Raw genomic sequence first — 113,798 nt, forward strand, 5'->3', positions numbered from 1 at the left:
ATCGCGCGTCCCGAGGCGGCCTCATGGCGGCCGTTCCAGCTGGCGTTCGTACTGCTCAACCTGCCAGGACTCACCCAACCCGGTCACCCCGACCGGTCCGACCTGGTCGACCTGCTGTTCTTCCCCACCGGCGGCGGCAAGACCGAGGCCTACCTCGGTCTGACCGCCTACACCTTCGCGCTGCGCCGACTCCAGGGTTCTTTCGGCGCCGGAGTCGCCGCCCGCGACGGCCGGGACGGAGTCGCCGTCCTCATGCGCTACATGCTGCGCCTGCTGACCGCCCAACAGTTCCAGCGGGCCGCCGCCCTGGTCTGCGCCGCCGAGGTACTGCGCCGCGACGACCCGGACACCTGGGGCACCCGCCGCTTCGGCATCGGCCTCTGGGTCGGTGGCTCCGTCACCCCCAACTGGTACCCGGAGGCCGCCGAGGCCATCGCCGAGGCCCGCGAAACCGGCCGCGGCTCCCGAACCTCCGTCCTGCAGACCCTGCGCTGCCCCTGGTGCGGCGCCCAACTGGCCGCCCACCGCGACCTGCACACGGAGGACTTCACCCGGGAGGTCATCCTCTACTGCGCCGAGGGGGAGGGGCGGGACGCCTGCCCGTTCTCCCGCACCGGCGCCCCCGGCAGCGGACTGCCCATCCTGACTGTCGACGAACAGATCTACCGGCACCCACCCAGCCTGCTGATCGCCACCGTCGACAAACTCGCCCAGCTGCCGTGGTACGGCTTCGCCGGCATGCTTTTCGGTCGGGTCACCCGGGAATGTCCCCGGCACGGTTACCGACACCCCGACCTCGACGAGCGGATCGGCTGCACCGACCGGCACAACGCCTCCGGCGGGCACCCCGCGGTGAAATCCGTGCCCGTGGTGCCGCTCCGGCCCCCGGACCTGATCATCCAGGACGAACTGCACCTGATCTCCGGCGCCCTGGGCACCACCGTCGGCCTGTTCGAGTCCGCCGTCGACGAACTCACCTCCTGGGCCCTGCCGGGCGGCGACCGGACCGGACCCAAGATCATCGCCTCCACCGCCACCACCAAACGGGCCGCCGAGCAGGTGCGTCGCCTCTACGCCAGGGACCTCGCGGTGTTCCCGCCGCAGGTGCTGGACGCCGCCGACACCTTCTTCTCCGTCGAGGTCCCGGTCGACGCGGCCAACCCCGGACGCCGTTACTTGGGCATCTGCGCGCACGGCGTGCGGCTCAAGTCCGCCGAGATCCGCATCGCCGAGATCCTGCTGCTGGCCGGCCAGACATTGTTCGACATCCACGGGGAGGCCGCCGACGCCTACGCCACCCTGGTCGGCTATTTCAACGCCACCCGGGAACTCGCCGGGATGCGCCGCTACCTGGAGGACGACGTCGCGGTCCGCCTTCAACGCAACGGACGCCGCCGCGGCATCTCGGATCGCCTCACCCGGCTCAACCCGGCACTGAGCCTGACCGAACTGACCAGTCGCGTCAATTCCGGCGACATCGCCGATGTGCTCGAGCAACTCGAGAAGCCCTTCCTGATCGAGCAGGACACCTCCGCACGTCGACGAGCGCTGTTCGACGCCGTGATGCAGGCCCGAAAGGCCAAGGACGAGACCTTCAGCATGCCCCGCCCGTCCGGAGCCGTCGACGTCGTCCTGGCCACCTCCATGCTCCAGGTCGGCGTCGACGTCCAACGACTGGGCCTGATGCTCGTCGTCGGCCAACCCAAGAATACCGCCGAGTACATCCAGGCGTCCTCCCGGGTGGGCCGCGACGCCGCCCGACCCGGCCTGGTGGTGACCCTGTACAACTGGACCCGCCCCCGCGACCTAGCCCATTTCGAGGACTTCGAGCCGTACCACGCCAGCTTCTACCGCCGGGTAGAAGCGCTGTCGGTGACGCCGTTCTCCCGCCGTTCCCTCGATCGGACAACCGCTGCCACCTACATCGCCGCCGTCCGGCACGCCGCCCCCAGCTACTCGGCCAACCCGGACGCCTTCGACGTGACCTTCGGCGACGATCCCGCAGTGTCGGTCACCCGCCGCATGCTGAACCGTGCCGAACGGGCCGGCGACCCGCACGCCCGCGACTATCTGCAGGACCGGATCGATACCCTCCAGGACCGGTGGAACCAGGAGAAGGGCGGGTCGTCCCGGCTCGGCTACCAGACCCGCAAGGTCAAGGGTCAACAACTCGTCGGGCTCATCCGCCCGGCGGGACAGGGGCCCTGGGACGATCTGACGGTCGGCCGGTCGATGCGCGAGACGGAGAACGAGATCAACCTCCTCGTGCCCGCATCTGGAATGTTCACCACCTCGTTCGCGCCCGCGTGGACCTACGCCACGACGCCGGACGGAACCGGGGACGACGACGACCCCGGCGCGGGCGACGAACTCGGCGAGGCGGGACCCTGACATGACCGAGCAGTACCGTCGCCGGGTCGGCACCGTCCGACCCAGCCACCTGATGTTCACCGGCGGTGTCGGCGCCATCGTCGACCTGCCGAACTTCGCCGCCATGGTCGGCGGCATCGACGACTGGCGCTACGACCAGATACCCGAATGGAGCCCCATCGCCGAGCCGCGACTGCTGGCCGCGGTCCGCAACGCGGTCGGCGGGCCCGAGGTCAAGGAGCTGCGTCCCGCCCCCTGGATGCCGGCGGCGGACAACGACCCGAGCGACCCGTCGTTGCGCATCGGTGTTCCGGTGCAGCCGTTCCCGCAGTGGCTGCGCTGCACCAGGTGCGACACCCTGGCCGGCATCGACTCGGGCATCTACGGTTTCGAGAACAGCAAGGCGCGTCGTCCCGACGAGGCACGGTTCGTGCACACGAACTGTGGGCGGCGCAACCGATTCGCGGTCACCACCCGCTTCCTGGTCGCCTGCATCAACGGTCATCTCGACGAGTTTCCCTACGTCACCTACGTGCACAAGGGCACAGGATGCCCGAAGGTCAGCCATCCGACGCTGAAGATGAAGGACTTCGCCGGCAACCTCGGTGCCAATGTCAACATTGAGTGCACCAACTGCGGGGCGCAGCGGAACATGCGGGAGGCGCTGGGACGACGCGGCGAGGAGAACCTTCCCCGCTGCCGGGCCCGCCACCCGCACCTGGGAATCTTCGAACAGGACGGCTGCGACGTCGGCACGAAGCTGCTCGTCGTCGGCGCCTCCAACCAGTGGTTCGGCTCGACCCTCTCCGCGCTGTCGGTCCCCCGGACCGGGGCCAGCGCCCTCGCTGCGATGGTCGAGCAGCTGTGGCCATCGCTCGAACCGGTCACCAGCCCCGACGTGTTGAAGTTCGCGCTGACCCAGCCGACCTTCGCCCCGCTGGGGAAGTGGAAGCCCGAGGAGATCTGGGCGGCGATGCAGGCGCACCGGTCGGCGCCACCCGCGTCGGCGCACGCGGCGCTCACCCAGACCGATCTGCTGACACCCGAGTGGGAGGCCTTCACCAACCGACCGCTGCCGGACGCCACCACCGACTTCACCCTGCGCGAGGCGGAGGCGATCCCGCGGCGGTGGGACTGGCTGTTCTCCGAGGTGATCCACGCCGAGCGACTGCGCGAGGTGCGGGCGCTGACGGGATTCACCCGGCTCGACGCCCCCGACCCCGACGATCCCGACCTGGTCGTCCGGGTCGGCCTCAGCCGCGACGCCGTGCCGAGCTGGGTCCCCGCCAGCGAGGTCCGCGGGGAGGGTCTGTTCCTGCGCGTTCAACCGGACCTGGTCGATGCCTGGACCGCTCGGCTGCGGGGCACCCCGGAGGAGGACGCGCACGCGGCCGCCTACCGTGAGTTCCGCAAGAACCGCTACTCCGACCGCATCACCGCGACGTTCGACCCTATGCGCGGTTGGCCGGGCCCGCGGTACTACCTGCTGCACACTTTGTCGCACATGATGATCCGGGCCATCGCACTGGAGTGCGGTTACAGTGCGGCCAGTCTCACCGAACGGATCTACGCGGGCGATGCCGACCAGGCCCGGCAGGGCATCCTGATCTACACCGCCGTCCCCGACGCGGAGGGCACCCTGGGCGGGTTGGTCGCTCTCGGCGAACCTGACGCACTGGACCGGATCCTTCGGCGCGCGCTGGCCGACGCGGTCAACTGCTCCTCCGACCCCCTGTGCGCCGAGCGGGCCCCCGGACCCGGTGACGACTTCCTGCACGCAGCCGTCTGCCACGTCTGCGGCTTCGTGTCCGAGACGACGTGCGAACGAGGGAACCGCTTCCTGGACCGGCGGTTCGTCGTCCCCGTCGGCCGCCCCGAGCTGGCCCTCATCGGCAGCGACCGGTTGCCGTGACCACATTCGAACAGGCGGTGGAGAAGGCGCTCGGCCGCGCCTCCCGGGACGAGCTGTGCGCGCTCGCCGAACGGATCCGGGACGGGGGACCGATTCCATCGGCCTGGTCCGGCACCGCGCCCGTCCGAATCGCCGCGATCGTCGATTCGCTCGCCGGGTATGCGGGATCCCGGCCCGAAGCCGGTGCCTACCTGCTGGGCGCCGCGGTCGGGTACGAACACCGCCGGCGGGAGCAATGGGTCCAGGTCGTCTGGGGCGGTCCTGTCGTCCACGGGGCGCCGATCCGCGGAATGGGCCAGGTCCTCGCCGACGTCATCGGCCGGGCCGAGCAGTCCCTGCTGCTGATGACCTACTCGGCCAAGCCGTACCAACCGGTCATCGCTGCGCTCTCTGGGGCCCTCGAGCGAGGTGTTGCAGTGTCGGTCGTCGTGGAGACCCTCCAGGGCGCCGGCTCCGCGATCAGTGGACCGGAGCCCGCCGCCGCCTTCGCCAACCTGGCCGGAATCGAGCTCTGGCACTGGCCCAAGAAGCTCCGTCCGAACCCGAAGGCCAAGATGCACGCCAAGATCGCGATCGGCGACCGCCGGGAGATGCTCGTCAGCAGCGCCAATCTCACCGCGTCGGGCATCGACGCCTCGATGGAGGCCGGCCTGCTTGTGCGCGGCGGTGAGGCACCGCGGCGGGCGGATGATCAGATCCGCGAACTGATGACCGAAGGAACCATCGTCAGGCTGACCTGAGTTTCGGTCCGACACCTAAATTTGGAGTATGGATGCAGGCGAACACGTACGAACTGAAGAAGATCCTGATGCCGGAGCGTCGATACGTGATTCCCACCTTCCAGCGGGACTACGAGTGGACCGAGGAAGGACAGTGGCGTCTGCTGTTCGACGATCTCACCGTCGTGACCGAGCGGCTGTCCGACGCCCGGGAGCAGGCGTTGGCGGCCGGGAAGCCCGTCGCCAAGGCCGATGCCTCGGTTACTCCCCACTTCCTGGGTGCCGTGGTCTGTGATCAACTGCCGTCCGCCGCCGGCGGACTCGACGTTCGCGCGGTGATCGATGGTCAGCAACGACTGACCACTCTGCAGCTGCTCGTCCGAGGCGTGCTGGACGTCCTGATCGAACTCGACTCGAAGCGGGTGCACCAGGTCCGCAACCTGATCGAGAACCCGGAGTGGATGATCCACGAGGATCACGATCGCCACAAACTCTGGCCGCGACGGAAGGATCGGGACGTGTGGCCGATCGCCATGGCCGACACCGCGCCCACCGGCGGTGACCACCTGTATCTCAAGGCGCGGCGCTTCTTCGCCAACAGCACACGAACGCTCGCGGACGACGGTGGTGACACTGTCAATGCGCTGGTCGACGCCTTGTTGGACCTGTTCAAGTTGGTGGTCATCGACCTGGAGGACAACGACGACGCCCAGGTGATCTTCGAGGTGTTGAACGGTCGGCAGACTCCACTGACCGCTGCCGATCTCGTGAAGAATCTGCTCTTCCTGCGGGGCGAGTTCGCCGACGAGCAGGAACTCGAGAAGCTCTACGACCTGTACTGGTCCCAATTCGACGAGGACTGGTGGAAACAGACCGTCGGTGTCGGCCATGCAGCGCGTGGCAGGCGGGATGTCCTTCTCTCGTCCTGGCTCACCGCGGTCACCGGCGACGAGGCGAACGTCGGCCACCTCTACAAGGAGGTCCGCAGCTACCTCGACCGCACCGAACGGTCGACCACCGACGTGCTGCGAGAGCTGCACCGGTACGCGTTGGCCTATCGGGCGATCACCGGACACGGAGATCCCGTGCCTCCCGCCCTGGCCCGGCCGTACCGGCGGATCGACGATCTGAGGATCCAGACCGCGGTACCGGTCCTGCTGTGGCTCCGGACCATCCCGGAAGCCGAGCTGCCCGCACCCGACCACGAGCGGGCGGTGTTGGCGATGGAGTCATGGATCTTCCGACGCCTGGTGGTCGGCGCGAACACGCGGGGCTACGCGAAGTTCTTCGTGACGGTGTTGCGACAGGGGAGATCCGCCCACGAGCGTGGAGAGCCGATCGCGGAGGCCATCATCGCGACCTTGGCGGCGGGATCAGGGCAGACGGCCTGGCCGTCCGACGCGGACATTCAGACCTCATTCGCCAACAACCGGTACTACGGCTGGTTCTCGCAGGAGCGCCTCAGGTTCATCCTCGGGACGATCGACGATCGCCTGAGGCAGGAGAACCCCCATGCGGAGCCGGGCGACTTCGACTACCAGCGCCTGCAGATCGAACACCTGCTCCCGCAGCGTTGGCAGGACCACTGGGCCGTGGAAGCGAAGGGGCCGGCCGAGATCGAACTCGCGCAGCAGCGGAGGGGAGCCTACGTCGACCGGATCGGGAACCTGACCCTGGTCACTGGGTCGTTCAACGCCTCGCTGTCCAACAGTTCGTGGGAAACCAAGCGGAAGGCGATCGCCGACCAGTCCGTCCTTCAGCTGAACCGGCCGATCTCCTCGATCGACGGATGGACCGAGGCTCAGATCGATTCCCGGGCATCGGAACTGGCGGAGATCGTTTGCCGGGTCTGGCCGAAGACGAATGAAACCCCGACTTCGTGATCGCGATTCCGGCGATCATTCGAGCCATCGCGAGGCGCTCCGTCGGCGTGGAGGTTGATTGACCGTGAATCTGCGCGAAGAACTCGCCTACATGCAGCGGATCGTCATCAGCTGGAACCTCTTGGCCGAGGCCGCACGACGACATCCCAGCGGCGAAATCGCCCACGACTGGCACCACTGGTACGACTCGCTGCAATTCGTCATCGACAGTGAGCATGCCATCCTGTGCAACCGAGCCGGCGGCATTCACTTGCTGACGCCCGGCAACTTCGGTCCCTGGGAGCCGCGGCCCAGCGGCGACGGTTGGGGTTACGCACAGACTCAGGGCATCCGAAAGACGGTGAGAGACTTCGAGAATGTGATCGGGCTGCCGTCTCCGAAGCACACTCCGAAGACGACCGAACGCACACTGGTGTATCGGATCCTAGCGGCCATCTGTTCGATCTCGATGATCCACGGGGTGCTTCTCGATCCGAGGCCCGGAATGATCTATGACAGCAACGACTATGGCTCAGGGATCGAGGAAGATCAGTTCTCCCTGTTTCCTTTGGCGTTGAAGTTGCTCGATGGACGCGGCCCGGACCGCCGAGTTGACGCATCGAAGGACTTCTGGTTCCTCGTGCCGAGAACGCTCGGTTCCTCCGAATCGGAAGCCAAAGGGCAGGCTCTGGGAGTTCTGCACACGTCGGGTCAGTTGTGGACGCGCAACGGTGCAGAAATAAGCCTAGTGACGCGGTATGATGAGATTAGCCGGGAGTTCGCACTGCTTGCCGGAGAGACATTTGCCGTTGTGACCCAAGAATCGGAGCTGTTCCAGACCTAGGAGAAGTGAAGTCAAATGGATCAACGGGACAGGGCCAGTATCGATTTCGTGGTACAAGTCCGGCTCTTAGGTTCTGGCGATCCTCTTCTTTTGGCGTCCTTGCTTTCGGAAGATTCCCCTGCTTGAGCATCTCGGCGACGCGCGGAACTATTCTGTGTGATAGAGGTCACCGCGCGGCCCGCGACGACGACCATTGGAAGTTGATTGCTGACTGACTCGCACGATGGGAGCATCGTGGGCGTCGGGGCCGCGGTGTCGGGAGGTACCGGCCGTAACTCTCGGGTGTGACGTGGCCCCAATGCTTTTCCGCCAGTCCCGCACACGCAGCGGCAAGTAGCTTCGTCGCTCTCCGTCATACCTACTCATCCGGTTGATCGGATGACGGCCGCCTCGGTCGTCCACCGCCGCCGTTGGTGAAATGCGCCAGCTCGAACAATTCACCACGCTGGTCCAGCGTGATCTGCTTGCTCAGTAGGGGCAACCACAGCACCTGGTCGAAGGTGTTCGGTTCGGTCAAAGGCGCCTCCTCCGCACGCCGGTGGACCTCTTCGAGGTTACGCCCTGGCCCAATGCCGATTGAGAACACCGCGGTATCGACCGTCGCCTTGACGTCATCAAACGAAGCGTTGCCGGCGGCATAGGAGTCCAGCGCGGCCCGGACTTCGTCGACCCGCTCGCCTTCGAAGATCTCCGGAGCCCCGCCACGCAGTACCCGGATCGGATCCCATCGAGCTGCAAAGACCGACCCGTACCCTGAGTAGGTGCTGGTTACCGCGCCGTCCCGATCGAAGTACGTTGTGTCCTCCCACCCCGCGATCCGCACCTGAGAGCCCGGCGTCACCTCGGCGACCTTGATCAACGCGCGGTACCGTGCCGGACCATCGGGAGTCTCCCAGAGTTCGTACTGGATCAGGTCCCCCCGTTGGACCAAGGTCGGGTCTTTGGCGAGATCACCGACAATGCACGACACCCATTCAGCGTTCATGACCGACCCTGAAAACCGTGTCACGGACGACCGCAGCGGAGCAGAAGTCGAGGAGGTCGTTGACCTGCCCGTGCGCGTCGAACGTGTTAGTGGGGGTCAAACGCGTCAGCGGAGGCCGCGCCGAGCAGCAGCGAGCACCTCCCCGAGACACTCGATGCGTGGCTCTGGCCTTCAATTCAATGCAGCAGGACGGGCTTGCCCTCGTTGCGCAAATCGTGAAGGGTGCGTGCGCCGTTGTCGATGGCGAATTCCAGGTTCTGGTTGTGCCCGGCGTCGCCGTTCCCCCCGAACACTCGTCCACAGTCGTTCCCGAGAAGCCGGGCTTCAGGTTGGGACCAGGGCACATCGGCCGATCGTATCTGTCGGAATTGGAACGTTCGCGTTGCAGCGCTGGTGCGTTCCACCTCCGCAGGTCCTGCAGTGAGCTCAGGGAACGTCCCCAGTGCCGTCGTGATACCGAATCGCGACAAAGGCAGCTTCGCCGATGGCGTCGCGGACACGGATGGCGAATGCAGGCGACAAGGTGGACTCGACTTCTTGTGCGGACATCCAACGAGCCACCTCTGTTTCGGAACTTGCCTGGAGCGAGCCAGCGCTCGGTCGACATCGAAAGACGAGCGCTACGACACCAAGGCGCATGTTCTTGTACACACCGGTAAGGCGGTCGATGTGGACGTCGATTCCCGTTTCCTCATGGACCTCACGCCGCAGCCCTTCCTCGATCGTTTCGTCCAACTCGAGGACGCCACCAGGCGGCTGCCATTCGCCGTTGTCACGACGCTTGACGACCAGGATTCGGCCCTCGACGTCGATAATGATGCCGGCCACGGACACGGAGTGACGCGGCAAGTCATCCATCGAAGCCCTGCCAGCGGCCGGGCGAGGCAGGGCCGGGAGGCAAACCGCCGAACCGGATGACGTCAAACCCGCCAGATTGCACAATGTTGATTCAATAGCGCCGGGAAGGTTCAGGCCGAGATTGCGTTGAATCGACGCGTGATCGCGGATTCTGATCAGCTCGGCCAGCCGGCGGAAGGTCGCGTAGGTAACTCCTTGACCTAGCGCTTCCGCAGCATAGGCACGTATTTCATCGAGCACATCGGGTGGAAACCCGTCGCGCAGTCTTGCTGCCCCAGCTTTCCGCGCCTCGAACCTGATCTCCGAGATCCCGCAGATCTCAATAGCCCTCTGCTCGGCGTCGAGCAGAGTTCTGGAGTCGGCGACCGAATCCGCGAGCGGCGAAACCTCGAAGGCACTATCGACTCCGCATTCGTAGACGTCGGAGCTGACCGCGCCAAGCTGAACAGGCATGCCGCCGGATCTGATGTCGACAAGTCCGCGGACGCCCTGGGCGGCCGCCACGAATAGCGCGGTTGCCTCGGAGGGGTGCCATCGGAGGATAGGAAGAGCCAGTGCCGCAACGTCGGAGGGGAAGGGTGGAAGCGGGACCCCGCCGATTGAGTGCGCTCGCGAGACGACGTCGTCGGCGGTGAGCTCGCCGTCGACCCCGGGGCCGGCGACCCAAACTCGGGCGTCGGGACTGAGCCCACGAGCGGCCGCGAGCACGAGAGCGTCCGCGAGCGGGCTACGGAGGCCGGCTTCCTTACCGGTCGCCAACACATCGCCGCCGACGTCGACGACAACCAGCGCATCCGCGTCGATCGCTTGCATGCTGGCAGCCAACTGCTCGCGCAGGCCAGCCGCGCCGTCGGTGGGATCCAGAAGGACGAGGGTCGAGGCGAGCGGGCCGACCAGGTCCCGAGCCAACGGTGGAAGGGTCGAGCCGGCCGGCGGGATGGGCCGAGTGCGCGGTGTGACGACGTGCTCAAGCCGACCGACCGTCTCGAGGCCCTTGAAGTTGGAGAAGCTGCGCGGCCCCGGCAGCGGATCCACGATCAACCGGTCCCAGGAGAAGGTGGCGATCGTGGCCGGCCCGGGCGGTCCGTAGGCGCGGTGCAGCAGGGTGGCGGCGAGCGCGTCGCCGCCACCACCGGCGGCGACGTAGAGCGGTCTCTCCACATGCCCACCATAGCCGTGCTACCGTCCACTGGTCTATGCCACTTCCCGAGGAGAACGAGCGCGCCATGGGCGAGCTGCCGAAGTTCGTCCAGATGGCCAACCGCGTTCGTGACCGGATCCTGAGCGGCGATTTACGACCCGGCGACGAGGTTCCGTCCGAACGTGCGCTGGCCACCGAATGGGGGGTCGCCCGCCCCACTGCGGCCCGGGCCTTGCAGGAACTCCGCTCCCTGGGCCTGGTCGAATCACGTCAGGGTTCGGGCTCGTACGTGCGGGAGGGGACGGCGAACGTCTACCGGCGCGCGAAGGATCGGTACGCCCGTTCGGCGTCGGCGGGCCGGGTCTACGCCGAGGGGGAGTGGGCTCGGATCGTTGCGGCGAAGCGGGCCCAGGCACCCGGTCACGTTGCGAAGGCGCTCGGCGTCGATGAGGGTTCGACCGTCGGACGGCGTCAACGGATCCTGGGCGACGGCAGCGGTCCGACGGAGATCTCGACATCCTGGTTCCCGATCGACATCGTCGAGGTCGCGCCGAACCTGATGAGCCGCAACCGGATTCGCGAGGGGTCGCTCGCCTACATCGAGTCCTGCACGGGCCGGCGCGGCCAGGTCGCGCGCGATCAGCTGTCGGCCCGGATGGCGTCCGCCGCCGAGCGCCGGGAGCTGTACCTCGACAATCCTTCCGCGGTCCTTGTCGTTCTCCACGTCGTGGTCGACCGAAAGAACCAGCCGCTGGAGGTCGTCGACGCGGTGTACCCGCCGGCCGGCCGGTGGTTTCTCGATCAGGAATACCCGCTCGGCAGCTGACAGAGGCCGGCCGACACTACTACCCGCAACTGGCCGTTGACGGACCGAAGTGGCCTATGCCACACTGGCAAGTGGCATAGGCCAATCCTTGCCCTGGTCACTTCGCCCGCGCCGGCTCGGTGAGGGATCTTCTCCAGCCCATGCGGTGCTGCCCGCACCGTCCACGCACCACCCAACCCTTGGGGGAAAGATGGACCGAGTACTGCTGACGGCCGAGGAAGCGGCGGACTGCCTCAAGGTCGGCCGGTGCAAGGTGTACGACCTGATCCGTACCGGCGAGCTGCAGTCGATCAAGATCGGCCGACTCCGCCGCATCCCGGTCGACGCCGTCCGCGAGTTCGCCAGCAAGATCCTGGCGGACGCGGACTGATGAGCGGTCGGAATGCCGTCGGTGAGGGCAGCGTCTACCAACGCAAGGACGGCCGCTGGGTCGCTGCCGCCTACGTCCCGGTCGCCGACGGCACCTACCGGCGCGTCTCGCACTACGTCAGGACCAAGGCCGACGCCAAGGCCAAGCTCCGTGAGATGAATGACCGGGCCGCGAAGAACATGCCGGCGCCACCGCCGTCGCTGACCGTCGAGGCCTACCTCGGCGAGTGGCTCACGCACATGAAGCAGCACGTCCGGCGCAGCACGTGGGTGGCCTACGAGTCCAACGCTCGGCTGCATATCGTGCCGCGGATCGGCCGCAAGAAGCTGTCGCAGCTATCGGTCCGCGACGTCCGGCTGATGATCGACGGCCTGCGCAAGGACGGTAAGGGCAAACGGACCGTCCAATACGTGCACGCCACCCTTCGCGCGGCTCTGGAGCACGCCTACCGCGAGGAACTCGTCACTCGGAACGTCGCCAAGATGGTCCGCGTCGAGCGGCCGACCCCGACGCCGAAGGAGCCGCTCAGCGTCGCGGAGGCGCGCAGGCTGCTCACCGCGACGCGCGACGACGAGGACCACGCGCTCTGGGTCGTCATGCTGCTCCTCGGCCTGCGCCGAAGCGAGGTGTGCGGCCTCAGGTGGGACAACGTCGACCTGGAGAACCGGACCCTCAGCGTCACCCACAGCGTGCAGCGGGTCGATGGCAAACTCCGCGAGCTGCCGACCAAGACCAGGCGCTCAACCAGGACGGTGCCGCTGCCGGCCATGGTCCACCAGGCGCTGGTCACCCACCGGGCCGCAATGATGCCGACCAGCCAGTACCTCCCCGAGCCGGTCTACGTGTTCGGCACCAAGATCGGCACGCCGATGGAGCCGCGAAACCTGACCCGGCGCTGGGTCACCTTGGCCGAGCGGCAGGGGATCCGCCGAGTGCCTCTCCACGCGCTCAGGCACTCCTGCGTTTCCCTCCTCCTTGCCCAAGGCGTGCACCCACGCACGGTGATGGAGATCGTCGGGCACAGCGCCATCGAAATGACCATGAACGTCTACGGCCACGTCAACCTGGAGACCCAGAGGAGGGCACTCGATGAACTCGACCGAACGCTGCGGTAGGTCACTGCTGTCAAATGCTGCTGTCAAACGGCCAACTAGATCACCAGTGATCAACTACACTGCCTCTGACCTGCACAAACACTGCGCGCCCGGAGGGATTCGAACCCCCAACCTTCTGATCCGTAGTCAGATGCTCTATCCGTTGAGCTACGGGCGCCTGTTCAGTTGTCGGATCGGGAGATCCGGCCTCACACACTAGCGGGACCCACCTCAGCGGGTCCCACCCTTATTTCACCACACCCCGGCGGGCCGGAGTACAGCGCGGAAGCGGAGGGATTTGAACCCTCGGTGCCCTTGACGAGCACAACACATTAGCAGTGTGTCCCATTCGGCCGCTCTGGCACGCTTCCAGGGGCCATCCCGGGGATGACCACCGGCGGGTTACCCTACCGGTCGAGCACCCGGCCGGGCAAAGCGGCTGGTCAGCGACGGTGCTCCGATCACCCGGACGAGCCCTTCGAGCGCCGCTGGAACGGACCAGGCATCGGCTTGGCGGCCGGGGCGGCGGGACGTCAACGGCCATACCCAGCACCACGACCTGGACAGTCGGGTCCATGCCGCCGACGAAGAGCTCGCGCCCGCGACGTTTCCGCGGAAGGTCCCCGGGGTCCGCGCTGGCGAGTCGCGCTCGCGGCGAGTGGCGCGCAGCCGGTTCACTTGCGCCGGTGGTGCGCCGGTCGGCACGACCGGCGGCGAGGGTCGGCGCAGTGGTGGCCGCCCGGGTTGGCGCGGCTGGTCGACGGTCCCAATCCGGGCATCCAGCGGGGTCCCGGGCGAGCCCGTCGGGATGCCGCCAGACTGATCGGGCCGACCCGTGGGTACCAGCCCCTCGACGACGAAGGGAATCGCCATGACCGACCGCCCGGCCGTGACCATCGGAATGATCAACATCGACAGCGCCGACGCCGCCGCCGCTGGTCGATTCTGGTCGGCGCTGACCGGCTGGGAGGTGGTGGCCTCCGGCGACGGGTACTCGATGGTGTCCGGCGGCGGGCACAACCTCGGCTTCGGCACCATCCCGGACTACCAGCCGCCGGCCTGGCCGAACGAGCACGGCAGCAAGCAGTTCCACCTGGACCTGGCCTGCGCCGACATGGCCGCCACCGAGGCGAAGGCGGTCGAACTGGGGGCCAGCGTGGTCGATCCGCAGCCCGGTGACACCTGGCGCGTGCTGATCGACCCCGACGGCCACCCTTTCTGCCTCACGGACGCGAAGAACTGGGGCTGAACCCGGCGACCGCACCGGCCTCGGCGGCGGAACGGGACACGGCACCCACCCCGATCAGGGCGATCCCGAAGTTGACCACGGTCTCCACCCACCCCGGGTGCGCGTAGGCCGGCGCGAGGAACGCTAGCGCAACGATCACTGCGGTGACCGGCAGGATCAGCGCCAGCACCCGCCCGCCGATGCCCACCGGGTTCATGCGGATCAGGGACAGTCCCAGGACGATGGCGGCCAGGATGGTGCCGAAGAAGATCGGTGTGCCCAGCGCCCCGAACACGGCGGCGAACGCCCCGTCCTGCGACTGCGTCAGTAGCAGGGTCGGCACGATGGCGACGAAGCTGACGGCGGACGCGGCCAGGCAGACGACCAGCACCCACCGGCAGATCCGGGCCACCCGGTTGGCCGCCCCGAACCGGGCCGCCTCGGTGATCAGCACCCAGGTGAGCGCGGCATAGGTGAGGCCGTGCCAGATGTCGCTGGCGACGATCGCGCCGACCGGGCCGTCGTCGGCGGCCAAGATCGAATCGTGGCCGGTCGTGGCCTGCACGAACGCGTCGGTCAGCGCGATGCCGGACAGTCCGACGCAGCCGATCAGTGCCGCGATGTGGTGCGCTTTCATGGTGACCTCCTGAAATCCGGACCGCCCGATGCGGCGGATACGGCGTTGACCATCCCGCCGCACCCGGGCCGGCCGCGTCGCCCGAGAGCCGGTCGCTCGGGCCGCGGATGGACGAATCGGCGGTGCCGCCCGGACGAACCGGGGTCGTCCGCACGGAGGATGTCCGGACGCCGTCGGGTTCCTATGCTCGGGCGATGGCGCACCCCGCGGTCCGCGTCGCCGCCCTCACCGCACTGGCGGTGGCTCTGGCCGGCGCGCTGACGGTCACGGCCGGTGCCGGCGTCCCGGAATGGATCTTCGGGTCGGTCACCACCTTCGCGCTGCTGCTGGTGCTCGACCACGGCCTCCGCTCATGGCGGCTGGCCGGCCGGGAGCGCCGCCGCACCCGCACGGTGCTCGCCGTCGCACCCGAGGTGGCGGCCCGGGAGGCGGTCGTCGACGAGCGGCGTCGACTGGCCGTCGACATCGCTGCGGGCCTGCGAGAGTCCCTGACGGCCATCGGTGAGCGGGCGACCGCCGCGGTCACCGCCACGGACCCGACGGCGGCCATCCAGGACGTCCACCGCGAGGCCCGCCGGGCCACTGCCGACCTGCGCCGCCACCTGGGCCTGCTCCGGGATCCGCCGCTCCCCGCAGCGCCCGTGCCCGACCCGGTCGCGGCGCCACGGGTACCGAATGGGCCGGACCTGCTCGTCGCTGCCACGGTCACCGCCCTCGCCGTCATCGAGGCGATCGCCTACCCCCTCCTCGAAGGCTGGCCGCGAAGCTGGCTCTCCGTCGCGCTGACCGGCTTGGCCGCGGCAGCCATCGTCGGTCGGCGTACCGCCCCGGGCCCGGCCGCGCTGGCCATCGGCCTGACCTACCTCGTCGCGTTGGCGTTCGGTGCGCCGGTGACGGGCGGGTTCTGGTGCCTGGCGACGGTCGGCGGAGTGCTCTGGACGATCGCCATCCGGCCCACGTCGACGGGGCGGGACGCGTCGTGCGCCGGGTTCCTGGTGGTGTCCGCCGGAGCATCGGCCTGGCTGCTGGATCCGGACAACGCCGCGTTGCTGATGCTGGTCATGCTCGTCGCGCTGGCCGGCGCCAGCATCGTCCGGTTCGTCCGATCCCGCACCCACCGGGCGCTCGAACGCGCCCGGGTGCACGAGGAGGAGGTCGGCGCGGCCACCGCTGCCGCGCTGGCCTCCGAGCGGACCGCCTTCGCCCGCGAGATCCACGACACCGTCTCGCACGCGGTCGGTCTCATCGCGGTGCAGGCCGCCGCCGCCGAGGTCAGTTGGCCGGGTGACCCGGCCGCCACCCGGCAGGCCCTCGGCGTCATCGCGGCGACCGCGACCGCCGCCCACGCCGATTTGGTCCGATTGTCGCCGCACCGTCCGGCTCGGCCTCGACGGCCGGCCGACCTGTGCGAGCTGATCGACCGGATCAGGGCGGGCGGCACCCAGGTCCGGGTCGTCGGGCTCGAGCTGATCCCGCCCGCGCGGCTCGACGTCGCCTACCGGTTGCTGCAGGAAACGCTGACCAACGTCCTGCGGCACGGCGGTGGGGCGGCGGCCGAGGTGAGCGTGGCCGTGGGCGAGGACCTGCGGATCGTGGTTGCCGACGCGGGCGGGGACGGATCCGGGTCGGGCGACCCGGTGGCCCGCCGTGGATATGGATTGATCGGGCTGGCCGAGAGGGTGAGCTTCGCCGGGGGCTCGATGATCGCCGGACCCGGGCCAGCCGGCGGGTACCGGGTCGAGGTCACCCTGCCCCCCGTCGCCGACCGGGTGGTCACGTGAGCGTCCGGGTGGTCGTCGTCGACGACAACGAGCTGCTGCGGGCGGGCCTGGTCACCGTGCTGACCAGCGACCCGGACATCGAGGTCGTCGGGCAGGCCGCCGACGGTCCCGCGGGCGTGCGTGCGTGCCGTGAGCACCGACCCGACTTGGTGCTGATGGACGTCGAGATGCCCGGCGGTGACGGCATCGTCGCGACCCGGCGGATCGTCACCGACCTGCCCGACGTCCGGGTGCTGATCCTGACAATGTTCGACCTGGACGACTACGTCGTCGAGGCGTTGCGCGCCGGGGCCGCCGGGTTCCTGCTCAAGACCACGCCGCCGCGCGACTTGATCCGGTCGGTGCGCCAGTGCGCGGCGGGGGAGACCACCGTCGGTCCGACCGTGATGGCCCGCCTGGTCGACTCCTACGTCGGGCACCAGGAACCGCCGCCGCCGGGCCTGGCCGAGCTGACCGGCCGCGAGCTGGACGTGCTGCGCTGCCTGGCCGACGGCCGGTCCAACGCCGAGATCGCCGGCGAGTTGTTCCTGGCCGAGACCACGGTCAAGACCCACGTTGCGCGAATCCTGGCCAAGCTCGGCGTCCGCGACCGGGTGCAGGCCGTCGTCATCGCCCACCGCTGCGGGTTGGCCCGTGGCTGAGGGCACGGATTCAAGGGGCTCGGGATAGTCGGGTCAAAGCTTGGGCCATCGTCAAGTTGCGAAAGGGACATACCGCCCATACTCTCTCGCGAGATCACCTGCCCAGGTGAGCCGCCGTGGAGGAGGAACAAGCGATGAGGTCTATCCGTCGGATCGGTGTGACTGGTGCCACCGTCGTGGCGCTGATGGGCATGGGCATGGGAGTTGCGTCGGCTCAGAGCAAAGCCTCCGCAGAGCAGGATGGCGGTATCTACTTCGCGGGCCATGCGTCGGGTTCGCTGACCAAGGCAAGTGGGGGGTTTGAGGTCTACGACACCGGCCCGACTGACTATGAGCCGTGGGAATACCTCTCCGGCAAGGTGATCTGCTATTCGCAGAATGCTGCGGCCACCAAGGCGGTCTTCACCGCCAGGGTTACCAAGGGCGATCTGGATAAGGCGAAGACGATCACGTTCTGGTTCAATGACAGCGACGCGCCCGTGATGCCGAATTCTTTCGGCTACGCGGTTGATGTTCCCGGTGCCCCATGCACAGGTACTCCCCAGAACGTGAAGTCCATCGAAGATGGCGAAGGCTACTACATCGATATCAGGTAGCTCGGCTATGCGAGGAACGCCGCCACGATATCGCCAAGCTCGAGCAACGAAGGGCAGCCCGGTGCTGCGAAGAATATGCGGCTGACGGTCAGAAGTACACCACCATCAGCTGCGCCAGCAGCACCTTGACGATCATGCTCACCGGGAACAGCACCGCGTAGCCGATCGCGACACGCTGGTCGGGAACCTTGCCGATGGCGAACGCGTACGGCGCCGGGTTCAGTTGTGAGCCGGTGAGCCCGCCCAAAGAGCGGGCGGTGCCGTACTTCAGCACGGTCCGCAGCCCGATGACGCAGATCAGCGCGTGCGCGGCGGAGATGGCCAGGCCCAGGGTGACCAGCGGGAACCAGTCGGCGGCCAGGGCGGTGATCAGCCCGGACCCGGCGCCCGTGCCGACCGCGACCAGGAAGACCAGCAGCGAGTACTGGTTCAGCGTGTTGGCGACGTTCCCGGGCAGCGCCCAGATGATCGGGCCGGTCCGGCCCAGCGCACCCAGCACCACGCCCAGGATCAGCGGGGCGGTCGCGGTGCCCAGCACCAGCGTCCCGCCGCCCGGCAGCGGGATCTCGATGAACGCGGCCAGCAGGCCCAGGGTCAGGCCCAGACCGAGCCCGACCGGATTGATGTCGCCGGCCGTCCGCTCGGAATCGCCCAGCTCCTTGGTGATCGCGGCCAGCTGCTCCCGCGGCGCCGTCACCCGCAGCCGGTCGCCGCTGGCCAGCACCAGGTCGGGCGTGGCGATGATGTCGACGTCACCCCGCCGGACCCGGCTGACCACCGCGTCGTACTTCTCGTCGAGCCGCAGGTCCACCAGCTCGCGGCCGACGTAGGAGCTGTTGGACAGGGTGATCCGGCGGAAGTCGATGTCCGACCTGTCCATCCACGGTTCCTCCTGGGCCGGCCGGCCCAGGTCGCCGATCATCCGCTGGACCTCGTCCTCGCGCGCGGTGATCGTCAGCAGGTCTCCGTCGGCCAGGGCCTCCTCGTCGTGCGCGACGACCGTCGTCCCGCCGCGGGTCAGCCGGGACACCACCGCCTGGTAGCGGTCCGACAGTCCGCGCACCGTCAGGGCCGGGTCGCCCACCAGCTCCAGCGTGCGCACCGCGATCGGCGCCAGCTTCTTCCGGTCCTCGGCGGTGGGTTTGCGGCGTCCCGCGCTGATCAGGTACGAGCAACACAGGATGGTCAGCAGCACGGTGATCGGGTAGGCCACCGCGTACCCGATCGCCGGTTCCGGCGGGATCGGGCCGCCGGCAGCCAGTTGCTGCTGCACCGCGCCCAGCGCCGCGGTGGCGGTGCCCGCCCCGGCGAACGCGCCGGCAACGGTGCCGATGTCCAGGCCGAACCAACTGCCCACACCGAGTGCCGCCGCCGCCATCGCCACGATGGCCAGCACCGACACCACCACCGGCTGCCAGCCCGACCGCAGCGCGTTGACGAAGGACGGCCCGGCGGCGATGCCGACCATGTAGCAGAAGACGCACAGGGACAGGCTCGTGACGATCGGCGGCAGCGCGACCTTCGGCTCGATCGCGGACAGCGCCAACGCCACGAACAGCGCGCCGGCCGGACCGAACGACACCGGGCCGAATTTGATCTTGCCCAGCAGGCTGCCCACGCCCACGCAGAAGAAGATGGTGAGCAGCGGGCTGTCGACGAACCATTGCAGCATCAGCGGACCCCCATCGGTGGGCGGCCCGCAGTGCCGGGCCACAGCGGGAACCTTAGCTGTCCCACGGGGGTCGTGCAGGGGCGAAAGGCCCTACTCCGTCGGCACGTTCCGTTCCAGCTCGGCCAGCCACACCGCGGCGTTCCCGTCGGACGGCGCCCGCCAGTCGCCGCGCGGCGAGAGCGAACCCCCGGCAGACACTTTCGGACCGTTCGGCATGGCCGACCGTTTGAACTGGCTGAACCCGAAATAGCGCTTGACGAACACGGTGAGCCACTGCCGGATCGGCGCGAGATCGTAGGCGCGGCGCCGCTCCGGCGGGAAGCCGATGGGCCACAACCCGCCGTCGACGTCGTGCCAGGCGTGCCAGGCCAGGAACGCGATCTTGGACGGCGGGAACCCGTACCGCAGCGTGTAGAACAGGTTGAAGTCCTGCAGTTCGTACGGCCCGATGGACTTCTCGGTGCTCTGCGGCACCTCGCCGTCCTTGACCGGGATCAGCTCCGGTGAGATCTCGGTGCCCAGGATGGACAGCAGGATCTCGTCGACGTCGTCGGAGAAGTCGGCCAGCCCGGCCACCCACCGGATCAGATGCTGGATCAGGGTTTTCGGCACACCGGCGTTGACGTTGTAGTGCGACATCTGGTCGCCCACGCCGTAGGTGCTCCAGCCAAGGGCCAGCTCGGACAGGTCGCCGGTGCCCAGCACGATGCCGTGGTGGTGGTTGGCCAGCCGGAACAGATAGTCGGTGCGCAGGCCGGCCTGCACGTTCTCGAAGGTGATGTCGTACACCTCCTCGCCGCGGCCGAACGGGTGGTCCAGGTCGGCGAGCATCTGCCGGGCCGCCGGCCGGATGTCCAACTCGTTCGCGGTGATGCCCAGGGCGCGCATCAGTGCCCACGCGTTGGCCTTGGTCGACGTGCCCGTGGCGAACCCGGGCATGGTGAAGCCGCGGATGTTGGTCCGGGGGTACCCGAGCAGGTCCATCGCCCGGGCGGCGACGATCAGCGCGTGCGTCGAGTCCAGGCCGCCGGACACCCCGATCACCACGGTCCGGGTGCCGATCGCGCGAAGCCGCTGAACCAGTCCGTCGACCTGGATGTTGTACGCCTCGTAACAGTCCTGGGCCAGTCGCTCCGGGTCGGCCGGCACGAAGGGGAACCGCTCGACCACCCGCCGCAGACCCAGGTCCGCGTCGGGCGGCTGCAAGGTGAACTCGACCGTCCGCGGGACGGGACCGCCGACCGCCCGTCGGTTGTCGTCGAACGTGCCCTGCCGTGCCCGCTCCTGCCGGAGGCGGTCCAGGTCGACGTCGGCGACCGTGACGACGGGGTCCTCGGCGAACCGCGGCCCCTTCGCGAGCAGCACCCCGTTCTCGAAGATGGAGGTCTGCCCGTCCCAGCTCAGGTCGGTCGTCGATTCCCCGCGGCCGGCCGCCGCGTACAGGTAGGCCGACAGACAGCGCATCGACTGGGCCCGGCACAGCGCGGCGCGGGTGTCCGCCCGGCCGATGGTGATCGGGCTGCCGGACAGGTTGAGCAGCACCGTCGCCCCGGCCAGCGCCAGTCCGCTGGACGGCGGCACCGGCACGAACATGTCCTCGCAGATCTCCACCCCGATGGTCAGGCCGGGCAAGTCGGCGGCGGGAAAGAGCAGGTCGGTGCCGAATGGGGCATCCTGCCCGGCCACCGGAATGCTCTGCCCAACGATCCCGTCGCCCGAGGCGAACTGCCGGCGCTCGTAGAACTCCCGGTAGTTCGGCAGATGGATCTTGGGCACCACCCCGAGCACCGAACCCCGGTGCAGCACCACCGCGCAGTTGAACAGCCGGTCCCGATGCCGCAACGGGGCGCCGACGATGATCACCGGCAGCAGGTCCGCGGTGGCCGTGCACAGCTCACCGATGGCCGCGTGCACGGCGTCGAGCAGTGCCTGCTGACCGAGCAGGTCGTCGATGGCGTACCCGGTCAGCGACAGCTCCGGGAACAGCGCCACCGCCACCCCCTGCTCGGAGCATTGCCGGGCCACCGCGGCGATGCCGGCCGCGTTGCGCGTCGGATCGGCGATCCACACGTCGGCGGTGCAGGCGGCGACCCGGGCGAACCCGTGCGCGTACAGGGAGCGGAACGTCATGGGCCCATCCTGACGCAGAGGCCGGGACCGCACGCCCGGTGGTCCTACCCGGCGGCCCGTTCAGCTCGCGGCCACCGCCGGGTCCGGGGTGGGGCCGTCCTGCGGCCAGCGGTTGCGCAGGCTCAGGGTGGCGATCAGGCCGATCACCAGGAACGCGGCGGCGACGTAGGCCGAGTAGCTGGTGCCCTGCGAGAACGCCTGCTTGGCGGCATCGGCGGCCGCGGCCGTGGCCGGGTCGGCGGCCAGCGCGGGGATCGCCGAGCCGGCGCTGTCGACCACGGCGTTGACCAGCTGGTCGGTCGCGGCCGCCGGTACCCCCTGATCGGTCAGCTCGGTGGACAGCGAGTTGCCGGCCGAGACGAACAGCACCGTGCCGAGCACGGCAATGCCCAGCGCCGACCCGATCTGCCGGGACGTGCTCTGGATGCCCGAGCCCTCGCCGCTGCGGGCCACCGGCACGTCGGCCAGCACCACCCCGGTCAGCTGGGCGGTGGCCAGGCCCACCCCGAAGCCGTAGACGAACAGCAGGCCGACCAGCGGCGCCCACCCGGTGGTGGGGGAGACGACCAACCCAACCCCGGCGATGCCGATGATCTCGGCGACGATGCCGATCCGCACCACCCCGACCGCGCCGATCTTGGCCGGCAGCCCGACCGAGAGCCCGCTGGCCGCGAACGAGCCGACGGCCAGGCCCAGCAGCACGAAACCGGTCTGCAGGGCGGTGCAGCCGAGCACGTTCTGCAGCCAGATCGGCAGCGACAGGATGATGCCGAACTCACCGAGCGAGACGATCAACGCGGCGATGTTGCCGTTGCGGAAGCTGGTGATGCCGAACAGTCCCGGGTCGATCAGCGAGGACCGGCCGGCCCGGGTGCGGCGGTAGGCCCGGATCACGAACACCACCAGGGCCAGCGCCGACACGGCGAACGCGACCGGGATGGGCGACAGGGTGGACTCCCAGGTCCAGCCGTCGATCGTCAGCGGCTTGACCGAGGTCCACCAGCCGTACTGGCGGCCCTCGATGAGCCCGAACGCCAGCAGGCCGAAGCCGACGGTGGTCAGCAGCGCGCTGACCCAGTCCACCCCGGTGGTCTGCGGGCTGCGGGATTCGGGCACGAACAGCAGCACCAGGGCGATGATCAGCAGCCCGACCGGCAGGTTGATGCCGAACGCCCAGCGCCAGGAGAACGCGGTGGTCAGCCAGCCGCCGAGCAACGGGCCGACGGCGGCCATGCCGCCGATCGTCGAACCCCAGACCGCGAACGCGATGCCCCGGTCGCGGCCGGTGAAGGTCGAGTTGATCAGCGACAGCGACGTGGGCAGGATCATCGCGCCGCCGACGCCCTGCAGCACCCGTGCCCCGATCAGCAGCGGCCCGGTCGCGGCCACCGCGGCCACCATCGAGGCGGCCATGAACACCACGACGCCGATCAGCAGGATCCGGCGGCGGCCGTAACGGTCGGCCAGGGCGCCCCATATCAGCAGGGTGGCCGCGAACACCAGCGTGTACGACTCCTGTACCCACTGCACCTCGGTCGAGGTCAGGCTCAGGTCGCGCACGATGTAGGGCACCGCGACGTTGACGATCGTCGAGTCGGCGATGATCAGGGCGACGGCCAGGCTGATCCCGACGAGCCCGATCCACCGGCGGCGGTCGGTGGTGGGGACGGTCGGCCCGGTCGACGTGGCGGGCTGGGTGGGTTCAGTGGTGCTCATCGGGCCCTCCGGGGCAAGGACGCAAGTACTACGGAATCCGTACTACACGGAAGGTAGCATGAAATCATGACGCCACCAGTGCCGGCGGCCGGCCGCAGCCAGCTGGAAACGCAGTTGTTGCGTCAGGTCCAGGTGACCGGGTCGATGGCCGAGCAGGCCCTGGCCCGCCGGCTGGGCGTCAACGGCACCGACCTGGCCGCCATGGGCCACGTCAGCGCGGCCGAACCGCCGATCGGCCCGCGCGACCTGAGCCAGCGGCTGGGGCTCAGCCCCGCCGCCGTCACCGAGGTGGTCGACCGGTTGGAGAGCGCGGGACACCTGGTCCGCGAGCGCGACACCCTGGACCGGCGGCGGGTCCGGCTGCGGCCCTCGGCCCCGGCCACCACCCGGGTGCTGGCCGAACTGGCCCCCCTGATGCACGACCTGGACGAGCTGGCCGAGACATTCGACGACGCCGAACGGGCCGCGATCCGGCGCTACCTGCGGGGGGTCGTGGACGCCTTCACCCGGTTCCAGCTGCCCTGACCGGCACCTGCACCCGGACCGTGGCGCCGCCGGCGGCCGGGCTGTCCACGCTGAACCGGCCGCCGGCCGCCTCCACCTTGACCCGCTGCGAGTCGACCCCGATGTGCCCCTCGGACAGCTTGCGGGCCGCCGTCCCCGGGGTGAACCCGATGCCGTCGTCGCTCACGGTCAGCTCGGCCACCCCGTCGGCCAGCTCCAGCCCGATCGCCATCCGCGACGCGTGCGCGTGCCGGACGACGTTGCTGATCAGCTCCCGGGCCACCCCGAACAGCAGCTGATCCTGATCGGTGCGGGCCTCGTCGGGCCAGCCGGCGGACTCCACCGACACCGTCAGCCCGCCCCGTTCGGCCGCCGTGCCGGCCAGTTGCCCGACCGCCAGGGCCAGCCCGGACTGCTCCAGCACGGCCGGGTGCAGCTCGGAGACGGTCGAGCGCAACAGCTTGGCCGTCTGGGTGAGCGCGTCGTCGAGCCGGTCGAAGGACCGCGCGGCCTCGTCCGGGGCGCCGTCCCGGGCGTCCTCCAGATCCATCCGGGCGGCCAGCACGTACTGCAGGGCGCCGTCGTGCAGGTTCTCGGCCATCGCCCGGTGGGCGCTGTCGGTCGCGGTCATCAGCTCGGTCAGCAACCGGGTCCGGTCGTCCACCAGCGCCTGGATCGAGGCCACCCGCGACCGCTGGATCCGGGACAGCCAGACCGCGGCCAGGCCGACGCCGGCCAGCGCGACCACCCGCAGCACGATCGACGGGATCGGCTCGACCTCGTTGGCGTCGCGGGTGAGCAGGCCCTCGGCCGCGTACAGCAGCACCGTCGGGATCACCACGCCGGCGCACACGCCCCAGCGCAACTGGGTGGCGGCCAGCACCGGGATGAGGAAGAAGCCGAACTGCAGGACGTAGGAGGTCCAGCTCTGATCGGCCGACCAGCCGGCGATCTGGGTCAGCGTGAGCAGGGCGATCAGGTCGACGTAGAGACCCAGCCAGCCCCAGGTCAGCGCGATCCGGTCGCCCCGGCGCAGCCACAGGGTCAGCCCGGCCACCGCGACCAGGTAACCGCCGGCCACCCACCAGGACAGCTCGGCGGCGTCCGCGGGCGGCAGGAACGCCAGGGTGCCGAGCACGAAGGCGGCCAGCAGCGCTCGCAGCGTCAACTGCAGGTTCAGCCCGCGCTGGGCGGCGTCGCGGACGATCTGTTGGACCTGCGTCACGGCCGGCCGGCTCACTCGAGCAGGCCGCGCCGCATGGCCTCGGCGACGGCGGCGGCCCGGTCCGAGACGCCGAGCTTCTCGTACAGCCGCTGGGTGTGGGTCTTGACCGTGCTGGCGCCGATGTAGAGCTCCTTGGCCAGCTGCGGGATCGACTGACCGCGGGCGAACCCGCGCAGCACCTGCAGTTCGCGCTCGGAGAGCACCGGGCCGGTCGGCTGGGCCCGCAGCCGGATCTCCTGGGCCAGCGAGCCGGCCAGCTCCGGCGGCACCACCGTCTTGCCCCGGGACACCGTCAGTACCGCGTCGACAATCTCGGCCCGGCGGGCGTCCTTGGACAGGTAGCCGGACGCGCCGACCTCCAACGCCCGGAACACCACCGCGCTGTCGGTGATGGCCGAGAGCAACAGCACCTTGGTCGGCAGCTGGTCGCGCACCACCGCCTGGGTGATCGCGATGCCGTCCAGATCGGGCAGCTGGTAGTCGACCACGGCGACCTGCGGGCGGTGCTCGGCGATCGCGGCCAGGCCGTCCCGGCCGTTCTCCGCCTCGGCCACCACGGTGATCAGCCCGCTGTTGGTCAACCCGCGGCTGACCCCGTCACGGAAGAACGGATGGTCGTCGATCACGACGACCTCGATGCGACGCTCGGAGGTGAGCACGAGGTGAGAGTACTGCCCGGCTGCGCCGGAAACCGGCGAGCTGCCCGCAGCGGTCAGACGACCGAGAATCCGGACGCCAGGGACGCCCGGCCGGTCAGCGCGAGCAGCAGCCGGGCGCCCTGACCCCGATCGACGGCGACGTCCACGGCCAGGGCGAGCGACTCGGCCAGCGCGTCGGCCGGCGGGTCGTAGGACAGCCCAGTGGCGGCGGCGATGTCCAGCGAGTGCACGACCAGCTCGAAGGTGCGGGTGACCAGGTACCCGCTCAGCCGCATGCCGCCGGCGATGCTCTCGATCACCGGGTCGTCCGTGGTGGCTGCCAGCGCCCTCGCGCAGTCCCGGACCAGGGTGCGCACCGTGGCGGCCGGGTCGTTCCCGAGAGCGGCGCCGGCCTGCCGACCGCGTTCGGTGACCGCGGCCATGATCTGCGCGGCGGCCGCGTAGTAGGCCGCCGTCGTCGGCACCGCCTCGGTCTCGGCGATCCGCGGCAGGTAGGTCAGGACGGTGACCAGCGAGCGGCTGGCGTGCCCGACCAGCGCCCGCAGGTCCCAGTCGCCCAGACCCGGGCCGGTCCACGCGTCGTCGGGAATGCGGTCGACCAGCTCGGCGAACGCCTGCGCGGCGGCGGCGAAGGTGCGGCGGGAGTCGCTCTCGGGCATGCGGTGACGATGCCGCGCGGACGGCCCGGTTCGCTGATCTTTCCCGCGCGTCGGCGGGGGATTCGTCCGGTTCGGCGCGGGTTTCGTCCGCGAACCGGGTCAGGGAGGCGGGGCCAGCTCCACCCGCACGCCCAACAGCCGCACCGGGCGGCGCAGTTCGAACCGGTCCAGCAGGCTCACCGCCGCCTCGCCGACCACCGCCGCGGAGGTGGTCGGTTCGGGCAGGGTGCGCAGGTGGCTCTCGGTGAAGAACGACGAGTTGCGGACGACCACCGCGACCCGGGTGATCACCCGGTCGTCGGCGACGACGTCGGTGACGACCTGGTCGGCCAGCACCCGCAACTCCCGCTCGACGACGCCCCGCTCGGTCAGGTCCTGCTCGTAGGTCCGCTGGTGGCTGCGGGACCGGGCGATCCACGGCTCAATGCGGATCTCGGTCTCGCCCTCGCCCCGGGCCAGTGCCCGGTACCGCGGTCCGGTCGTCGGGCCCCACCATCGGACCAGTTCCGCCGGATCGGCCGCGGCCAGCTCGCGCACGGTGGCGATGCCGTGCTCGGCGAACCGGGCGGCGCCGCGGGCGCCGACGCCCCACAGCGCCCGGACCGGCCGGTCACCCATGATCGACATCCAGTTCGCGCCGGTCAGCCGGTACATGCCGGCCGGCTTGCCGAACCCGGTGGCCGTCTTGGCCCGCAGCTTGTTGTCCCCGATCCCGATGGAACAGGGCAGCCCCGTCGTATCCCGGACCAGCGCCTGGAGGCCGGCCGCCACCGGCTCCGGGTCGTCCGCCGTCACGCCCAGGAACGCCTCGTCCCAGCCCCACACCTCCAGCGGCCGCCCGGTGCCGCGCAGGGTGTCCATCACCTGCGCCGAAGCTGCCTCGTAGCCGGCGTGGTCCAGCGGCAGGAACACCGCGTCCGGGGCCTTGCGGGCGGCCACCCGCATCGGCAGGCCGGCCCGCACCCCCAGCGCCCGGGCCTCGTAGGACGCGCAGGTCACCACCTGCCGGGCCCGGGCCGGATCGCCGTCGCCGCCGACGACGACCGGCCGGCCGCGCAGATCGGGCCGGCGCAGCCGTTCGACCGACACCTGGAACTGGTCCAGGTCGACGTGGAACAACCACCAGCCGGCCATCGGCCCATTGTCGGCCCGGATCAGCCCGGGTACAGCGGCCAGACCACGGGCACCATCAGCACGCCCACGACCAGCCAGAACAGCATGGTCACCGCGCCGAGCTTCCAGTAGTCGCCGAACCGGTAACCACCGGAGGGCATGACGATCATGTTCGCCGGGGTGGCGATCGGGGTGAGCAGGGAGGCCGCGCCGGCGACCGCGACCAGCATCAGGATCGCCTGCGGCGACACCCCGGTCTCGGCCGCCGCGGACAGCGCGATCGGCATGACGATCAGCACCGTCGCCGCGTTGCTGATCACCTGGCCCAGCGCGGCGGTCAGCGCGAACAGCGCCAGCATCAGCAGGTACGGCCCGGACCCGCCGACCACGCTGACCAGCGCGCCGGCCAGCAGGTCGGCCGCGCCGCTGGTCTGGATGGCCACCGACAGCGGGATCAGCCCGCCGATCAGCACCACCGTCTGCCAGGACACCGCCCGGTAGGCCTGCTGCGGCTCGACGACCTTGAGCAGGATCAGCGCGGCCACCGCCATCAATCCGGCGATCGCCGGCGGCACCAGCCCGGTGGCCAGCAGCACGATCATCCCGACCAGCACGGCAATCGCCTGCGGGGCCTTGCGGCCCAGCGGGATCGTCTGCCGGCGCACCGACTCGGGGGAGTTGACCAGCAGCACGTCCCGGCTGGCCGACAGGGACTCGATGGCTCGCCACTTGCCGTAGTAGAGGATCGCGTCGCCCTCGGCGATCGTCACCGGGTGCAGGCCGACGTCGGTGCCCACTCGCTGGATGGCCAGCACCACCAGTTGGCCGGTCCGGACCATCCCCGGGAACAGGGTCTGCCCGATCAGCCGGGACCGCGGCGGGATGACCACTTCGGCGATGCCGGTGGTGCGCGACAGGATCGAGGCGCCCTGCCGGGTGGCCAGCGCCGACCCGGTGATCTTCACCCCGCTGCCGGCGGCGAACGCGGTGACCTGCTCGTCCGGGCCGGCCAGCACGATCCGGTCGCCGTCGGCCAGGGCGTGGTCCGGGCCGACCGCGTCGCCGGCCGAGTCCTGCACGCCGACCAGGCTCAGCTGCGGGTAGTCGGTCAGGGCCAGGTTGCCGACCTCGACGCCCCGGATCGTCGAGGTCGGCCGGATCCGCAGCCGGTGGATCGTCCGGTTCAGGTCGTAGTGGGTGGCCACCGTCGCCGCGTAGCTGCCGTAGTCGGCCGGCAGCTGGGTGGACGTGCGATCGGGCAGCAGCCGGTTGCCGACCAGCAGCGCGATCGCGGTGGTGCCCAGCAACAGCGGCAGGCCGACGATGGCGAACTCGAAGAAACCGAAGCCGGGGCCGCCGACACTGAGCGATCCCTCGGAGACGATCACGTTGACCGGGCTGCCGGACAGGGTGAGCAACGCTCCGGCGCTGGCCGCGAAGGCCATCGGGATCAGCATCTTCGACGGCGCCGTGCGGGCCCGCCGGGCCACCGAGACGGTCACCGGCAGCAGGGCCGCGGCCGCCCCGTTGGGCGTGATCGCGGCGGACAGGCCGCCGGCCAGCAACATGATCGCGGCCAGCAACTTCTTGGGCTTGCTGCCCGCGCCGCCGACGATCACCTGTCCGGCCCAGGTCGTCACCCCCGAGGACTCCAGACCCTCGCTGACCACGAACAGGGTGGCGATGAAGATGACCACCGGATCGCCGAAGCCGGCCACGACCTGGTTGGCGTCGAGCACCCCGGTGAAGTAAAGGGCCAGCCCGGTGAGGATGGCGACCACCCCGACCGGCAGCCGGTTCCAGACGAACAGCGCGATGCTGCAGACCAGGATGATCAGGCTCACGGTGGCGGGAGACACCGTCAGATCCCACCACGGGCGGCGTCTGTTGTGTGTCGGTCAGGTGACCGGCGTCCGGATCGCCGCCGTGTCGGTGGTCACGGTTCCCCCCGGTGGCCGCCCGGCCCCGGGCCCGGAGCTGCCGGGTCCACCCGCGAGGGCCAGGATGGGGCCATGCTGATCGTTCACGTCGACATCGCCGTCGAACCCGGCCGGGTCGACGAGTTCCTGCGCGCCACCATCGAGAACGCGACCGCCTCGATCCAGGAACCGGGCGTCATCCGGTTCGACGCGATCCAGGACGAGGCCGACCCCGCGCACGTCGTGCTGGTCGAGATCTACACCGGCGCCGACGCGGCCGCCACGCATAAGGAGACCGCGCACTACGCGACCTGGCGGGACACGGTCGCCGAGATGATGGCCCGGCCCCGCTCGTCGACCAAGTACACGGCGGTCTTCCCGGTCGCCGAGGCCGATTGGAGCTCCGCGGCCAGTGATCGCGCGTGAGCGGACCGACCTTCGAGTTCGCCACCGCCACCCGGATCGTCTTCGGCCCCGGTCGGGCCCAGGAGCTACCGGCCCTGGTCGCCGGCTGGGGTGAGCGGGTGGTGGTGCTCACCGGGTCCCGCCCGGACCGGCACCGGGCCCTGATCGACGCCCTGCCGATGGACGCGGCGATCGTCACGGTCAGCGGCGAACCCACCGTGGGCGTGGCCCGGGAGGCGGTGGCCGCGGCCCGCGAGCACGGCGCCCAGGCGGTGGTCTCGCTCGGCGGCGGCAGCGTCATCGACCTGGGCAAGACGGTGGCCATGCTGCTGGGCAACGGCGGCGACCCGCTGGACTACCTCGAGGTGATCGGCCGCGGTCAGCCGATCGGCCGGCCGTCGGTGCCCTTCGCCGCGGTGCCGACGACGGCGGGCACCGGTGCCGAGGTCACGATGAACGCGGTGCTCGCCTCACCCGAGCACGGCCGCAAGGCCAGCGTCCGGGCCCGGTCGATGCTGCCGGCCCTGGCCCTGGTCGACCCGCTGCTCACGGTGGACTGCCCGCCGGCCGTCACCGCGGCCAGCGGCCTGGATGCGCTGACCCAGTGCCTGGAACCGCTGGTCTCCCGCAACGCCACGCCGATCACCGACGCACTGGCCGCGCAGGGGCTGCGGCACGCCGCGGCGGGGCTGCGGGCCGCCTACGCCGACGGCACCGACGTCGCCGCGCGCACCGAGATGGCCCTGTGCAGCCTGCTCGGCGGCCTGTCCCTGGCCAACGCCAAGCTCGGCGCCGTGCACGGGTTCGCCGGGGTGATCGGCGGGCTGGTGCCGGTGGCGCACGGCGCCATCTGCGCGGCGCTGCTGGCCCCGGTCACCGAGGCCAACGTGCGCGCGCTGCGGGAACGGGCCGCCGACCACCCGGCGCTGGCGGCCTACCGGCAGGCGGCCGAGCTGCTCACCGGGCGGTCCGACGCCACCGTCGAGGACGGTGTGGAGTGGATCGCGGCGACCGTGCGGCAGCTGGGCATCACCGGGCTGGCCGCCGGTGGGCTGGACCCGGCGCTGGTCGACGAGGTGGTCGACAAGACCGGCAGCTCCAGCAGCACCAAGGGCAACCCCATTGAGTTGACCCCGGCCGAGCTGCGGCAGGCGCTGGTCGCGGCGCTCTGACCGGGCCCGGCGGGGCCCTGTCCGCGCCTGTCCGCGCCTTTCCGCGCAGTGGACGGCGGCGCGGGGCGGACCGGTGAGCAGCCTAGGGTGGCCGGTGGGGGCCGATCGGTCCTCGACCGCCCCCAACCGCAGGGAGATGCGTGGCGCGCCGAGCGAGATCAGGCCTGCCCGGGGCCATGCTCAGGGCGATGATGCCGACGCCGTCGCCCACCCGGAAGGCGGCCACCCGCTCGGTCAAGAAGGCCCAGCGGACGGTCACCAAAGCGGCCCGGGCGGCCACCAAGTCCACCACCGCGGTCCCGCGAAAGCGCAAGAGCACCGCCCGGCCGGCCCGGTCGAGCGCCAGCGCGCTGCCCGAACTGTGGCAGCCACCGGGCGGCCAGCAGCCCGACCCCGCCTCGCTGGGCAAGGGCACGTGGCACCAGCACCGGTACACCGGGGTCGCCGGCAGCCTGGCCTATCGCGTCTACATCCCGCGTGGGCTGCGGCGCACCACCCGCGCCCCGCTGGTGCTCGCCCTGCACGGCTGCACCCAGTCCGGTCTGGACTTCGCCGCCGGCACCCGCTGGAACGACCTGGCCGACAGCCACCAGTTCGTCGTGGTCTACCCCGACCAGTCGGTCACCCATCACGCGCAGCGGTGCTGGAACTGGTTCCGCCCCGGGCACCAGCAGCGGGCCGCGGGGGAGCCGGCCGTGCTGGCCGGCATCGTGCGCCGGGTGGTGCAGGAGACGACCCGCTGGCGGATCGACCCGCACCGGATCTACGCCACCGGGATCTCCGCCGGCGGCGGGATGGCCCTGGTGCTGGCGGCCACCTACCCGGAGCTGTTCGCCGCGGTCGGGGTGCACTCGGCCCCGCCCTTCCACAGCGCGACCGGCCCGGCCGACGCGCTCGCCGTCATGCAGGGCGCCGGTCCGACGCCGACCCCGTCCGGCCCGCTGCCGCCGCTGATCGTCTTCCAGGGCACCGCGGACGGCACGGTGCGTTCCAGCAACGCCGAACGCATTGTCGGCCAGTGGTCGGGCGCCTGGACCGGCGCCGCCGATAAGGGCCTGCGGCCCACCCTGGGCAAGGGCCGGCAGACCCGCAAGGACCCGCCGCGCACCGCGTCGGGCAACGGCCCGCGACCGCACCGGATCACCCGCTGGTCGGTGGCCCGCCAGGTGGTGCTGGAGCTGTGGGTGGTGGAGGGTCTGGGGCACGCCTGGTCCGGCGGTTCGGTGCAGGGGACCTACAGCGACCGTCGCGGACCCCGGGCCAGCACCGCGATGTGGCGGTTCTTCGCCAAGCACACCGCCAGCGACCCCGGCCTGATCGGTCGCTGAACCAGGGAACGGAAGGGGACGGCCCGATGAGCGTGGCCCTGCTCAAAGAGATGTTCGAGCGGATGGTGGTGGCCAAGGACCCCACCCTCATCCCCGCCTACTACCACCCCGACTTCCGGATGACCTCGAACGGGGTCGAGCAGGGGTATGCCGAGTTCGCCGCGGGCCACGAGCGGGTCTACGGCACCGCGATCACCTACGCCGTCCGCTACGACGAGCAGGCCTGGGTCCAGGCCGTCGACCGGGTGGCCGGGCGGCTGTGGATCACTACGTCCCGGCCGGGCCGCCCGGCCACCGAGCTGGAGATCGTGCTGGTGGCCACCTTCCGGGACGGCCTGATCCACCGGGTGTGGGAGGTCACCTGGCCCGACTGGTCGACGCTGCCCGAACTCGAAGCCTACGAGGCGGCCGAGAATATCCCGAATGAATGAAGTGTATCACTCGAACGACTCATGACTCCGGGTGAGCGACTACCGCTAGTTGCAAAAGAGCGGGCGGCCGCGTAGTTGTTGTCTCTGATAGCCCACACAGGATGGGCGGGGGAGGCGCAGCGTGACGGACTCGACCCGGCCGGCGCCCCTGGACGCCGCTCTGGACACCACCGCGGCGCTCAAGGCCAACTTCGCGACCGTCGCCACCCACGGCGACGACGTCGCCGCGTACTTCTACGCCCATCTGTTCCTGACCCATCCCGAGGTGCGGGAGCTGTTCCCGCTGGCCATGACCGAGCAGCGGGACCGGTTGCTCGGCGCGCTGATCCGGATCGTCACCCATGTCGACCGGCTGGCCGAGCTGGCGCCCTACCTGGCCGAGCTCGGCCGCGACCACCGCAAGTTCGGTGCCCTGGCCGGTCACTACCCGGCGGTCGGCGCGTCGCTGCTGGCCACCCTGGAGCACTTCTCCGGCGCCCGGTGGTCGGCCGCGCTGGCCGCCCAGTGGTCGGCCGCCTACGCCGCGGTGAGCGAGGCGATGATCCGGGCCGCCGCCGACGCGGACGCCCGCGAACCGGCCTGGTACGACGGCGAGATCGTCGAGATCGACCGTCGAACCGTTGATCTCGCGGTCCTGCGGGTGCGCACCGAGCAACCCGTGCCCTACCGGGCCGGCCAATCGATGGCGCTGCAGGCCACCCGGCTGCGGCCGCGGGTCTGGCGGCCCTTCACTCCGGCCACCCGACCCAGCGGGCTCGAGTTCGACCTGCACGTGCGGGCGATCGACGGCGGCACCCTGTCCACCGCGCTGGTCCGGGCCGCCCGCCCGGGCGAACCGGTCCGGCTCGGCGCCCCCTACGGCGGGCTGTCGCTGGACCCCGCCGCCTACCGGCCGCTGCTGATGATCGCCGGCGGGACCGGGTTGGCCCCGATGAAGGCGATGATCGAGCAACTGATCGACAGCGGCGGCCGCCCCACCCACCTGTTCCACGGCGTCCGCACCGGTCGCGAGGCCTACGACCAGGCCTGGCTGGCCGCGACGGCGGCCGAGCACCACACCTGGCTGTCGGTCTGCACGGCCACTTCGCACGACGAGCGGTGGGCCGGACCGCACGGCCGGATCGGCGAGCTGGCCGCCGCGCAGGCCGACTGGGCCGGGTACGACGTGGCCGTCTGCGGATCGCCGGAGATGGTCGAGGCCACGGTGAAAGCGTTGGTCGCCCGGGGGGTTCCGGACGAGCGCATCGTGTTCGAAGAGTTCGGCAAGGCCTGAGGGGGCGACTTCGGTGGTGACGACGAGATGTTGATGGACGACCCGGCGTGGGCCGGGGTCCGGCACGCCGATCGGATCGACGGCCGCTGGCTGCGTGCCGTGCTGGTGCCGCCCGCACGGGCGTTCAGCCGCGGGTACGACCGGGACGCCACCGACGGGCTGCTCGACGATTGCGCCGACGTGCTCGACGAGCTGACCGATCAGTTGCACCTGGCCCAGCGGGAGATCCTCGACCTGCGCCGGCAGGCGTTGACCCGGGCCGCCCGTCGGGGCCGGTCCCGGGTCAACGCCCGCACGCAGACCGCTCGGTCAGGCCACCCCCGCCGGCGCCGGGTGGGTGCTCGCGGCGTCCCCGCCGGTCGGGTCGGCTGATCCGACCGGCCGCGGATCCGACCCCTCCGTGTCCAGGTGCGGCAGCACCCGGTCCAGCCAGCGCGGCAGCCACCAGTTGGCCCGTCCCAGGATCGACATCGTGGCCGGCACCAGCACCATCCGCACCACGGTGGCGTCGATCAGCACCGCGACGGCCATCCCGACGCCCATCATCTTGACCACCGGGTCGGCGTCCAACCCGAACCCGACGAACACCGCGACCATGATCGCCGCCGCGCAGGTGATCACCCGGCCGGTGCCGGCCAGCCCGCGCACCACGCTGCCGCGCGGGTCGTCGGTGGCCAGGTAGTCCTCACGGATCCGGGACAGCAGGAACACCTGGTAGTCCATGGACAGCCCGAACAGGATGGTGAACATCAGGATCGGCACCCAGCTGGAGATGGCCACCGCGTGCGGCAGTCCGAGAAGTTCGGCGCCCCAGCCCCACTGGAAGATGGCGACCATCACGCCGTAGGCCGCGGCGACCGACAGCAGATTCATCGCGGCGGCCTTGACGGCCACGATCACCGACCGGAACGCGGCGGTCAGCAGCAGCAGGGACACCCCGACCACGAACGCGATCACCACCCACAGCCGGTCCGCGAGCCGGTCGGAGATGTCGGCGAAGACCGCGGTCAGCCCGGTCACCCGGACGGTCTGCGGCAGCTCGGCCCGCAACCGGTGCAGCAGCTCGACGGTGGCCTCGTCCTGCGGGCCGGTCGTCGGCTGCACGATGATCAGCGCGGCGTCCCCGGCCGGGTTCAGCACCGGCGGGGCGACGGCGGCGACGCCCGGGTCGGCGGCCACCCGCTCGGTCAGCTGGGACACCACGGTCTGCCCGGCAGACCCGGCGGTGCCGGTCAGGTCGACGGCCAGCAGGAACGGGCCGTTGGCGCCGGGGCCGAACTCGTCGGCGACCAGGTCGTAGGCGATGCGGGTGGTGTTGGACTCCGGCTGGCTGCCCGCGTCCTGCGGCCAGGTCCGCATGCCCAGCACCGGCGCGGCCAGCACCAGCAGCAGGGTCAGCGCGCCCAGGGCCCACGGCCACGGCCGGCGACCCACCCGGTGGGCCCAGCGCGCGGTCGCGGTGGCCCCCGGCTCGGCCGCCCGCGGGCGCCCGGCCGCGGCATCGGCGCCCGGAGCGCGGCGGGCGCGCCGGCCCAGCACCCGCCGGCCGACCAACCCGCACAGGGCGGGCACCAGCGTGATCGAGGTGAGCATCACCGAGAGCACCACCAGCAGGGTGGCGATGCCGACGGTGGTGTAGGTCGACAGGTCGGCCAGCCGCAGCCCGATCAGCGAGACCAGCACCGTGGTCCCGGCGAACACCACCGACACGCCGGCCGTGCCGTTGGCCCGCGCCGCAGCGTCCGGCACCGGCAGGCCGGCCCGCAGCCCTTCGACGAACCGGGTGACCAGCAACAGTGCGTAGTCGATGCCGACCCCGAGGCCGACCATCGCGGCGACCGTCGGCGCCACCGTGCTGACGTCGGCGACGGCGGCCAGCAGCGCGATCAGCGAGGACCCGACGCCCAGACCGACCAGGGCCACGGCCATCGGCAACCCGGCCGCCACCACCGACCCGAACGCGAAAACCAGGATGAGCAGGGCGATCAGCACCCCGACCAGCTCCGCGACCCCACTGGGCGGGGCGAAGTTCTCCGGCACCTGGCCGCCCAATGCCACCGTCAACCCGGCCTGTTCGGTCGGTGCGGTCGCCGAACGCAGCGCGTCCACCGCCGCCGAGCCGGTGAAGTCGGTGACCGGCACGTCGTAGCGGACGGTGAGCAACGCGGTGTCGCCATCCGCGGACATCCGGGGCGGGTCGACCGCGACGACGTGCGGCAGCCCGGCCAGCCGGCCGGACAGCGCGTCCACGACGGCCGGGTCGAGCGATCCGTCGGGGTCGCGCACGACGACCCGGGCGTCGGTGGCGTAGGTGTCGCCGAACCGTTCGGTCAGCAGGTCCGAACCGGCCTGCGAGGCGGACCCGGCGACGGTGTAGTCGTCGTGCGGTGAGCCGCCGACCGTGGCCGACAGGGCGAGCGTCAGGGCCAGCGCGACGACCCAACCGGCGATGATGCGCCACGGGTGGACGGCGGCGGTGTACCCCAGGCGGGTGAGCAAACGGCTCATGGCGAGCAACCTCCAGATCGCGACAACGGTGCGATCTGACAATGACGACGAGCACTTGCCGGCCACTTGCAGCCGGCCAGCGCCCGGGCCGGACCGTCAGTCCAGGGCGCGCGCGCGGCGGGTGGCCTCGTCGACCCAGTACCGGTTGCCGCAGGCGGCGGCCAGGTCGGCGCCGGCGCGGTAGAACTGCCGGGCCGCCTCGCGGTCGCCCAGGACCCGGGCCAGGTCGCCGAGGACGGTGTCCACCGGACCGACCGCGTACGAGCCGCTGCCGCCGCCGCCCAGCTGCCCGCGATAGGCCAACAGGTCGGCGTAGACGCCGGCCGCCTCGACCGGGTCGGCCAGCGCGGCCACGATGATGCCCCGCATGGTCAGCAGCAGGCCATGGAAGAAGTCGCGGCGGACCGGCCGGATGCCCCGCCGGAACTCGATCGCCTCCGCCCGCCGCCCGGCGGCCAGCAACGGGATGGCGAACAGGTCGGCGATGACGTCGGGGGCCTGGGTGTCGACCGAGGTGAGGGCGTCGGTGAACTCGGCCGCCCGGCCCTGGGTCATCCGCAGGGTCAGGAACGCCAGGGTGGTGATCCCGACCGCGTCCAGGGCGCCGCTGCCGCGCAGCGATTCGGCGCCGCGGGCGTAGTGCGCCTCGGACTCGTCCAGCCGGCCGGCGATGTGCGCGATGGCCCCCCGGTGCATGGACAGCAGGCCCAGCGCCTGACGCCACCGGTACCGGGCGACCAATTCCTCGATCTGGTCGACGTGCCCGGCCATCGTCCGGTGATCGCCGCGGATGCCCGCCGCGCGCACCGCCATGTAGTGCCCGATCAGCGCGAAGACCGCGAGCCCCGGTCGGCGGCCGATCTCCCGCAGCTCGTCGCCGATCCGAGCGGCCCGCTCGGCGTCGTGCTCGGGGCCGATGAAGCTGACCTTGGCGTGCAGGGCCAGGCCGAGCAGGACCGGATCGTCGAGCCGGCGGGCGATCGCCTCGGCCGCCTCGGCGTAGGGCAGCACCACCTCGGCCTCGTCCAGCTCACCGGCGAGCGCGCACAGCAGGCGGCACCGGGTCGCGTCGTCGGGTCGGGGATCGGTGCTGGCCAGGGCCCGCTTGATGGTCGCCACCATCTCCTCGTCGACGACGCCGTAGGGCCGGTTGATCCACGGCGTGGGCAGGTCCCAGGCGGTCAGGCTGCGCACCAGCAGGTCGACCCGGCCGGCCCGGTCGGCCTCCCGGATCGCTCGGTTCCGGGTGGCCAACGCCCGGACCCCGGCGCCGGCGGCCAGCTGCGAGCGGGACAGCCGGCTCAGCAGCTCGATCCGTTCGGCCAGCCGCGAGTCCGGACCGGCACCAGGTCCGACAGCAGGTCCGGCAGCAGGTCCGGCACCGGCGGGGCCCTCGGGCACCCGGGCCAGGTCGGCCAGGGCCTGTTCGTACAGGTCGGCCGCAGTCTCGTGCGCGTACCGCGCGACGGCCATGTCCGCGGCCCGGACCCCGGCGTCCACCGCCCGCCGGGCCGTCGCCGGGGTGCCGGCGTGGTGGTAGTGGTGGGCCAGGGCGGCGGCGTCGTCCGGGTGCACGGCCGTCACCGCATCCGCGATCCGGCCGTGCCAGCGGCTGCGGCGCAACTGTGGCGCGTCCTCGTACAGGGTGTCGCGCACCAGCACATGCGCGAACCGGACCCGGCCGGGCGCCGGTTCGATCAGCAGGCCGGCCAGCACCCCGGCCTCCAGGGCGTCCAGCACGGTGTCCTCGTCGACCTCGGCGGCGTGCACGAGCACGTCGATGTCGACGTCGCGGCCGATCACGGCGGCCAGCCGCAGCACCGACACCGTCACCTCGGGCAGCCGGGCGAACCGCCGGCGCAGGACGTCCCGCACCCCTTCGGGGACCTTGGACACGGCGACCAGGCTGCCCTCGCTGCCCAGCAGCCGGGCGCTTTCGGCCAGGTAGAAGGGGTTGCCGGCGGTGCGTTCGACCAGGGCGGCCAGGGTCGCCGGGTCGGGCTGGGTGCCGGCCACCGACCGGATCAGCCGGGCCGCCTGGCGGGTGTCCAGCCCGGGCAGGGCCAGCCGGGTCGGCGGCAACGCGGCCAGGCCGGCCAGCGCGTCCCGCAGTCCCGGCTGCACCTCGGCCGGCCGGTAGGCGGCCACCATCAGCAGCGGCACCCCGGCGGTCTCGCTGGCCACGGTGTCCAGCAGGGCGACGGTCTCCGAGTCCCCGCGGTGCAGGTCGTCCAGCACGATCACCAGCGGGCCGGTGCGGGCGGCCGCGGTCAGGTACCCGACCAGGGCGCGGCCGAGCAGGAACCGGCCGAAGGACGCGTCGGATTCGGCGGCCGGGCGGGCGGTCTCGTCCAGCAGCGGGGCCAGGGCCGGCGCGAACGGGCCCGGGTCGACGTCGGCGGCCAACGCCCGCACCACCTCCACCCAGGCCCAGGCGGGTGGCGCTCCGGCCGATTCGGGGCATCGCCCGAGCACCAGCCGCCACCGGTCCGCGCGCAGTTCCTGGGCGACCCGCTCGATCAGCGCCGACTTGCCGGCCCCGGCCTCGCCGGCGACCAGCACCACCCGGCGGTCGGACCGGGTACGCGCGTCGTGGGCGACCGTGTGCAGGGTGTTCAACTCGTCCTCGCGACCGACGAACGACCCGTCCGTCGGGGCCGGTCCGGAGGCCTCGTCGGACGGCGCCGGCCGGGCCACGGTCGCGGTCGCTGAATCGGTGGTGGCGGTGGTGGTCGGGCTGGCGGTGCTGATCGGGACGGGAACCGGAGCCGCGGCCGGGGCGGGCCGGCTCAGTCGCTGGGCCAGCACGTCGGCCTCGACCTCGAGCAGGGCCGCCCCGGGGTCCATGCCCAGTTCGTCGGCCAGGATGTCCCGGGCCCGGCGCAACGCGGCCAGGGCGTCCGCCTGCCGGCCGGTCAGGTACAGGCCCATCGCCAGCAGCCGCCACCCCTCCTCCCGCAGCGGGTACTCCCGGGTCAGCACCTCGGCGGCCAGCACGGCCTCGTCCGCGTCACCGGCGGTCAGCACCGCCTCGCACCAGCGTTCGCGGGCCACGATCCGCAGGCTTTCCAGCCGGCCGACCTCGGTGGCCGCCCAGGACTCGGTGCCGAACTCGGCATACGCCGGACCCCGCCACAGGTCCAACGCCTGCTGCAGCAGCGCCCGGGCCTGCGGTTGCCGGTCGGGCTCGGCGGCCTGCCGGACCAGGGCCTCGAACCGCCAGGCGTCGACCGCGTCGGGCGGCACCCGGATCGCGTACCCGGGCGGCTCGCTAACCAGGACCGTCGCCGGGGTGCGCGGCGCCCGATCCGGTTCCAGGGCCCGTCGCAGATGCGAGACGTAGGCCTGCAGGGCGCCGATCGCCCGCGGCGGCGCCTCGCCGTTCCACAGGTCTTCGACCAGCCGGTCGACCGACACCACCTGGCCGCGAGCGACCAGTAACAGGGCCAGCACGCTGCGTTGCCGGGGACCGCCGAGGTCCGGCCGCAGGACTCCCGCCCCCGTGTCGACGGAGGCGTCGAGTGCGCCGAGAACCCGCAGTCGCAACATCACGCAGGACTGTACCGGCGAGGCCCCTGGGGCCGGCCGGCCGCCGCTAGTCGGTGGCAAGCCGATCGCAATCACCGCCGGTGATCCTGGGCCGGTCCCGCCCTTCGCCGGGACCCACCGACCCGCCCGACCACCCGTCACCGACAGGAGCCCCTGATGACCGCCGCCACCAATGCCCGCCCGGACACCTTCGAGATGGTGTTCGTGCACAACGCCTTTCGCCAGCAGTTCGGGGCGATGCCCGGGCTCATCCGCGGGGTCGCCGACGGCGACCGGGACCGGGCGAGCGTCGTCGTCGGGTTCTTCACCGAGATGACCCGATCGCTGCACCACCACCACGAGGCCGAGGACGATCTGATGTGGCCCCTGCTGCTGCAGCGGGCACCGATGGACTCGGCGCTGATCTTGCGGATGGAGGAGCAGCACGAGCGGATCGCCGAGCTCTACCGGTGCGCCGAACGCAGCGCGGTCACCTTCGCGGAGCGGGCCGATCCGGTCAGCCGCGAGCAGTGGGCGGCCAACCTGGACGAGCTGATCGACGCGCTGACCGAGCACCTGCACGACGAGGAGGTCGAGGTCCTGCCGCTGGTGGAGAAGGTGCTGACGGTGCCCGAGTGGGAGGCCCTGGGGGAGCGCGGTCGGGCCGGCATCCCCAAGGACCGGCTGCTGGTGTTCCTCGGGTTCCTGTTGCAGGCCAACACCCCCGAGCACGGCCGGGACTTCCTGGGTCGGATGCCCCCGCCGGCCCGGCTGGCCTGGGCGGTGCTCGGCCGCCGGTCCTTCCGCAAGGAGTACCGGCGCGTCTACGGGGTCGACCCGTCCTGACCCACCCGATCGGAGCGCCGCGACTGCGCTGCGCAGTCGCGGCGGTGGGCCGCCCGGGGCATCCCGATCCCGATGCGGTGAACCGCGGTATCAGAACGGGGACCCATCCCTCCGATCCAGTGGTCGTCTGATCCGATGGTTCAACAGGGCGACCATCAGCCCGGGTTGCTGTTCTCCTTCTGGGGGGAGAGAACAGCGGCCCGGGCTTCGCTGGCGGCCCGGTGCGTCGCGGTCAACTCGGTGTAGTGCCGGGCGTTCTCCTTCACCCCGGTCTGCTCCTGCTCGGTGAGCTCCCGGCGGACCTTGCCCGGCACGCCGGCGACGAGCGAGCCCGGTGGGATCTGCGCGCCCTCCAGGACGACCGCACCCGCGGCGACCATCGATCCGCGGCCGACGACGGCGCCGTTGAGCACCACCGCGCCCATGCCGATCAGGCAGTCGTCCTCGATCGTGCTGCCGTGCACCACCGCGGCGTGGCCGACGCTGACCCCCGAACCGATGGAGCAGGCGAAGCCGGGGTCGGCGTGCACCACCACGCCGTCCTGCAGATTGCTGCCGGCCCCGATGGTGATGGTGCTGGTGTCGCCGCGGACGACCGCGCTGTAGAACACGCCGCTGCCCTCGCCGATCGTCACCGCGCCGATCACCGCGGCGGTGGGCGCGATCCACGCGGAGTCGGCGACCTGCGGGGTCCGGCCGGGCAACGAGATCAACGGGGAATGGTCGGTCATCAGCTCTCCTGAGGGGCGGGGTGGTCGCGAGGGATCGTGACGGCGATCAGCCGGCCGCCCGCGGGCACGCCGGACCATGGTCCGTCCACGGTCAGCACGGCAAAAGCCGAGGTGGGGAACTTGCGGGCGAGCGCGGCCAGGGCCGGCCGGTCCGAGTCCGGGCCGGCCAGGTCCTCGGCGAGGTCGGGCAGGCCGGGGAAGTGACCGACCACCAGCACGGTCGCGGCCGTCTCCGGGAGGGTGGCGATCAGGTCCAGCAACTCGTCGGACTCGGCGCCATAGATCTCGTCCCGGTACTCGACGGTGGTCCCGGCGTCCAGGCCGGATGCGGCCAGGGTCTGCCGGGTGCGCTCGGCCGTCGAACACAGCACCAGGTCGATCGCGGCCTCGCCGCGGTGGAGCAGGGTGCGGATGTGCTCGCCGGCCAGCGCCGCCTGCCGCCGGCCCCGGTCGGCCAGCGGCCGGGCATGGTCGGGCACGCCCGCCGGGTAGGCGGACTTGCCGTGCCGCAGCAGGATCAGGGTGCGTGGCGGTGGTGGGCTCACCGGACCATCCAACCCTGGCCGCGGCGGCCCCACATCCTGAGCGGACCGGTATGCGTTGACCCTAGGGTGACGTTTCATGGCGACCGGGCAGAGCGAGATCACCCTTCGGTTCCTGGCGGCGCCCACGGACGTGGCGACGCTGGGCGGATCCATCCACGGCGGACGGGTGCTCGAGTGGATCGACAAGGCCGCCTACGCGCTGGCCGTCGGGTGGAGCGGCCACTACTGCGTCACCGCCTACGTCGGCGACATCCGGTTCACCCGGCCGATCGAGTCCGGCAACCTGGTCGAGGTCACGGCCCGGCTGATGCGCACCGGCCGCAGCAGCATGGACGTGCACGTCACGGTGTCCTCGGCCGATCCGCAGGACGCGGTCTACACCGAGGCGACCACCTGCGTCGTGGTGTTCGTGGCCGTGGACGCGCAGGGCCGTTCGACCGCGGTGCCGGCGTGGACACCGGTCACCGAGCTGGACCACCGGCTGCTCTCGGACGCCCTGGAGCGGGTGACGGTCCGTCGCAACATCGAGAACGCGATGGCCGAACAGACATACACCAGCCAGGGCACGGCCCCGTCGATGACCCTGCGGTTCCTGGCCGCCCCGACCGACGTGAACTGGGGCGGCAAGGCCCACGGCGGCACCGTCATGCGCTGGATCGACGAGGCCGCGTACGCCGTCGCCGCCGGCTGGTGCAAGGGCGCGGCGATCGCCGCCTACTCCGGCGGGGTGCGGTTCTACCGGCCCATCCAGATCGGGCATGTGGTCGAGCTCGAGGCCCGGCTGCTGCGGACCGGCCGCTCCAGCATGCACATCGCCGTCCTGGTGTCCTCGGGCTCGCCGATCACCGGCGAGATGCAGCTGACCACGCACTGCCTGACGATCTTCGTCGCCCTGGACGAGGCCGGAAAGGCCAAGCCGGTGCCGCGCTGGCGCCCGCAGAGCGCCGAGGACAAGGCACTGGACGCGCACGCCCTGCACCTGGTCGAGCTGCGCCGGCAGATCCAGCCCACCGCCTTGGACTGAACCCGCATCGCTGGACCGGGTGCGGTCAGGCCGGGTCGGGATCGGGCGTGGGTCCGGAATTGGGCGCGGAATTGGGCGCGGAATCGCGCGCGGAATCGGGCGCCTCCTGCAGCTGCTCGCGGGTGTACCGGGCGATCACCTGAACCACGGCCACCGCCGGGACGGCCAGGAACGCCCCGACGATGCCGAACAGGGTGCCGCCCAGGGCGACCACGGCGATGGTCACCGCGGCGTGGATGTTCATCGTCTTGCCGACCAGGATCGGCTGCATCACGTTGCCCTCGAGCTGCTGGACGACCAGCACGATCGCCAGCACGCCCACGGCGGTCCAGATGCCGTTGGAGACCAGCGCGACCAGGACGGCGACCGACCCGGCGACGAACGCACCGACGATCGGCACGAACCCGCCGAAGAAGGTGAGCACCGCAATGGGCAGGGCGAACGGCACGCCGAGCAACCACACTCCGACGCCGATGAAGACGCCGTCGACCGCGGCGACCGCCGCCTGCGACCAGACGTACTGGCCCAGGGCGGTCCACACCCGGTCGGACAGCTCGGCGAAGTGGGTGCCGGCGGCGCGACCGATCCAGGTCCGCAGCCACGGCACGAACTTGGGGCCGTCCTTGAGGAAGAAGAAGCACAGCACCAGGGCCAGGACGAGGGTGATCACGGCCGAGCCGATGGCGGACAGGCTGCCCAGCACCACCCCGAGCACTTCCTGGCTGTTGCTCTGGATCTCGGAAATGCCCTTGTCCAGCAGCCCGCCCAGCGCGTCCGGGCCCAGGTTGAACGGGGGACCGGCCAGCCAGCTCTGCAGGGTGGTCAGGCCGGCGGTGGCCCGATCGACCAGCTCGCCGGCCTGCGAGGTCACCTGGGGAGCCAGCACCGCGATCAACCCGCTGAAGATCACCAGCAGGCCGATCAGGGCCACGATCGCGGCCAGGGCATTGGGCAGCTTGCGCCGCATGAACCGGACCGGCGGCCACAGGATGGTGGCCAGCAGCAGGCCGAGCAGGATCGGCAGGACCACACTCCAGAGCTGGCCCAGGATCCAGAACGCGGCGAACAACCCCACGCCGATGATCAGCAGGCGCAGCGTCCACTGCGAGTACTCCACGAGCCCGCGTTCCAACCGGCGCGCGGAGGCGGTGCTGACCGGTCCGGTGGGGCGATGACCGGCCAGGTCGTCGGCATCGGTACCGCCATCGGCACCGGTCCGGGAGTCGGGATCGGCGGCGACGGCCCGGCCTGCTCCCGGTGAGCGTCGTCCGAACATGGTGCCTCCCCTGCGGCCGGCCCGAACGGGCCGGCGTCGGGTTCATCTTTCCCTGCGGCCGGACCGGGCAACCGCCCGGACACCGGTCACGAAGTGGTCTCGGTCCGCTGGCGTACCGCCCCGGCCGGCCGCACAGTGGTCGCACACATTCAGCTCAGGGGGCACGGGTGGACGGGGAGCCGATCGGGGGGATCGCGGGCCGCCGGGCGGCCGTCGCGATCGCGGTGAGCCTGGGGGTGGTGTTGCTGGTCGCGGCGGCCGTGGTGCTGGTCACGGGCAACACCGGGGTCGCCGGTGAGGCGGTGGCCGCGCCGGTGTCCGAGCGGCCGCAGGCCGGTGACTGCCTGCTGGACGACCCGATCGGCGTGGTCTATGGCTCGCCGGGTGGCTCCAGCGAGTTGCCCGCCCTGCGAACCGCGGCCTGTGACGGGGCCCGGTACGGCGAAGTGGTCACCATCGGCGCCGGCACCGACCAGGACACCGCCGCCGACGACGGCACCCAGGACCAGTGCTGGAGTGCCGCCTACGGGTACCTGGGCGTCCCGGACCCGGTGACCACGGACCTGGACCGGGTTCCGGTGGCCGATGTCTGGCCCCTGCTGATCGGCCCCGACGATCGGCAGCGGGCCGCCGGTCAGGTCTGGTCGGCGTGCGTGGTCCACCTGGCCCCCAGCAAGTCCGACGACGGGGTCACGATCGACCATTCCCTGCGCGGGGCCTGGGCCCGACCCGAGGACGCGCACCTGTTCTCGATGTGCCTGGTGGACGGCGACTCGCAGGATCCGATCAACTGCGCCTGGAGTCACGGCGCCGAGCAGATCAGCTATGCGTGGGGCGACTCGACCCAGACGCCGGAGACGGCCACCGCGGCCTGCCGGGCCGATGCCGTCGATGCGCTCGGCTCGCCGGCCGCGCTGGACCGCGGCGACCTGGCCGTCTCGGTGGTCGCGTCCAGGTACGACGACGGGGAGCTGGTCACCGGTCCCGAGGCGGCCAGCGCGGACGGCGATTACTTCCTGGACTGCCTGCTGGTGCCGGCCCGGGCCGGTCAGGAGCTGGTCGGTCCGCTGCGCGGGCTCGGCGAGGCGCCCGCTCCGCTGCGGTGAGCACTGATGCGGTGAGCGGGCCTGCTCAGCGCAGGGCCAGCAGCACCGCGTACACGGCCATCGAGACCACGTACAGCGCAACGATGATCGCGTACCCGGCGACCTGGGTGCGGGCCGGGCCCGGCCGCATCCACCACTTGAACCGCCGGAACGCCCACGGCACCAGCAGCCAGCCCAGCAGCTGGGTGCTGACCAGGTTCCCGATGAACAGGGACAGCCAGAACGGCACGCCGTGGGCGGCGAACAGCGGGTCGGCGATGAAGTAGCCCCAGGCGAAGACCACCGGGTAGAGCATGAGCAGGACCAGCAGGTTGCTCTTGAACACCGGGTCCGGGGCCGCGGTGGGCTCCTGCCCGGACCAGAAGCCGAACCCGTAGGCGGAGCGGACCAGCCGCAGCTGCTGGGTGAAGCGTTCGCCGTCGGCCAGCAGGGCGGTGCGCTCCGGGGAGGCCAGCCAGGCGTCCAGGTGCTCGTCGGAGTCGAAGCTGAGCAGGACCACCCAGTCCTCCTGGACGCCGGGCACGGGGCGCTGCACCTTGTGCCCGACGAAGCCGTCGAACCGCGACTCGGCCGCGGCGACGGTCCGTTGCCAGGCCAGGAAGTCACGTTCCAGGCCGGGCGCGACGCGGGAGGAGATCAGCGCAGACACGGCGGTGCTGCGGTCCCGGTTGTTCTCGACGATCAGGTGGATCTCGTCGTTGCCGACGAAGTGGTCGCTGATCTGCGCGGCCAGGTCGGCCCGGTCCGGGCTCTGCAGCCAGGCCCGGGCGCTGTGCACGTCCCGGAACCGCTGCACGATCACCCAGTCCACCTGCACCGGTGGATTGGGTGGGATGACCCGCCGGTCCAGGAACCCCGGCCAGCTGGCCAGCCGGGCGGCCACCTGCTCCTGCCAGGCCTGGTAGGCCGGCGCCGAGGACTCGGCCAGCCGCCGGTGCACGACCAGGGCCACCGGGCCGTCGGGTCCGGCCGGACCCCAGGAACCGGGCCGGGCCGGGGAATTGAGCGAGGTGCTCACCGCGATCAGGGCTTCCGGTACGCGCGCTCGCCCATCAGCCAGGTCTGCTCGACGGCCCGCTCGTCACCGACCATCATGATCCCGAACAACACCTCGGCGGCGTCCTGCATCGTTCGCGGGGCCCCGTCGGGCAGCAGCAGGCTCATGTGCCAGGCGGTGGCCGGCGGGCCGCCGTTCCAGTCGAGCACGACGAAGTCGGCCTCCTTGCCGACGTCGAAATTGCCGACCAGGTCGTCGATCTCCAGCGCCTGGGCGCCACCCAGGGTGATCGAGTAGAACGCCCGGTACGGGGAGAGCTTGTTGCGCTCGGACTCGGCCAGGTCCTGCTCGCTGGGAACGACGCTGCCGTCGAGCAGGGTGTTGTTGAGCATGCCGACCTTGTAGGCGTCCTCGAGCACATTGAGCATGCTGAAGCGGTTGCCGCCGCCCATGTCGGTGCCGAAGGTGAGCTTCACCCGGTGTTCCGGGTCGGTCGCCCGGCCCAGCCGGAACAGGCCGCTGCCCAGGTACAGGTTCGAGCAGGGACAGAAGGTGACCGCGCCGCCGCTCGCGGACAACCGCCGGAACTCGTCGTTGGTCAGCCAGACGCCGTGCCCGCCGGTGAATTTCGGGCCGACCAGGTCGAACTTCTCGTAGACCGAGAGGTAGTCGGTGCAGCCGGGGTGCAGCGGCGGGACGCCGCGGACCTCGGCCGGGTTCTCCGAGATGTGGGTGTGCACCCACAGGTCCGGGTACTCGTGCTTGAGCCGCTGGCAGGTCCGGAACAGCTCCTCGGTCGCGCCGAAGGCGAACCGCGGAGTGATCGCGTACAGGTTGCGGCCCTGCCGGTGGAAGCGGGCGATTTGGTCCTTGGCCGCGGCCTCGAAGTCGGCCGGCGAGATGGTGAACCAGTCGGGTGCGTTCTGGTCGATGGCGGTGATGCCGGAGATCACCCGCAGGTTGCGGCGGGTGGCCTCCAGGAACAGCTCCTCGGTACAGACCGGCGCGCTGGAGGTGAACGCCTGGATGGTCGTGGTGCCCGAGGCGAGCAGGTTGTCGAAGAAGTGTTGCCCGCCCAGCTGGGCGTACTCGCGATCGGCGTACTTGCGTTCCTCGGGGAACACCGACTTCTGCAGCCACGGCAGCAGCTGCTCGCCGTAGGCGCCGAGCACGCGGGTCTGCGGGAAGTGGATGTGCCCGTCCACGAAGCCGGGCAGGATCAGCCGGTCGGCGATCTCGGTGACCGGGACCTGCGGGTGCCGGGCCCGGACCTCGGCGTAGGGACCGAAGTCGGCGACCCGACCGTCGCTGATGACCAGCAGCCCGTCGGCGTGGAACCGGGCCGACTCCTGTTCGGCGCCCACATGCCGCCAGGGGTCGTCGACGAAGTCGAGGAAGGTGCCGCGGACCGCCGTGGTGGCCATGAATCCCCCTGTGTTCGCCCCCATGCCGCAGCATCGAGGCCGATGAGTGTCCGAACGACAAGATGTGCGCCCTGAGACTAGTCCTAATGAGCAACTCCGGCACGAGTGGAGTAATGACGGGTCGCGAGCGGCCGGTGGGGGTCGCACCCGCGGTGCGGCGACCTATCCTGGCGGGGACATGAGCGTGCATCAGGCCCCGGACGCCGAACGGACCGAACGGCTGGCCGACCTGACCATCGTCGACCGGCGTCGGCTGCAGGGGCGGCTGCGCAGTGCCGAACGGATCCCGGACCCGGCCAAACGCGACCTGGTGCTGGCCGAGATCGATCACCAGCTCGAGGCCGGGGCAGCCCGGCTGGCCCGGCGTCAGGCCGCGGTCCCCACGATCACCTTCCCGGCCCAGCTGCCGGTCTCGGCCCGGGTGCAGGACCTGGCCCGCACCATCGCCGAGCACCAGGTGGTGATCGTGGCCGGGGAGACCGGGTCGGGCAAGTCGACCCAGTTGCCCAAGTTGTGTCTGCAGCTGGGGCGGGGGGTCCGCGGCATGATCGGGCACACCCAGCCCCGGCGGATCGCCGCCCGGGCGCTGGCCGAACGGATCGCCGAGGAGACCGGCACCCAGCTGGGCGGCGCGATCGGCTACTCGATCCGGTTCGGCGACCACACCGGCCCGACCACCCTGGTCAAGCTGATGACCGACGGCATCCTGCTCACCGAGATCGCCCGGGACCGGATGCTGTGGGCCTACGACACGATCATCATCGACGAGGCCCACGAGCGAAGCCTGAACATCGACTTCCTGCTGGGCTACCTGCAGGGCCTGCTGCCGCAGCGTCCCGATCTCAAGTTGATCATCACCTCGGCCACCATCGATCCCGGCAAGTTCTCCCGCCACTTCGCCGACGCCCCCGTCGTCGAGGTCTCCGGGCGGACCTTCCCGGTCGAGATCCGTTACCGGCCCTACGGTCTGGACGCGCTGCCGGAGGTGGACGATCCGGACGCCGAGCAGTCCCGCGGTTCCTCCGAATCGGCCGACCAGGGTCAGGCGATCACCGCCGCGGTCGACGAGCTGCTGGCCGCCGGGGACGGCGACATCCTGGTCTTCCTGTCCGGCGAGCGGGAGATCACCGACACCACCGAGGTGTTGCGCGGCCACCTGGCCGGCCGGCGGGGCCTGACCGAGGTGCTCCCGCTGTACGGGCGGCTGTCCTCGGCCGATCAGCACAAGGTCTTCTCCGCGCACCCCGGACGGCGGATCGTGCTGTCCACCAACGTGGCCGAAACCTCGCTGACCGTCCCCGGGATCCGGTACGTGATCGACCCCGGCACCGCCCGGATCTCGCGGTACTCGCCGCGCAGCAAGGTGCAGCGGCTGCCGATCGAGCCGATCTCGCAGGCCTCGGCCGGTCAGCGGGCCGGCCGCTGCGGCCGGGTGGCCAACGGCATCTGCATCCGGCTGTACTCGGAGAAGGACTTCGACGAGCGGCCCGCCTACACCGACCCGGAGATCGCCCGCACCTCGCTGGCCTCGGTCATCCTGCAGATGGCCGCCCTGGAACTCGGCGACATCGTCGACTTCCCGTTCCTGGACCCGCCCGACCAGCGGCAGATCACCGACGGCGTCACCGTGCTCACCGAGCTGGGGGCGATCGACCGCAGCGCCGGCGACCGGGTCCGGCTGACCCCGACCGGCCGGGAGATGGCCGACCTGCCGCTGGATCCCCGGCTGGCCCGGATGCTGGTGGAGGGCGAGCGGCGCAACGTCCGGCGGGAGATGCTCGTGCTGGTCTCCGCGCTGGCCGTCATCGACGTCCGCGAGTACCCGCTGGACGAGCGGGACAAGGCGACCGCCGCGCACGCCCGTTTCGTCGACGGCAACTCGGACTTCAACGCCCTGATCAGCCTCTGGGCGTACCTGGAGGAGCAGGCGAAAACTCAGTCCGGCAACGCCTTTCGCCGGATGTGCCGCCGCGAGTACCTGAACTACCTGCGCATCCGGGAATGGCAGGACCTGCACGCCCAGCTCAGCCAACTGCTCGACGGCGGGCGCCGTCGCGGTGGCCGGCGCCGGCCGGATCGGCCCGCCCCGGCCGACCGGGGCAGCCTGCCCCAGCGACGCGATCCGGACGCCACTCAGGGTGGCCGCGGCTCGCTGGCCGTGGACGTTGACACCGAGCGGGTGCACACCGCCCTGCTGGCCGGGCTGCTCTCGCACATCGGGCTGCGCAAGGAGGGCACCCGCGAATACCAGGGCACCCGCGGCATCTCCTACTCGATCTGGCCCGGCTCGGCGCTGGCCCGCACCGGCCCGGTCCTGGTGGTGGCCGCCGAACTGGTCGAGACCAGCCGGTTGTGGGCGCGGATCTGCGCCCGGGTCGAACCCGGCTGGGTCGAGCAGGTCGGCGCGGACCTGTTGCGCCGCAACTACTCCGAACCGCGGTGGAACGGCAAGCGGGCCAGCGTGGAGGCCACCGAGAAGGTGACCCTGCTCGGCGTCACCCTAATCGCCGCCCGCACGGTGCAGTTCGACCGGATCGACCCGGAACTGTCCCGGGAACTGTTCATCCGCCATGCCCTGGTCGAGCGGGACTGGCAGACCCGGCACCGGTTCTTCGCCGACAACCAACGGGCCCTGGAACAGGTCACCGAGTGGGAGGAACGGGCCCGGCGGCGGGACATCCTGATCGACGACGACACCATGTTCGCCCTCTACGACGCGCGGATCCCGCCGCAGGTCACCTCGGGCCGGCACTTCGACTCCTGGTGGAAGAAGGCCTCCCGCACCCAGCCCGACCTGCTCACGCTCACCCCGGACATGCTGATCGCGGCCGGCGCCGAGCGGTTCGACTCGGCCGCGTTCCCCGACCGGTTCACCTCCGGCGAGGTGGAGCTGCCGCTGGACTACGTGTTCGACCCCGGTCGGGCCGACGACGGGGTGACCGTGAGCATCCCGCTGCCCGTGCTGGCCCGGGTGGACCCGGCCGGCTTCGAGGCCCAGATTCCCGGCCTGCGCGCCGATCTGGCCGTCGCGCTGATCCGCACCCTGCCCAAGACGCTGCGGCGCAACTTCGTGCCCGCCCCCGATTTCGCCCGGGCCGCGTTGGACCGTATCGATGCCGCCCGCCCGCTGGCCGAAGAACTTGCCGGCGCGTTGACCCGGATGACCGGGGTGGTCGTCCGTACGGCCGACTTCGACCCGGACAAGGTGCCCGAGCACCTGCGGATGAACTTCCGCATCGTCGACGAGCACGGCGCCACCGTGGCCAGCGGCCGGGACCTGCCGACGCTGCAGTCGACGCTGCGCACGGACACCCAGCGGGCGGTGGTCCAGGCCACCAAGTCGCTGGAACGCCATGGCCTGACCGCCTTTCCCGAGCCCGGGGTGCCGCGGCGGGTGCGGGCGCGGGTGGCCGGGCACGAGGTCACCGGGTACCCGGCGCTGGTGGTGGAGGGGCCGGGCACCGTCGGTGTAGCCGTCTTCGACAGCGAGGCCGACCAGCGCCGCGCCATGCGGGCCGGCACCATCGAGCTGCTGGCCGCCGCGCTGACCCCGTCGCTGACCCGGGTCCGGCAGCTGCTCACCCGCGAGCAGCAGATCACCCTGGCCACCGCGCCCGGCACCACCATCCCAACCCTGGTCGCCGACGCCACCCGGGCCGCGGTGGACGCCCTGCTCGACTGGGCGGGCGGGCCGAGCTGGAGTGCGGCCGGCTTCGCCGCGGTCCGGACCAAGCTGACGCCGAGCATGCTCACGTCGGTCCGCGACGTGCTGGCCGCCGCCGAGACGGTGCTCAGCGCGGCCGGCGCGGCCGCGCGAGCGCTGGACACCGCGGAGCGAGGCCCAGGGGCGGCCGCGGTCGCCGACCTGACCCGGGACATGCGCGCCCAGTGGCGGGCGGCGGTGGCCCCCGGGTTCATCGTGGCCACCGGCGCGGCCGGCCTGCCCGACCGGGCCCGGCAGCTGCAGGCACTGCGGATCCGGGCGGAGCGGGTCCGCGAGGCGGCCGGGCGGGACCGGGAGCGCCTCGCCGAGATCCGCGAATTGCAGGCCGAGGTGGACCGCGCGGTCGAGGAGCTCCCCGAGGAGCGCCGGTCGGACCCGGACGTGCAGGCCCTGCACCACCTGCTGGCCGAGTACCGCGTCGCCCTGTTCGCGCAGCCGATGCGCACGTCGGTGCCGGTCTCGGCCAAGCGCATCCGATCGGCCGCCGCGGCGCTGGGCGGCTGAGGTTCACCCGGACCACACGGCGATCGCTCCCGGTCCAGGAACAATGAGCGGGTGAAACCGGCCCGGACAGCGATCGCCGTGCTGGCGGGCGCCCTGCTGCTCGCCGCCTGCGGATCGGCCGCGACCCCGCGGCCGGCCCCGGCGTCCACCACCGCGCCGTCGGCGAGCGTCCCGTCCGCCGTCGGGCCGGCCGCCCCGGTCGATCCCGCCGGCCCGGCCGCGTCGGACGATCCCGCCGGTCCGCCGTCCGAACAGGCCGGCGACCCGTCCGGAGACGCGCCCGGGGACCCGTCCGGCGCTCTGCCGGCGGCGTTCTCCGACGACGAGACGATGGTCTGGATCCCGGCCGGCGACCATCGCGTCCCCGGCACGCTCGCCCTTCCCGCGGCGGCCCCCGGCCGGCCGGTGCCGGCGGTGCTGCTGCTGCACGGCGATCTGAGCAGCCGGGACGAGAACGCGCAGATGTTCGCGCGGCTGGCGGCGGCGTTGGCGGCGCGGGGCATCGCCTCGCTGCGCATCGACTTCGCCGGAACCGGGGATTCGGAGGAACCCGATCTGGCCCTCGACTACCCCGACATGGTCGCCGACGCCACCGCGTCCCTGGACTACCTGCGCGCCGATGAGGTCGTCGACCCGGCCCGGGTGGCCGTCCTGGGCCTGTCCCGTGGCGGCGGCGTCGGGGCGACGGTGACGGGCACCGAGCCGGGTGTCGCGGCCTTCGTCTCCTGGAGCGGGGCCGTCTACAACGGGTACGACGAGGACCCGGACGGCCATGACCTGGCCCGCGAGGATGGGTACGTGCCGCTGGATGTCGGCGACCGCACGTTCAAGCTCGGGCTGAACTGGTTCGACACCATCGAGCAGTCGCACCCGTTGGACGACATCAGCGGCTACACCGGGCCGGTGCTGGCCGTGGTCGGCTCCGACGACCAGATCGTGGACCCGGAGGTGTCGACGATCTTCCTGGACACCGTGGCCAGCCCCGACACCACCTTGCATGTGGTGGACGGGGCCGACCACGGCTTCTCGGCCGACCAGGCCGTGGGGGACGAGGCGATCGGCGTCACCACCGACTGGCTCGTCGCCCGGCTCGGCTGACCGGCCTCAGACCACCGGGGGCGGCGGCTGCTGGTCGGTGCCGGCGGCCTGGTCGACCAGGCCGTGCAGCTTCTGCTCGATCGGATCGACCTTGTCGTGCCCGACCTTGTCGCCGACGAAATCCCCGGTCTTGGTGATGCCGTCCTTGATGGTGTCGGCGTGCTGGGCGACCAGCCCCTGCGCCTTGTCCTTGAGTTCGTTGAAGTCGACCATGGCTGTGCTCCCCGAGTCGGAATGGTGCTGACCCGATCAAGCCTAGCCAGCGCTAGGACTGCAGACCGGCGCCGAATTCCTCGATCTCGATCAGCGGCCGGATCTGCCGGCGGATGTCCCCGGTCGCGAAGGCGTTGCGGATCACCCCGCCGCCGATCACGTTGCCGATCGAACCCATGATCATGGCCTGGTCCAGCGAAAGGTAGCGCTTGGCCACGGTGCGCGACCTGACGGCCACCGCGTCGTAGAAGCCGCCCTCGCCGTAGGCGCCGAGATCCACCAGCTTGACCAGGTTGTCGTAGGCCGGGCCGGGCTCCATGTGCATGGCCAGGAACAGGGCGTGCGGGGTGACCACGCCGTCGCCATAGGTCGGCGTCGGGTTGGTGCCGGCCCGGCACCCGTCGTACCCGGCGTCGTAGTTGGTCTTCTCCGCGTCCGAGAGGTACCCGTCGGGGTTGAGCCCGATCGCGTCCACGCCGTACTCCCGGTACCCACCGCCGGGTTCACTGGCCGGGGAGAAACCCCAGTAGCCGTACTGGGCCTCGTCCAGACCGTGCTCGCGCTGGGCCCGGACGGTCAGCCGGTGGTTGACGCCCCAGGACCGGGGCGCCCACTCCTCCTCGGGGACGAACATTGCCGGCATCAGCGATTCGAACATCGAGCCGCCCCAACCGGGCACGATCCGCATGCCTCGGTAGGTGTAGGCGCCCTCGAAGACGTCGATGCCCAGGTAGGTCCGGGTCTGGCCGATCGGCCGCTGTTCCTGCCAGGACCAGGCGCAGCCGACATCGGGGAAGGTGCGCCAGGTTCCGAAATAGTGCTGGGCCGGTACCTGCCCGCGGGCGATCGCGATGTAGGAGGCGATGCGGGTTTCGGACACGGTGGTGTCGTAGTGGAAGCCGGTGTACCAGACCTCCGGTCCGCTGCCGAGGTAGTTGCCGCGCACCGCCGTCGTTTCCTTGTCCGGCTTCTCGCCGTCCCAGAAGCCGCCCCGCAGCAGTCCGACACCCAGATCGGCCCGTGCCGCCGGGTTGTAGAAGACCGCGAAGTTCATCGGGTCCCAGAGTTTTCTGGCCAGTGCCGCGTTAGGCCGGTCGGCCTGCTGCACCACCATCAAAGCTGCCGCCAGCCAACCGTTGTCGACGCTGGACAGGAACGGGTAGACCCGGCTGCCGTCGGTGGGCCAGGTGGTCAACACCTCGCCGGTGGCCTCGTCGTACCAGTTGTAGAACATCCCACTCGGTTCGTGCCGGGTCATCGTCGACAGCGTGCGCAGCGTCGAGCGGATCCGGCTGCTGCATTCGGGCTTGGAGATCAGGCCGAGCTCGCGGGCGACGATTGCGCTCCACAGGTAGCCGCCGATGTTGGTGGGGGAGGTGTAGCCGCTGCGGTGCGGTGCGGCCAGCGGGCCGTCGATGTTGTCGGCGGTCAACCCGGTCCGCTCGTCGGTCATCGCCACCAGCGACGCCCAGGTGTCGGCCGCCCACCGGCGGACCTGCCGGACCGCCGCGGCCGGCAATCCGTCTCCGGGACGGGGCCCCGGGCCGCCGGCGCCGGGCGGCCGCGGGTCGGCTGCGGCCGTGCTGGTGGTGATACCGAAGGCGCCGGCGGCCGCCACGGCCGCCCCGCCGATGAGCAGGGTGCGACGGTTGAATGAGGTCATCGTTGACTCCCTTGGTGGACCGCGATGGTCGGATGGTGCGCCGCGCCGGTCGGGCCGGCGCCAGGTCGGCCGGTGCCGACCCGCTCCTCAGGGGGTGCCGACCCGCTCGTCGGCGGGGCCGAGCGCGTTCGCCCGGGCCACCCGTCCGAGCCAGCCCAGGCTGTTCTTGGGGTGCCGGGCGAAGGTCTGGCGGTCCCACGCGATCAGACCGAAAGTCGGCCGGTAGGAACCCCATTCGTAGTTGTCCAGGGCGGACCAGTGCAGGTAGCCCAGGACGTCGACGCCGTCGCTCATGGCCTGGTGCAGGCCGGTGAGCGCGCCGCGGGTGTAGTCGATGCGCCGCTGGTCGTCCGCGGTGGCGATGCCGTTCTCGGTGACGAACACCGGCACCCCGCCGGTCCGGGCCCACGCGTTGCGCACGCCGATGCCCAGCGCCGGCGGGAAGTACTCCCAGCCGGTCAGGGTGGTCTCGGTGCCCTCGGGGATCGGGCGGGGCCCGTCGGGTCCGATGAAGGTGCGGGTGTACGCCTGCACGCCGACCCAGTCGTCGCCGCGGGCGGCGTCCAGGAAGAAGTCCTCCCGGGGGTAGCCGTAGTCGCGGGTCTGCTGCTCACAGCCCGGTTCCGCGTGGAACGCCTGAGTCGCGACGGACCAGCCGGTCCGCAGCGCCGGGGCCGAGCCCAGGACCTGCCGCGAGCGGACATGAGCCTGCCGCATCACCTCGGAGATGGCCTCGTCCGGGGCCGGCAGGCCGGAGGCCACCAGGTCGGTCTCGCGCCGGCCGTGGATCATCGACACGATGTTGGGTTCGTTGATCGTGCAGACCCAGTCGACGCCGTCGGCGACGATGGGCAGGCTGAACTCGGTGAACCGGGCGAAGCGGTCGACGGCGTCCGGATGCCGCCAGCCGCCCCGGGCGTCCATCCAGCGCGGCACCGTGAAGTGCAGCATGGTGACCATCGGTGTGAGCCCGAACTCGTGGCAGGCGGCCACCATTCGCCGGTAGTGGTCGATGGCGGCGCGGGAGACGAAACCCTCCTCGGGTTCGATCCGGCTCCATTCCAGGCTGAACCGGTAGGCGTTCAGGCCGGCGTCGGCGAGCAACGCCATGTCCTCGCGGTAGCGGTGATAGCTGTCGCAGGCGTCACCGCTGGGTTCGGCGATGCCGCTGCCGGGGGTGTGTTCGCGGGCCCACCAGTCATTGTTGACGGTGTTGCCCTCGACCTGGTGGGCGGCGGTGGCCGCCCCCCAGGCAAAGCCCTCCGGAAATGCCAGGGTGGCCGTCGTCGTCATCGAGAGAAGTCCTTTCGGAGCGCCGGAGGCGCCGTCGAGTCGTCGGGGTCGGGCGGCTGACGTTCCGGTCAGCTCACTTGATGCCGGCGGTGGCCACGCTCTGCACGAAGAACCGTTGCAGCAGCACGAACAGCAGCACGATGGGCCCGATCACCAGCACGGACCCGGCCTGCAGCAGGCCGTAGTTGGTGGCGTTCTCGCCGGTGGAATACAGCGACAGGGCCACCGGCAGGGTGTACATCTGCTCGCTCTGGGCGGCGACCAGCGGCCACAGGAAGTTGTTCCAGGAACCGAGGAAGGTCAGGATGCCCAGCGTGGCCAGCGGCGGCCCGCACAACGGGATCACCACGCGGAAGAAGATCCGCAGCTCGCCGGCCCCGTCGATCCGGGCGGCCTCGATCAGCGAGTCCGGGATCCCCATCATGAACTGCCGCATCAGGAAGACCCCGAGCGGCGAGGTCAGGAACGGCAGGATCAACGCCGGGTAGGTGTTGAGCAGGCCCAGCTTGCTGACCAGCACGAACAGCGGCACGAAGGTCACCACGCCGGGGACCATCAGGGTGAGCATCGCCAGCAGGAACAGCAGCCGTTTGCCGGCGAACTCCATCTTGGCCAGCGCGTAGCCGATCATCGAGCAGAACAACAGGTTGCCCAGCACGGTGACGACCGCGACGATCAGGCTGTTGACGAAGAACGTGCTGATGTTCAGGTCAGTGAACCAGGTCGCGTAGTTGCTCAGCGTCGGCTCCTGGGGCAGGAAACCCGAGGGATCGCGCAGGATCTCGCCGTCGGTCTTGACCGAGCCCAGCAGCATCCAGACGAACGGCATCAGGGTGGCGACCACTCCGATCACCAGCAACAGATAGACGATCAGCCGTCGCCGCCGACGGCTACGCCGTCGGGGATTCGCGGTCAGGGTGGGCGCCCCGCCCGGTTCGAGCGCGAGCGGGGTCTCATCGGAAATGGTCATGGTGGCCATCAGTCCTTGGATCGCAGGGCGCGGAACTGGACGACGCTGAGCAGGGCGATCGCCACGAACAGCACGTAACTGGCCGCCGAGGCGTAGCCGTACTTGCCGAACCCGAACTGGTTGAAGGTGAAGTAGCTGATCGACAGGGTCGAGTCCAGCGGGCCGCCCTTGGTCATCACGAAGGGTTCCTCGAAGAACTGCAGGTACCCGACCGAGGACAGGACGGCGCCGAGCAGCAGGGTGGGCCGCAGCAACGGCAGGGTGATCCTGGCGAACCGCTGCCACGGTCCGGCGCCGTCGATCGCGGCGGCCTCCTTGACGTCCTCCGGGATGGTCTGCAGGCCGGCCGGGAAGATGATCATCAGCGTGCCCATGCTGCGCCAGACGGCCATCAGGATCAGCGCCGGCATGGCCCAGGTCGTGCTGTTCAGCCAGTCCGGACCGGTGATGCCGACCCAGCTCAGCACCGAGTTGAGCAGGCCGTCCGGTTGCAGGATGAACCGCCAGACCACCGCGATGGCAACGATGCTGGTCACCACCGGGGTGTAGAAGCCGACCCGGAACACGGTGCGGAACTTGGTGATTCCGCTGTTCAGGGCGACCGCCAGGAGCAGCGCGACCATCATGGTCAGCGGAATCCCGACGATCACGAAGTACCCGGTGTTGACCAGCGAACGCAAGAATTGCGGGTTGCCGAAGAGGTCGGCGTACTGGTCGATCCCGACGAAGCCGACGGCCAGCGGGGTGGTGACGTCGCGGCTGGTGAAGTCGGTGAACGACATCAGGAACGAGGACAGCAGCGGGAACACCATGAACACGCTGAAGACCAGGACGAACGGCAGGGCGAACAGCCAGGCGATGAGCGTCTGCCGGCGGCGGCGCGAGATGCCGGGGTCGACCCGCGCCCCCCCGGGGCCGGCGACGGCCCCCGGGAGGGCGGTGGTGGTGGCCATGGTCAGCGACCGATACCGATCGAGGCGGCCTGCGACTGCAGTTCCTGCAGGGCCTGCGCGGGATCCTTGCCGGCCTTGACGATCTGCTCGACCTGGCTGTCGGCGGCGGCGCTGACCTGGGTCCAGGTCGGGACCGCCGGCGGGGAATTGGTGTCCTTGAGCTGGTCGCCGAACACCGAGAGCATCGGGTCGTCGGCGAGCACGCCCTCCTGCCAGGCGCTCTGCACCGAGGGCAGGTCACCGGTGGCCTGGTACCACTTCACCTGGACCTCGGGCTGTGAGAGCCACTGCACGAGCTTCCAGGCGGCGTCCCGGTTGGGGCTGTCCTTGAAGACCACCAGGTTGGAGCCGCCGACGAAGGAGGTGGCGGACTTGTCCTTGGGCAGCGTGGCCACGGCGTACTTGTCGGTGAAGTCGGCCCCGCCGGCCTTCTCCAGATTGCCGATCTCGTAGGGACCGGAGATCATCATCGGCGCGGACCCGTCGACGAACGCCGATTCCGCGGCGCCGGCCCCCATGTTCGGCGCCGGGTTGGCGATGCCCTCGGTGAAGAAGCTCTGGTAGTAGGTCAGCGCATCGACCCACTGCGGGGAATCCAGGGTCCAGGCGTCATTGCCACTGTCCATCAGCGAGGCGCCGGCCGACCAGCCGAACGGCAGGGTGCTCTGGAAGGAATCCGTGCCACCGGCCAGGAGCTGGATGCCCCACTGCGCGCCGGCCTTGTCCTGCAGGGCCTTGGCCATCGCCTTGAAGTCGTCGTAGTTGGTCGGAAAGGTGGTGTACCCGGCCTTCTCGGCCAGGTCCTTGCGGTAGAAGACGACCCGGGTGTCGACGTACCAGGGCACACCGACTGCGGTGCCGTCGACCTCGGTCGAGTTGACCGAACCGGGGAAGAACCCGGCGTCGGTGAGCTCGGCGGGGGTCGGATCGAACGCGTCGGCGAAGTCGCCCATCCAGGTGGTGCCCATCTGTGCGATGTCCGGCGTCTGACCGCCGGCGATGGCCGTCTGGTACTTGTTGTGCGCCGCGTCCCAGGGGATCGCGGTGACGTCGACGGTGACGCCGGGGTTGGCGGCCTCGAACTCGTCGAGCAGGGCGGGCAGATCCTGGCCTTCGGCGCCCTGCGCCCACATGGTCAGCTTGCCGGTGGCCGGGCCGGCGGAGATGCTGGCGGCGGGCGCGGAGGTCCCGGCCGCACCCGCGGTGTCGCTGCTCCGTCCGCAGGCGCTGAGCACGACCAGCCCGGCCAGCAAACCGGCCGTGATTGCTTTCTTTCGGAACATCGGTGTCCCTTTCAGTTTTGGTTCCCCAGCAGACATCGCCCACCGGACGAGAGCACAAGAACGCGGCGTGGTCGCTGTCGACCAGCAAGCTAAGCGCATAGCTCGTAGGCCGATTAAAGCGCATTGACCGCACGGAGGCAAGCCTTCGGCCGGATTCGCGCACCGGCCCGGGGGGCGGTGACTAGCTCGTCGGGCAGCCGCAGCTTTCCCGGATGACGACGCGGGTGGGCAGTTCGCGCCGGATCGGCGGCTGGCCCGGCTGGTCGAGCTGGCTGACCAGGATGTCGACCACCTCACGGCCCATCTGCTCCATCGGCTGGCGAACGGTGGTCAGGGTGGGGTGGCCGATCCGGCCGGCGACGATGCCGTCGAAGCCGACGACGGCTACGTCGCCGGGCACGGTCACGCCCGCCCTGCGCAGCGCATCGATCGCGGCCAGGGCATCCTGGTCGGTCGCGCAGACCAGGGCCTTGGGCAGGTGACCGGACGCGACCAGGCGATCGACGATCGCGCCGGTGTCGAAGGTGGTGGTGCCGTTCGGCGACAACGACTTTCGGGGCACGCGCAGCCCGGCCGCGCGCAGGGCGGCGCGAAACCCGGTGAACCGGGCCTGCTGGTCGGAACCGGTCGTGTCGCCGAGAAATCCGAAGTCGGTCAGCCGGTGGGCGGTGATGAGGTGGTCGGTGACCGCCCGCGTTCCCCGAACGTTGTCCACCGTCACGTGATTGAGCTCGTCGAGCTGGCCCGGCTCGGACAGCTCCACCACCGGCATCCGGCGGCTGATGCGCTGCAACGTGTCGGCCGGGACGGTGCGCGGGAAGACCGCGAGAGCATCGACACGGCCGGCGATGTCGGCGATCACCGCGTCGGTGTCGGCGTGCCCGCGACCGCCGATCAGCAGGGCGTAGCCGCGTCGCCAGCACTCCAGCCCCACCCCCCGCTGGATCTCATCGACGTACAACGGGAACAGCCGGAAGTCCTCGTTGGGGTCCGCCACCTCGACCACGCCCGCCGGGTCGGCCGGGCCGGAACCGGCGGCGGCGGTAGGCGGCTGGCGATCGAGCGAGTCCAGCAGGTAGTCGAAGGCGAACAGCCCGATGGCCCGGGTGCGGCCGTGGGCCAGCCCGCGGGCGCTCGCGCTGGGCACGTACCCCATCTCGCGGGCGACGGCCAGCACCATGTCCCGGGTCGAGGCCTTGACCTTCTCCGGCCGCCGGAAGGCGAAGGAGACGGTGGCGATCGAGACTCCGGCCCGCTCGGCGACGTCGTACACGGTTGGTGCCTTGGCCACGTTGCTTCCCCCGTCGACGAAGGTCCGGTATGCGGCGGGACCGGGACGAGTCTACGCGCTTATAGTTCTGCGCCACCGGTCGGCGCCGCTCGGCCGGTTGCGGGGTGACTTGTCCGGCCGGGTGCGCGATAGTGACCGCATGGCAGAACCGCTGCAGTTGTTGATCGTCGGCGACGGCCCGGTCGCCGAGGCCCTGATGCAGATCACGCCCGTCCTGGGCTGGTCGGCATCGGTGACCTCCGCCCGGCCGGCGATCGGGCCGGACCTGGACGCGGTCGTGATCACCAGTCATCACCAGGACGTCGACGGCCCCACGATCAAGGACGCACTGGCCGCCGGGACCGGTTACATCGGGGCGATGGGATCCCGCCGGACGCAGGCGCGGCGGCGGGAGTGGTTGCTGGGCAACGAGGTGGAGGAGGCGGCGCTCGCCGCGGTGCATGCCCCGATCGGTCTGGACATCGGGGCCGACCAGCCGGCCGAGATCGCGCTGTCAATCCTGGCCGAGATCGTCGGCTGGCGATCGGGCCGGCTGGCCGCCAGCTCGGCGCCGGCCTCGATCGGGGATCGCTCGGGGCCCATCCACCCGGAAATGGCCCCCGGTGACGCGACCTGCCCCGGCGGCTGACGCAACCGGTTAGGGCAGCTTCCCCGGGAACACCCGGTCCAGGGCGGCCAGCAGCGCCCGCGGCCCGTCGGCCTCGTGCAGCCAGCTGTGGAACCCGTCGACCAGGTGCACGCCGTCGTTGGCCGGCGTCGACCGGTCGAGCATGCCCTGCACGATGACCGGCCGGATGCCACGCAGGTTCAGATCGTCCAGGATGGCGGCCGTCCGGCAACTGAGCAGCAGCGCCAGGGTGGCCTGCAGCCGCCGGTACGGCCGCAGCTCCCGGTCCAGGAGCATGTCCAGGATGGACTGAAGCAGCCGCCCGGCGTGATAGAGCTCGTTGCGGTCGACGTTGGAGTCGTCGTAGCCGAGTTCCTGGACCAGGCGCAGGAACCGCCAGGGCTGCCGCCAGCACCGCCGCAACTTGCTGTCCCAGGGCGCGCCCAGGGCCGGGTTGATGAAGATCGGTTGCAGTTCTGCACCCGCCAGGTCCGCGGCCATCAGGGCGGCCAGCTGCCCGCCGAAGGAGTGCCCGACCAGGACCGTGGGTTCGATGCCCAGGGCCCGAACGGTTTCCGTGATCAGGGCGGAGAAATGGCGAACCCGGAAGTGGAGCAACCCGACCGTCCCGCTGCGGCCGTGGTTGGGCAGATCGATGGCGTAGATGCGCAGGCCGTACCGCTGCGACAGGGCGGTCAGCGCCGGCAGGTTCTGTTCGGTACGGCCGCCCAAACCGTGCAGCGCGACGGTGGGCCGGCCGTCGACCGGGCCGACCAGGGTGACGTGCATTCGCCGTCCCCGGCTGACCGGGACGGTCAGGGATGAGGCCGGGCCGGCCGCGTCGGTCATCGGCCGGGTTCCGGCGGAGCCGGCCGGGCCGGCCGAGCGTGAGCTGATTCTGGGCAGGAGCACGGTCGACCTTGCTGCGTGAGTGGTCGTCAACGAGGCGGGCGCGGAGAGGCGATCCCGGCCGGGGCCGCGGCCGTCAGGCGGCGGTCCGGATCCCACGCGGCTGTGCGTTCAGCGCTTCCCAGCAGACGCCTGTTCGTTCGATCTGTCAAACGCCGCGATCCGCCCGGCGACTGAAGGTCCGGCCGCGCGGGTACAGCACGGCCATGTCGATGCAGGTGGCGCCATGAACAACTCGGGTCCGAGGGTTCACCGGCCGGCCGGTCCCACGGACGGCGCACCACCACCGGCGCAGGAGCCGGCCGGGGCGGCGCCCGCCGGACCGACCGATGCCAGGCCGCGCGCGGATCGCCGGCGGGTGGACCGGTTGCGCCATACCGAGCCCTGGCACCGGGACGGGGCCGGCCCGGTGCCCACCGCGGATGGGCCGGTCCGCCGGCGCTGGCGCAAGGTGGCCCGACGAACCCTGGCCAAGGCCTGGGGCGACTCACTGTTCGGTATGAGTGCGCAGGCCGCCTTCTGGAGCGCGCTGTCCACCGCGCCCCTGTTGCTGGCCCTGCTCGGGTTGTCCGGATACGTGGCCCGGGCGATCGGGCCGAACACCACCGGCGAGATCCGGGAACAGGTGAACGTTTTCCTGCACACCATCTTCAACCAGGAGGTCGCCGACAACCTGATCGGGAACACCGTCGACGTCATCCTGAACAGCAGTCAGACCGACGTCGTCTCCGTCGGGTTGATCATCAGTCTGTGGGCCGGCTCCTCGGCCATGACTGCATTCGTCGAGTCGATCGCCATCGCCTACGGCCAGCACGAGTTCCGCCATCCTGTGCTGGAGCGGTTCTTCGCCCTCGGCCTGTACGTCGGCGCGCTCGCGGCCGGGATCGTGATGGTCCCGTTGCTGGCCATCGGACCCGATTACCTGCCCCGGTTGTTCCCGCCCGACTGGCGGTCGGCGGTCAGCGAGATCATCGGCTGGCTTTACTATCCCGGCCTGGCGATCGGGCTGATCCTGCTGCTGACCACCCTGTACAAGGTGGCGCCCAAGGACAAGCACCGGTGGATGCGCGGGTTGCCGGGAGCCTTCCTGGCCGCCGCGGTTTTCCTGACGGCCAGCACCGGACTTCGGTTGTACCTGTCCTACGTCTACGAGCACGGCCTGACCTACGGTGCGCTGGCCACGCCGATCACCTTCCTGCTGTTCTACTACTTCATCTCGATGGCCATCATCATCGGCGCCCAGTTCAACAATGCCCTGCTGGAGTACTACCCGCCGCGGACGTCGCGCCGGCAGCGGCGCGGCTGACCGCGACCTCAGCGTCCATCCAGGTACCGGCGCAGCGCGACCAGAGCCGCGCCGGGATCGCGGCGTCCGACGCCGATCCGGAACCGGTCGGCCGGCACCGGCGCCAGATCGGAGGTGTACACGCTGGCCGGAAGCAGGAGCACCCCTTCGGTTTCCACCAGCCGCCGGCAGAACGCCTCGACGCCGTCCGCCCCGCGGTAGCGCGGGAACGCCACCGCCCCGCCCTGCGGCGGGGCCCAGTCGAACAGATCGGGGTAGCCGGCGAAGAACTCGTCCAGCACCGGGATGTTGTCGGCGATGATCTGCCGGTTGCGGGCCTGGATCTCCGGGCCGCGGCGCAGCGCGAGGGTGGCCAGGAACTCACTGGGCCCGGCGTTGCAGATCGAGGTGTAGTGCTTGTGCCGCTCCAGCCGTTCCAGCAGGGCGTGGTCGCGGCAGGCGATCCAGCCGACCCGCAGCCCCGGCAGCCCGTAGGACTTGCTCATCACATTCACCGAGACGGCCGTGGGGGATGCGTCGGCGGCCTGGCGCAGGGTACGGGCCGGGTCGAGTTCCAGCCCGCGGTAGACCTCGTCGCAGATCAGCCGGATCCCGCGTTCCTCGCACAGCTGGACCAGTTCCGACCACGTCTGCTGGTCCGGCACCGCGCCGGTCGGATTGTTGGGGAAGTTGACCGCGATCACCCGGGTGGTCGGGCGCAGGGCGGCCCGGACGGCATCCAGGTCGAGCCGCCAGTGGTCGTCCGGGTCGAGCGGTACCCCGGTGACCTGGAGCCCGGCGGCGACCGGGATCGTCTCCAGCGCTTGATAGTTCGGGACGGTGACGATCGCGTGCTGGCGGGGTTCGGCGACCAGCTGCAGCAGCCAGAACAGGGCCTCCTCGGCGCCGGCGAACAGCAGGATGTCCTCCGGCCCGCACTGCTGATAGGTGTCCGCGACCGCGGTGCGCAGCGCGTCGGATCCCCATGTCGGCACGTAGCCCAGCGGCAGCTCGGTGAAGGCGGCGCGGTCGTCGTCGGTGCCCATGGCCAGCAGCTCGCCGATGGTCGTGGTCTGCGCGTCGGAGGCCGTCAGGTGGTACTTGGCGGTGAATTCCCACCGGGCGAAGTAGGACTCCAGGCGGAACGGCGGCAACGTGGTCATCGGGATTCCTCTCGTGTACGAACGGTTTTCAGCAGGTCGTAGACGGTGGCCCGGGACACGCCGAGGGAGGTGGCGACATGGCCGGCCGCGTGCCGGACCGCGAAGACGCCCTTGCCGTCCAGGTGCGCGACCAGCTCCAGCCGCTGCGGACGGCTGAGCCGGGACCGCGGCACCTGGGCGGCGCGGCACCAGTCGTCGACCAGGACGTTGACCTCGTGCGGCCAGTCCCGTTCGAACAGGGCGTCCGGACGGGGCTGCACCGCGGCGGCGAACCGGGTGAGGAGCTCGGCCGCGCCGTCCACCGCCGAGCGGTCGAAGTTGATGCACAGCAGTCCTTGCCCCTGGCCCAACGGCACGCTCACCGACGTCCACCGGCCCCCGTGCTCGTCGACCTTCGGATACGGGCCGATCACCGCATCGGACCGCTGCGCCTGCAGCAGCTCGGGTTCCAGCAGTGACGGGTCACCGATCTTGCGACCGGACAACGGGTTCCACACCGCCACCACCCGGTCGCGGCGTATATCGTGCGCGACCACCTCGACGTGCGGGTGGAACAACGCCACCACCGCCGCCACCACCGGCGCTTGCGGGGCCCACCACTGGTCATCCATGAGGATGGACAATAAATCCAGAGTGGACAAGTTGTCCAGACCCGGTACGCGCGGCGGGCCGCCCCCCTGGTGGGAGGCGGCCCGCCGCCGATGGCGCCGAACTGGTTCAGCCGGCGACCGGCTGCGGGACGGTCAGATTCGCCCGCTGGATGAGCCGCAGGCCGACCACCACCAGCGGCGCCGAGGCCAGCCCGGCGACCAGGGCACCCCACGGCGCGGGCAGGAACGCCGGGACGACCCAGACGGCCACGTAGACCGGTGCCGCCCACCAGCCGATGACGCCGGCCCGGGCCAGCCCGGCCAGCATCAGTGGGACGCCCAGCAGGGCGGTCACCATGGCACTGGACAGCCAGAACTGGGTCCAGATGCTGCCGTTCGCGGCGTCGAAGATGCCGGCGCCGACGTCCGGTGGCAGCACCCCGAGGGCGGCGACGTAGTGGTCGGCCAGCAGGAATCCGGAGAACTGCATGGCGCCGAAGGCGGCGATCACCGCGGCGGCGGCGGTCCACGCCCGCCCGCGCGGACCCCGGACCAGCCCGATCGCCGCCAGCACGCCGAAGGCCAGCGTGATCCAGCCGTAGTGGTACAGCCCCGCCGACACCGCCGAGATTCCAGGATCGGCAGCCAGCGAGGCGATGTAGCCGGCCGAGCTCTCGTCGGGCTGCGGCGGCGAGGTGAGGTTGCCGCCCAGGGTCAGCAGCGGGGACGCGATGAGCGCGATCCCGCCGAGGCGGGTGAGCACCCGGCCGGTGCGGGACTCGGCCGTGGTCTGGATGCCGGCGGTAGGGGTGACGGTGCTGGTCATGAGGAGAACTCCCGGAGTGATGCGGCGCCGCGGTTCGGTGCCTGACGGGACAGAACGCTACGAATCGCCGGGCGCCGGCGGATCGTCCTGACCGGCCGCTTTTCCCGGCTCGCGAACGGACATCGGCGGCCCGGGGTCCTCCTGCGGGAGGACCCCGCAGCCGGGGCCATCGTCTCCGGAACCGATGCCAGGGCGGGGCAGGAGGACCTAGGGTCACCCGCATGCGTCCACCTGCGAACCGGATCAGCCTGACGGCCGCGGTCGGCGGTGCGGTCGGCATCGTCCTCGGGGTGGCGTCGCTGCTGGAGGCCTCGACCGATCCGGCCGGCGTGGGGCTGGATGCCCAGACGGTGACCACGGCCCTGGCCATCGCACTCGGCTGCGGGATCGCGCCGTTCCTGCCGGTGCTCGGGTTGGCGGTCGGACTGGCCCCGATGGTGTTGGCCGTGCTGGTATTCCCGGCCACCCCCGGCCCGGCCGGGTCGCTGCTGATTGCGCTCATCCTGCTCGTCGGCTATGCCAGCTTCCGGCTGCCGCCGCGCCCCGGGCTCGCGGCGTACGTCGCGGCCTCCCTGGTCAGCGGCACCTGCGTGGCCGTCCAGTCCGGCAGCGTGTGGGAGGCGGTGTTCTTCCCGCTCATCCTGGGCGCCGGCTACGGGTTCGGAGTGTTGTTGCGGCGGGAGCGGTTTCGCTCGGCCGAGCTGGCCCGGTTGGCCGATGAGCTGCGCGCCGAACGGGAGGCCCGGACCCGGGATGCGGTGCTGGCCGAGCGGGCCCGGATCTCCCGCGAGCTGCACGACGCGGTTGCGCACACCGTCAGCGTGATGACGCTGCAGGCGGGGGTGGTGCGCCGGCGGATGCCGGACGGCTCGCCCGAGCAGGAGATGCTGCGGTCCGTCGAGGGGTTGGGCCGGCGGTCGGTGGACGAGCTGCGTCAGGTGGTCGGGTTGCTGCGCACCGGCCCGTCCGGTTTCGAATCGGCCGACGAGGTGGGCCGGCAGCCGTCGCTGAGGAACCTGCCGGACCTGACCGCCGACGTCCGGGCGGCCGGCCTGCCGGTTCGGCTGGACGTGCGGGGGGAGGCCGTCGAGCTGCCGGACGCCGTCGACCGGTCCGCCTACCGGATCGTGCAGGAGGCGCTGTCCAACACCAGCCGGCACGCCGGGCCGGGGACCACCGCGACCGTCCGGATCGATTACGGGCCCGACCGGGTCGTCATCGAGGTGCTCGACGACGGCCGTCCCGGCGTCGTCGAGCCGGCGTCGGGCGGGGGGTACGGGCTGGTGGGGATGCGGGAACGGGTCTCGCTCATCGGCGGGTCCCTGACGGCGGGACCGCTTGCCCAGGGTGGGTTCTCGGTCCGCGCGGACCTGCCGGTGACGGCCGGGGCGACCGGTGGTTCCACGGCGGTCCGGCGATGACCACATCCGCCGACGCGCTGCGGGTGGTGCTCGCCGACGACGAGGCGCTGGTCCGGGCCGGCCTGCGGATGCTGATCGACGGTGAGCCGGACATGCAGGTGGTCGGGGAGGCCGGTGACACCGCCGCCGTGGTCGCGGTGGTCGGGCGCACCCGCCCGGACGTGGTGCTGATGGACGTGCGGATGCCGGGCGGCGGCGGCATCGAGGCCACCCGGCGGTTGGCGGCGCAGAGCCCGCAGGTGCGGGTGATCGTGCTGACCACGTTCGACGAGGACGCTGCCATCGACGGGGCGTTGCGGCTCGGGGCGGCGGGGTTCCTGCTGAAGACCTCACCGCCGGAAATGCTGCTCGACGCGATCCGCCGGGTCGCCGCCGGGGGCGGGCAACTGGACCCGATGGTGGTGCCGCGGGTCATCGCCGGGTACGCCGCCGCACCCCGGATGGGGGAGCGGGCCCCCGAGCTGGACCGGTTGACCCCCCGGGAAACCGAAGTGCTGCAACTGGTTGCCCGGGGACACAACAACGCCGAGATCGCGGCACTGTTGCACTTGGGCGAGACCACGGTGAAAACCCACCTCGGACGGGTGCTCGACAAGCTGGGTTTGCGAGACCGCAACAAGGCCATCGCCTTTGCCTACGACAGCGGGCTGGTCACACCGGATGCCGGCGGCCCGCCCCGGCGACGATGACTGCGGCCGGGCGGCCGATCAGCGCAGCCGGTAGGACAGGTGCGCGACGTCGAGCACGAAACCCTCGCTGTCCACGGACAGTTCGTGGTGCCCGTTGGGCCCTTGATGCCGCAGCCGGGCACCGTGCTCGGTCAACTCGATCGTCCGGTAGTGGTGCACCACGGGCTCGACCGTCAGGTCCGGGAAGTTGACCTCGGCGACTACCACGGACTCCTGCCCGAGGCGCTGGTGCAGGCCCAACCGGCGGATGGCCATGGAGTTGCTGAACACGCTGGCGACGAAATCGACGTCCAGGGCCAGATCCAGGTCGGGCATCGGCGGTGATTTGCCGGCGCCGTCCAGCCACGGGCCGCCCGGGGTCCGGGTCAGCGACAGGCCACGTTCGGTGATCGCCGAATCGCTGTGCAGGGTCACCCGGCGGGTTCGGCCGGCGGCGTCGCACAGCACGGAGTACGAGGCCCCGAAGCTGTTGCGGCCCACCCGGACCAGGTAACCGGAGGCGCGCAGACCCCGTTCGGTGATCACCACCCGGACCGTTTCCAGGCGCCGACCATCGTCGGAGGACCAGGCAAAGAACCTGGCGGGGCCCTGATCGGCGCTCACGATGCGTACGCTATCGGTTACTGGCAGGTCCTGGCGCGTCGACCGGCCGCTGCCATGTGGGGGCTTTTCGCCCCATTCGGCCCCGGCCCGGTCGTGGACGGGCAAACACATTGACGCAGCGCACGTTCTCGGTCACCCTCGACGCCCATGGGCCACCTGGAGTTCAGTGCTGTGTCGCTTGCCCTGCCCGACGGGCGGCCCCTGCTCTCCGACGTCTCCTTCCGGGTGTCCGCGGGGGACGTGACGGCGTTGGTCGGGCCGAACGGCACCGGCAAGACCACCCTGCTGCGGGTGGCTGCCGGTTCGGTCGTGCCGGACGAGGGCGCCGCGGTGTGTTCCGGGTCGCTGGCCTACATGCCCCAGTTCGTCGGCTCGGTGCGGGACTCGTCCACGGTGCGGGATCTGTTGCTGGCCGTCTCCCCGGAACCGGTCCGCCGGGCCGCGGCGGCCATCGACGCGGCCGAACTGGAGATGATGACCGACGAGAGCGAGCCGGTCGCCCTGGCCTACGCGCAGGCGCTGGCCGACTGGGCCGACGTGGACGGGTACGGGCACGAGAACGCGTTCGACAAGGCCACCGTCGCGGCACTCGGCATCCATTACGACCGGGCCAAGTACCGGTCGGTGACCAGCCTGTCCGGCGGTGAGCAGAAGCGGTTGGTGCTCGAACTGCTTCTCGGCGGATCGGCCGACGTGCTGCTGCTGGACGAGCCGGACAACTACCTGGACGTGCCGGGCAAGCAGTGGCTCGAGCAGCGGCTGGCCGCCAGCGCCAAGGCGGTGCTGCTGGTCTCGCACGACCGCGAGTTGCTGGCCACCGCGGCGAGCCGCATCGTCACCCTCGAACCCGGCGCGGCCGGGGCCACCGCCTGGGTGCACGGCGGGTCGTTCGCCACCTATCACCAGGCCCGGGAGGACCGGAACTCGCGGCTGGAGGAGCTGCGCCGGCGCTGGGACGAGGAGCACGCCAAGCTCAAGGCGCTGGTGCTGATGTACAAGACCAAGGCCGCCTTCAACGACGGTCTGGCCTCCCGCTACCAGGCCGCGCAGACCCGGTTGGCCAAGTTCGAGCAGGCCGGGCCGCCGCTGGCCGTGCCGCACCAGCAGCGGGTGTCGATGCGGCTCGGCGGCGGCCGGACGGCCAAACGGGCCCTGGTCTGCCGGCGCCTCGAGCTGACCGGGCTGATGCAGCCCTTCGACCTCGAGGTGCACTTCGGTGACCGGGTCGCGGTGCTGGGCGCCAACGGATCCGGCAAGTCACATTTCCTGCGGCTGCTGGCGGCCGGGGGCTCCGATCCGGACGTCGAGCACCAGCCGGTGTCGGACGAGCCGATCGAACCGGTGCCGCACACCGGATCGGTGGTGCTGGGCTCCCGGGTGCGACCCGGCTACTTCCGGCAGACCCACGGGCACGCCGAATGGCAGGGCCGCACGCTGCTGGACATCCTGCACCGCGGCGACGAGCACCGGGCCGGCATGGGCCGCGAGCAGGCGGCTCGGGTGCTGGACCGGTACGGGCTGGCCCGCTCGTCCGAGCAGCTGTTCCCGACGCTGTCCGGCGGGCAGCAGGCGCGGTTGCAGATCCTGCTGCTGGAGCTGTCCGGCGCCACGTTGCTGTTGCTGGACGAGCCCACCGACAACCTCGACCTGCACTCGGCCGAGGCTCTGGAGCAGGCGCTGGACGCGTTCGACGGCACCGTCGTCGCCGTCACCCACGACCGGGCGTTCGCGCGCACCTTCGACGCTTACCTGATCTTCGACGCCGACGGCACCGTCCGCCTCAGCGACGAACCGGACTGGGCGATCGCCCGAGTCCGCCGCGCCCGCTGACCCCCTCCCCGCGCGGATCAATTACGCCGGCGCGGCTGAAGTCGTCGACTCGCTGCACATGCGTCACATTTGGTTGGACTTCATCCGCGCCAGCTGTCCACACCGGATCCGCGCGGATGAAGTGGTTGACACCGGTCCCACCAGTCAAATTCGGTGCGAGTTGATCCGCGCCGCCGTAGTTGATCCGCGCGGGGAAAGGGCCCGCCGGAGTTGATCCGCGCGGGAAAGGGGCCGCCGGAGTTGATCCGGCGGGAAGTGGGTCAGCCGAAGGCGGAGATGACGGGGGCGAACTGCTCGATCTCGGCCGGCCCGGACAGATCCGGCAGGCTGACGAACACCGTGTCCACGCCCGCCTCGGCCAGGCGCGTGTAGCGGGCGACGTGCGCGTCCGGCGTCCCGGCATGGTGGGCTGCCGCGTAGGCGGTGGCCTTGCTCCGGCCGCGGTGTCGCTCGACCAGGCGGGCCACCGCGTCGGGGTCGGCACCGACGATCGGCACGTCGAGCACGGTGATCCGCAGCCCGGCGGGGTCGCGGCCGGCGGCGACGGCGTGCGCTCGGAACACCGCCAGCTTGCGGTCCAGGTCGACGGTGGACGGCAGGTTGCAGCCATCGGCCAGGGTGGCGGCGATGCGCAGGGTGTGCCGTTCGCCGCCCCCGCCGACCAGGATCGGGATCGGGCCGGGCCGCGGGTAGCAGGTGGTCTCCGGGAACGGTCCGTACGGCTTGGTGCCGGCGCCCCAGAACGCGCGCAGCACCCCGATGGTCTCTTCCAGGGCGTCGAGCCGGGCTCGCGGGGACGGCAGATCGATCGCCTCGAACGCGCTCCCGGGCAGGCCGTAGGCGGCGTGCTCGCGGGCGTACCAGCCGGCGCCGAGCCCGCAGAACACCCGGCCCGGGGCCACGGTGTCCAGCGTGGCCAGCATCTTGGCCAACAGCGGGGCCGACCGGAACGTCACCGGCGTCACCAGCGGCCCGAGTTCGATCCGCTCGGTCACCCCGGCCAAGTAGCCGAGCGTCACGTACGCCTCGGGGATCGGGTCCCAGGCCCGGCCCACCTGCGGGATCTGCAGCAGGTGGTCCATGACCGACAGCGCGGCGAAGCCGGCCCGTTCGGCCGCCACCGCCACATCACGCAGCCAGCCGCGCGGATCCGCGCCCCAACCGAATGCCGACACCTGCAGGCCGAACCGCAACCCGGGCCGTGGGGGTGGCGCGGGTCCAGCGGCGGCGACGCCCGCCCGGACGGGCTCGCCGGCGGTGTCCACCCGCAGGATGCGATCGAAGCCGTCGTCACCCAGCTCGATCTCGGCCGTCCGGCGGTGCTGGGAGCGGAGCGCGGGGGCCGGCACCGGCCGGTCGCGAGCCCGGTTCCGGGTGCGGCACACCTCCAGCGCGGTGGTGAACACGACCGCGACGCAGGGCAGCCCGGCCCGGCGGCCGAGGGCGACGGCGGTCCGGCGCCGGTCGCCGTCCAGGCCGAGGGTGTCGATCACCGTGGTCAGGCCGCGTCGCAGCCGGGCCGCGACGACGGTGTCCAGCACGGCGAACGCGTCCACCGACGCATCCAGATCGCCTTCCCCGCTGCCCACCGTCGCCCGGAGGGCGTCCGCGGAGACGACCTCGTTCGCGGCGAAATGCGTTCGCGCCCAGGTGGTCTTGCCCGCTCCGGACGGGCCGACGAGCACGACCAGGGCTGGCCGCGGCAGGTCGATCATCGGCCGGCCACGCTGCGCACCAGCGGCCCGGTGCGGTGCCGGACCGGGGTGTCCAAGGCGATCGCGGTCGACGCGCGGACCACGGCGGGATCGCGCACCACGTCATCGATCACCCGTTGCAGGTCGGCATTGTCTCGGGACACCACCTGCACCAGCAGATCCGCCTGGCCGGTGATGGTGTGCACCTCGATCACCTCGGGGATGGCGGACAGGTGATCCACGACGTCGCGCCGGCCGCGGCCCTGCGCGATCTCGACGGTGACGAACGCGGTCACCGGGAAGCCGAGCGCGGCCGGATCGACGGTCGGGGCCAGGTCGGCGATGACCCCGCTGCGCTGCATCCGGTCGAGCCGGGCCTGCACGGTGTTGCGGGCCGCACCGATCCGGCGGGCCGCCTCCAGGACCCCGACCCGCGGCTCGGCCGAGAACAGCTCCAGGATCTGCGCGTCCAGCCGGTCGATCGTCACCGAATTCCTCTACACAGTGCTCAGTCAATCTGCTATCTGACTCAACAGATTGCACAGGATGTTGCCTGCCGGCACCCAGTATTGCCCACCAGCAGCACCCGCGCCCATGCTGACCGGAATCCACGACCGCGACGAGGCGAAGGCGGATTCCGATGACCCTGTCGTTCGAGGACACCCGGCGCGCAGCACCCGATGAACCCACCGACGAGGCCTTGCGCGACCTGGTCGGCCTGGTCGACCACGACGTGACCACCGACCCGTTCCCGGTGCTCGGCATGGACGCCGTGGTGTTCGTCTGCGGCAACGCCACCCAGTCCGCCCAGTACTTCCAGGCGGTGTGGGGGATGGACCCGTTCGCCTACCGCGGCCCGGAGACCGGCCACCGCGGCGACGTCGCCTACGCGCTCAAATCCGGGTCCGCCCGCTTCGTGCTGACCGGCGGCGTGGCCCCGGACAGCCCGCTGCTGGACATCCACCGTGAGCACGGTGACGCCGTCGTCGACCTGGCCATGGAGGTCGGTGACGTCGACCGGTGCATCGAGCAGGCGCGGCGGCAGGGCGCGCGCATCCTGGCCGAACCGCACGACGAGACCGACGAGCACGGCACCGTCCGCAGCGCCGCCATCGCCACCTACGGCCACGTCCGGCACACGCTGATCGACCGGCGCCGGTACACCGGCCCCTACCTGCCCGGCTTCCGCCCCGTCACGACCACCGCGGTCCGGCCGGACGGCGCCCCGCGGCGGCTGTTCCAGGCCCTGGACCACGCGGTCGGCAACGTCGAACTCGGCCGCATGGACGAATGGGTCGACTTCTACAACCGCGTCATGGGTTTCGTGAACATGGCCGAGTTCGTCGGCGACGACATCGCCACCGAGTACTCGGCGCTGATGAGCAAGGTCGTCGCCAACGGCAACCACCGGGTGAAGTTCCCGCTGAACGAACCGGCGGCCGGCAAGCGCAAGTCGCAGATCGACGAGTACCTGGAGTTCCATGCCGGCCCGGGATGCCAGCACCTGGCGCTGGCCACCGGCGACATCCTGGGCACGGTGGACGCCCTGCGGGATCGGGGCGTGCGGTTCCTGGACACTCCGGACGCCTACTACGACGACCCGGAGCTGGCGGCCCGGATCGGGCCGGTGCGGGTGCCGGTCGCCGAACTCAAGAAGCGCCGGATCCTGGTCGACCGGGACGAGGACGGCTACCTGCTGCAGATCTTCACCAAGCCGCTGGGCGACCGGCCGACGATCTTCTTCGAGATCATCGAGCGGCACGGCTCTCTCGGCTTCGGAAAGGGCAACTTCAAGGCGCTGTTCGAATCGATCGAGCGGGAGCAGGCGGCCCGCGGGAACCTGTGAACGGCGCCGGGCCATCAGCCCGCGGCCGGCCGCACAGCCCCGGTCACCTCGCCCAGGGTCAACCGGCCGCCACCGGTCGACGGGGCGGTCGCCGTGATCGTGACGACGTCGCCGTCGGCCAGGAAGGTCCGCGACGTGCCGTCGCCCAGCGGCACCGGCCGGGTCCCGTTGGCCGAGAGCTCCAGCAGCGAACCGGCCTGGTCGGCGGCGGGCCCGGACACGGTGCCGGACGCCAGCAGATCCCCGGTGCGCAGGCGCGCGCCGTTGCTGGTCAGGTGCGCGATCAACTGGGGCCCGGTCCAGTACATGGCGGCGAAAGGCGGCCGGCTGACCACGGTCCCGTTCACCTCGACGGTCAGGGCCAGATCCAGGCCCCAAGGCAGCCCGGCATCGTCGGCCAGGTAGGGCAGCAGCCGGTGGGTGCGCGGCGGCGGGGCGACCCGGGCGGCGGCCAGCGCGGCGAGCGGGGTGATCCAGGGGCCGACCGAAGTGGCAAAGGATTTGCCGAGCATCGGCCCGAGCGGGCGGTACTCCCAGGCCTGGATGTCGCGGGCGCTCCAGTCGTTGAGCAGGCCGACGCCGAACACGTGCCGGGCGAACGCGCCGGCCGGCACCGGGGAGCCCAGCGGCGAGCCGACCCCGACGACGAACGCGACCTCCGCCTCCAGGTCCAGCCGCTGCGTCGGACCGAACGTCGGCGCCGCGCCGGGCAACCGGGTCTGCCCGCGGGGCCGGCTGACCGGGGTGCCGGACACGACCACGCTGCCGGCCCGGCCGTGGTAGCCGATCGGCAGATGTTTCCAGTTGGGCGGCAACGGGTCCGCGTCCGGCCGGAACATCCGGCCGACCGCGGTCGCGTGCCACTGGCTGGCGTAGAAGTCGACGTAGTCGGCGACCGTGAATGGCAGCAACAGGCGCACCGACTCCAGCGGGTGCAGGTGGGACTCGACGAGGGTGCGGCAGTCCGGATCGGTCACCGCCCGGTGCGCCAGGGAGCGGGCGGCCGCCCAGGTCGCCGGGCCGGCGGCCAGCAGCGGATCCAGCGAACCGGCCGCCAGAACGCCGGCCAGCTCAGGGGTGTCGGCCACCGCGGCCAGGTCGAGCACGGAGGAGCCGATCCGCACGCCCACCCGGCGGCCGGCACCCGCGTCGAACACCCCGTACGGCAGGTGGTCGTCGTCGAACCCCGACCCGGCGGCACCGGGCACCCAGGAAGCCACGGCGGAACCCTAGACCCCAGGAGCGGTGATGGCCCACTACCGGCGCGTCGGTGAGGTCCCCCCGAAGCGGCACACCCAGTTCCGGGACGCCGGCGGGCAGCTGCGGCGGGAGGAGCTGATGGGGGAGGAGGGCTTTTCCTCCGACTCCTCGCTGCTGTACCACCGGGGTATCCCGTCGGCGATGGTCGACGCCCGGATCTGGGAGCTGCCCGACCTGGGCACGACGCCGAACCACCCGTTGATGCCGCGGCACCTGAAACTGCACGACCTGTTCGCCTCGGGCGAGGGCATCGACGGCCAGGGAATCGACGGCGGGGGAATCGATGCTGTCATCGGCCGCCGATTGGTGCTGGGCAACGGCGACGTGCGCATCTCCTACGTCGTCGCGGCCGAGCCGAGCCCGTTGTACCGCAACGCGATCGGCGACGAGTGCGTGTTCGTCGAGGCCGGCTCGGGCACGGTGCAGACGGTGTTCGGCGAGCTCCCGGTGCAGGCCGGCGATTTCGTCGTCATCCCGCGGGCGACCGTGCATCGCTGGGTGCCTGACGGGCCGCTGCGCGCCTACATCGTGGAGGCCAACAGCCACATCGGCCCGCCGCGCAAGTACCTGTCCCGGTTCGGCCAGCTGCTGGAACACTCGCCCTACTGCGAGCGGGACCTGCACGGACCGGCCACGCCCCTGCTGATGGACGGGCCGGACGTGCCCGTCTACGTCAAGCACCGCGGCAACGGGCCGAGCGGGATCGTCGGGTCGATCGTCGTCGGCCCGCACCACCCGTTCGACGTGGTCGGCTGGGACGGCTGCCTGTACCCGTACACGTTCAACGTCCGCGACTTCGAGCCGATCACCGGCCGCGTGCACCAGCCGCCACCGGTGCACCAGGTGTTCGAGGGCACCAACTTCGTCATCTGCGCGTTCGTCCCGCGCAAGGTCGACTACCACCCGCTGGCCATCCCGGTGCCCTACTACCACTCCAACGTGGACAGCGACGAGATCATGTTCTACGTCGCCGGCGACTACGAGGCCCGCAAGGGCTCCGGCATCGGGCCGGGGTCGGTCAGCGTGCACCCCGGTGGCCACTCGCACGGGCCGCAGCGCGGCGCGGTGGAGGCGTCCCTGGGCAAGGACTCCTTCGACGAGCTGGCCGTCATGGTCGACACCTTCCGGCCGCTCGAGCTCGGCGAGGGCGGCCGCGCGGTGGATGACGGCGCCTACGCCTGGAGCTGGTCGGGCCGCGGCCCCGGCTGAGACCCGGGCGCCGCCTGTGGCTCAGGGGCGGCGGACCAGTACCACCGAGTCCTCCAGGGTCGATTCCTGCCCGTCCGGGCCGGTCGCCGGGCGCGTGCGGACCTCGCAGACCAGCACGTCCCAATCATCGGACAGGGCCAGCGCGGCCAGGTCGCCGGCCGGGGTCGGGAAGACGATCGAGGGGTCACCGGCCAGCCCGGACCACGGCGGCGCCGCGGCGTGGGCGACGACCAGCAGATGGCCGCCCGGGGCGACCAGGGTGGCGGCGCGGCGCAGCACCTCGTCCCGGGCGAACTCCACCGGTGACTGCAGGAAGCAGGCGCAGACCAGGTCGTACCGCTCGTCGGTCCGCCAGGTCTGCAGGTCCGCGGCGACGAAGTTGACCCGGCCGGTGGCGACCCCGCGGTCGGCGGCGGCGGCGACGGCCCGGGCGATGGCGATGCCGGACAGCTCGACCCCGGTCACCTGCCAACCGCGTTCGGCCAGCCAGATGGCGTCACCGCCCTCGCCCGAACCCAGATCCAGGGCCCGGCCGGGCGGCAGCTCGGCCACCGTGCGCACCAGCATGGTGTTGGCCCGGCCGGACCAGATGCCGTCCTTCTCCCGGTAGCGGTTCTCCCAGAACTCCCGGGGATCGTCGGTGGTGGTTCCGGCGCCGTGGCCGGTGTGGGTGTGCGGGGGCGTCATGACCCCAGCGTGCCCAGGCGGCCGGTGACTGGCAAGTATCTTTGCCGTTTCGGCAAGGTCAGAGCTGATCGGGGTAGTGCGCCTGCACCCGCAGGTCCGCCCCGGCGCCGGTCAGGCCGCTGACGTAGCCGCCGGCCGAGCCGACGGCCAGCAACTGCTCGACCAGGTGGTCGCCGGTCAGCGTCATCGGTTCCAGGCCCGACCCGCGGGCGTCGAACTGGCCGCGGGCCCGGTGCCCGCCCTCGGTGAGCTTGAGCAGCGACCCGGTGGAGGCCAGCGAGGCGCGGGCCACCCCGAGCAGGGCCAGGGCGTCGTCCAGGGCCTCGACCAGGGCCTCCTGGTTGGCCTCGCACATCGCCCGGACCAGCTCCGGGCGGGTCCCGGCGACCCGGGTGCCGTCGGCGAACGACGAGGCAGCCAGCGACAGGGCCAGTTCGCCGCCCTGGGCGCCGGCCTGGGCCAGGGCCAGCGCCATCAGGTGCGGCAGGTGGGAGATCCGGGCCACCGCGGCGTCGTGGGCCTCGGCCTCGGTCGGCACCACCCGGCTGCCCACGGTCAGGGCCAGCGCCGCCACGGCCGACCAGTCGGCCACCTCGGTGTCCTCGGTCAGGCACGTCACCCAGGCGGCCCCGTCGAACAGGGTCGCGTCCCCGGCCGCCCAACCGGAGGCGGCCGTGCCGGCCATCGGGTGCGAGCCGACATAGCGGGCCTGCGGGACGAGCTGGGCGACCTCTTGGGCCACCACCGCCTTGACACTGGCCACGTCGGTCAGCCGGACCTGCGGCGCGTGGTGGGCGACCTCCCGCAGCAGGGTGCGGAAGGTCGTCACCGGGGACGCCAGCACGACCAGGGCGTCCGCGCGGACCGCCGCCTGCAGCGCTGCCTCCAGGGTGCCCGCGACGGCCAGGCCGTCGGCCGCGGCCGCGTCCCGGGTGGACACGCTGGGCGACCAGCCGGTCACCGGCAGCCGGTCCTGCAGGGCCCGGACCAGCGAACCGCCGATCAGGCCGAGGCCGAGCACGCAGACCGCCGGGGGCAGCAGGGAGGACAGGGCGGCGGAGGCGGACGCATCGGTGGACGGTGCGGAGGGCATGGCCTCATCATCGCCGGTCGGAGCGTCGGCCGGGTCCCGGGGGCCGGCGCCGATCGGCTGGGGGGACCGGCGATGGCTCATCGGGCGCCTAGGCCGTAACGTTGCCCGCGTGAGCACTGCCGGGACGAACACGACTGAGGGCTTCGGGGTCGCGGTCACCCGCGAGGACAGCACGTGGCGGTGCTCGCTCCTCGCGCCCGAACTGCTCGACGATCTGGACGGTGTGATCACCGGCCTGCGTCGGGTGGCCAGCAGCGGTCCGGTGTTCGCCATGCTGGCCGTCGACGACGAGTTCTTCGTGATCGTGCGGCCCATCCCGGGCGGGGCGGCGTTGCTGCTCTCGGACGCGACCGCCGGGCTGGACTACGACATCGCCGCCGACGTGCTCGACCTGCTCCAGGTGCAGATCCCGGAGGACGACGAGGTCGACGACGAGCCTTGGCCCGAGGGCGATCTGGGCCTGCTGGCCGATCTGGGCGTGGCCGAGCAGGAGATGCAGCTGATCGTCGACGACGTCGACCTGTACCCGGACGAGCAGCTGTCCATGATCGCCGCCCGCTGCGGGTTCGCCGACGCGTTCAGCGCGATCCTCGAGAAGGTCTGACCCGCGCCGTCATGCCGGGGGCCCGCGACGCCGCGGACGCGGAGCTGATCCGGCAGGCCCTGAACCTGGCCCGCCGGGCCCCGGACACCGGGGACCTGCCCATCGGGGCGCTGGTGCTGGACCCCGACGGGGTCGTCATCGGGCGGGGCCGGAACGCGCGGGAGGCCACCGGCGACCCGACCGCACACGCCGAGATCCTGGCCCTGCGGCAGGCCGCCGCGGCCCGCGGGCAGTGGAACCTGACCGGGTGCACGTTGGCCGTGACCGTCGAGCCGTGCACCATGTGCGCCGGGGCGGTCGTGCTGGCCCGCATCGAGACCGTGGTGTTCGGCTGCTGGGAGCCCAAGACCGGCGCCGCCGGCTCGTTGTGGGACGTGCTGCGCGACCGGCGGCTGACCCACCGGGTCCAGGTCCGCGGCGGGGTGCTGGAGCAGGAATCGGCCCAGCTGCTGCGCACCTTCTTCGCCGACCATCGACAACCGGGAGAATGAGCACTCATGCAGCTCGGTGTGTACAGCTTCGGTGACATCCACCCCAACCCGGTGACGCACGAAAAGGTCTCGCCCGCCCAGCGGATGGCCGACCTGCTGGAGCGGATCCGGTTGGCCGAGCAGGTGGGCCTGGACTTCTTCGGCATCGGCGAACACCACCGACCCGATTACGCCGTCTCCGCGCCGGCCACCGTGCTGGCCGCGGCGGCCGGGCAGACCAGCCGGATCGGGCTGGGCAGCGCGGTCACGGTGCTCTCGACCGAGGACCCGGTGCGGGTCTACCAGCAGTACGCCACGATCGACCTGATCTCCCGGGGCCGGGTCGAGCTGATGGCCGGCCGCGGCTCGTTCATCGAGTCCTACCCGCTGTTCGGGGCCGAGTTGAGCGACTACGACGCCCTGTACGACGAGAAGATCCAGTTGTTGCTGCAGATCGATGCCGGCAACCCGGTGACCTGGTCCGGGCAGTTCCGGCCGCGGCTGGACAAGGCGGTGATCCTGCCCCGGCCCTACCCCAAGCCCGAACTCGGTGAGCACCTGCGGATCAGCGTGGCCACCGGCGGAAATCCCGAATCCTCCGTCCGGGCCGGGCTTCTCGGCCTGCCGGTGAACTACGCGATCATCGGCGGGCAGCCGGCCCGGTTCGCCCCGCTGGTCGACCTGTACCGGCGCGCGTGCGCCCAGTCCGAGCGTCGCGGCGCGGTGCCGCAGGTCGCGGTGTCCGGGATGGGCTTCATCAGCGACGACGGCCGGGCGCTGGACACGTTCTTCCCGTACTGGTTCGACTCCATGCGCCGGATCGCTCGCGAGCGACGGTTTCCCGCGCCCGACCGGGCCTCCTACGAGGCGCAGGCGGCCCCCGGCGGGGCCTATTTCATCGGGACGCCCGAGCAGGTCGCCGAACGCATCGTGACGCTGCACGGGGTGCTCGGCCACGACCGCCAGCTGTTCCAGATGGACCTGTCCAGTGTCCCGCAGGCCGACTCGCTGCGGGCCATCGAGCTGCTGGGCACCGCCGTCGTCCCGCTCGTACGGGCGGAGATCGGCACCGCCTGACCGCGAGTTGTACGGACAAGTGCGGACGAGTTCGGTCCTGTCTATTGCGCTGAACCGAGTCAGCGGTCACACTGGTCGGACGCCGCCATGCGGCCGGGGGAGCAGTGGCGCTCCCTCGCGCAGTGCGGTGTCCCCGGTCCGCACCCGGCGCTGTGTGCGGACCCGTGGCGGCTGCGCCACCATGGCCGTTGTCCACCATCCGATGCCCGAACGAAGGAGTTCTCGCATGCGAGCAGTACGCGTGGTCGGTTACCACCGCAACCTCGAGCTGACCGAGGTGCCCAAGCCCGAGATCACCGGGCCGCACGACGTGATCGTCAAGATCGGTGGGGCCGGGGTCTGCCGGACCGACCTGCACATCCTCGAAGGCCAGTGGGAGCCCAAGACCCACGTGGCCCTGCCGTACACGATCGGGCACGAGAACGCCGGCTGGGTCGACGCCGTCGGCAGCGCCGTCACCAACGTCAAGGTCGGCGACAAGGTGATCATGCATCCGCTGATCACCTGCGGGCTGTGCCGGGCCTGCCGCTTCGGTGACGACGTGCACTGCGAGAACTCCCAGTTCCCGGGCATCGACACCGAGGGTGGTTACGCCGACTACCTCAAGACCTCCGCCCGCAGCGTCGTCAAGATCGACGATTCGCTGGAGCCGGCCGACGTCGCCGCGCTGGCCGACGCCGGGCTGACCGCCTACCACGCGGCCGCCAAGGCGGCCCGCAAGCTGCGCCCCGGCGACCGGTGCGTGATGATCGGCGCCGGCGGTCTGGGACACATCGGGATCCAGGTGCTCAAGGCGCTCTCGCCGGCCGACCTGATCGTGGTCGATCGCAACCCGGCCGCCCTGGAGCTGGCCAAGTCCATCGGCGCCGACATCACGGTGGTGGCCGACGGCACCGAGGTGCAGCAGATCCTGGACATCACCGGCGGGCACGGGGCCGAGCAGGTCATCGACTTCGTCGGTGAGGGCGGGTCCACCGCCAAGGGTCTGGACATGACCCGGCGGGCCGGCGACTACCACGTCGTCGGGTACGGCGAGAACGTCGACATCGCGACCATCGATCTGATCTCCACCGAGCGCAACATCATCGGCAACCTGGTCGGCAGCTACAACGACCTGGTCGAGCTCATGGCGCTGGCCGCTCGGGGCAAGGTCACCCTGCATACGGCCAAGTACCGCCTCGATCAGTTCCAGGACGCCCTGGACGACCTGGACGCCGGCAAGGTGCGCGGACGGGCCATCCTCATCCCGTAGGTCCGGTCCCGCCGGCGGGGTCCGAAGCCACCAACCCCGGTGAGCAGCCAATGGCTGTCTGCTCACCGGGGTTGGTTCATGCTCGGATCAGCTTTCGGCGCCCTTGCCGCGCAGCGTCACCCAGACCAGGGCGGCGGCCGCGAGGACCAGGACCACCGCGATACCCGACGTCAGCACGACACCGCCGTCAAAGGCGTGCCGGGCCGAGTCGAGCAACTCGGTGGCGGCCGGCTCGGGCAAGGTGGCGGCGACCGTGGTCGCCCCGCCGAGGGTTTCCGACGCGCTGGTCGCGGCGGCCGCGTCCAGACCGGCCGGGACGACGACCCGGGCGCTGTAGACCGCGGACAGGATGCCGCCCAGGACCGCGGTGCCCAGCACCGCGCCCAGCTCGTAGGCGGTCTCCGAGATGGCCGAGGCGGCGCCGGCCTTGTCGGCCGGCACGCTGGAGACGATCACGTCGTTGGAGATCGTCTCCGCGGCCCCGATGCCCAGGCTGAGCAGCACGAATGCGGCGCCCAACCCGAACGCGCTGGGGTCGTTCGCGGTGAACAGGATCGCCGTGTAGCCCGCGGCGCTGATCAACAGGCCGCCGGCTACCACCACCCGCGGTGGCACCACTCGCACCAGCGGCACCACGGCCAGCCCGGCGACGATGGTCACGATCAGGCCGGGCAGCAGGATCAGGCCGGCCTGCATCGGGCTGTGGCCCAGCACCAGCTGCAGGTGCTGTGCGACGAAGAACAGGAACCCGACCAGCGCGAACACGGCCAGCAGGTTGGCCAGCACCGCGCCGGTGAAGGCGCTGCGCCGGAACAATCGCACGTCCAGCATCGGGTTCGGGCGGGTCAGCTGCCGGCGCACGAATGCCGAGCCGGCCAGCAGGCCGACCGCGACCAGGCCGATGGCCAGGGTCGAGATGCCGTCGTGCGCGACCGCCTTGATCGCGTAGACCAGCGGGGCCATGGTCAGCAGCGACAGCGCGATGCTGACCAGGTCCAGCCGGCCCGGGTTCGGGTCCTTGGACTCGGGCACGAAGATCGGCGCCAGGATCAGCAGCAGGACCAGGACGGGCACGGCCATCAGGAAGGCCGAACCCCACCAGTAGTGCTCCAGTAGGAACCCGCCGACGATGGGGCCGAGCGCGGCGCCACCGGAGAACCCGGCCGCCCAGATCGCGATGGCCAGCCGGCGCTGTTGCCGGTCGACGAACAGGTTGCGCAGCAGCGACAGGGTCGCCGGCATCAGCATGGCGCCGAAGAAGCCCAGGGCGGCGCGGGCGGCGATCAGCCACTGCGCGCTGGGGGCGTAGGCGGCCAGGGCCGAGACGGCGGCGAAGCCGACGGCGCCGATCAGCAGCAGCCGGCGCCGACCGATGCGGTCGGCCAGGCTGCCCATGGAGACCAGCAGGCCGGCCAGCACCAGCGGGTAGATGTCGACCATCCACAGCAGTTGGGTGCCGGTCGGGGTCAGCGACTGCGAGATCGAGGGCAGGGCGAAGCTGAGCACGGTGGCGTCCACGGCGACCAGCAGCACCGGCAGCATCAGGACCGCCAGGGCGATCCACTCGCGGACGCCGGCGCGGGGCCCGGCCGACGGGGTCGTCGAAAGGGTGACCGGTGCGCCGGTCGCCGAGGTGGCGATCGGGTGCAGGGTCGAGGTCATGACTTCACAGCTCCAGGTCGTGCGTACGTGTGCTAGTTACTATACCGACCAGACGGTACAGTAACAAGCCTGGCGGGGTGGTGGTGCAGGGCATCACACCCGCTACCGTTGACCGGTGCCTCCGCCGCCTGCCGCCCGCGACCGGGTGCTCGACGCGCTCGAACGCCTGCTGGTCGCCAGCGGGGAGCGGGCCGCCACCCTGGAAGCCGTGGCCCGGGAGGCCGGTGTGTCCAAGGGCGGCCTGATCTACCACTTCCCCTCCCGTGAGGCGATGGTCGAGGGGCTGCTCGACCGGATGCGGGCGCGGGCCGCCGACGACCTGGCCCTGATGGCCGCCGCCCCGGAGGGCGTGGTCGCCTACTTCCTGCGGACCTCGCAGAACGCCGACACCCCGTTCGACCGGAGCCTGGTGGCCGCCACCCGCCTGCGCTCGCACGCCAGCGCCCGTGAGGCTCTGGGTGAGGTGCAGCGTCAGTGGTACGACGCGATCCTGACCGCCGTCGGCGACCAGACCGTGGCCCAGATGGTGATGCTGATGGGGGACGGGCTCTACTACAACGCCTCCGCCCCGGATGCCCTGGCCAGCGTGGGCACCCCGCAGTACCAGGCCAAGGTCGAGGACATGGTCGAGCTGGTCGCCGCCCTGGTCCGGCTCCGTGGCGAGGCCGGGCAGGGCCGGAGCACCCCCGCGCAGCCGGTATAGTTTCCGCCGGTAGCGTGTCCGAGCGGCCGAAGGAGCACGCCTCGAAAGCGTGTGAGGGGGCAACTCCTCCGTGGGTTCAAATCCCACCGCTACCGCCACGATCAGCGCAAACGCCGAGCGCCTCCGCCAGGAGCGCTCGGCGTTTCGCTCTTAGTCTCAGTTTTAGTCTCATTCGCCTCAGAGGGGCCTGCCCGGGTCCTCTTGGCAGTCGAGTAGATCTGGTTGCCTTCCGCCAGGCGCACACCAAGTAGGTGAGGGGTCGACCTAGCACCTGGAAGATTTCCGGGTGTCGCGATGAGCGGCGGTTGCCTCGCCGACTCAGCCGGTGCGCTGCATCTCGGCTTTGTCTCATGGCAGGCTGAACATCAACGAGAGCGACGTCGATAGGAAGGCAGCAGATGGTCAGCGACGGTCAGCCCCGATCCCACCTGCTGGGAACCTTCGCCAGGATTGTGACCGAGGAGATGGCTGGTGAGCGGAAGGCCGCGAGCGATCCGAACTGGAAGGGCCGGCTGCTCAGCGAGGTCTTGGAAGAGACCGGAGGCCAATATGAGTATGTCTTGGACATCCCAGATCGCGTCATGGCTGACCTGCAACGTCACGTCGACTTGGTAGACGACCCGGTAGCCCGTCAGGTCCTCGAAACTGGCAGGCTTGTTGTCCCGTTCGAGAACCTGAACGGACTCGATCCCGCGACGACCCGCGTTGCGCTCGGCTTCGGCTTCGGCGGTCACCCAGCCTAAAGTCGCCTATCGAACCGCGTTCTCGGTCTGCTACTCACCGTCTCGCAGCTGTACCAGCAGCGGATCCCGCCTACTCGGAAGGGCCCAGTTCTGCTCCATGGTGAGGATTGGGCGACCTGCGCCCGGCGCCACGCTTGCGTCAGGGCGAGCGCCAGATCAGCTCGCCGACGCGGTTCGCGATGTCCCGTTGAACGTGCACGGTCACGTGCTGGTAGCGCGATGCCATGGCCGAGTGCGACCACCCCATGATCTTCATGACGGCCTGCTCCGGCACGCCCAGGATCAGCAGAACAGTCGCCGCCGTGTGGCGGGCATCATGCAGGCGAGCGTCGCGAACGCCGGACGCCGCGAGCAGCCGCTTCCACTCGGTGTAGTCAGTACGTGGGTTGATCGGAGCACCGGTCGGCGTGGCGAACAGCCAATCGCCCTCCGTCCATAGCTGGGCCGCCACGTCCCGCTCGGCGGCCTGGGCCACGCGATGCTGACGCAGCAACAAGACCAGCTGATCGGGCAGCCCGACGGTCCGGCGCCCGGCTCGCGACTTGGTTTCCGCCGTCTCCGTCCGCTCGGGAATCCGCTGCGGGCACCGCCCGCCGTGTTGCTGGCCGCAGCTCCCGTCACAGCCATGTCGCCACCGTGGACGCAGGCGCGCCCGTCGCACGATCAGGATCCCGGCGTCCAGGTCGACATCCGACCACTTCAGGCCAAGCGCCTCGCCTTGACGCAGGCCCAGCGCCAGGGCGACGGCCCACCGCGCTCCATTGCGGGAGTTCATGGCCGTGCTCAGCAAGTGCTGAACCTCTTCGACCCCGAACGGTTCGACCTCGTGCTCGGTCAGCCGAGGCGCCTTTGCGAGCGACGCCGGATTCTGGACGAAGCAGTTCCTAGGGCATCCGTCATTCCTGCTCGTTGGAGCAAATGCCCGCTTAGCTCCCGAAGCAGAAGGCGCTGCTCTCTCTATTGCAGATTCTGCCCTGGCTTGGCTTTGCGCAGACGTGCGAAATACGCTCGTGCGGGACGCTGTCCAGTTGTTCGACTATCGACGAAATGATATTCGTGTCGGCCCTGCAATGGCCAGGATGGCGTATGTTCGCGGGGTGGCGACTGGCCGCGGCTGGATTCGCGACTTGGAGGCGCCTCGAAGTGTGATTCCACTGAACGCCGACTTCTTGCCCCGGACGCGATGGCCGGAAAATCAGACGATCCGCTCTGATCTACGTCAAGCGGTTCAGGCTCTTCATTGTTCGATTTTGCAAGTAGGGGATATAGTTGCTCAGAATCTCTCGCTATGGTAATGCATCGAGTTCTACGCTGGCACCGTGAAATTGGCAAGGCATTAGGGCCGGCGCAACGCAGAGCTTTGCGAGAGGCGATATTGACCTGCTAGACATGGACGCCGGAGCAATCGATTATTCCGGGTAATGTCGTGGAGATTCTAAATAGTCCTCCGCTCCTACTGCGCTTCCGTACCAGGCTACTTCGCGATAGGTTCCGTTCACCACCAATGAATTGCAGATCATAGAGCGGCTGTGGAAAGCGCGTAACGATGCCGTCCATGGAATCGCGCCGACTCCGCCCGAACCCTCGAACCTGAGGTTGGGTGTGCACTGGATGTCACGAGCACTGGTAACTGCTTGGGCTGAGTCGGCACCTAAACCATCTCCGTCTCCGCTCCGAACGTACATAGACGTGCCCGCGGGCTTCTCTAAGTGAATGCGCTAGAATGACTGTTCGTCGGTGCCTATTATCGTTCTATGCGAATAGAGGTCATGGGTTCCGTCTTAATTGCGTCCGAGTGGGCCTTTCGCAGAGGCGCGGGTTTTCCGAGGAACTACCCGAACTTCGAAGCAAACTCCTCGCGCACAGCGGAAAGGCCACCGTATGCCTTCACGCCAAGCCGAAGCCGCTCCGCATCAAGTGTGTCCCGTACCCTTCTTCTGATCAAACGCTCAGAAATCTCCCCACTCTCGCGCCGGATCTCCTCAGCCGTCTCGACCAGGTTGACCGGGAAGTTGCCAAACCGCCCCAGGTCGGTAACGACTGGCAGGTTCACGCGCAATTCCTGGTCGATTGCCGTACGCAATGAGCCTAGGCGGAGGAACTCGGAGAGAAAGTCCGGACTGATGATCGGGGAGCCTGGCGCTTTCGGCCCGATCCGCCGCGGAAGTTCGTCAACCAGAGAAAATGCAGTCCGATCCATCGTTAAGAACCAAGACCTATATCCGACGGGCGAGGCGGGCTGGCCTTTTCGGAGCTGAATTACTCCTACGCAGTTCTCAACATCGTGTGCAACAAGTCTGTTTACCGTCATCGAATCTAGATCGGAATTGGCGCCCGTCCCTCTCCTTCGGTCGTGCGCTTCTTGCCACACTTCCTGAACAGCGCCCCTGAGACTCAAATCTGCTGCATCAGAATACTGCAGGAGGTCACGCTTTCCTACCCTGAAGAGACCCCAAAGCGCCTCTGCGACGTCGTCCTCGGGGCGAACGTCCCCCCGGAACTCTTCCGTCCACCCCGAGAAACTTGCACGAGACCTCCCCGACAGAGCAAATACGCCATACAAGAATGGCACCGATCCGCGCCATTTTTCGCGTGTTCCTCGCGCAAAGGTCAGGGACCGGTTGATGTGTCGCTCTACTTCTTCGACGATTCCGCTTGTGACGAACAATTGGATACCCGATTCGCGAGCGGCCTTAAGGAGGACCGTAAATGGCCGTTCACTGGGTTCCAAGATTAGCGTCTCGGCAAGCATAGGGAGAATCACTGTGGTGTCTAGCCAGATATGTCCTCCGTCGAATAGCTTCACAATAGTCTTCTGCACGTCGGGGACCTGGCGCAGGAAGGCGAAAAGTGTGTAAGCGTCGGCTAGTCGGCGGAGGTGACGACGAGTTGAGCCCAGCGGTCGTTGCATCACTTCCACAATGATGCCAACTGCCTGCTCTACCGTAACGGGGAATTCTGTGGGCACCAACGACACCACGGCGGCGCGAACCTGCTCCGCGTCCAGTTGTACCATTCGCCCCGATGAGACGGCTCCCGCAAAGGCCTCCCCTTTTTCCAGTAGCAGCTGCTCTATGGCGCCTCGGAGATTTCGGGCGCACGCATCGAAGACTTCTCCTTCGATTGCGCCAATCTCGCCATCAGCTGCTGCATTGACCAAGTCTTTGATCTGGAGTTCGAGTGACGTCTCATCGTTGACGTACTCGGCCATTCGTTCGCGGACCTGGGTAGCCTTTTCGTGCGAGAGGCAATAAGAGTCGGACGACTTATGGAAGTGGACGGGACCGCCCTTGCTTGTCAATCGCCTCAGAGCGCTTGTCGCTTGTTCCTGAACCTGGCGCGGATTGCCAGAGGGCATCATGGCACAAACTCGTTGAATGATCTGGTCCGAACCGATGGTTCGGTCCGAAGTCGTGCCTTCAAGTGCTGCGATCACCAAGGTCTCGAACGACGTCTTTGTCAAGCCCTTGTCGGTCGCTTTGTCTTGGACGTCCAATGCCAAGTGTAGAAGCGCAACCTGCGCTTCTGAGTCGTCCAGGACGGTGGCGACTGTTTGCTTGACTCCCCGGGCTGACAGAAGCGGATCCACGAATCGTTCAGCCAGTTCGGCGGCCGCAACCTGCCGTTGAGGTGACGTCAGCTCGCGCTCGAGAAACCAACTTTGGTCCCTCACGTCGACCGTAATTCCTTTTTCCTGAATCTTCCTCTTAAGCTCGTCCGCCGACGGTCCAATGCGTTGATTAGTTACGTATATCAGAGTTCTGAGGTTAGGCATGGTTTCTTCGAGTCGCTTCAGGGTCTTAGATATTTTGTCCTTCCAGTTCTCGGCGACTGAGTACTGAATGGCCACGCTCGAAGAGTTTTCTGAGGGTGAAAAGAGCTCTCCGTCACGCCCTTTGTCTCCGGTGCTTGCCGCCATAGTGCGCAGGCTTGGATAGTCAGTTACAAGAAACTCGGCGGCAAGAACTTCGAATTCGCGCCAATTGTCTGGTCCCACTTGATCCAGCGCTAGCTTGAAGCGTTCAGAAGCCATCTAGGCAGGCTATCTTGTCCTCTATCCGCCGCGCTAGCCGGGGTGTCCGATAGGCGATCCCACTTCGCCTGGACTGGGTTTCTGCCCACACGGCGCGCTTGAAACCACCTGGATACGTTCGATTTCGAAGTTTGACAAGATCACAGATCGTGGAATCGTTCTCGAGGACTTGTACATCACCATCCGTTCAGTCGGCGAACCGTTGGCCTCTTTGATGGTGATGCTGTCTCGAGCGGACGCGGGGCCGGCTCGGATCTCCAGGACCCGATCGCCCCGTGGGTTGATCTTGGGCTTTAATCTCAGTTCTAGTCTCATTCGGTGGGGTCCGCGGCCGTTGCCTATGGACGGGGCAGCCCTCTGATCAGGGCATATGAGATTGGCGACCCCGTCTGACCCCCGAGTTCAGACCTCGAAAGCGTGTGAGGGGGCAACTCCTCCGTGGGTTCAAATCCCACCGCTACCGCCACGATCAGCGCACACGCCGGGCGTCTCCCTCAGGAGAGGTCGGCGTTCGGCTTCTTGGTCCAGTTCTGGTCTCAGTTGCGGCCCCAGCAGGCGTTTCGGGGCTCTTCAGAGTTAGCAGGGCTTCGCGTGGCTGGTTGACGCCCGGGATTTCCGGGTGCAGGCGTAGCGTACCCGGCGCTTCTGGTTGTCCTGGTTGCGGAAGCCGAAGGCGATCCGGCCGATGTGTTTGACGATCCGGTTGTAGCCCTCGGTGCGGCCGTTGCTGATCCCGGTGTGCAGCCCGGCGATGATCGAGTTCTGCCAGGCGTGCACCGTCCACGCCAGCCGCCGCAGCTGCGCGACCCCGGAGTCGGCGCAATGCAGATAGAACGCGGTCAGCGCGTTGAAGATCCGTCCGCGGTCCGGGTTCGTGCCAGCCAGCTTGAGCAGCTTGCGGAGCAGTTCCTTGCCCTGCCAGCACTTCTCAAGGCCGCCGGACGGGTCCGCCCGACGCATCGCATCCTGCACCTTGGCCAGCTCGTCGTCGGTCAGGGACTCCGCGGCCCGCAGCAGCCGGTTCCGTTGCGCCCACTCCGGGTCGCTCTTGCGGCCCCGCCGGCCACGCAGCGCCCAGGCCAACTCCCGCCGGTAGTCGGTGACCGCCTTGTTGGCCAGGGCGGACAGATGGAACCGGTCCACGACCACGACAGCATCGGGCAGGGCCAGCCGGGCGGCCCGGGCGTAGGTCGCGCTGGTGTCCATCGAGATGTGGGTGATGTTGGCGAGCCAGTCCGGGTCCTGCGCCTGCAGCCACTCGATGAGGACCTTGCTGGTGCGGCCGTTGACCTGCGCGAACAGCCCGCCGTTGCCGCTCAGATCGACCAGGCCGGTGTCGAAGCGGTCCACCCAGGTCTTCGCCCCGGTGGTGGGGTCGGTCTCGTAGTGGGCCTTGCCGCGGCGGGTCTCGTCGACGCCCAGCACGGTCACCGGCGGCGGCTGCTCGGGCAACACCTGCGCGGCGTGCGCGACGAACGCGTCGTGCGCAACGCGCCAGTCCATGCCGAATTCGGCCGCCACACCGGACACCGGCCGGGTGTGGTCGCCGATCGCCTCGGCCGCCAGTCGGCGGGCCCGGGTGGTGATCCGGGCCCGGGCGGGGATCTGCTCGGGCAGGCACTCGGTGAACACCTTCCGCTCGCAGCCGTCGACCTGGCAGCGCCATTTGCGTTTGCGCCACAACAGGATCGGCCGATCCTCGCCCAGCCGGACGTCCCGCGGGCGGGTCGTCACCCACGCCTTCGGCGACCTCGACTGCTCACCGCACTCCGGGCACCAGCCGGCCAGCTGCGGGTCGGTCGAGCAGTGCACGACCCGTCGGCCGACGTCGTCGCGGACGACCTGGTCGACGACCAGCCCGTCGATGTCCAACAGCAGCGAACTACTCTGGTCCATGCTCGTGGTCCTTCGGCAGGTTGCGTAGAGAACAACCAGTTTCGAAGGCCACGAGCCCTCATCTCACCCGACACGCCGCCGCAGGTCGGAGGCCCGGAGCCCTATCAAGTCCGAAGACCCCGTTTCGGACCCAACGCCAGGGCGACGGCCCGCCGCGCTCCGTTGCGTGACGGTGCCGTTGAAGACGGGACCCGATTCGCCCGTTGCGAGTTGATCTTGGGCTTAGTTTGGACAGAGATCACTGTCCGACCGTGGGAGCCGTATGGCCGTATCAAAGACCCAGCATGTCGTCGTTGTCGGGGCAGCGGGCGCCATCGGCCGTCTCGTGGCGGTCGATCTGCTGCGAAAGGGTCACGAGGTGAGCGCCGTGGTCCGCAGCCCCGGCAAGTTCCAGGACCTCGATGTGACGCGCGAACTGACGACGGATCAGGCGCAGCGGCTGCGGATTGTGCAGGCGGACGCGCGAGACGCGGCGACGCTCACGACAGTGATCACGCCGAAGAGCATCGTGGTGACCGCCTTCGGGGTGTCCAAACGGCGGTCGAACGGGTTGTTCGCGGAAGCTGCCGTCGCGATCGTCGATGCGATGCGGTGTTGCGGGGCAGCGCGCGTCATCGCTATCACGTCCTCGGGCGTGCGCGCAGACGATCATGAACTCGCCGCGTGGTATCGACTTCTGGTCCGTCCCTTGCTCAGAGACGTCTACGAGGACATGGCGCGGATGGAGCAGATCTTCACGAACGCGGAACTCGAATGGTGCTTCGTGCGCCCGGTCTTCCTCACCGATCGCGAGGGCGAAGACCCGCCCCGTATCGAAGATGCGCAGACACCGGCAGGTGGCCGGACTGTGAGTCGAGGTGCCGTCGCGCGCTTCATCGTCGGTGAGATCGAGTCCCGCCGGTGGACGCGCAAGGCGCCGACGCTCGCGGTGTGAGAATGGCGGCGTGCGAGATTGCCGTGTCAGATGCGGCCGGTCTCGTGGGCCCACATGGCGACCTCGACACGGTTTCGGGCGCCGAGCTTTCGCATGAGGCTGGCCACATGGGCTTTGACGGTGCTTGATGTGATGAAGAGCTGGCTGGCGATCTCACTGTTCGTGCGGCCTTGGGCGACGGTCACGAGGACTTCCTCTTCGCGGGCGGTCAGCGGTTCCAGCGGCTGCCTTGGGGGTGAGGTCGGTGCCTGAGCGAACGCGGCGAGCAGTCGGACTGTCACGCTGGGTGCGATCAGTGCGTCTCCGTCGGCGGCAGCGTGAATGGCCTGGGTCAGCAGGGCGGGTCCGGCGTCCTTGAGCAGGAACCCGCGGGCGCCGGCCTTGAGCGCCCCGTGAACGTACTCGTCCAGGTCGAAGGTGGTGATGACCACGATCGGCAGGGGGTCGGTGACGTCGGGGCCGGCGAGGAGTCGGGTGGCTTCGATGCCATCCATCAACGGCATCCGGATGTCGAACAGGCCGACGTCGGGGCGCAGCTGGAGCGCCAGCCTGACTGCCTCGCGCCCGTCGGCGGCCGCGCCGACTACGTCGATGCCGGGTTGGGCGTCGAGCAGCATCGTCAGCCCGGTGCGCACGATGGGCTGGTCGTCGGCGATCAGGACCCTGATGCTCATCGCGGCCTCCCGGTTCGGGGCAGGACCGCCTCCACCCGCCAACCCCGCTCGGCGGCGGGGCCCGCGTCGAAGGTGCCGCCGAGCAGTAGAGCGCGTTCCCGCATGCCCACCAGGCCGTAGCCTGCTGGGCCGCGTCCGCCGGCGGCGGAGCCGTCGTCGTCGACGGTCAGCCGTACCTGGTCGGCGTCGCCGTGGACGGCGACGGAGACCTGGGTCGCGTGGCGGGCATGCCGTCGAGCGTTGGTGATGGACTCCTGGGCCAGCCGGTAGATCGCGGCCCCGACTGCCGGGCTGAGGTTGTCGAACTCGCCGGAGAGCGTCACCTCGACGCAGGGACGCGTCAGGCCATCGGTGGCGAGCTGCTCGACCTGCGCCACGCCGGGCTGCGGCGCCAACTCGGTGTCCTGCGAGGCGCGGAGCACGCCGACGATGGCCCGCAACTCGGTGAGGGTTCGGGTCGCTGCGTCCTCGATGACGGCCAGGGCCTCGACGGCCTGCTCGGGGTGCGACGCCGCGACGGCACGTCCGGCTTGGGCCTGGATGACGATCCCCGAGACGTGGTGGGCGACCGTGTCGTGAAGTTCGCGAGCGAGCTGTTCACGTTCCCGGGCCTTGGCGTGGTCGATCTCGCGGATGCGGATCTTCGTGCGATAGCGGATCGCGGCGCCCAGCGCAGCCGCGAACAGGAAAAACGCGTATCCCGCGACCGCCTCGGCCAGGCTGGTGGGGTCGGCGCCGTGGATGGTGATGGGCAGCCAGAGCAGGACGATGCCGAGCCCGCAGACCGCTTCCCGGCCTGAGCCCCACCGGAACAGGGCGTAGGTCAGGATCAGCGTCGCAGCGGTGCTGTTCAGCAGAGCGCCGTGCGGCCCGGTGAGGATTCTGACCAGGTCGACGATCGTCAATGTGCCGAAACAGACCACCACTGCGAGAAGCGGGTGAGTGCGCCGCCACAGCAGGGGGCCGATGACCGCGAGCGCAGCGAGCAGCAGCAGCGGGCCCGACGCCAGGTCCTGACGAAGCACCGCCTCGATCACCGACCAGCAGGTCAGTGCCGCGACCAACGCCCAGTCCCGCGGGCCTAGGTCCGGGGCATTCGTGGGTCGAGGTTCGGCCCACAGCGAGCGGAGTGCGCTGGTGGCCACCCGGCCAGCCTAGGCAACCGGCGGACTCGGTGTATTGGCCGAAAGTACGAGAGTTCGGCTGGGCCAACGGCCAGGTCGAGTCAGGCTCCGGGGCTGATGCGCCCGACGCCGGCAGCGGTGACGGTGGACGCACTCACCCGATCAAGGCAAGGAGCACCGTGATGAGGACGCTTCAATCCCACACCGCACAAGAGAATCCGCCGTCCCGCAGCCCGCTGGAAGTTCTGCGTCTGCCCGTGCAGGCCAAGCTCGCAGCAGCATGGACCAGCTTGATGTTCTTCGTCATCTATATCGACTACTTCCACCTTTACCAGCCCGGCGCCATCGACCAAATCCGGGGCGGCGGCGTCTACGAGTTCGACATCACCCCGACGTTGGTGACGATTTTCCTTGTGGTCATTGGGATCCCGGCCCTCATGGTGATGCTCTCCATGACGCTGCCCGGACGGGTGAACCGAGCGACGAACGTCATCGCGGCGTCGCTCTACATCCCCGTCATGGTGTTCAACGCGGCCGGTGCGTCCTCGGACTGGGCCTTCTACTACGGCCTCTCCATCGGAGTCGAGGTGGTGCTCCTGGCCTTCATCGTGCGCTCCGCCTGGACCTGGCCGCGGCGCACCGCATCACCGGCGACCCTGGCAGCCGGCCTCAACAACGAGCCTCCCCGCACGACGCAGCAGGCGTGACAGCCCGTCCCGGGCCGGTGGCAGGCTTGGTCTTGGTCAACTCGGGAGGAGGGCAGATGGCGCTGGTGACCGTCGAGCAACTGGTCGGGGACCTCGGTGCTCTTGGTATCGCGCGGAGTTCGGTGGTACTCGCCCACACCTCGCTATCGCGGCTCGGCCGGGTCGTCGGCGGCGAACAGGCGGTCATCGCGGCGCTGCTGCAGGCCATCGGCCCGGCCGGGACGCTGGTGATGCCGTCGCAGTCCTGGCAGTTGTGCGACCCCGGTTACCTCGACGATCCCGACGTTCCTCCCGAGGTCTGGCCCCTCGTCCGTGACCACCTGCCCGCCTACGACCCCGCAGGCACGCCGACCCGGACGATGGGCGCGGTCGCGGAGTTGTTCCGCACCCTCCCCGGTGCGGTGCGCAGCCATCACCCCCACCGGTCGTTCGCCGCGCTGGGGCCGCATGCCGCTGAGATCGTCGCGGTGCACGATCTGGACTGCCCCAACGGCGAGCGATCACCCCTCAAGACGATGTACGACCTCGACTCGTGGACGCTGCTGCTCGGGGTGGGCGGCCGTCCTGAGGTTCTCAGGCCCGGCCGCGCAGCGCGGCGGTCACGATCGCCAGCGCCTCATCTCGGCTGACCCCGAGACGGTCGACGGTCGTGACGTAGTCCGCCGCCGCGGCGGCCACCCGAGTCCGGCTGGCGTCACCGCTGGCGGCGACGAAGGTGCCGGCGCGACCACGAGTTTCGATCATGCCGGCCGTCTCCAACTCGCGGTAGGCACGGGCGACGGTGTTGGTGGCCAGGCTCAGGTCAGCGGCCAGCGCACGCACGGTCGGCAGCTTGGTGCCGACCGGCAACGTGCCATCGGCGATGCGGTGGGCGAGCTGGGCACGCACCTGTTCGAACGGCGGAACCGCGGACTCGGGGTCGATCACCACGTTCATGCCGGCCATTGTGGTGCACCGGATCCGCAATCCGACGCGGCGACGGTGTCGTTCAGTCCCGGGCGATGACGGAGAAGATGTTGCCGGCGGGGTCGGTGAACCAGGCGATGTCGGGGCCGTTGCCGCGCATCACCCCGTCTTCGTCCTGCGGCATGCCGGGGTAGCGCTCGAAGCGCACCCCGCGGCCGGTCAGTTCACGCACCGCCGCGCCGACGTCGGCGACCGGGAAGTTCAGCACGGTGTAGCTCGCCGGCTCATGGTTCGGCCTCGGGTAGACCAGCACATTCGTGTCACCACCCAGGTGCAGGGTGAGCAGACCGCCCATCTCGGTGTTCTGCTCGACCCGCAGTCCGAGCACGTCGGTGTAGAAGCGTCGGGCCGTCTCCACATCGGAGACCGCGAATCCGCTGAAGGCGGGGCTGTCGGTCAGCATGAGGTTCTCCCTTCCTTGGTCGTCCCCAGGCAGACCGGCCCGGCGGCCCGAACTCATCGCCGATGCCGCAAGTAGTCGGCGACCACCGAGGCCCCGAGCCCGTCCAGGTCGGGGGCGACCACCCGGCCGCCGCAGCGGCGAGCCAGTTTGTCGGTGAACAGGGCCAACCGCGGGTCGTCACCGAGGATGAAGAAGGTGACGGCGGCGCGCAGCCCGGTCAGCCGGTCCAGTTCGCCCACCGTCGCATGCACCGTCTCCGGATCCGGCGGGTACGAGAAGTGCGGCGAGCCATCGGGTTCCAGGTGCGCGGTGGGTTCGCCGTCGGTCACCACCAGGACCACCGGGGTGGCATCGGGGTGCCGCCGCAGGTGCGCGCCGGCCAGCAGCAGCGCGTGGTGCAGGTTGGTGCCCTGCACGTAGGCACCCTCCAGCCCGACCAGCTGCCCCAGCTCGACCTTCTCGGCGTGCCGGCCGAAGGTGATCAGGGCCAGGTCGTCCCCGCGGAACCGGGTGGAGATCAGCTGGTGCAGGGCCAGGGCGGTGCGTTTCATCGGCACCCACCGGCCCTCCTGCACCATCGACCAGGAGGTATCCACGCACAGCGCCACCGCGGCGCGGGCCCGTCGCTCGGTCTCCACGACCTCGACATCGGTGACGTCCAGCACTCGGGGATCGCCGCCGGCCCGCCGCACCTGGGCGTTGAGCAGGGTCCGCGGCACGTGCCACGGTTCGGTGTCGCCGAAGGCCCACGGCCGGGTCGCCCCGGAGGCCTCGCCGGCCGGCCCGGACCGACGGGTCTCCCGCTCCCCGGAGCGGCCGGCGACCTGGTCCGCGATGTCGCGCAACGCGGTCTGGCCCAACCGGCGCAGTGCCTTGGGGGACAGCTGCAGGGAGCCGTCGGCGGCCCGCTCGAGCAGGCCCTGTTCGCGCAGTTCACGTTCCAGCTCGGCCAGCGCCCGGGCGTCCACCCGGGCCTGCTCGCCCAGCACGTCCTGCAGCAGGTCCAGGTCGATGTCGTCCAGGCTGGCGCCCGGGTAGCCCTGGGCGAGTTGCTCGCCCAGCGACTCCAGCCGGCCCAGCTCCTCCAGGGCTCGGGTGGCCTCGCCCATGCCCATCGGGTTGTCGCCGCGGAACCTGCCGGAGCCGTCCCAGTCCTGGCCGGGCCGTAACTGCTGCAGCATCGCGTCCAGCTGGGCCAGCGACTGCGCCAGCCGGGGATCGCCGAACGCCTGCTCGGTCAGCGCGGCCAGCTCGGCCCGCTGGTCGGCCGACAGTGAGTTCATCATCCGTTGCGCCGCCGCGGATCTGGCCGCGAGCACGTCGATCAGCTCGTCGGTGGTGCGCGGTTGCTCGGGGAAGAAGTGGCCGTGCCGGTTCATGAACTCGCCGAACCGCTCGGTGGTGTCCTCCAGCCGGGCGTGCGCCGACAGCAACTCGTTGAGGTCGGCCAGCATGTCCCGGATGGCTTGGACGTCCTGCGATGTCGCGTTCTCCAGCGCCTGTTTCATGCCGGCGAACCGCTGGTCGAGCATCTCCCGCCCCAGCAGGTCGCGGATCTGCTCGTAGGCGGCCCGCCCGTCGGGGGACTGCCAGTCGTAATTCTCCAGCTCGCGGACGGCGCCGGCGGCGTCGGTGGGCAACGCGTCCAGCTGCAGCTCGCCGAACCGCGCGTCGTCCGAATCCTGGCGGGCCAGCGCCTTTCGCTCGGCGGTCAGCGCCCGGTCGAGCAGTTCCCGGACCTGCTGCAGGGTGCCGTCGAGCCGGTTGTTGCGTTGCAGTTCCCGCCGCCGCTGCCACAACTGGCGGGTCAGCTCGTCCAGCCCGCGCCGTTCGCCCAGCCCGCGGCGCAGCAGTTCCTGCAGGGCCTGCCGCGGAGAGCTGCCGTCCAGCACGTCGGCGCCGATCCGGTCGATTGCCTCGCGCAGGTCGAACGGCGGCGCGAGCGGGTCCGGGCCGCCGTCGTAGGCCCGGTAGGAATACCGGCGACGTGCGGTCATCGGTCAGCCGTACTGGACGGTGTCGTCATCGGCGCTCTTGGCCAGCTTTCGGGTGAGAAAGAGCAGTTCGAGGGCAAGTTCGGCGGCGGAGGCCATCGGTCCGGGATCCTCGGTGCCGGCCGCGCCGAGCCGGGTGGCCACGTCGGTGACGGTGGCTACCGGAGGCAGCGAGGCGACCACCGCGGCCGCCGGGACCAGATCCCCGGTGCGCACCGGGGTGGCGGTCACCGCCTCGGCCAGCGGGGTCAGATCGACCCCGCGCAACGCCCGGCGCGCGGTGTCGGCCGTGGCCCGCCGCAGCAGGTGTTCCAGGATCTCGTCCTCCCGGCCCTCCTCCCCGGCGGCGAACTCCAGCTTGCCGCGCAGCACCGATGGCACCGAGAGCAGGTCGACCGGCCGTGCGGTGGCCGTGCTTTCGCGGGACAGCGCGGCCCGGCGCAGCGCCGCGGCGGCCACCGTCTCCGCCGCGGCGACCGAGAATCGGGCCGACACACCGGATCCCTGGTCGATCGCGGAGGATTCACGCAGCAGCCGGGTGAACCGGGCCAGGATCTCCAGCAGGTGCTCGGGTACCGCGGCCACCAGGTGGGCCTCCTGCCGGATGACCGCGACCTCGTCGGACAGCTCCAGCGGGTAGTGGGTGCGGATCTCGGCGCCGAACCGGTCCTTGAGCGGGGTGATGATGCGGCCGCGGTTGGTGTAGTCCTCCGGGTTGGCCGAGGCGACAAGCAGCACGTCCAGCGGCAGCCGCAGGGTGTAGCCGCGGACCTGGATGTCCCGCTCCTCCATCACGTTGAGCAGCGAAACCTGAATGCGCTCGGCCAGATCGGGCAACTCGTTGATCGCGATGATGCCCCGGTGCGCGCGCGGGACCAGGCCGTAATGGATGGTTTCGGGATCGCCCAGGGAGCGACCCTCGGCGACCTTGACCGGGTCGACGTCGCCGATCAGGTCGGCCACGGCCGTGTCCGGGGTGGCCAGCTTCTCCGCGTACCGCTGGGACCGGTGCCGCCAGGCCACCGGCAGGTCATCGCCCAGGTCGTTGGCCCGTCGGACCGAGACCGGGGTGATCGGCTCGTACGGATGCTCGCCGAGATCGGAACCCTCGATGACGGGGGACCATTCGTCCAGCAGCAACGGCAGGGTGCGCAGCAGCCGGGTCTTGCCCTGCCCGCGTTCGCCCAGCAGCACGATGTCGTGGCCGGCCAGCAGGGCTCGCTCCAGCTGCGGCAGCACGGTGGTGTCGAAGCCGACGATGCCCGACCACGGGTTGACGCCGGAACGCAGCGAGAGCATCAGGTTTTCTCGGATCTCGTCCCGGACCCCACGCAGCCGGTGGCCGGACGCGCGCAGCGCCCCGAGGGTCCGCGGCAGATCCGCGGGTGCGGTGATCGTCACGCTCCCGACGCTACGCCCGCCGCCCGCGGGCCCGGGGGAGTTGTTCGCCCTCGGCGGACGGCCAAACCCACTCGCTCCGGCCGCGCCCGGCACCGGAACCGTCGCCTTCGTAGACTCGTGCCATGGCGAAGCGAAAGTGGTCCGAACTGAGCACTCCGGCGAAGGTGGGGGTGGTCGGGTTGGCGGCCGTCGAGGCCGTGGTCACCACGATCGCCGCCCGCGACCTGGCCGGCCGCACGGATTCCCAGGTCAACGGGCCCCGCTGGCTGTGGCGGGTCGCGTTCTTCGTACAGCCCTTCGGCCCGGCCGGCTACCTGCTCTTCGGCCGCAAACGCTGACCCGGCCCCCGGTGTCCCGCGCGGATCAACTACGCCGGCGCGGCTGAAGTCGTCGATTCCCTTCACTTCCGTCACTTCTGGTGCGGTTTGATCCGCGCAGCCTCTGCGGTGGATCCCCGCGCGGATGAAGTCGTTGATTCCTGCCCCACCGGTCACATCTGGTGCGGTTTCATCCGCGCCGGCGTAGTTGATCCGCGCGGTCAGGAGGGGCGGCGTGGTTGATTTACGCGGTTAGGAGGGGCCGGCGTCGGGGGTCGGGGTTGCCGCGCGGCGGGCCCGCGCCCGGCGTTTGCCCTCGTGCATGGCCGCCACCCGGGCCACCGGGATCGTCCGGCCGTGCTCGACCAGCTCGGCCGGTAACCGCTGCGGCGGCGGCATCGAGGCCCGCCACGGATCGGCGTCGCCGAGCCGGGCCGCCGCGTTGCCGATGGTGAAGTCCGACGGATGGCAGCGGTCCAGTTCGGCCCACGACACGGGAAACGAGACCGGCAGGCCCGGCCGCAGCCGCGGGCTGTAGGCGGCGACCACGGTCGCCCCGCCCGAGCGGGTGGCGTCGATGAACACCTTGCCCGCCCGGTCCTCGACGATGTACGCGGTCGTGGCGACCTGCGGGTCCAACTGAGCGGCCCGCACGGCGATCGCCCGGGTGGCCGCCGCGGACTCCTCGACCTCGACGTCGTCGGTCAAGGGCACGAAGATGTGCACGCCCTTGGACCCGCTGGTCTTCACCGCGCCGGCCAGCCCCAGCTCGTCCAGGGTGCGCCGCACCAGGTGCGCGGTGGCCACCACCACGTCGAACCCCGCGCCGGGCGGCGGGTCCAGGTCCAGGATCAGGTGGGTCGGGCCGGTCCGGCCGACCGGGATGAGCGCCGGGTGGTACTCGACCGCCCGTTGGTTGGCGAACCACAGCAGCGTCCGGCGGTCGTTGCCCAGGGCGTAGCGGATCTCCCGGTGCGAGGCGTGCGCCCAGACGGTGGTGGTGGCGACCCAGTCCGGGGTGTACGTCGGCAGGTTCTTCTGCATGAACGGTGGCTGCCCGGGCCGTACCCGCACCACCGACAGCGCGCGGTCGGCCAGCACCGGGATCAGCCGGTCGGCCACCGCGTCCAGGTAGTCGACCAGTTCCCGTTTGGTCTCCGGGCCGTCGGCCAGCGGCACGTCCAGGTTGGTCAGCTCGACCCCGTCGCGGGTCTCGGCCGGGCGCGGTCGTCGTCGGGGACGGGCGCTGTCCGGAGCCATGCCCCGAACGGTAGTCCCGACCGGGCCGGCACCGGGTGACCTAGGGTGGCCGGTGTGCGCAAAGCCCCCCTGCCGGTCCGGGACGGGCTCAATCCCAGCCGGATCCGGCTGCCCGACGAGGGCTCGGGCACGGTGGTCGAGTACCTGCTGGAGCGGTTCGCCGCGGACGCCACCCGGGTCCGGGAGAAGGTCGACGCCGGTGAGGTGGTCGACGGCGAGGGCCGGGTGGTCGACCCATCGACGCCGCTGACGTCGTCCCAGTGGGTCTTTCTGTACCGCGACCCGGCGCCCGAACCGCGGGTGCCGTTCGAGATCGAGATCCTCCACCGGGACAGCGATCTGCTCGTCGTGGACAAGCCGCACTTCCTGGCCACCATGCCCCGCGGGCTGCACATCGTGGAGTCCGCCCTGGTTCGGTTGCGGCGCGAGCTGGACCTGCCCGAGCTCAGCCCGATCCACCGGCTGGACCGGGTGACCGCCGGCGTGCTGGTGTTCTCGCTGCGACCGGCCAACCGCGGCGCGTACCAGACCCTGTTCGCCCAGCGGAAGGTCACCAAGTACTACGAGGCGGTCGCCGGCCACCGGGCCGACCTGACGCTGCCCACCACCGTCGAGTCGCGGATCGTCAAGTTTCGGGGAACGCCCACCGCGCAACAGGTTCCGGGGGAGCCGAATGCCCGCACGGTGGTCGAACGGCTTGCTGCCCGCGGCGAGCGCGCCCTGTACGGGTTGCATCCGCACACCGGCAAGGTGCATCAGCTGCGCCTGCACATGACGTCGTTGGGGGTGCCGATCGTCGGCGACAACTTCTACCCGACCCTGCTGGACACCCCGCGTGACGACTACTCCGACCCGCTGCAGCTGCTGGCCAGGTCGATCGAGTTCCCGGACCCGTTCACCGGCCGGCGGCGCCGGTTTGAGAGCCGCCGCACCCTGGCCGCCTGGCCCGGCTGACCCCCGGGCACCCGGGCACCCGAGTTGATCATGGCGTTCTCTGCTCGACACGCCGACGACACGCCGACCGCGCGACAGAGATTGCCATGATCAACTCCAAGGGTAAGGGAGCGGGCGGATGAAATCGCTGGTGCAGGACTACATCGACGGGGTGTACCGGGACCTGACCGGGGAGCGGTCGGGGTCGGTGGCCGACTACATCCCCGAGCTGGCGGTGGTCGACCCGGACTCGTTCGCGATCTGCCTGGCCACCAGCGACGGCTACGTCTACGAGGCCGGGGACAGCCGCAAGAAGTTCGCGATCCAGTCGATCTCCAAGCCCTTCACCTACGCCCTGGCCCTGGCCGACCGGGGGCTGGCCGCGGTGGCCACCAAGGTCGACGTCGAACCGTCGGGCGAACCGTTCAACGAGATCAGCCTGGACCCGGTCACCGAACGCCCACGCAACCCGATGATCAACGCGGGGGCGATCACGTCCGCCTCGCTGGTCGCCGGCGCGACCGTGGCCGAACGGTTCGAGCGGATCCGCCGGTTCTACTCCCGCTTCGCCGGCCGTGAGCTGACCCTGAACGAGTCGATGTTCGAGTCCGAGGACCGCACCGGCAACCGCAACCGGGCGATCGGCTACCTGCTGCGCGAGTACGGGATCCTCGAGGAGGACCCGCAGACCACCCTGGGGGTGTACTTCCGGCAGTGCTCGATCGAGGTCGACTGCCGGGACCTGAGCCTGATGGCGGCCACGCTGGCCGACAGCGGCGTGCACCCGGTCAGCGGGGACCGGGTGCTCGACGCCGGCCTGAACGAGCGGGTGCTGTCGGTGATGACCACCTGCGGCATGTACAACGCGGCCGGCGACTGGGTGACCGAGGTCGGGCTGCCGGCCAAGAGCGGCGTCGGCGGCGGCATCCTGGCCGTGCTGCCCGGCCAGCTCGGGCTCGCGGTGTTCTCCCCGCGGCTGGACGAGCACGGCAACAGCGTGCGCGGCGTCCGATCGTGCCGGCGGATCTCCAAGGACCTGGAGCTGCACTTCATGCACGTCAGCCGGGCCGCGCGGTCCGCGGTCCGGGCGTCCTACGACGTGATCGACCGGCCGTCCCGGCGCCGGCGCAGCCCGGCCGAGCACGACCTGCTGCTCCGGGTCGGCCAGCGGGCCCGGATCTACGAGCTGCACGGCGACCTGCTGTTCGCCGGGGCCGAGTCGGTGGTCCGCAAGCTGACCCTGGACGCCGACGAGCTGGACGTGATCGTGCTGGACATCCGCGGCGTCGACGAGACCGCCGCGGTCACCCGGACGATGATGCGCACCGTGCGGGACTGGCTGCGGGCCGACGGAGTGGAGGCGGTGATCGTCGATCCGCAGTCGACCGTGCTGGAACTGGACCCCGACCCGGCCAAGCGGCTGCGGCACTTCGGCGACCTGAACGAGGCCGTCGGCTACGCCGAGGACGTGTTGCTGGCCCGGCACGCCGGGGCCGATGCCCAGGCCCGGGCGATCCCGATCCGCGACCATCCCCTGCTCAGCGGGCTGCCGCCGGAGCAGCTCGAGGCGATCGTGACCCGGCTGGTGCCGCACACCTACGATGCCGGCGACTCCGTCGTGCGCAGCGGCGATCCGACCCAGGGCCTGTTCCTGATCACCGCCGGACCGGTCGAGGTCAGCGTGGAGCTGGCCGGCACCCGGCACCACCTGTCGATGTTCACCGCCGGCACGACGTTCGGTGTCGCCTACGCGGTGGCCGGTCGGGAGTACGACGTGGACGCCACCGCTCAGGGTGAGGTGGCGGCGATGGTCCTGCCGGCGCCGGCCATCGCCGAGCTGACCGCCACCGCGCCGGACTTGATGCTGACCCTGATGAGCCGGCTGGTCACCGGCGCGTTCGACCATCTGGACTGGGTGACGCGGGCGCTGGTGTCCCCGAGCTGATCAGCGCTTGAGGCCGACCGAGGCCAGCGCGCCGAGCACCATCAGCGTCATCGTGCCGACCACCGCGGTCAGCAGTGAGGCCGACCAGGCCCCGGTGGAGTCGCGCAGGACGCCCAGCACGGTCGGCCCGAGGCAGGCCACGCAGTACCCGCCGGTCTGCACGACCGAGGAGAGCTGCCGGTTCTCCCGCAGCGAGCGGGCCCGCCAGACGACGACCGTGAAGATGGTGACGAACCCGCCGCCCTGGGCAATGCCGCTGGCCGCGCTCCAGACCGCCCACAGCTCGGGCGCGAGGAGCAGCCCGAGCGGCAGCGCCGTCCACAGCACGCCGTTGACCAGGAACGCGACCAGCGGCCCGCCCATCCGGTTGATGATCACCGGCGCCCCGAACGCGCCGATCAGCGCGGCGATCTGGAAGATCGACGAGGCCGCGCCGGCCTCGCCCCGGGTCATCCCGACCTGGTCGCCGAGCACCGTCGGCAGCCACGCGGTCAGCCCGTAGTAGGCGTAGGCCTGGCCGGCGAAGGCGCCGGTGAGCAGCCAGGTGGAGGGCCGGCGGAGCACCGAGACCCGCGGGACGCTTTCCCGGGGCCGGTCCGGCTGGGCGGGGGTCGGTCGGGCGGCCGCGGCGGCCCTCCGGCGCCGGGCCCGGGCGGTCAGCGGGACCCAGACGACCGCGGCCAGCACCGGGACCACCGCGCCGGCGGCCAGGGCGACCTGCCAGCCGAAGGCGACCGCCAGGGGCCCGCTCACCGCCAGCGCCACCATCGACCCCACGTTGAGCGCCGCCGTGTAGGCGCCGGTCATCTGGGCGACGCGGGTGCGGAAGTCACGGCCGACGATCAGCGGCCCGAGCACGTTGCCGACGGTGATGGCCAGGCCGATCAGCAGGGTGCCGACGAACGCCGCCGGCACCGCCCCGGCCGAGCGGACCAGGATGCCGATGAAGATCACCAGCAGGGTGGCCAGCACCGCGATCTCAATGCCCAGCCGGCCGATCAGCCCGGACGCCGCCGGGGAGGCGAGCCCGAAGCACAGCACCGGCAGGCTGGTCAGGAGCCCGACGGTGCCGGCGGTCATGCCCAGGTCGGTCTGCAGATCCACGGCGACCGCCGAGATGGCGACCAGCGGGCCTCGCAGGTTCAACGCGAGCAGCACCAGGCCGACCGTCGCGCCGACCCGCGAAGGGGCCGGGGTGTGCGGCTCGGACACGTGCGCCGAACCTCCTTCGGGTGTGGGTCCCCCATCTTCGCTGCCCCGCTGGGGTGCCGCCGACCACCCAGCGTCCCCGAACCGCCCGATCCGGTCGTATCCACGCAGCGTCATCGCGGGCGAGCGACAATTCACCGATGGCGACCTCTGAAGCGTCCCGCGACGAATCCGTGCAGACCGTCTCGACCGCTCGGGGCGAGGTGGACTGCGTGATCGTCGGTGCCGGTCCGCCGGTGCTGGTGGTGCACGGCTCCCCGGGCGGGCACGACGCCGGCCTGGCCATGGCCCGGTTCCTGGTCGCCGAGGGTCTGCGCGCGATCGTGGTCGACCGGCCGGGGTATTTCGGGACGCCGCTCGGCTCCGGGGTCACCCCCGACGAGCAGGCCGAGCTGTACGCCGCCCTGTTCGATGCCCTGGGCCTGGCCGCCGCCGGCGTGCTGTGCTGGTCGGGTGGTGGGCCCTCGTCCTACCGGCTGGCCGCGCGCCATCCCGACCGGGTGCGCGCCCTGGTATCGGTCGCCGCGGTCAGCCACCGCTACCACTTCGACGGTGAGAAGGGCGCGGAGAAGGTGCTGATGGGCACCGGCCTGGGTCGCCGGATGCTGCAGCTGATGGCCGCCCACACTCCGGAGAAACTGGTCTCGGCCACCATCGCCGCCGAGGGGCACCTGAGCAAGGAGCATGTCGCCGAGCGGGTCGCGCAGATCATGGCCGACCCGGACAAGGAGCGCTTCACCCTCGAGCTGGCCGTGTCGGCCAACCACTCCGGGCCGCGCAAGGCCGGCTTCGACAACGACATGGACCAGTTCGCCCGGATCGACTCGCTGGAGCTGGATCGGATCACCGCGCCCACGCTGGTGGTGTCCGGGACCGCCGACTCCGATGTCGATCCCGAGTTCAGCCGGTTCGCGGCCGCCCAGATTGCCGGGTCCGAGCTCGTGCACCTGGACGCGGGCACCCACCTGGCCTTCTGGGTGCACCCGGATTCCGGCCCGGTGCGCCGGCGGGCCGCCGAGTTGCTGCGGGCCGGCGGGTAGGTCCGTCGGGGAGTCAGGGCAACTGCTCGACGAGGGAATCGAGCACCGACTGCCAGTGTGCGCGCTGCCTGTCCCGCTCGTCCGGGTCGGCCAGGCGCTCCTGGTGGAAGCGGAGGACCGTTCGACCGTTGCGCCGGGACACCGTCACCTGCACCGTCGACTCGTGGTTCCAGTCCGGCGGTCGCCAGGTCAGCCGCACCCGGTCGTGCGGGTGGAAGCTGCGGACCTCACCCGTGGTCCCGGTGGCCGTCCGGTACGGGGCGCCGGCGGCCGACGGGAGCTGTACGTCGGCGCCGAGCCAGGTTCGGACGCCGGCATCGCTGACGAGCGTGTCCCAGACCTGTTCGAGGGGAACGGCCACGCTCCGGGAGACACCGATCTGGAAACCGGCGTCGCGGGTGAGGCCGACGGGTCGCGAGGTCATCAATCGTCTCCGTCCGGTGGGGAGCTCTCTCGGGATCGGTAGTCGCGCACCTTGTGCCGGTTCCCGCATCGCTGCATGGAGCACCAGCGACGGGCACCCGGGCGGGACGTGTCCAGGAAAACCAACCGGCAATCGTCGGCGGCACATTCGCGCACCCGGTGGCCGTCGACGGCCAGCACGGTGATCGCGTCGCGGGCGATCGTGGACAGCACCGCGGGTGCGCCGGCGGGGGTGTGCCACCGGGACCCCCACAGGGGGATGAGCGGCGGGGCCGCGGCGATTCGTTCGATGGCCCGCGTGTCGCCGTCGGTGACCGCGATCCCGGCACTGGCGGCCCGGGTGGCGCGCCACAGTGCGTCCCGCAGGAGCCGCGCCGGCCCGAGGTCGGCCGGGCTCACCGCGACGTCCGTCCCGGCCAGGCCCAGCCGGCTCGCACCGATCCAGTGCCGCAGATCGTCGGGCTCGTGCAACCGGTCGAAGACGGCCAGCTCGCCGGGGCCGCCGGTCAGCAGGAATTCCAGGAACAACGCGCCGGGGTCGAACCGCCACGCCCCGCCGTGGCGAGGGGTGAGCACGATCCCGGGTCCGACCATGACACCACTATAACCGGTTACAGGGGTCGATGGGCGGCGGGCTGGTTGGATCGGCCTGTGCACAACGGTTCAGGGTTCGGGTTCGTGGTGGGCAGCCGGCTGCCCGACCGGCAGGGGCGGACCGGGGTGATCACCACCCCACACGGCACGATCCGCACGCCGGCCTTCGTCGCCGTCGGCACCAAGGCGACCGTGAAGTCGTTGCTGCCGGAGTCCGTCGCCCAGCTCGGCGCGCAGGCGGTGCTGGCCAACGCCTACCACCTGTACCTGCAACCCGGTCCCGACATCGTGGAAGCCGCCGGGGGTCTGGGCGCCTTCATGCACTGGCCGGGGCCGACATTCACCGACTCCGGTGGCTTCCAGGTGATGTCGCTGGGGGTCGGGTTCAAGAAGGTGCTGGCCATGAACACCGCCGGGCTGCAGTCCGACGACGTCATCGCCCCGGGCAAGAACCGGCTGGCCACCGTGGACGAGGACGGGGTGACGTTCAAATCGCACCTGGACGGCTCGCTGCACCGGTTCTCACCGGAGATCTCGATGGGCATCCAGCACCAGTTGGGGGCGGACATCATCTTCGCCTTCGACGAGTGCACCACCCTGATGAACACCCGCGGCTACCAGGAACGCTCGGTCGTGCGCACCCACGAGTGGGCGGCCCGCTGCGTCGCCGAGCATCGCCGGCTGACCGACGAACGGGTCGGCCGCCCGTACCAGGCGCTGTTCGGGGTGGTGCAGGGCGCCCAGTACGAGGATCTGCGCCGGCAGGCGACCCGGGACCTGCTCACCCTCGGGTTCGACGGCTTCGGCATCGGTGGCGCGCTGGAGAAGGAGAACCTGGGCACCATCGTGCGCTGGGTCTGCGAGGAGCTGCCGGAGCATCTGCCCCGGCACCTGCTGGGCATCAGTGAACCCGACGACATGTTCACCGCGATCGAGAACGGCACGGACACCTTCGACTGCGTCTCGCCGTCCCGGGTCGCCCGCAACGGCTCGCTGTACACCGAGCGCGGCCGGATCAACATCACCAACGCGCGGTTCAAGCGCGACTTCGGACCGCTGGACGAGGACTGCGACTGCCACACCTGCGCCCACTACACCCGGGCCTACGTGCACCACCTGTTCCGGGCCAAGGAGATGCTGTCGGCCACCCTGGCCACCATCCACAACGAGCGGTTCGTGGTCCGGCTGGTCGATCGGATCCGGGACAGCATCGACGACGGCAGCTTCGACGAGTTCCGGGCCCACTTCCTGGGCCGGTACTACGCCGCCCGCGGCGGGGCGCCGGCCCCGGTGCTGCTGCCCGGACCGGTTAATGGAGGCGAGAACCCATGAGCCAGTTCATCAATGGACAGGTGAGGACCTCCTCGTCGACCGGCGAAACGGCGCCGGTGATCGACCCGTCCACCGGCGCGATCATCGAACAGGTCGCGCTGGCCGGGCCCGCGGAGGTCGATGAGGCGGTGCGGGCCGCGACCGCGGCGTACCGGTCGTGGTCGCGGGCGACGCCGGGGGAGCGCTCGGCGGTGCTCGGCCGGTTCGCCCGGCTGCTGGCCGACCGGGCCGAGGACTTCGCCCAGGTGGAGAGCCGGCAGGCGGGCAAACCGATCCGGCTGACCCGCGAGTTCGACGTGCCCGGCACCATCGACAACATCGACTTCTTCGCCGGGGCCGCCCGCAACCTAGAGGGCAAGGCGACCGCCGAATACTCGGCCGACCACACCTCCTCGATCCGGCGGGAGCCGGTCGGCGTCATCGGGTCCATCGCGCCGTGGAACTACCCGCTGCAGATGGCGGCCTGGAAGATCCTGCCGGCCATCGCCGCCGGCAACACCATCGTGCTCAAGCCGGCCGAGATCACCCCGCTCACCTCGGTGATGTTCGCGCAGGCCGCGCAGGCGGCCGGACTGCCCGACGGGGTGGTCAACGTGATCACCGGCCGCGGTCCGGTGGCCGGGGCCGCGCTGCTGCGGCACCCGGCGGTCGCGATGCTGTCCTTCACCGGCTCCACCGCGGTCGGCCGCACCGTGCTGGAGGCGGCCGCCACCACGGCCAAGCGGGTCCACCTGGAGCTGGGGGGCAAGGCGCCGTTCGTCGTGTTCGACGACGCCGACCTGGACGCGGCCATCCACGGCGCGGTGGCCGGCAGCCTGATCAACACCGGCCAGGACTGCACCGCCGCGACCCGGGCGATCGTGCACCGCTCGCTGTACCCGGACTTCGTGGCCGGGGTGGCCGAGCTGTACGGCCGGGTCGTGCTCGGACCGACGGCCGACCCAGCCACCGACCTCGGACCGTTGGTGTCGATGGCCCACCGGGACAAGGTGGCCGGGATGGTCGAACGGGCGCGCGGCCTCGCCCGGGTGATCGGCGGCGGCATCCCCGGCGGCGAGTTGGCCGCCGGGTCGTACTACCGGCCCACCCTGGTCGCCGACGCGCCGGTCGACAGCGAGATCGTCCGGGACGAGGTGTTCGGCCCGGTGCTGGCCGCCTACTCGTTCGACTCCGACGAGCAGGCCATCGAGCTGGCCAACGACACCCCATACGGGCTGGCCGCCTCGGTCTGGACCCGGGACGTCTACCGCGCGCTGCGGGCCACCGGCGAGATCCGCGCCGGCTGCGTGTGGGTCAACGACCACATCCCGATCATCAGCGAGATGCCGCACGGCGGGATGAAGCAATCCGGCTTCGGCAAGGACATGTCGAGCTACTCCTTCGACGAGTACACCGTGCTCAAGCATGTCATGTACGACCGCACCGCCAGAGTCCGAAAGGATTGGCACCGAACCATTTTCACCGGCTAGCGGGCGGCGGGTCGGGCCGGAGCGGGGATCGGTCGGGCCGGGCCCACCGATCGGGGGACGGTGGTGTCGTCCACGGAAGGGCCGGCCGGCTGATCGTCGCGGCTGGGCGGGCGAGCCATGCTGGTCGCGTTGGGTCATCAAGCCCAGCGACATCCGAAAAGCGATGCCGACCAACAGATTCAAAGGACTCGTGCGATGAACGTCTTTCGCAAGACCGCCGTTGCTGTGCTCGCCGCGGCCGCCCTCACCGGAATCGGAGCGGGCGTCGCGTCCGCCGCTCCGGCGACCAACCTGACCGGCGGCCAGCAGGACGTCCGGTTCTTCAACGCCAGCCCTACCGGATGTTCGTCGCCCGGGTCGACCAGGGCCTGAGCCCGATGATTCAGGACATCGAACCGGGGCAGAGCGCCACGATGTCCGCCGCCCAGCTCGCCGGACTGAACGGCCAGCTGGAGGTGGGCGAGATCGACAATGCGCAGAACGTCGCCGACATCGATGCGATCGCCGTCTCCGGGTATCAGCCCGGGGTGGCGGCCTGCCAGCCGGTTCCGGGCCGGAGCAACGCCCCCGAGATGGGTTGCCTGGTGCAGACTCCGAACGTGCTGGCCGGGGAGAGCGGGCCGATGCAGGTCTCGATCTGGACCCTCAACCCCAAGCACAACGGTGCCACCACCAACCTGGACGCCAACGCCGGGGACAAGGTCGCGATGGGCAACTGGCTGTCCGGGCTGGCCGCGTTGAACCCCGCCTACGTCACGTTCGACCCGAACGTCGACACGGTCGGCTGGGGGTACGGCCCCCAGGCGCAGGCCGGGCCGGCGGTGTGGAACTGCGGCGCCGGCAACGCCAACGAGACGATCGGCGGCGGCGCCACCCATGAGGAGTCGACCAACGTGACCGGCACCTTCTCCATCACCCAGGGCATCAAGCTGTTCGACACCGTCGACACCGAGATCTCGGCCAGCATCAGCGTGGGCCACACCTGGACCAACAGCACCACCGACAGCTACACGATCGGGCACGACATCCCGTCCAAGAGCGTCGGCTGGCTCGGATCGATCCCGTCGACCGAGACCGTGTCCGGCACCGTCACGGCGACCACGCAGTCCGGCTACCCGGTCAGCATCTCCAACATCACCTTCACCGAGCCCGGCGTGGACAAGACGAACAACCCGGCCCTGGAGTACCAGTACGTGCCCCACGACCGCCCGATGACCGCGGACGAGATCAACACCTACTGCTCGGTGGGCAGCGCGGCTAACACCACCCGGCACGACTCCATCGTCACCGGCGGCATCGTGCCCGACGTCACCGCCGGGGCCCGGGCGGCCGCCTGACCGATTCGACTCAGCACCACCACGTTGCCCGGACGCCCACCGCGTCCGGGCAACAGCCTTTGCCTAATCTGCCGGGCGGACTACCCGGTGTCAGCCACGTCGGTCGGCCAGGGTTCGACCGGCAGCGGGTCGGCGGGATTGGTGTAGCGGTGCCCGGTCGGGGTGATCCAGTCGGCCTGGTCCCCGGTTCTGGCCGCGCCGAACCCGGCGTGGGTCTTGGCCCGATGATCGTGCCGGCGGGCAGGGGCCAGGTTCGGGGCGGCGGTCGGTCCCTGCGGCCAGGGGATCACATGATCCACGTCGCAGCGGGCGGCCGCGGTGTGGCAGATCGGGTTGGTGCAGACCGGGTCGCGGAACCGGATCGCCGCGGCCAGTGTCGCTGACGAAAACCGGCCCAGTTCGGCGACGTCGAGAAGCTATCCGGCCGGGTCGGTGAGCGGGCGGGCAGCGACGACCACGTCCAGGTTCAGCATCCGTTTCGAGTCGGCCCGTTCCAGCTTGCGCAGGGCGTGACTGATCTGGTGGGCCTTGGCCTCGTTGATGTCCCCGGCGATCCAGGCGTCCCACGCGTCCGGTGCCTTGGCCTGCAGGCGCCGGGCCCGGGCGATCTGCTGATGCTCCGTGGGGGTTGACGCGGTCAGAGCCAGCGCGATCTCCATTGCGGCGAACTCGCCGGGCTTGTATCGGGGGCTGGCGCCTTCGATCTCCAGGTCGTGACTCCGCCGCTGATCGGCCGACTTGCGGGCGTCGGCGAGTTGCACCATCAACTGCGCCCGCCGGGCCTGGGCCTTGGCGCGGCCGCTCAGTCCCGGGCGTCGATGATCATCAACGCGGCGTGCAGTGACGTGCGTGACTCGACCGGCTCCAGCGAGACCCCCAGGATGCGTTCGATCACGCTCAGCCGGGCGTACAAGGTCGGCCGGCTCAGGCCGGTGGCCTGCGCGGTCCGGGTCTTCGAGCCGCCGCAGCCCAGGTAAGCCCGCAGCACGGCCATCAGGTCCTCGCCGGTGCGGGCGTCGTGATCGAGCAACCGACCCAGCTCGGTCTCGGCGAACGCCTGCACCCGGCGATCGCCCCGCAACAGCGTGAACAACCCGCGCAACCGCACGTCCGAGGAGCGGAACAGCCGTTGGCCGGCCGTCCCGCCGCCGACCATGGTCAGGCCGACCTCGGCGACGTGATCGGCCTCGACCAGTCCGGCGGCCGCGTCGATCAGCCCGGCGGAGGCGGACGCGGTGCCGGCCACCCAGCCGCCGATCCCGGCGCGCCCGGCCAATCGCTCCTGCAGTCCCGCGCACACGGCGTCCAGGGACCGGTCGGCCGCGGCCGGGTGCGGGCAGCCCATCACCAGCGCGACGGTCCCTTCCCGCCGCACCGATCCGATGGCGGACAACCCGGCGGCCGTGACCGACTGGCGGGCCGCGGCCAGCACTCGGCGGTCCACCGCGCCCTGGGCGAGCGCGTCGGCGCCGGTCCGCCGGGGCACCTTGATCACCAGCGGCAGGTAGCGGGCGCCGACCGTGAGCCCCAACGCCCCGGCCCGGGCCAGCGCCTCGGACTCGTCGGTGATCCGGCCCGAGGTCAGGTCGTCGAGCAGGCCGCCCAAGGCCTGGACCAGCAGGGCGTCGCGGTCGCGCTCGATCATCCGCTGCAGCTGCAGCGACTGGGTCGCCCGCTCCAGCACCATCCGGGCCCGGCCGGCGTCGGCGGCCTCGGCCGGCAGCACCAGCCGGCCCCACTGCTCGGCGCCCACCCCCACCGGGACGGCGGTCCAACCCTCGCCGGCCGCCGAATGCTGGCGGGAGCGCTGGCTCCACCCGTCGAGCAGCCGGGCCGCCGGGCGGCCCGCGCTGCAGTAGGCGAGCACGTGCCGGTTCAGGTCCTCCAGGACCAGCGGCGCGGCCAGGATCTGCGAGGCCCGGGTGACGATGTCGGTCGGTGACGCCCGGCCGATGTTGAGCCGGGTGAAGGTCTCGTGCGTGGTCCGGGCGAACTGCAGCTCGTCGTACCGGTCGGCCACGATCATCCGGTGCACCTGCTCGGTGACCTCGACGAACGGCACGCTGCCGGCCAGTGTGATCACCGGCAGGGCCAGCCGATCGGCCAGCTCGCCGGACCCCGGCGGCAGCTCGTCGATGTGCAGGAGCTCGATGACCAGCGCGGACACCCGCAGGTGCGCCAGCATGCGCAGGTAGTCCGGGACCGCCTGCGGCCGGCCGACGAAGGCAAGGCCGGTGCTCAGCACCAGCTCACCGCCCTGCAGCAGCCCGGTCAGGTCGGTGACGTCGCTGGAGTGCACCCAGCGCACCGGTTTGTCCAGATGGCGGGCACCGCCGACCACCGTTGGCCGGCCGGGGGCGACCACGGGGAGGGTCAGCACCTCGCGCACCGTCGGAATCATCGACGCACCGTCCGGATCATTGACACAGTGTAAAGAAATTGTCGACGACCTTGACAGACTGATCGGGCGATCTCTGGCAGGGTCATTCCCATCGAGCCATTCCGGTCGAGCCCCGCCCGCCGAGCCGCCCTGGAGG

Annotated in this window: 99 protein-coding genes, 3 tRNA genes and 2 pseudogenes (1 of these 104 only partly in view); 48 read left to right on the top strand and 56 right to left on the bottom strand. The window is 70.7% G+C overall.

Annotated features, from left to right (window positions below):
* From drmA to NAMU_RS02325, 5 genes are all read left to right on the top strand, one after another.
* Positions 1-2,391 carry the 3' portion of a DISARM system helicase DrmA gene (gene drmA / locus NAMU_RS02305; RefSeq protein ID WP_015745803.1) on the top strand. Its footprint begins 1,290 nt before the window's first position, so 2,391 of the gene's 3,681 nt are visible here — the last part of the coding sequence; its start codon lies beyond the left edge, outside the window; it ends in the stop codon at positions 2,389-2,391.
* A 1-nt stretch (position 2,392) separates the two neighbouring features.
* Entirely contained in the window at positions 2,393-4,282 is a 1,890-nt protein-coding gene (drmB, locus tag NAMU_RS02310; protein ID WP_015745804.1) for a DUF1998 domain-containing protein, read from the top strand.
* A complete protein-coding gene (gene drmC, locus NAMU_RS30320) occupies positions 4,279-5,022 on the top strand; it encodes a DISARM system phospholipase D-like protein DrmC (RefSeq protein WP_015745805.1) in 744 nt (247 codons plus the stop codon). Before drmB ends, drmC begins: the two co-directional genes overlap by 4 nt.
* A gap of 68 nt (positions 5,023-5,090) precedes the next feature.
* Entirely contained in the window at positions 5,091-6,884 is a 1,794-nt protein-coding gene (locus tag NAMU_RS02320) for a DUF262 domain-containing protein (protein WP_245544897.1), read from the top strand.
* Positions 6,885-6,948: 64 nt separating this feature from the next.
* Positions 6,949-7,707, top strand: a complete 759-nt coding sequence (locus NAMU_RS02325) for a TY-Chap2 family putative peptide chaperone (RefSeq protein ID WP_015745807.1) — start codon at positions 6,949-6,951, stop codon at positions 7,705-7,707.
* 358 nt (positions 7,708-8,065) lie between these two features.
* On the opposite strand, the gene NAMU_RS02330 is transcribed toward NAMU_RS02325, so the two are convergent.
* The 3 genes from NAMU_RS02330 to NAMU_RS26950 all read right to left on the bottom strand — a co-directional run bounded on the left by NAMU_RS02330 (position 8,066) and on the right by NAMU_RS26950 (position 10,711).
* A complete protein-coding gene (locus NAMU_RS02330) occupies positions 8,066-8,692 on the bottom strand; it encodes a hypothetical protein (protein WP_015745808.1) in 627 nt (208 codons plus the stop codon).
* A 176-nt stretch (positions 8,693-8,868) separates the two neighbouring features.
* Positions 8,869-9,096, bottom strand: a complete 228-nt coding sequence (locus NAMU_RS29035; protein ID WP_015745809.1) for a hypothetical protein — start codon at positions 9,094-9,096, stop codon at positions 8,869-8,871.
* A 22-nt stretch (positions 9,097-9,118) separates the two neighbouring features.
* A complete protein-coding gene (locus tag NAMU_RS26950; RefSeq protein WP_015745810.1) occupies positions 9,119-10,711 on the bottom strand; it encodes a DUF1152 domain-containing protein in 1,593 nt (530 codons plus the stop codon).
* A gap of 65 nt (positions 10,712-10,776) precedes the next feature.
* On the opposite strand from NAMU_RS26950, the gene NAMU_RS02340 reads away from it, so the two are divergent.
* From NAMU_RS02340 to NAMU_RS02350, 3 genes are all read left to right on the top strand, one after another.
* The gene (locus NAMU_RS02340) at positions 10,777-11,517 is read left to right on the top strand and encodes a GntR family transcriptional regulator (protein ID WP_015745811.1); all 741 of its coding nucleotides are present in this window, start codon (positions 10,777-10,779) and stop codon (positions 11,515-11,517) included.
* 190 nt (positions 11,518-11,707) lie between these two features.
* On the top strand, positions 11,708-11,887 hold the full coding sequence (locus NAMU_RS02345; RefSeq protein ID WP_015745812.1) for a helix-turn-helix domain-containing protein: 180 nt from the start codon (positions 11,708-11,710) through the stop codon (positions 11,885-11,887).
* Positions 11,887-13,002, top strand: coding sequence for a site-specific integrase (locus NAMU_RS02350; protein ID WP_015745813.1), 1,116 nt, complete (start codon positions 11,887-11,889; stop codon positions 13,000-13,002). Before NAMU_RS02345 ends, NAMU_RS02350 begins: the two co-directional genes overlap by 1 nt.
* An 84-nt stretch (positions 13,003-13,086) precedes the next feature.
* Here the strand turns inward: NAMU_RS02350 and NAMU_RS02355 are convergent.
* Both NAMU_RS02355 and NAMU_RS02360 read right to left on the bottom strand, forming a co-directional pair.
* Positions 13,087-13,159: transfer RNA gene (locus tag NAMU_RS02355), tRNA-Arg, on the bottom strand.
* Positions 13,160-13,264: 105 nt separating this feature from the next.
* Positions 13,265-13,352 (bottom strand) — tRNA-Ser (locus NAMU_RS02360).
* 500 nt (positions 13,353-13,852) lie between these two features.
* On the opposite strand from NAMU_RS02360, the gene NAMU_RS02365 reads away from it, so the two are divergent.
* On the top strand, positions 13,853-14,230 hold the full coding sequence (locus tag NAMU_RS02365) for a VOC family protein (RefSeq protein ID WP_015745814.1): 378 nt from the start codon (positions 13,853-13,855) through the stop codon (positions 14,228-14,230).
* Here the strand turns inward: NAMU_RS02365 and NAMU_RS02370 are convergent.
* Positions 14,205-14,846 (bottom strand): hypothetical protein, encoded by a 642-nt coding sequence (locus NAMU_RS02370; protein WP_015745815.1) that lies wholly within the window; start codon positions 14,844-14,846, stop codon positions 14,205-14,207. The two genes, NAMU_RS02365 and NAMU_RS02370, sit on opposite strands and share 26 nt — an antisense overlap.
* Before the next feature lie 194 nt (positions 14,847-15,040).
* On the opposite strand from NAMU_RS02370, the gene NAMU_RS02375 reads away from it, so the two are divergent.
* From NAMU_RS02375 to NAMU_RS02385, 3 genes are all read left to right on the top strand, one after another.
* Positions 15,041-16,627, top strand: coding sequence for a sensor histidine kinase (locus NAMU_RS02375; protein WP_041368351.1), 1,587 nt, complete (start codon positions 15,041-15,043; stop codon positions 16,625-16,627).
* Complete coding sequence (locus NAMU_RS02380; protein WP_015745817.1) at positions 16,624-17,268, top strand: response regulator; 645 nt, start codon at positions 16,624-16,626, stop codon at positions 17,266-17,268. Before NAMU_RS02375 ends, NAMU_RS02380 begins: the two co-directional genes overlap by 4 nt.
* Positions 17,269-17,384: 116 nt before the next feature.
* The gene (locus NAMU_RS02385) at positions 17,385-17,864 is read left to right on the top strand and encodes a hypothetical protein (RefSeq protein ID WP_041368353.1); all 480 of its coding nucleotides are present in this window, start codon (positions 17,385-17,387) and stop codon (positions 17,862-17,864) included.
* Positions 17,865-17,952: 88 nt separating this feature from the next.
* On the opposite strand, the gene NAMU_RS02390 is transcribed toward NAMU_RS02385, so the two are convergent.
* The 3 genes from NAMU_RS02390 to NAMU_RS02400 form a co-directional block, all read right to left on the bottom strand.
* Positions 17,953-19,536, bottom strand: coding sequence for an aspartate-alanine antiporter-like transporter (locus NAMU_RS02390; protein ID WP_015745819.1), 1,584 nt, complete (start codon positions 19,534-19,536; stop codon positions 17,953-17,955).
* A 90-nt stretch (positions 19,537-19,626) separates the two neighbouring features.
* Complete coding sequence (locus tag NAMU_RS02395) at positions 19,627-21,666, bottom strand: NAD(+) synthase (protein ID WP_015745820.1); 2,040 nt, start codon at positions 21,664-21,666, stop codon at positions 19,627-19,629.
* A gap of 60 nt (positions 21,667-21,726) precedes the next feature.
* On the bottom strand, positions 21,727-23,382 hold the full coding sequence (locus NAMU_RS02400) for a DHA2 family efflux MFS transporter permease subunit (RefSeq protein ID WP_015745821.1): 1,656 nt from the start codon (positions 23,380-23,382) through the stop codon (positions 21,727-21,729).
* 66 nt (positions 23,383-23,448) lie between these two features.
* Between NAMU_RS02400 and NAMU_RS02405 the strand changes: the two genes are divergently transcribed.
* Positions 23,449-23,907 (top strand): MarR family winged helix-turn-helix transcriptional regulator, encoded by a 459-nt coding sequence (locus tag NAMU_RS02405; protein ID WP_015745822.1) that lies wholly within the window; start codon positions 23,449-23,451, stop codon positions 23,905-23,907.
* Here NAMU_RS02405 and NAMU_RS02410 read toward each other — a convergent pair.
* The 5 genes from NAMU_RS02410 to NAMU_RS02430 all read right to left on the bottom strand — a co-directional run bounded on the left by NAMU_RS02410 (position 23,885) and on the right by NAMU_RS02430 (position 29,401).
* Positions 23,885-25,111, bottom strand: a complete 1,227-nt coding sequence (locus NAMU_RS02410) for a sensor histidine kinase (RefSeq protein ID WP_015745823.1) — start codon at positions 25,109-25,111, stop codon at positions 23,885-23,887. The two genes, NAMU_RS02405 and NAMU_RS02410, sit on opposite strands and share 23 nt — an antisense overlap.
* An 11-nt stretch (positions 25,112-25,122) precedes the next feature.
* On the bottom strand, positions 25,123-25,770 hold the full coding sequence (locus tag NAMU_RS02415) for a response regulator transcription factor (protein WP_015745824.1): 648 nt from the start codon (positions 25,768-25,770) through the stop codon (positions 25,123-25,125).
* A 53-nt stretch (positions 25,771-25,823) separates the two neighbouring features.
* The gene (locus tag NAMU_RS02420) at positions 25,824-26,429 is read right to left on the bottom strand and encodes a maleylpyruvate isomerase family mycothiol-dependent enzyme (protein WP_015745825.1); all 606 of its coding nucleotides are present in this window, start codon (positions 26,427-26,429) and stop codon (positions 25,824-25,826) included.
* 99 nt (positions 26,430-26,528) lie between these two features.
* Positions 26,529-27,563 (bottom strand): DNA polymerase IV, encoded by a 1,035-nt coding sequence (locus NAMU_RS02425; protein ID WP_015745826.1) that lies wholly within the window; start codon positions 27,561-27,563, stop codon positions 26,529-26,531.
* Positions 27,564-27,583: 20 nt separating this feature from the next.
* On the bottom strand, positions 27,584-29,401 hold the full coding sequence (locus NAMU_RS02430) for an SLC13 family permease (RefSeq protein WP_015745827.1): 1,818 nt from the start codon (positions 29,399-29,401) through the stop codon (positions 27,584-27,586).
* 153 nt (positions 29,402-29,554) lie between these two features.
* Between NAMU_RS02430 and NAMU_RS02435 the strand changes: the two genes are divergently transcribed.
* The 6 genes from NAMU_RS02435 to NAMU_RS02460 all read left to right on the top strand — a co-directional run bounded on the left by NAMU_RS02435 (position 29,555) and on the right by NAMU_RS02460 (position 34,442).
* Positions 29,555-29,887: an antibiotic biosynthesis monooxygenase gene (locus tag NAMU_RS02435; RefSeq protein WP_015745828.1), complete on the top strand. Its 333-nt coding sequence runs from the start codon at positions 29,555-29,557 to the stop codon at positions 29,885-29,887.
* The gene (locus NAMU_RS02440; protein ID WP_015745829.1) at positions 29,884-31,038 is read left to right on the top strand and encodes an iron-containing alcohol dehydrogenase; all 1,155 of its coding nucleotides are present in this window, start codon (positions 29,884-29,886) and stop codon (positions 31,036-31,038) included. Before NAMU_RS02435 ends, NAMU_RS02440 begins: the two co-directional genes overlap by 4 nt.
* A 188-nt stretch (positions 31,039-31,226) precedes the next feature.
* Positions 31,227-32,366, top strand: coding sequence for an extracellular catalytic domain type 1 short-chain-length polyhydroxyalkanoate depolymerase (locus NAMU_RS02445; protein WP_052307764.1), 1,140 nt, complete (start codon positions 31,227-31,229; stop codon positions 32,364-32,366).
* Positions 32,367-32,392: 26 nt separating this feature from the next.
* The gene (locus NAMU_RS02450; RefSeq protein ID WP_015745831.1) at positions 32,393-32,797 is read left to right on the top strand and encodes a nuclear transport factor 2 family protein; all 405 of its coding nucleotides are present in this window, start codon (positions 32,393-32,395) and stop codon (positions 32,795-32,797) included.
* A 121-nt stretch (positions 32,798-32,918) separates the two neighbouring features.
* Positions 32,919-34,070 (top strand): globin domain-containing protein, encoded by a 1,152-nt coding sequence (locus tag NAMU_RS02455; protein ID WP_015745832.1) that lies wholly within the window; start codon positions 32,919-32,921, stop codon positions 34,068-34,070.
* Between the two features lie 33 nt (positions 34,071-34,103).
* Positions 34,104-34,442 carry a hypothetical protein gene (locus NAMU_RS02460; RefSeq protein ID WP_015745833.1) on the top strand — a complete coding sequence of 113 codons (339 nt, stop codon included), beginning with the start codon at positions 34,104-34,106 and terminating at the stop codon, positions 34,440-34,442.
* Here the strand turns inward: NAMU_RS02460 and NAMU_RS02465 are convergent.
* Together NAMU_RS02465 and NAMU_RS02470 are read right to left on the bottom strand one after the other, a co-directional pair.
* Complete coding sequence (locus tag NAMU_RS02465) at positions 34,380-36,578, bottom strand: MMPL family transporter (RefSeq protein ID WP_015745834.1); 2,199 nt, start codon at positions 36,576-36,578, stop codon at positions 34,380-34,382. The two genes, NAMU_RS02460 and NAMU_RS02465, sit on opposite strands and share 63 nt — an antisense overlap.
* Before the next feature lie 96 nt (positions 36,579-36,674).
* Positions 36,675-40,127, bottom strand: coding sequence for a BTAD domain-containing putative transcriptional regulator (locus NAMU_RS02470; protein ID WP_015745835.1), 3,453 nt, complete (start codon positions 40,125-40,127; stop codon positions 36,675-36,677).
* 156 nt (positions 40,128-40,283) lie between these two features.
* Here NAMU_RS02470 and NAMU_RS02475 point away from each other — a divergent pair, with 156 nt between their 5' ends.
* On the top strand, positions 40,284-40,952 hold the full coding sequence (locus NAMU_RS02475; RefSeq protein ID WP_015745836.1) for a hemerythrin domain-containing protein: 669 nt from the start codon (positions 40,284-40,286) through the stop codon (positions 40,950-40,952).
* Positions 40,953-41,107: 155 nt separating this feature from the next.
* On the opposite strand, the gene NAMU_RS02480 is transcribed toward NAMU_RS02475, so the two are convergent.
* Positions 41,108-41,683, bottom strand: coding sequence for a gamma carbonic anhydrase family protein (locus tag NAMU_RS02480; RefSeq protein WP_015745837.1), 576 nt, complete (start codon positions 41,681-41,683; stop codon positions 41,108-41,110).
* A complete protein-coding gene (locus NAMU_RS02485; protein WP_015745838.1) occupies positions 41,683-42,228 on the bottom strand; it encodes a SixA phosphatase family protein in 546 nt (181 codons plus the stop codon). Before NAMU_RS02485 ends, NAMU_RS02480 begins: the two co-directional genes overlap by 1 nt.
* Before the next feature lie 76 nt (positions 42,229-42,304).
* Between NAMU_RS02485 and NAMU_RS02490 the strand changes: the two genes are divergently transcribed.
* Entirely contained in the window at positions 42,305-43,252 is a 948-nt protein-coding gene (locus NAMU_RS02490; RefSeq protein ID WP_015745839.1) for an acyl-CoA thioesterase, read from the top strand.
* A 25-nt stretch (positions 43,253-43,277) separates the two neighbouring features.
* Here the strand turns inward: NAMU_RS02490 and NAMU_RS02495 are convergent, their stop codons facing one another.
* Positions 43,278-44,528, bottom strand: a complete 1,251-nt coding sequence (locus NAMU_RS02495; RefSeq protein ID WP_015745840.1) for an AI-2E family transporter — start codon at positions 44,526-44,528, stop codon at positions 43,278-43,280.
* A gap of 167 nt (positions 44,529-44,695) precedes the next feature.
* Between NAMU_RS02495 and NAMU_RS02500 the strand changes: the two genes are divergently transcribed.
* Complete coding sequence (locus NAMU_RS02500; protein WP_015745841.1) at positions 44,696-45,634, top strand: hypothetical protein; 939 nt, start codon at positions 44,696-44,698, stop codon at positions 45,632-45,634.
* A gap of 25 nt (positions 45,635-45,659) precedes the next feature.
* Here NAMU_RS02500 and NAMU_RS02505 read toward each other — a convergent pair whose 3' ends face one another.
* Positions 45,660-46,652 carry an antibiotic biosynthesis monooxygenase gene (locus NAMU_RS02505; protein WP_015745842.1) on the bottom strand — a complete coding sequence of 331 codons (993 nt, stop codon included), beginning with the start codon at positions 46,650-46,652 and terminating at the stop codon, positions 45,660-45,662.
* A gap of 5 nt (positions 46,653-46,657) precedes the next feature.
* On the bottom strand, positions 46,658-48,055 hold the full coding sequence (guaD, locus tag NAMU_RS02510; RefSeq protein WP_015745843.1) for a guanine deaminase: 1,398 nt from the start codon (positions 48,053-48,055) through the stop codon (positions 46,658-46,660).
* 178 nt (positions 48,056-48,233) lie between these two features.
* Here guaD and hrpA point away from each other — a divergent pair, with 178 nt between their 5' ends.
* Together hrpA and NAMU_RS26955 are read left to right on the top strand one after the other, a co-directional pair.
* Positions 48,234-52,283: an ATP-dependent RNA helicase HrpA gene (gene hrpA / locus NAMU_RS02515; protein ID WP_015745844.1), complete on the top strand. Its 4,050-nt coding sequence runs from the start codon at positions 48,234-48,236 to the stop codon at positions 52,281-52,283.
* Positions 52,284-52,334: 51 nt separating this feature from the next.
* Positions 52,335-53,381, top strand: a complete 1,047-nt coding sequence (locus NAMU_RS26955) for an alpha/beta hydrolase family protein (RefSeq protein ID WP_015745845.1) — start codon at positions 52,335-52,337, stop codon at positions 53,379-53,381.
* Between the two features lie 6 nt (positions 53,382-53,387).
* On the opposite strand, the gene NAMU_RS02525 is transcribed toward NAMU_RS26955, so the two are convergent.
* The 7 genes from NAMU_RS02525 to NAMU_RS02555 all read right to left on the bottom strand — a co-directional run bounded on the left by NAMU_RS02525 (position 53,388) and on the right by NAMU_RS02555 (position 61,047).
* Positions 53,388-53,594, bottom strand: coding sequence for an antitoxin (locus NAMU_RS02525; RefSeq protein ID WP_015745846.1), 207 nt, complete (start codon positions 53,592-53,594; stop codon positions 53,388-53,390).
* Between the two features lie 52 nt (positions 53,595-53,646).
* Entirely contained in the window at positions 53,647-55,257 is a 1,611-nt protein-coding gene (locus NAMU_RS02530) for a glucoamylase family protein (protein ID WP_015745847.1), read from the bottom strand.
* Between the two features lie 87 nt (positions 55,258-55,344).
* Positions 55,345-56,550, bottom strand: coding sequence for a glycoside hydrolase family 1 protein (locus NAMU_RS02535; protein ID WP_015745848.1), 1,206 nt, complete (start codon positions 56,548-56,550; stop codon positions 55,345-55,347).
* A gap of 73 nt (positions 56,551-56,623) precedes the next feature.
* Positions 56,624-57,520, bottom strand: coding sequence for a carbohydrate ABC transporter permease (locus NAMU_RS02540; protein ID WP_015745849.1), 897 nt, complete (start codon positions 57,518-57,520; stop codon positions 56,624-56,626).
* A gap of 8 nt (positions 57,521-57,528) precedes the next feature.
* The gene (locus NAMU_RS02545; RefSeq protein ID WP_015745850.1) at positions 57,529-58,473 is read right to left on the bottom strand and encodes a carbohydrate ABC transporter permease; all 945 of its coding nucleotides are present in this window, start codon (positions 58,471-58,473) and stop codon (positions 57,529-57,531) included.
* Between the two features lie 2 nt (positions 58,474-58,475).
* The gene (locus NAMU_RS02550) at positions 58,476-59,756 is read right to left on the bottom strand and encodes a sugar ABC transporter substrate-binding protein (protein ID WP_015745851.1); all 1,281 of its coding nucleotides are present in this window, start codon (positions 59,754-59,756) and stop codon (positions 58,476-58,478) included.
* A 181-nt stretch (positions 59,757-59,937) separates the two neighbouring features.
* Complete coding sequence (locus tag NAMU_RS02555) at positions 59,938-61,047, bottom strand: LacI family DNA-binding transcriptional regulator (protein ID WP_015745852.1); 1,110 nt, start codon at positions 61,045-61,047, stop codon at positions 59,938-59,940.
* Positions 61,048-61,186: 139 nt separating this feature from the next.
* Between NAMU_RS02555 and NAMU_RS28035 the strand changes: the two genes are divergently transcribed.
* Entirely contained in the window at positions 61,187-61,675 is a 489-nt protein-coding gene (locus tag NAMU_RS28035; protein WP_052307767.1) for an XdhC family protein, read from the top strand.
* A 9-nt stretch (positions 61,676-61,684) separates the two neighbouring features.
* On the opposite strand, the gene NAMU_RS02565 is transcribed toward NAMU_RS28035, so the two are convergent.
* Positions 61,685-62,566: an alpha/beta hydrolase gene (locus NAMU_RS02565; protein WP_041368362.1), complete on the bottom strand. Its 882-nt coding sequence runs from the start codon at positions 62,564-62,566 to the stop codon at positions 61,685-61,687.
* Positions 62,567-62,930: 364 nt separating this feature from the next.
* Between NAMU_RS02565 and NAMU_RS02570 the strand changes: the two genes are divergently transcribed.
* Positions 62,931-63,869 (top strand): YihY/virulence factor BrkB family protein, encoded by a 939-nt coding sequence (locus tag NAMU_RS02570; RefSeq protein ID WP_245544855.1) that lies wholly within the window; start codon positions 62,931-62,933, stop codon positions 63,867-63,869.
* A gap of 8 nt (positions 63,870-63,877) precedes the next feature.
* On the opposite strand, the gene NAMU_RS02575 is transcribed toward NAMU_RS02570, so the two are convergent.
* The 3 genes from NAMU_RS02575 to NAMU_RS02585 all read right to left on the bottom strand — a co-directional run bounded on the left by NAMU_RS02575 (position 63,878) and on the right by NAMU_RS02585 (position 66,427).
* A complete protein-coding gene (locus NAMU_RS02575; RefSeq protein WP_015745855.1) occupies positions 63,878-65,011 on the bottom strand; it encodes an aminotransferase class I/II-fold pyridoxal phosphate-dependent enzyme in 1,134 nt (377 codons plus the stop codon).
* Positions 65,008-65,622: a helix-turn-helix transcriptional regulator gene (locus tag NAMU_RS02580; RefSeq protein WP_015745856.1), complete on the bottom strand. Its 615-nt coding sequence runs from the start codon at positions 65,620-65,622 to the stop codon at positions 65,008-65,010. The genes NAMU_RS02575 and NAMU_RS02580 overlap by 4 nt, the downstream gene beginning before the upstream one ends.
* A 106-nt stretch (positions 65,623-65,728) precedes the next feature.
* Complete coding sequence (locus NAMU_RS02585; RefSeq protein ID WP_015745857.1) at positions 65,729-66,427, bottom strand: hypothetical protein; 699 nt, start codon at positions 66,425-66,427, stop codon at positions 65,729-65,731.
* 221 nt (positions 66,428-66,648) lie between these two features.
* On the opposite strand from NAMU_RS02585, the gene NAMU_RS02590 reads away from it, so the two are divergent.
* Together NAMU_RS02590 and NAMU_RS02595 are read left to right on the top strand one after the other, a co-directional pair.
* Entirely contained in the window at positions 66,649-67,848 is a 1,200-nt protein-coding gene (locus NAMU_RS02590) for a sensor histidine kinase (protein WP_015745858.1), read from the top strand.
* Positions 67,845-68,537, top strand: a complete 693-nt coding sequence (locus NAMU_RS02595) for a response regulator transcription factor (RefSeq protein WP_015745859.1) — start codon at positions 67,845-67,847, stop codon at positions 68,535-68,537. Before NAMU_RS02590 ends, NAMU_RS02595 begins: the two co-directional genes overlap by 4 nt.
* An 18-nt stretch (positions 68,538-68,555) precedes the next feature.
* Here NAMU_RS02595 and NAMU_RS02600 read toward each other — a convergent pair whose 3' ends face one another.
* A complete protein-coding gene (locus NAMU_RS02600) occupies positions 68,556-69,140 on the bottom strand; it encodes a putative glycolipid-binding domain-containing protein (RefSeq protein WP_015745860.1) in 585 nt (194 codons plus the stop codon).
* Between the two features lie 147 nt (positions 69,141-69,287).
* On the opposite strand from NAMU_RS02600, the gene NAMU_RS02605 reads away from it, so the two are divergent.
* Positions 69,288-70,970 (top strand): ABC-F family ATP-binding cassette domain-containing protein, encoded by a 1,683-nt coding sequence (locus tag NAMU_RS02605; RefSeq protein WP_015745861.1) that lies wholly within the window; start codon positions 69,288-69,290, stop codon positions 70,968-70,970.
* A gap of 260 nt (positions 70,971-71,230) precedes the next feature.
* On the opposite strand, the gene NAMU_RS02610 is transcribed toward NAMU_RS02605, so the two are convergent.
* Positions 71,231-72,685, bottom strand: coding sequence for an LLM class flavin-dependent oxidoreductase (locus tag NAMU_RS02610; protein WP_015745862.1), 1,455 nt, complete (start codon positions 72,683-72,685; stop codon positions 71,231-71,233).
* A complete protein-coding gene (locus tag NAMU_RS02615) occupies positions 72,682-73,152 on the bottom strand; it encodes an Lrp/AsnC family transcriptional regulator (RefSeq protein ID WP_015745863.1) in 471 nt (156 codons plus the stop codon). The genes NAMU_RS02610 and NAMU_RS02615 overlap by 4 nt, the downstream gene beginning before the upstream one ends.
* 152 nt (positions 73,153-73,304) lie before the next feature.
* On the opposite strand from NAMU_RS02615, the gene hppD reads away from it, so the two are divergent.
* Positions 73,305-74,510 (top strand): 4-hydroxyphenylpyruvate dioxygenase, encoded by a 1,206-nt coding sequence (gene hppD, locus NAMU_RS02620; protein ID WP_015745864.1) that lies wholly within the window; start codon positions 73,305-73,307, stop codon positions 74,508-74,510.
* A gap of 14 nt (positions 74,511-74,524) precedes the next feature.
* Here hppD and fahA read toward each other — a convergent pair whose 3' ends face one another.
* Positions 74,525-75,730, bottom strand: a complete 1,206-nt coding sequence (gene fahA / locus NAMU_RS02625) for a fumarylacetoacetase (RefSeq protein ID WP_015745865.1) — start codon at positions 75,728-75,730, stop codon at positions 74,525-74,527.
* 28 nt (positions 75,731-75,758) lie between these two features.
* Here fahA and NAMU_RS02630 point away from each other — a divergent pair, with 28 nt between their 5' ends.
* Complete coding sequence (locus tag NAMU_RS02630) at positions 75,759-76,979, top strand: homogentisate 1,2-dioxygenase (RefSeq protein ID WP_015745866.1); 1,221 nt, start codon at positions 75,759-75,761, stop codon at positions 76,977-76,979.
* Positions 76,980-77,000: 21 nt separating this feature from the next.
* On the opposite strand, the gene NAMU_RS02635 is transcribed toward NAMU_RS02630, so the two are convergent.
* Together NAMU_RS02635 and NAMU_RS02640 are read right to left on the bottom strand one after the other, a co-directional pair.
* On the bottom strand, positions 77,001-77,666 hold the full coding sequence (locus NAMU_RS02635; RefSeq protein ID WP_015745867.1) for a class I SAM-dependent methyltransferase: 666 nt from the start codon (positions 77,664-77,666) through the stop codon (positions 77,001-77,003).
* A 58-nt stretch (positions 77,667-77,724) separates the two neighbouring features.
* Entirely contained in the window at positions 77,725-78,759 is a 1,035-nt protein-coding gene (locus NAMU_RS02640; protein WP_083785643.1) for a prephenate dehydrogenase, read from the bottom strand.
* Positions 78,760-78,868: 109 nt separating this feature from the next.
* Between NAMU_RS02640 and NAMU_RS02645 the strand changes: the two genes are divergently transcribed.
* The 4 genes from NAMU_RS02645 (at position 78,869) to NAMU_RS02660 (ending at position 82,162) form a co-directional block, all read left to right on the top strand.
* Positions 78,869-79,363 carry a tRNA adenosine deaminase-associated protein gene (locus NAMU_RS02645; protein WP_015745868.1) on the top strand — a complete coding sequence of 165 codons (495 nt, stop codon included), beginning with the start codon at positions 78,869-78,871 and terminating at the stop codon, positions 79,361-79,363.
* 11 nt (positions 79,364-79,374) lie between these two features.
* Positions 79,375-79,854 (top strand): tRNA adenosine(34) deaminase TadA, encoded by a 480-nt coding sequence (gene tadA, locus NAMU_RS02650; RefSeq protein ID WP_015745869.1) that lies wholly within the window; start codon positions 79,375-79,377, stop codon positions 79,852-79,854.
* 6 nt (positions 79,855-79,860) lie between these two features.
* Positions 79,861-80,910 (top strand): LLM class flavin-dependent oxidoreductase, encoded by a 1,050-nt coding sequence (locus NAMU_RS02655; RefSeq protein WP_015745870.1) that lies wholly within the window; start codon positions 79,861-79,863, stop codon positions 80,908-80,910.
* A 226-nt stretch (positions 80,911-81,136) separates the two neighbouring features.
* Positions 81,137-82,162, top strand: a complete 1,026-nt coding sequence (locus tag NAMU_RS02660; protein ID WP_015745871.1) for an NAD(P)-dependent alcohol dehydrogenase — start codon at positions 81,137-81,139, stop codon at positions 82,160-82,162.
* A gap of 87 nt (positions 82,163-82,249) precedes the next feature.
* On the opposite strand, the gene NAMU_RS02665 is transcribed toward NAMU_RS02660, so the two are convergent.
* Positions 82,250-83,824: an MFS transporter gene (locus tag NAMU_RS02665; RefSeq protein WP_015745872.1), complete on the bottom strand. Its 1,575-nt coding sequence runs from the start codon at positions 83,822-83,824 to the stop codon at positions 82,250-82,252.
* 115 nt (positions 83,825-83,939) lie between these two features.
* Between NAMU_RS02665 and NAMU_RS31320 the strand changes: the two genes are divergently transcribed.
* Both NAMU_RS31320 and NAMU_RS02675 read left to right on the top strand, forming a co-directional pair.
* Positions 83,940-84,527 (top strand): TetR/AcrR family transcriptional regulator, encoded by a 588-nt coding sequence (locus NAMU_RS31320; RefSeq protein ID WP_015745873.1) that lies wholly within the window; start codon positions 83,940-83,942, stop codon positions 84,525-84,527.
* 8 nt (positions 84,528-84,535) lie between these two features.
* Positions 84,536-84,625: transfer RNA gene (locus NAMU_RS02675), tRNA-Ser, on the top strand.
* Positions 84,626-84,892: 267 nt separating this feature from the next.
* On the opposite strand, the gene NAMU_RS29040 is transcribed toward NAMU_RS02675, so the two are convergent.
* The 4 genes and pseudogenes from NAMU_RS29040 to NAMU_RS02695 form a co-directional block, all read right to left on the bottom strand.
* Positions 84,893-85,261, bottom strand: a complete 369-nt coding sequence (locus tag NAMU_RS29040) for a hypothetical protein (protein WP_138179913.1) — start codon at positions 85,259-85,261, stop codon at positions 84,893-84,895.
* Positions 85,262-85,409: 148 nt separating this feature from the next.
* Positions 85,410-86,147: pseudogene (locus NAMU_RS02685) on the bottom strand (tyrosine-type recombinase/integrase); the annotation flags it as partial.
* Between the two features lie 954 nt (positions 86,148-87,101).
* On the bottom strand, positions 87,102-89,303 hold the full coding sequence (locus NAMU_RS29045) for a hypothetical protein (RefSeq protein WP_015745875.1): 2,202 nt from the start codon (positions 89,301-89,303) through the stop codon (positions 87,102-87,104).
* A 576-nt stretch (positions 89,304-89,879) separates the two neighbouring features.
* Positions 89,880-91,261: pseudogene (locus NAMU_RS02695) on the bottom strand (ISL3 family transposase).
* Positions 91,262-91,461: 200 nt separating this feature from the next.
* On the opposite strand from NAMU_RS02695, the gene NAMU_RS02700 reads away from it, so the two are divergent.
* Positions 91,462-92,133 carry an NAD(P)-dependent oxidoreductase gene (locus NAMU_RS02700; protein ID WP_015745876.1) on the top strand — a complete coding sequence of 224 codons (672 nt, stop codon included), beginning with the start codon at positions 91,462-91,464 and terminating at the stop codon, positions 92,131-92,133.
* Positions 92,134-92,159: 26 nt separating this feature from the next.
* Here the strand turns inward: NAMU_RS02700 and NAMU_RS02705 are convergent, their stop codons facing one another.
* Both NAMU_RS02705 and NAMU_RS02710 read right to left on the bottom strand, forming a co-directional pair.
* Positions 92,160-92,807 (bottom strand): response regulator, encoded by a 648-nt coding sequence (locus tag NAMU_RS02705; RefSeq protein ID WP_015745877.1) that lies wholly within the window; start codon positions 92,805-92,807, stop codon positions 92,160-92,162.
* The gene (locus tag NAMU_RS02710; protein ID WP_015745878.1) at positions 92,804-93,952 is read right to left on the bottom strand and encodes a sensor histidine kinase; all 1,149 of its coding nucleotides are present in this window, start codon (positions 93,950-93,952) and stop codon (positions 92,804-92,806) included. The genes NAMU_RS02705 and NAMU_RS02710 overlap by 4 nt, the downstream gene beginning before the upstream one ends.
* A gap of 161 nt (positions 93,953-94,113) precedes the next feature.
* On the opposite strand from NAMU_RS02710, the gene NAMU_RS02715 reads away from it, so the two are divergent.
* Together NAMU_RS02715 and NAMU_RS02720 are read left to right on the top strand one after the other, a co-directional pair.
* Positions 94,114-94,638 carry a DUF6326 family protein gene (locus tag NAMU_RS02715; protein ID WP_015745879.1) on the top strand — a complete coding sequence of 175 codons (525 nt, stop codon included), beginning with the start codon at positions 94,114-94,116 and terminating at the stop codon, positions 94,636-94,638.
* A gap of 56 nt (positions 94,639-94,694) precedes the next feature.
* Positions 94,695-95,267 carry an aminoglycoside N(3)-acetyltransferase gene (locus tag NAMU_RS02720; RefSeq protein WP_015745880.1) on the top strand — a complete coding sequence of 191 codons (573 nt, stop codon included), beginning with the start codon at positions 94,695-94,697 and terminating at the stop codon, positions 95,265-95,267.
* Here NAMU_RS02720 and NAMU_RS02725 read toward each other — a convergent pair.
* Genes NAMU_RS02725 through NAMU_RS02740 form a run of 4 tightly spaced genes read right to left on the bottom strand, consistent with a single transcriptional unit; the run spans position 95,212 to position 99,396 of the window.
* The gene (locus NAMU_RS02725; RefSeq protein WP_015745881.1) at positions 95,212-95,583 is read right to left on the bottom strand and encodes a GntR family transcriptional regulator; all 372 of its coding nucleotides are present in this window, start codon (positions 95,581-95,583) and stop codon (positions 95,212-95,214) included. The two genes, NAMU_RS02720 and NAMU_RS02725, sit on opposite strands and share 56 nt — an antisense overlap.
* Before the next feature lie 43 nt (positions 95,584-95,626).
* On the bottom strand, positions 95,627-96,007 hold the full coding sequence (locus NAMU_RS02730) for a VOC family protein (RefSeq protein ID WP_015745882.1): 381 nt from the start codon (positions 96,005-96,007) through the stop codon (positions 95,627-95,629).
* Positions 96,008-96,060: 53 nt separating this feature from the next.
* Complete coding sequence (locus NAMU_RS02735) at positions 96,061-98,004, bottom strand: vWA domain-containing protein (RefSeq protein ID WP_015745883.1); 1,944 nt, start codon at positions 98,002-98,004, stop codon at positions 96,061-96,063.
* Between the two features lie 3 nt (positions 98,005-98,007).
* Complete coding sequence (locus NAMU_RS02740) at positions 98,008-99,396, bottom strand: ATP-binding protein (RefSeq protein ID WP_041369698.1); 1,389 nt, start codon at positions 99,394-99,396, stop codon at positions 98,008-98,010.
* 128 nt (positions 99,397-99,524) lie between these two features.
* Between NAMU_RS02740 and NAMU_RS02745 the strand changes: the two genes are divergently transcribed.
* A complete protein-coding gene (locus NAMU_RS02745) occupies positions 99,525-99,740 on the top strand; it encodes a PLDc N-terminal domain-containing protein (protein WP_015745885.1) in 216 nt (71 codons plus the stop codon).
* Between the two features lie 231 nt (positions 99,741-99,971).
* Here NAMU_RS02745 and NAMU_RS02750 read toward each other — a convergent pair whose 3' ends face one another.
* Positions 99,972-100,979, bottom strand: coding sequence for a DNA polymerase domain-containing protein (locus tag NAMU_RS02750; protein ID WP_015745886.1), 1,008 nt, complete (start codon positions 100,977-100,979; stop codon positions 99,972-99,974).
* A 54-nt stretch (positions 100,980-101,033) separates the two neighbouring features.
* Between NAMU_RS02750 and NAMU_RS02755 the strand changes: the two genes are divergently transcribed.
* Entirely contained in the window at positions 101,034-101,933 is a 900-nt protein-coding gene (locus tag NAMU_RS02755) for a pseudouridine synthase (RefSeq protein WP_015745887.1), read from the top strand.
* 118 nt (positions 101,934-102,051) lie between these two features.
* Positions 102,052-103,857, top strand: coding sequence for a glutaminase A (gene glsA, locus NAMU_RS02760; RefSeq protein WP_015745888.1), 1,806 nt, complete (start codon positions 102,052-102,054; stop codon positions 103,855-103,857).
* Here glsA and NAMU_RS02765 read toward each other — a convergent pair whose 3' ends face one another.
* The gene (locus NAMU_RS02765; protein ID WP_015745889.1) at positions 103,858-105,069 is read right to left on the bottom strand and encodes an MFS transporter; all 1,212 of its coding nucleotides are present in this window, start codon (positions 105,067-105,069) and stop codon (positions 103,858-103,860) included.
* A 137-nt stretch (positions 105,070-105,206) separates the two neighbouring features.
* Here NAMU_RS02765 and NAMU_RS02770 point away from each other — a divergent pair, with 137 nt between their 5' ends.
* The gene (locus NAMU_RS02770) at positions 105,207-106,106 is read left to right on the top strand and encodes an alpha/beta fold hydrolase (RefSeq protein WP_015745890.1); all 900 of its coding nucleotides are present in this window, start codon (positions 105,207-105,209) and stop codon (positions 106,104-106,106) included.
* A 13-nt stretch (positions 106,107-106,119) separates the two neighbouring features.
* On the opposite strand, the gene NAMU_RS02775 is transcribed toward NAMU_RS02770, so the two are convergent.
* Both NAMU_RS02775 and NAMU_RS02780 read right to left on the bottom strand, forming a co-directional pair.
* The gene (locus NAMU_RS02775) at positions 106,120-106,530 is read right to left on the bottom strand and encodes an SRPBCC family protein (protein WP_015745891.1); all 411 of its coding nucleotides are present in this window, start codon (positions 106,528-106,530) and stop codon (positions 106,120-106,122) included.
* Positions 106,530-107,123 carry a CGNR zinc finger domain-containing protein gene (locus NAMU_RS02780; RefSeq protein WP_015745892.1) on the bottom strand — a complete coding sequence of 198 codons (594 nt, stop codon included), beginning with the start codon at positions 107,121-107,123 and terminating at the stop codon, positions 106,530-106,532. Before NAMU_RS02780 ends, NAMU_RS02775 begins: the two co-directional genes overlap by 1 nt.
* A 57-nt stretch (positions 107,124-107,180) precedes the next feature.
* Between NAMU_RS02780 and tgt the strand changes: the two genes are divergently transcribed.
* From tgt to NAMU_RS02795, 4 genes are all read left to right on the top strand, one after another.
* Positions 107,181-108,455: a tRNA guanosine(34) transglycosylase Tgt gene (tgt, locus tag NAMU_RS02785; protein WP_015745893.1), complete on the top strand. Its 1,275-nt coding sequence runs from the start codon at positions 107,181-107,183 to the stop codon at positions 108,453-108,455.
* Positions 108,452-109,924, top strand: coding sequence for a gamma-aminobutyraldehyde dehydrogenase (locus tag NAMU_RS02790; protein WP_015745894.1), 1,473 nt, complete (start codon positions 108,452-108,454; stop codon positions 109,922-109,924). The genes tgt and NAMU_RS02790 overlap by 4 nt, the downstream gene beginning before the upstream one ends.
* A gap of 195 nt (positions 109,925-110,119) precedes the next feature.
* A complete protein-coding gene (locus NAMU_RS29715) occupies positions 110,120-110,296 on the top strand; it encodes a hypothetical protein (protein ID WP_015745895.1) in 177 nt (58 codons plus the stop codon).
* Positions 110,266-111,261 carry a hypothetical protein gene (locus NAMU_RS02795; RefSeq protein WP_015745896.1) on the top strand — a complete coding sequence of 332 codons (996 nt, stop codon included), beginning with the start codon at positions 110,266-110,268 and terminating at the stop codon, positions 111,259-111,261. Before NAMU_RS29715 ends, NAMU_RS02795 begins: the two co-directional genes overlap by 31 nt.
* 80 nt (positions 111,262-111,341) lie before the next feature.
* Here the strand turns inward: NAMU_RS02795 and NAMU_RS02800 are convergent, their stop codons facing one another.
* The 3 genes from NAMU_RS02800 to NAMU_RS02810 all read right to left on the bottom strand — a co-directional run bounded on the left by NAMU_RS02800 (position 111,342) and on the right by NAMU_RS02810 (position 113,662).
* Positions 111,342-111,551, bottom strand: a complete 210-nt coding sequence (locus NAMU_RS02800) for a hypothetical protein (protein WP_138179915.1) — start codon at positions 111,549-111,551, stop codon at positions 111,342-111,344.
* 126 nt (positions 111,552-111,677) lie between these two features.
* A complete protein-coding gene (locus tag NAMU_RS02805; protein WP_015745897.1) occupies positions 111,678-112,025 on the bottom strand; it encodes a hypothetical protein in 348 nt (115 codons plus the stop codon).
* Between the two features lie 38 nt (positions 112,026-112,063).
* Positions 112,064-113,662, bottom strand: a complete 1,599-nt coding sequence (locus tag NAMU_RS02810; RefSeq protein WP_015745898.1) for a PucR family transcriptional regulator — start codon at positions 113,660-113,662, stop codon at positions 112,064-112,066.
* Positions 113,663-113,798: the final 136 nt, after the last annotated feature.

Origin of the sequence: Nakamurella multipartita DSM 44233, assembly GCF_000024365.1 — a bacterium.
GTDB classification, from domain to species: Bacteria; Actinomycetota; Actinomycetes; order Mycobacteriales; family Nakamurellaceae; genus Nakamurella; species Nakamurella multipartita.

What these genes read in the sequence shown, in the direction of transcription:
- NAMU_RS02635 (WP_015745867.1), bottom strand. Translation starts at nt 77,666, where the DNA reads ATGACGCCCCCGCACACCCACACCGGCCACGGCGCCGGAACCACCACC.
- NAMU_RS02470 (WP_015745835.1), bottom strand. Translation starts at nt 40,127, where the DNA reads ATGTTGCGACTGCGGGTTCTCGGCGCACTCGACGCCTCCGTCGACACG.
- NAMU_RS02535 (WP_015745848.1), bottom strand. Translation starts at nt 56,550, where the DNA reads ATGACGACGACGGCCACCCTGGCATTTCCGGAGGGCTTTGCCTGGGGG.
- NAMU_RS02400 (WP_015745821.1), bottom strand. Translation starts at nt 23,382, where the DNA reads ATGAGCACCACTGAACCCACCCAGCCCGCCACGTCGACCGGGCCGACC.
- NAMU_RS02725 (WP_015745881.1), bottom strand. Translation starts at nt 95,583, where the DNA reads ATGGCCGGCATGAACGTGGTGATCGACCCCGAGTCCGCGGTTCCGCCG.
- NAMU_RS02490 (WP_015745839.1), top strand. Translation starts at nt 42,305, where the DNA reads ATGGCGACCGGGCAGAGCGAGATCACCCTTCGGTTCCTGGCGGCGCCC.
- NAMU_RS02580 (WP_015745856.1), bottom strand. Translation starts at nt 65,622, where the DNA reads ATGGATGACCAGTGGTGGGCCCCGCAAGCGCCGGTGGTGGCGGCGGTG.
- NAMU_RS02465 (WP_015745834.1), bottom strand. Translation starts at nt 36,578, where the DNA reads ATGAGCCGTTTGCTCACCCGCCTGGGGTACACCGCCGCCGTCCACCCG.
- NAMU_RS02720 (WP_015745880.1), top strand. Translation starts at nt 94,695, where the DNA reads ATGGCGCTGGTGACCGTCGAGCAACTGGTCGGGGACCTCGGTGCTCTT.
- NAMU_RS02550 (WP_015745851.1), bottom strand. Translation starts at nt 59,756, where the DNA reads ATGTTCCGAAAGAAAGCAATCACGGCCGGTTTGCTGGCCGGGCTGGTC.
- tadA (WP_015745869.1), top strand. Translation starts at nt 79,375, where the DNA reads ATGCCGGGGGCCCGCGACGCCGCGGACGCGGAGCTGATCCGGCAGGCC.
- NAMU_RS02795 (WP_015745896.1), top strand. Translation starts at nt 110,266, where the DNA reads ATGTTCGTCGCCCGGGTCGACCAGGGCCTGAGCCCGATGATTCAGGAC.
- NAMU_RS02340 (WP_015745811.1), top strand. Translation starts at nt 10,777, where the DNA reads ATGGGCGAGCTGCCGAAGTTCGTCCAGATGGCCAACCGCGTTCGTGAC.
- NAMU_RS02770 (WP_015745890.1), top strand. Translation starts at nt 105,207, where the DNA reads ATGGCGACCTCTGAAGCGTCCCGCGACGAATCCGTGCAGACCGTCTCG.
- NAMU_RS02660 (WP_015745871.1), top strand. Translation starts at nt 81,137, where the DNA reads ATGCGAGCAGTACGCGTGGTCGGTTACCACCGCAACCTCGAGCTGACC.
- NAMU_RS02525 (WP_015745846.1), bottom strand. Translation starts at nt 53,594, where the DNA reads ATGGTCGACTTCAACGAACTCAAGGACAAGGCGCAGGGGCTGGTCGCC.
- NAMU_RS02790 (WP_015745894.1), top strand. Translation starts at nt 108,452, where the DNA reads ATGAGCCAGTTCATCAATGGACAGGTGAGGACCTCCTCGTCGACCGGC.
- NAMU_RS02435 (WP_015745828.1), top strand. Translation starts at nt 29,555, where the DNA reads ATGCTGATCGTTCACGTCGACATCGCCGTCGAACCCGGCCGGGTCGAC.
- NAMU_RS02445 (WP_052307764.1), top strand. Translation starts at nt 31,227, where the DNA reads ATGATGCCGACGCCGTCGCCCACCCGGAAGGCGGCCACCCGCTCGGTC.
- NAMU_RS02530 (WP_015745847.1), bottom strand. Translation starts at nt 55,257, where the DNA reads ATGACCTCATTCAACCGTCGCACCCTGCTCATCGGCGGGGCGGCCGTG.
- NAMU_RS02370 (WP_015745815.1), bottom strand. Translation starts at nt 14,846, where the DNA reads ATGAAAGCGCACCACATCGCGGCACTGATCGGCTGCGTCGGACTGTCC.
- NAMU_RS02365 (WP_015745814.1), top strand. Translation starts at nt 13,853, where the DNA reads ATGACCGACCGCCCGGCCGTGACCATCGGAATGATCAACATCGACAGC.
- NAMU_RS02665 (WP_015745872.1), bottom strand. Translation starts at nt 83,824, where the DNA reads ATGACCTCGACCCTGCACCCGATCGCCACCTCGGCGACCGGCGCACCG.
- NAMU_RS02460 (WP_015745833.1), top strand. Translation starts at nt 34,104, where the DNA reads ATGGACGACCCGGCGTGGGCCGGGGTCCGGCACGCCGATCGGATCGAC.
- NAMU_RS02805 (WP_015745897.1), bottom strand. Translation starts at nt 112,025, where the DNA reads ATGGTGCAACTCGCCGACGCCCGCAAGTCGGCCGATCAGCGGCGGAGT.
- NAMU_RS02395 (WP_015745820.1), bottom strand. Translation starts at nt 21,666, where the DNA reads ATGACGTTCCGCTCCCTGTACGCGCACGGGTTCGCCCGGGTCGCCGCC.
- NAMU_RS29715 (WP_015745895.1), top strand. Translation starts at nt 110,120, where the DNA reads ATGAACGTCTTTCGCAAGACCGCCGTTGCTGTGCTCGCCGCGGCCGCC.
- NAMU_RS02810 (WP_015745898.1), bottom strand. Translation starts at nt 113,662, where the DNA reads ATGATTCCGACGGTGCGCGAGGTGCTGACCCTCCCCGTGGTCGCCCCC.
- NAMU_RS02640 (WP_083785643.1), bottom strand. Translation starts at nt 78,759, where the DNA reads ATGCCCTCCGCACCGTCCACCGATGCGTCCGCCTCCGCCGCCCTGTCC.
- NAMU_RS02540 (WP_015745849.1), bottom strand. Translation starts at nt 57,520, where the DNA reads ATGACCATTTCCGATGAGACCCCGCTCGCGCTCGAACCGGGCGGGGCG.
- NAMU_RS02320 (WP_245544897.1), top strand. Translation starts at nt 5,091, where the DNA reads ATGCCGGAGCGTCGATACGTGATTCCCACCTTCCAGCGGGACTACGAG.
- NAMU_RS02630 (WP_015745866.1), top strand. Translation starts at nt 75,759, where the DNA reads ATGGCCCACTACCGGCGCGTCGGTGAGGTCCCCCCGAAGCGGCACACC.
- NAMU_RS02745 (WP_015745885.1), top strand. Translation starts at nt 99,525, where the DNA reads ATGGCGAAGCGAAAGTGGTCCGAACTGAGCACTCCGGCGAAGGTGGGG.
- NAMU_RS02700 (WP_015745876.1), top strand. Translation starts at nt 91,462, where the DNA reads ATGGCCGTATCAAAGACCCAGCATGTCGTCGTTGTCGGGGCAGCGGGC.
- NAMU_RS02715 (WP_015745879.1), top strand. Translation starts at nt 94,114, where the DNA reads ATGAGGACGCTTCAATCCCACACCGCACAAGAGAATCCGCCGTCCCGC.
- NAMU_RS29045 (WP_015745875.1), bottom strand. Translation starts at nt 89,303, where the DNA reads ATGGCTTCTGAACGCTTCAAGCTAGCGCTGGATCAAGTGGGACCAGAC.
- hrpA (WP_015745844.1), top strand. Translation starts at nt 48,234, where the DNA reads ATGAGCGTGCATCAGGCCCCGGACGCCGAACGGACCGAACGGCTGGCC.
- NAMU_RS02345 (WP_015745812.1), top strand. Translation starts at nt 11,708, where the DNA reads ATGGACCGAGTACTGCTGACGGCCGAGGAAGCGGCGGACTGCCTCAAG.
- guaD (WP_015745843.1), bottom strand. Translation starts at nt 48,055, where the DNA reads ATGGCCACCACGGCGGTCCGCGGCACCTTCCTCGACTTCGTCGACGAC.
- NAMU_RS02480 (WP_015745837.1), bottom strand. Translation starts at nt 41,683, where the DNA reads ATGACCGACCATTCCCCGTTGATCTCGTTGCCCGGCCGGACCCCGCAG.
- NAMU_RS02605 (WP_015745861.1), top strand. Translation starts at nt 69,288, where the DNA reads ATGGGCCACCTGGAGTTCAGTGCTGTGTCGCTTGCCCTGCCCGACGGG.
- NAMU_RS02575 (WP_015745855.1), bottom strand. Translation starts at nt 65,011, where the DNA reads ATGACCACGTTGCCGCCGTTCCGCCTGGAGTCCTACTTCGCCCGGTGG.
- NAMU_RS02425 (WP_015745826.1), bottom strand. Translation starts at nt 27,563, where the DNA reads ATGGCCGGCTGGTGGTTGTTCCACGTCGACCTGGACCAGTTCCAGGTG.
- NAMU_RS02330 (WP_015745808.1), bottom strand. Translation starts at nt 8,692, where the DNA reads ATGAACGCTGAATGGGTGTCGTGCATTGTCGGTGATCTCGCCAAAGAC.
- NAMU_RS02735 (WP_015745883.1), bottom strand. Translation starts at nt 98,004, where the DNA reads ATGACCGCACGTCGCCGGTATTCCTACCGGGCCTACGACGGCGGCCCG.
- NAMU_RS02350 (WP_015745813.1), top strand. Translation starts at nt 11,887, where the DNA reads ATGAGCGGTCGGAATGCCGTCGGTGAGGGCAGCGTCTACCAACGCAAG.
- NAMU_RS28035 (WP_052307767.1), top strand. Translation starts at nt 61,187, where the DNA reads ATGGCAGAACCGCTGCAGTTGTTGATCGTCGGCGACGGCCCGGTCGCC.
- NAMU_RS02750 (WP_015745886.1), bottom strand. Translation starts at nt 100,979, where the DNA reads ATGGCTCCGGACAGCGCCCGTCCCCGACGACGACCGCGCCCGGCCGAG.
- NAMU_RS02730 (WP_015745882.1), bottom strand. Translation starts at nt 96,007, where the DNA reads ATGCTGACCGACAGCCCCGCCTTCAGCGGATTCGCGGTCTCCGATGTG.
- NAMU_RS02780 (WP_015745892.1), bottom strand. Translation starts at nt 107,123, where the DNA reads ATGGTCGGACCCGGGATCGTGCTCACCCCTCGCCACGGCGGGGCGTGG.
- NAMU_RS02390 (WP_015745819.1), bottom strand. Translation starts at nt 19,536, where the DNA reads ATGCTGCAATGGTTCGTCGACAGCCCGCTGCTCACCATCTTCTTCTGC.
- drmB (WP_015745804.1), top strand. Translation starts at nt 2,393, where the DNA reads ATGACCGAGCAGTACCGTCGCCGGGTCGGCACCGTCCGACCCAGCCAC.
- NAMU_RS02375 (WP_041368351.1), top strand. Translation starts at nt 15,041, where the DNA reads ATGGCGCACCCCGCGGTCCGCGTCGCCGCCCTCACCGCACTGGCGGTG.
- NAMU_RS02405 (WP_015745822.1), top strand. Translation starts at nt 23,449, where the DNA reads ATGACGCCACCAGTGCCGGCGGCCGGCCGCAGCCAGCTGGAAACGCAG.
- NAMU_RS02775 (WP_015745891.1), bottom strand. Translation starts at nt 106,530, where the DNA reads ATGACCTCGCGACCCGTCGGCCTCACCCGCGACGCCGGTTTCCAGATC.
- NAMU_RS02545 (WP_015745850.1), bottom strand. Translation starts at nt 58,473, where the DNA reads ATGGCCACCACCACCGCCCTCCCGGGGGCCGTCGCCGGCCCCGGGGGG.
- NAMU_RS02610 (WP_015745862.1), bottom strand. Translation starts at nt 72,685, where the DNA reads ATGATCGACCTGCCGCGGCCAGCCCTGGTCGTGCTCGTCGGCCCGTCC.
- NAMU_RS02475 (WP_015745836.1), top strand. Translation starts at nt 40,284, where the DNA reads ATGACCGCCGCCACCAATGCCCGCCCGGACACCTTCGAGATGGTGTTC.
- NAMU_RS02595 (WP_015745859.1), top strand. Translation starts at nt 67,845, where the DNA reads ATGACCACATCCGCCGACGCGCTGCGGGTGGTGCTCGCCGACGACGAG.
- NAMU_RS02590 (WP_015745858.1), top strand. Translation starts at nt 66,649, where the DNA reads ATGCGTCCACCTGCGAACCGGATCAGCCTGACGGCCGCGGTCGGCGGT.
- NAMU_RS02585 (WP_015745857.1), bottom strand. Translation starts at nt 66,427, where the DNA reads ATGACCAGCACCGTCACCCCTACCGCCGGCATCCAGACCACGGCCGAG.
- NAMU_RS02705 (WP_015745877.1), bottom strand. Translation starts at nt 92,807, where the DNA reads ATGAGCATCAGGGTCCTGATCGCCGACGACCAGCCCATCGTGCGCACC.
- NAMU_RS02450 (WP_015745831.1), top strand. Translation starts at nt 32,393, where the DNA reads ATGAGCGTGGCCCTGCTCAAAGAGATGTTCGAGCGGATGGTGGTGGCC.
- NAMU_RS02655 (WP_015745870.1), top strand. Translation starts at nt 79,861, where the DNA reads ATGCAGCTCGGTGTGTACAGCTTCGGTGACATCCACCCCAACCCGGTG.
- glsA (WP_015745888.1), top strand. Translation starts at nt 102,052, where the DNA reads ATGAAATCGCTGGTGCAGGACTACATCGACGGGGTGTACCGGGACCTG.
- NAMU_RS02495 (WP_015745840.1), bottom strand. Translation starts at nt 44,528, where the DNA reads ATGTTCGGACGACGCTCACCGGGAGCAGGCCGGGCCGTCGCCGCCGAT.
- NAMU_RS02420 (WP_015745825.1), bottom strand. Translation starts at nt 26,429, where the DNA reads ATGCCCGAGAGCGACTCCCGCCGCACCTTCGCCGCCGCCGCGCAGGCG.
- hppD (WP_015745864.1), top strand. Translation starts at nt 73,305, where the DNA reads ATGACCCTGTCGTTCGAGGACACCCGGCGCGCAGCACCCGATGAACCC.